General features: G+C 71.2%; 108 protein-coding genes, 1 tRNA gene and 2 pseudogenes (2 of these 111 only partly in view). 66 read left to right on the forward strand and 45 right to left on the reverse strand.

Features of this window, described 5'->3' with window-relative positions; genetic code table 11:
• Positions 1-507 carry the 5' portion of an electron transfer flavoprotein subunit beta/FixA family protein gene (locus tag QWI33_RS07035; RefSeq protein WP_289956269.1) on the reverse strand. The gene continues 264 nt to the left of window position 1, outside the view, so 507 of the gene's 771 nt are visible here — the first part of the coding sequence; the start codon lies at positions 505-507; the stop codon falls past the left edge of the window.
• A gap of 149 nt (positions 508-656) precedes the next feature.
• On the opposite strand from QWI33_RS07035, the gene QWI33_RS07040 reads away from it, so the two are divergent.
• The gene (locus tag QWI33_RS07040) at positions 657-974 is read left to right on the forward strand and encodes a PLD nuclease N-terminal domain-containing protein (RefSeq protein ID WP_289956272.1); all 318 of its coding nucleotides are present in this window, start codon (positions 657-659) and stop codon (positions 972-974) included.
• Positions 975-986: 12 nt separating this feature from the next.
• Here QWI33_RS07040 and clpX read toward each other — a convergent pair whose 3' ends face one another.
• From clpX to QWI33_RS07055, 3 genes are all read right to left on the reverse strand, one after another.
• Positions 987-2,288, reverse strand: a complete 1,302-nt coding sequence (gene clpX / locus QWI33_RS07045; protein ID WP_289956273.1) for an ATP-dependent Clp protease ATP-binding subunit ClpX — start codon at positions 2,286-2,288, stop codon at positions 987-989.
• Between the two features lie 329 nt (positions 2,289-2,617).
• Positions 2,618-3,280 (reverse strand): ATP-dependent Clp protease proteolytic subunit, encoded by a 663-nt coding sequence (locus tag QWI33_RS07050; protein ID WP_281846903.1) that lies wholly within the window; start codon positions 3,278-3,280, stop codon positions 2,618-2,620.
• Positions 3,281-3,300: 20 nt separating this feature from the next.
• A complete protein-coding gene (locus tag QWI33_RS07055; RefSeq protein ID WP_289956281.1) occupies positions 3,301-3,954 on the reverse strand; it encodes an ATP-dependent Clp protease proteolytic subunit in 654 nt (217 codons plus the stop codon).
• A gap of 521 nt (positions 3,955-4,475) precedes the next feature.
• On the opposite strand from QWI33_RS07055, the gene QWI33_RS07060 reads away from it, so the two are divergent.
• From QWI33_RS07060 to QWI33_RS07100, 9 genes are all read left to right on the forward strand, one after another.
• A complete protein-coding gene (locus QWI33_RS07060; RefSeq protein WP_289956283.1) occupies positions 4,476-5,741 on the forward strand; it encodes an ABC transporter substrate-binding protein in 1,266 nt (421 codons plus the stop codon).
• Positions 5,742-5,744: 3 nt separating this feature from the next.
• A complete protein-coding gene (locus tag QWI33_RS07065; RefSeq protein ID WP_289956284.1) occupies positions 5,745-6,674 on the forward strand; it encodes a carbohydrate ABC transporter permease in 930 nt (309 codons plus the stop codon).
• Positions 6,671-7,543, forward strand: coding sequence for a carbohydrate ABC transporter permease (locus QWI33_RS07070; RefSeq protein ID WP_289956285.1), 873 nt, complete (start codon positions 6,671-6,673; stop codon positions 7,541-7,543). The genes QWI33_RS07065 and QWI33_RS07070 overlap by 4 nt, the downstream gene beginning before the upstream one ends.
• Positions 7,524-9,230, forward strand: coding sequence for a hypothetical protein (locus tag QWI33_RS07075; RefSeq protein WP_289956287.1), 1,707 nt, complete (start codon positions 7,524-7,526; stop codon positions 9,228-9,230). Before QWI33_RS07070 ends, QWI33_RS07075 begins: the two co-directional genes overlap by 20 nt.
• Before the next feature lie 231 nt (positions 9,231-9,461).
• Entirely contained in the window at positions 9,462-10,238 is a 777-nt protein-coding gene (locus tag QWI33_RS07080) for an AfsA-related hotdog domain-containing protein (RefSeq protein ID WP_289956288.1), read from the forward strand.
• Complete coding sequence (locus QWI33_RS07085; protein ID WP_289956290.1) at positions 10,222-10,932, forward strand: HAD family hydrolase; 711 nt, start codon at positions 10,222-10,224, stop codon at positions 10,930-10,932. The genes QWI33_RS07080 and QWI33_RS07085 overlap by 17 nt, the downstream gene beginning before the upstream one ends.
• A gap of 73 nt (positions 10,933-11,005) precedes the next feature.
• The gene (locus QWI33_RS07090; RefSeq protein ID WP_289956292.1) at positions 11,006-11,626 is read left to right on the forward strand and encodes a hypothetical protein; all 621 of its coding nucleotides are present in this window, start codon (positions 11,006-11,008) and stop codon (positions 11,624-11,626) included.
• Between the two features lie 17 nt (positions 11,627-11,643).
• Positions 11,644-12,474, forward strand: a complete 831-nt coding sequence (locus tag QWI33_RS07095) for a hypothetical protein (protein ID WP_289956294.1) — start codon at positions 11,644-11,646, stop codon at positions 12,472-12,474.
• A 152-nt stretch (positions 12,475-12,626) separates the two neighbouring features.
• Positions 12,627-13,634, forward strand: coding sequence for a 3-oxoacyl-ACP synthase III family protein (locus QWI33_RS07100; RefSeq protein WP_289956297.1), 1,008 nt, complete (start codon positions 12,627-12,629; stop codon positions 13,632-13,634).
• Positions 13,635-13,717: 83 nt separating this feature from the next.
• Here QWI33_RS07100 and QWI33_RS07105 read toward each other — a convergent pair whose 3' ends face one another.
• The gene (locus QWI33_RS07105; protein ID WP_289956299.1) at positions 13,718-14,371 is read right to left on the reverse strand and encodes a TetR/AcrR family transcriptional regulator; all 654 of its coding nucleotides are present in this window, start codon (positions 14,369-14,371) and stop codon (positions 13,718-13,720) included.
• 158 nt (positions 14,372-14,529) lie between these two features.
• Here QWI33_RS07105 and QWI33_RS07110 point away from each other — a divergent pair, with 158 nt between their 5' ends.
• The 4 genes from QWI33_RS07110 to QWI33_RS07125 are packed head-to-tail and all read left to right on the forward strand — an operon-like array spanning position 14,530 to position 17,630.
• Complete coding sequence (locus QWI33_RS07110) at positions 14,530-15,357, forward strand: SDR family NAD(P)-dependent oxidoreductase (protein ID WP_289956300.1); 828 nt, start codon at positions 14,530-14,532, stop codon at positions 15,355-15,357.
• 4 nt (positions 15,358-15,361) lie between these two features.
• Complete coding sequence (locus QWI33_RS07115; protein WP_289956302.1) at positions 15,362-16,600, forward strand: MFS transporter; 1,239 nt, start codon at positions 15,362-15,364, stop codon at positions 16,598-16,600.
• Positions 16,600-16,812 (forward strand): tautomerase family protein, encoded by a 213-nt coding sequence (locus QWI33_RS07120; protein WP_289956304.1) that lies wholly within the window; start codon positions 16,600-16,602, stop codon positions 16,810-16,812. Before QWI33_RS07115 ends, QWI33_RS07120 begins: the two co-directional genes overlap by 1 nt.
• A gap of 23 nt (positions 16,813-16,835) precedes the next feature.
• Entirely contained in the window at positions 16,836-17,630 is a 795-nt protein-coding gene (locus QWI33_RS07125) for a carboxymuconolactone decarboxylase family protein (protein ID WP_289956306.1), read from the forward strand.
• Positions 17,631-17,681: 51 nt separating this feature from the next.
• Here QWI33_RS07125 and QWI33_RS07130 read toward each other — a convergent pair whose 3' ends face one another.
• A complete protein-coding gene (locus QWI33_RS07130; RefSeq protein WP_289956307.1) occupies positions 17,682-18,059 on the reverse strand; it encodes a DUF4267 domain-containing protein in 378 nt (125 codons plus the stop codon).
• 103 nt (positions 18,060-18,162) lie between these two features.
• On the opposite strand from QWI33_RS07130, the gene QWI33_RS07135 reads away from it, so the two are divergent.
• The 3 genes from QWI33_RS07135 to QWI33_RS07145 all read left to right on the forward strand — a co-directional run bounded on the left by QWI33_RS07135 (position 18,163) and on the right by QWI33_RS07145 (position 19,807).
• A complete protein-coding gene (locus QWI33_RS07135) occupies positions 18,163-18,738 on the forward strand; it encodes a TetR/AcrR family transcriptional regulator (protein WP_435367561.1) in 576 nt (191 codons plus the stop codon).
• A gap of 40 nt (positions 18,739-18,778) precedes the next feature.
• A complete protein-coding gene (locus QWI33_RS07140; RefSeq protein ID WP_289956311.1) occupies positions 18,779-19,162 on the forward strand; it encodes a VOC family protein in 384 nt (127 codons plus the stop codon).
• A gap of 165 nt (positions 19,163-19,327) precedes the next feature.
• Entirely contained in the window at positions 19,328-19,807 is a 480-nt protein-coding gene (locus QWI33_RS07145; RefSeq protein WP_289956314.1) for a GNAT family N-acetyltransferase, read from the forward strand.
• Here the strand turns inward: QWI33_RS07145 and QWI33_RS29330 are convergent.
• Positions 19,758-19,999 (reverse strand): annotated as a pseudogene (locus QWI33_RS29330) (hypothetical protein); the annotation flags it as partial. The gene QWI33_RS07145 and the pseudogene QWI33_RS29330 sit on opposite strands and share 50 nt — an antisense overlap.
• Positions 20,000-20,098: 99 nt before the next feature.
• Positions 20,099-21,505, reverse strand: coding sequence for a trigger factor (gene tig, locus QWI33_RS07150; protein ID WP_289956315.1), 1,407 nt, complete (start codon positions 21,503-21,505; stop codon positions 20,099-20,101).
• 346 nt (positions 21,506-21,851) lie between these two features.
• Here tig and QWI33_RS07155 point away from each other — a divergent pair, with 346 nt between their 5' ends.
• The 6 genes from QWI33_RS07155 to QWI33_RS07180 all read left to right on the forward strand — a co-directional run bounded on the left by QWI33_RS07155 (position 21,852) and on the right by QWI33_RS07180 (position 27,346).
• Complete coding sequence (locus QWI33_RS07155; protein WP_289956317.1) at positions 21,852-22,520, forward strand: ThuA domain-containing protein; 669 nt, start codon at positions 21,852-21,854, stop codon at positions 22,518-22,520.
• Between the two features lie 69 nt (positions 22,521-22,589).
• Positions 22,590-22,660 (forward strand) — tRNA-Gly (locus QWI33_RS07160).
• 146 nt (positions 22,661-22,806) lie between these two features.
• Positions 22,807-23,361 (forward strand): hemerythrin domain-containing protein, encoded by a 555-nt coding sequence (locus tag QWI33_RS07165; protein WP_289956320.1) that lies wholly within the window; start codon positions 22,807-22,809, stop codon positions 23,359-23,361.
• A 311-nt stretch (positions 23,362-23,672) separates the two neighbouring features.
• Positions 23,673-25,304, forward strand: coding sequence for a glucuronyl esterase domain-containing protein (locus QWI33_RS07170; protein ID WP_289956323.1), 1,632 nt, complete (start codon positions 23,673-23,675; stop codon positions 25,302-25,304).
• Positions 25,305-25,401: 97 nt separating this feature from the next.
• The gene (locus tag QWI33_RS07175; protein ID WP_289956324.1) at positions 25,402-26,610 is read left to right on the forward strand and encodes an MFS transporter; all 1,209 of its coding nucleotides are present in this window, start codon (positions 25,402-25,404) and stop codon (positions 26,608-26,610) included.
• A gap of 79 nt (positions 26,611-26,689) precedes the next feature.
• Positions 26,690-27,346 carry a hypothetical protein gene (locus QWI33_RS07180; protein ID WP_289956326.1) on the forward strand — a complete coding sequence of 219 codons (657 nt, stop codon included), beginning with the start codon at positions 26,690-26,692 and terminating at the stop codon, positions 27,344-27,346.
• Positions 27,347-27,392: 46 nt separating this feature from the next.
• Here QWI33_RS07180 and QWI33_RS07185 read toward each other — a convergent pair whose 3' ends face one another.
• Both QWI33_RS07185 and QWI33_RS07190 read right to left on the reverse strand, forming a co-directional pair.
• On the reverse strand, positions 27,393-29,309 hold the full coding sequence (locus tag QWI33_RS07185; RefSeq protein WP_289956327.1) for a hypothetical protein: 1,917 nt from the start codon (positions 29,307-29,309) through the stop codon (positions 27,393-27,395).
• 84 nt (positions 29,310-29,393) lie between these two features.
• Entirely contained in the window at positions 29,394-30,593 is a 1,200-nt protein-coding gene (locus QWI33_RS07190) for an ROK family protein (protein WP_289956329.1), read from the reverse strand.
• A 59-nt stretch (positions 30,594-30,652) separates the two neighbouring features.
• On the opposite strand from QWI33_RS07190, the gene QWI33_RS07195 reads away from it, so the two are divergent.
• Together QWI33_RS07195 and QWI33_RS07200 are read left to right on the forward strand one after the other, a co-directional pair.
• Positions 30,653-31,279, forward strand: a complete 627-nt coding sequence (locus tag QWI33_RS07195) for an HAD-IA family hydrolase (RefSeq protein WP_289956330.1) — start codon at positions 30,653-30,655, stop codon at positions 31,277-31,279.
• Entirely contained in the window at positions 31,269-32,381 is a 1,113-nt protein-coding gene (locus QWI33_RS07200; RefSeq protein ID WP_289956332.1) for an MFS transporter, read from the forward strand. The genes QWI33_RS07195 and QWI33_RS07200 overlap by 11 nt, the downstream gene beginning before the upstream one ends.
• 45 nt (positions 32,382-32,426) lie before the next feature.
• On the opposite strand, the gene QWI33_RS07205 is transcribed toward QWI33_RS07200, so the two are convergent.
• The 6 genes from QWI33_RS07205 to QWI33_RS07230 form a co-directional block, all read right to left on the reverse strand.
• Positions 32,427-33,428 (reverse strand): TerC family protein, encoded by a 1,002-nt coding sequence (locus QWI33_RS07205; RefSeq protein WP_289956336.1) that lies wholly within the window; start codon positions 33,426-33,428, stop codon positions 32,427-32,429.
• Between the two features lie 213 nt (positions 33,429-33,641).
• Positions 33,642-34,184, reverse strand: coding sequence for a hypothetical protein (locus tag QWI33_RS07210; RefSeq protein ID WP_289956338.1), 543 nt, complete (start codon positions 34,182-34,184; stop codon positions 33,642-33,644).
• Between the two features lie 85 nt (positions 34,185-34,269).
• The gene (locus QWI33_RS07215; protein WP_289956339.1) at positions 34,270-34,836 is read right to left on the reverse strand and encodes a TetR family transcriptional regulator; all 567 of its coding nucleotides are present in this window, start codon (positions 34,834-34,836) and stop codon (positions 34,270-34,272) included.
• Positions 34,837-34,895: 59 nt separating this feature from the next.
• Positions 34,896-35,318 (reverse strand): YchJ family protein, encoded by a 423-nt coding sequence (locus QWI33_RS07220; RefSeq protein WP_289956342.1) that lies wholly within the window; start codon positions 35,316-35,318, stop codon positions 34,896-34,898.
• Positions 35,319-35,372: 54 nt separating this feature from the next.
• Complete coding sequence (locus tag QWI33_RS07225) at positions 35,373-36,188, reverse strand: SGNH/GDSL hydrolase family protein (RefSeq protein ID WP_289956344.1); 816 nt, start codon at positions 36,186-36,188, stop codon at positions 35,373-35,375.
• 120 nt (positions 36,189-36,308) lie between these two features.
• On the reverse strand, positions 36,309-37,130 hold the full coding sequence (locus tag QWI33_RS07230) for an SGNH/GDSL hydrolase family protein (protein WP_289956346.1): 822 nt from the start codon (positions 37,128-37,130) through the stop codon (positions 36,309-36,311).
• A gap of 266 nt (positions 37,131-37,396) precedes the next feature.
• On the opposite strand from QWI33_RS07230, the gene QWI33_RS07235 reads away from it, so the two are divergent.
• On the forward strand, positions 37,397-38,425 hold the full coding sequence (locus QWI33_RS07235) for a LacI family DNA-binding transcriptional regulator (protein ID WP_289956349.1): 1,029 nt from the start codon (positions 37,397-37,399) through the stop codon (positions 38,423-38,425).
• A gap of 103 nt (positions 38,426-38,528) precedes the next feature.
• Here QWI33_RS07235 and QWI33_RS07240 read toward each other — a convergent pair whose 3' ends face one another.
• Positions 38,529-38,933 carry a MarR family transcriptional regulator gene (locus QWI33_RS07240; protein WP_435367567.1) on the reverse strand — a complete coding sequence of 135 codons (405 nt, stop codon included), beginning with the start codon at positions 38,931-38,933 and terminating at the stop codon, positions 38,529-38,531.
• A 194-nt stretch (positions 38,934-39,127) separates the two neighbouring features.
• On the opposite strand from QWI33_RS07240, the gene QWI33_RS07245 reads away from it, so the two are divergent.
• The 4 genes from QWI33_RS07245 (at position 39,128) to QWI33_RS07260 (ending at position 43,062) form a co-directional block, all read left to right on the forward strand.
• Complete coding sequence (locus tag QWI33_RS07245) at positions 39,128-39,970, forward strand: NAD(P)H-binding protein (RefSeq protein ID WP_289956355.1); 843 nt, start codon at positions 39,128-39,130, stop codon at positions 39,968-39,970.
• A gap of 217 nt (positions 39,971-40,187) precedes the next feature.
• Complete coding sequence (locus tag QWI33_RS07250; RefSeq protein ID WP_289956357.1) at positions 40,188-41,234, forward strand: ABC transporter substrate-binding protein; 1,047 nt, start codon at positions 40,188-40,190, stop codon at positions 41,232-41,234.
• Positions 41,231-42,295, forward strand: coding sequence for a FecCD family ABC transporter permease (locus QWI33_RS07255; RefSeq protein ID WP_289956360.1), 1,065 nt, complete (start codon positions 41,231-41,233; stop codon positions 42,293-42,295). The genes QWI33_RS07250 and QWI33_RS07255 overlap by 4 nt, the downstream gene beginning before the upstream one ends.
• Positions 42,292-43,062, forward strand: coding sequence for an ABC transporter ATP-binding protein (locus QWI33_RS07260; RefSeq protein ID WP_289956362.1), 771 nt, complete (start codon positions 42,292-42,294; stop codon positions 43,060-43,062). Before QWI33_RS07255 ends, QWI33_RS07260 begins: the two co-directional genes overlap by 4 nt.
• On the opposite strand, the gene QWI33_RS07265 is transcribed toward QWI33_RS07260, so the two are convergent.
• The gene (locus QWI33_RS07265) at positions 43,059-44,219 is read right to left on the reverse strand and encodes an MFS transporter (protein ID WP_289956365.1); all 1,161 of its coding nucleotides are present in this window, start codon (positions 44,217-44,219) and stop codon (positions 43,059-43,061) included. The two genes, QWI33_RS07260 and QWI33_RS07265, sit on opposite strands and share 4 nt — an antisense overlap.
• Positions 44,220-44,295: 76 nt before the next feature.
• Between QWI33_RS07265 and QWI33_RS07270 the strand changes: the two genes are divergently transcribed.
• The 3 genes from QWI33_RS07270 to QWI33_RS07280 all read left to right on the forward strand — a co-directional run bounded on the left by QWI33_RS07270 (position 44,296) and on the right by QWI33_RS07280 (position 48,191).
• Positions 44,296-45,054 carry an AraC family transcriptional regulator gene (locus QWI33_RS07270; RefSeq protein ID WP_289956376.1) on the forward strand — a complete coding sequence of 253 codons (759 nt, stop codon included), beginning with the start codon at positions 44,296-44,298 and terminating at the stop codon, positions 45,052-45,054.
• A 205-nt stretch (positions 45,055-45,259) separates the two neighbouring features.
• A complete protein-coding gene (locus QWI33_RS07275; RefSeq protein WP_289956377.1) occupies positions 45,260-47,503 on the forward strand; it encodes a rhamnogalacturonan lyase family protein in 2,244 nt (747 codons plus the stop codon).
• Positions 47,504-47,615: 112 nt separating this feature from the next.
• Positions 47,616-48,191 carry a TIGR03086 family metal-binding protein gene (locus tag QWI33_RS07280; RefSeq protein WP_289956380.1) on the forward strand — a complete coding sequence of 192 codons (576 nt, stop codon included), beginning with the start codon at positions 47,616-47,618 and terminating at the stop codon, positions 48,189-48,191.
• A gap of 354 nt (positions 48,192-48,545) precedes the next feature.
• On the opposite strand, the gene QWI33_RS07285 is transcribed toward QWI33_RS07280, so the two are convergent.
• From QWI33_RS07285 to QWI33_RS07310, 6 genes are all read right to left on the reverse strand, one after another.
• On the reverse strand, positions 48,546-48,944 hold the full coding sequence (locus tag QWI33_RS07285) for a hypothetical protein (RefSeq protein ID WP_289956381.1): 399 nt from the start codon (positions 48,942-48,944) through the stop codon (positions 48,546-48,548).
• Positions 48,945-49,269: 325 nt separating this feature from the next.
• Complete coding sequence (locus tag QWI33_RS07290; RefSeq protein ID WP_289956382.1) at positions 49,270-50,913, reverse strand: COG1361 family protein; 1,644 nt, start codon at positions 50,911-50,913, stop codon at positions 49,270-49,272.
• A gap of 374 nt (positions 50,914-51,287) precedes the next feature.
• On the reverse strand, positions 51,288-52,982 hold the full coding sequence (locus QWI33_RS07295) for a DUF6055 domain-containing protein (RefSeq protein WP_289956383.1): 1,695 nt from the start codon (positions 52,980-52,982) through the stop codon (positions 51,288-51,290).
• Positions 52,983-53,258: 276 nt separating this feature from the next.
• Positions 53,259-53,840, reverse strand: coding sequence for a hypothetical protein (locus QWI33_RS07300; RefSeq protein ID WP_289956385.1), 582 nt, complete (start codon positions 53,838-53,840; stop codon positions 53,259-53,261).
• 93 nt (positions 53,841-53,933) lie between these two features.
• Complete coding sequence (fdhD, locus tag QWI33_RS07305) at positions 53,934-54,755, reverse strand: formate dehydrogenase accessory sulfurtransferase FdhD (RefSeq protein WP_289956386.1); 822 nt, start codon at positions 54,753-54,755, stop codon at positions 53,934-53,936.
• Positions 54,756-54,984: 229 nt separating this feature from the next.
• A complete protein-coding gene (locus QWI33_RS07310) occupies positions 54,985-57,315 on the reverse strand; it encodes an FdhF/YdeP family oxidoreductase (protein WP_289956388.1) in 2,331 nt (776 codons plus the stop codon).
• Positions 57,316-57,565: 250 nt separating this feature from the next.
• On the opposite strand from QWI33_RS07310, the gene QWI33_RS07315 reads away from it, so the two are divergent.
• Positions 57,566-58,228 carry a cellulose binding domain-containing protein gene (locus QWI33_RS07315; RefSeq protein ID WP_289956391.1) on the forward strand — a complete coding sequence of 221 codons (663 nt, stop codon included), beginning with the start codon at positions 57,566-57,568 and terminating at the stop codon, positions 58,226-58,228.
• A 7-nt stretch (positions 58,229-58,235) separates the two neighbouring features.
• Here QWI33_RS07315 and QWI33_RS07320 read toward each other — a convergent pair whose 3' ends face one another.
• Positions 58,236-59,441: a glycosyltransferase gene (locus QWI33_RS07320; RefSeq protein WP_289956393.1), complete on the reverse strand. Its 1,206-nt coding sequence runs from the start codon at positions 59,439-59,441 to the stop codon at positions 58,236-58,238.
• Between the two features lie 118 nt (positions 59,442-59,559).
• Here QWI33_RS07320 and QWI33_RS07325 point away from each other — a divergent pair, with 118 nt between their 5' ends.
• The gene (locus tag QWI33_RS07325) at positions 59,560-60,129 is read left to right on the forward strand and encodes a P-loop nucleotide/nucleoside kinase family protein (protein WP_289956395.1); all 570 of its coding nucleotides are present in this window, start codon (positions 59,560-59,562) and stop codon (positions 60,127-60,129) included.
• Positions 60,130-60,219: 90 nt separating this feature from the next.
• Complete coding sequence (locus QWI33_RS07330; protein WP_289956397.1) at positions 60,220-62,007, forward strand: hypothetical protein; 1,788 nt, start codon at positions 60,220-60,222, stop codon at positions 62,005-62,007.
• A 7-nt stretch (positions 62,008-62,014) separates the two neighbouring features.
• Here the strand turns inward: QWI33_RS07330 and QWI33_RS07335 are convergent, their stop codons facing one another.
• Positions 62,015-62,884: a hypothetical protein gene (locus QWI33_RS07335; protein WP_289956399.1), complete on the reverse strand. Its 870-nt coding sequence runs from the start codon at positions 62,882-62,884 to the stop codon at positions 62,015-62,017.
• A gap of 55 nt (positions 62,885-62,939) precedes the next feature.
• The gene (locus QWI33_RS07340) at positions 62,940-63,674 is read right to left on the reverse strand and encodes a YqjF family protein (RefSeq protein WP_289956400.1); all 735 of its coding nucleotides are present in this window, start codon (positions 63,672-63,674) and stop codon (positions 62,940-62,942) included.
• Between the two features lie 60 nt (positions 63,675-63,734).
• On the opposite strand from QWI33_RS07340, the gene sigJ (QWI33_RS07345) reads away from it, so the two are divergent.
• Both sigJ (QWI33_RS07345) and QWI33_RS07350 read left to right on the forward strand, forming a co-directional pair.
• Positions 63,735-64,577 carry an RNA polymerase sigma factor SigJ gene (gene sigJ, locus QWI33_RS07345; RefSeq protein WP_289956402.1) on the forward strand — a complete coding sequence of 281 codons (843 nt, stop codon included), beginning with the start codon at positions 63,735-63,737 and terminating at the stop codon, positions 64,575-64,577.
• Between the two features lie 49 nt (positions 64,578-64,626).
• Positions 64,627-65,751: an NAD(P)/FAD-dependent oxidoreductase gene (locus tag QWI33_RS07350; protein ID WP_289956404.1), complete on the forward strand. Its 1,125-nt coding sequence runs from the start codon at positions 64,627-64,629 to the stop codon at positions 65,749-65,751.
• Between the two features lie 219 nt (positions 65,752-65,970).
• Here QWI33_RS07350 and QWI33_RS07355 read toward each other — a convergent pair.
• A pseudogene (locus QWI33_RS07355) lies at positions 65,971-66,903 on the reverse strand (erythromycin esterase family protein); the annotation flags it as partial.
• Between the two features lie 129 nt (positions 66,904-67,032).
• Here QWI33_RS07355 and QWI33_RS07360 point away from each other — a divergent pair.
• Positions 67,033-67,602 (forward strand): DinB family protein, encoded by a 570-nt coding sequence (locus QWI33_RS07360; protein WP_289956406.1) that lies wholly within the window; start codon positions 67,033-67,035, stop codon positions 67,600-67,602.
• Positions 67,603-67,604: 2 nt separating this feature from the next.
• Here the strand turns inward: QWI33_RS07360 and QWI33_RS07365 are convergent, their stop codons facing one another.
• Positions 67,605-69,530 carry a glycoside hydrolase family 3 protein gene (locus tag QWI33_RS07365; RefSeq protein ID WP_289956408.1) on the reverse strand — a complete coding sequence of 642 codons (1,926 nt, stop codon included), beginning with the start codon at positions 69,528-69,530 and terminating at the stop codon, positions 67,605-67,607.
• Between the two features lie 239 nt (positions 69,531-69,769).
• Here QWI33_RS07365 and QWI33_RS07370 point away from each other — a divergent pair, with 239 nt between their 5' ends.
• A complete protein-coding gene (locus tag QWI33_RS07370; protein WP_289956409.1) occupies positions 69,770-72,145 on the forward strand; it encodes a sialidase family protein in 2,376 nt (791 codons plus the stop codon).
• Between the two features lie 103 nt (positions 72,146-72,248).
• On the opposite strand, the gene QWI33_RS07375 is transcribed toward QWI33_RS07370, so the two are convergent.
• A complete protein-coding gene (locus QWI33_RS07375) occupies positions 72,249-73,487 on the reverse strand; it encodes a serine hydrolase domain-containing protein (RefSeq protein ID WP_289956410.1) in 1,239 nt (412 codons plus the stop codon).
• Positions 73,488-73,731: 244 nt separating this feature from the next.
• Here QWI33_RS07375 and QWI33_RS07380 point away from each other — a divergent pair, with 244 nt between their 5' ends.
• The 5 genes from QWI33_RS07380 (at position 73,732) to QWI33_RS07400 (ending at position 78,286) form a co-directional block, all read left to right on the forward strand.
• Entirely contained in the window at positions 73,732-74,403 is a 672-nt protein-coding gene (locus QWI33_RS07380) for a GPP34 family phosphoprotein (protein ID WP_289956412.1), read from the forward strand.
• A 36-nt stretch (positions 74,404-74,439) separates the two neighbouring features.
• Positions 74,440-75,933 carry an APC family permease gene (locus tag QWI33_RS07385; protein WP_289956413.1) on the forward strand — a complete coding sequence of 498 codons (1,494 nt, stop codon included), beginning with the start codon at positions 74,440-74,442 and terminating at the stop codon, positions 75,931-75,933.
• Positions 75,923-76,489, forward strand: coding sequence for a GNAT family N-acetyltransferase (locus tag QWI33_RS07390; protein WP_289956415.1), 567 nt, complete (start codon positions 75,923-75,925; stop codon positions 76,487-76,489). The genes QWI33_RS07385 and QWI33_RS07390 overlap by 11 nt, the downstream gene beginning before the upstream one ends.
• Positions 76,490-76,583: 94 nt before the next feature.
• A complete protein-coding gene (locus QWI33_RS07395; RefSeq protein WP_289956416.1) occupies positions 76,584-77,012 on the forward strand; it encodes a YkvA family protein in 429 nt (142 codons plus the stop codon).
• Positions 77,013-77,236: 224 nt separating this feature from the next.
• Entirely contained in the window at positions 77,237-78,286 is a 1,050-nt protein-coding gene (locus QWI33_RS07400; protein ID WP_289956419.1) for a GNAT family N-acetyltransferase, read from the forward strand.
• A gap of 184 nt (positions 78,287-78,470) precedes the next feature.
• Here QWI33_RS07400 and QWI33_RS07405 read toward each other — a convergent pair whose 3' ends face one another.
• Both QWI33_RS07405 and QWI33_RS07410 read right to left on the reverse strand, forming a co-directional pair.
• A complete protein-coding gene (locus QWI33_RS07405) occupies positions 78,471-79,184 on the reverse strand; it encodes a DUF8817 family protein (RefSeq protein WP_289956421.1) in 714 nt (237 codons plus the stop codon).
• Entirely contained in the window at positions 79,181-79,630 is a 450-nt protein-coding gene (locus QWI33_RS07410) for a MarR family winged helix-turn-helix transcriptional regulator (RefSeq protein WP_289956422.1), read from the reverse strand. Before QWI33_RS07410 ends, QWI33_RS07405 begins: the two co-directional genes overlap by 4 nt.
• A 154-nt stretch (positions 79,631-79,784) precedes the next feature.
• Here QWI33_RS07410 and QWI33_RS07415 point away from each other — a divergent pair, with 154 nt between their 5' ends.
• Positions 79,785-80,891 (forward strand): NAD(P)/FAD-dependent oxidoreductase, encoded by a 1,107-nt coding sequence (locus QWI33_RS07415; protein ID WP_289956424.1) that lies wholly within the window; start codon positions 79,785-79,787, stop codon positions 80,889-80,891.
• Positions 80,892-81,027: 136 nt separating this feature from the next.
• Here QWI33_RS07415 and QWI33_RS07420 read toward each other — a convergent pair whose 3' ends face one another.
• On the reverse strand, positions 81,028-81,513 hold the full coding sequence (locus QWI33_RS07420; RefSeq protein WP_289956426.1) for a MarR family winged helix-turn-helix transcriptional regulator: 486 nt from the start codon (positions 81,511-81,513) through the stop codon (positions 81,028-81,030).
• A 58-nt stretch (positions 81,514-81,571) separates the two neighbouring features.
• Positions 81,572-82,729 (reverse strand): MFS transporter, encoded by a 1,158-nt coding sequence (locus QWI33_RS07425; RefSeq protein WP_289956429.1) that lies wholly within the window; start codon positions 82,727-82,729, stop codon positions 81,572-81,574.
• Positions 82,730-82,848: 119 nt separating this feature from the next.
• Between QWI33_RS07425 and QWI33_RS07430 the strand changes: the two genes are divergently transcribed.
• The 4 genes from QWI33_RS07430 (at position 82,849) to QWI33_RS07445 (ending at position 86,832) form a co-directional block, all read left to right on the forward strand.
• A complete protein-coding gene (locus QWI33_RS07430; RefSeq protein ID WP_289957201.1) occupies positions 82,849-83,160 on the forward strand; it encodes an ArsR/SmtB family transcription factor in 312 nt (103 codons plus the stop codon).
• Positions 83,161-83,382: 222 nt separating this feature from the next.
• Complete coding sequence (locus QWI33_RS07435; protein WP_289956430.1) at positions 83,383-85,101, forward strand: cellulase family glycosylhydrolase; 1,719 nt, start codon at positions 83,383-83,385, stop codon at positions 85,099-85,101.
• 284 nt (positions 85,102-85,385) lie between these two features.
• Positions 85,386-86,210 carry an SAM-dependent methyltransferase gene (locus QWI33_RS07440; RefSeq protein ID WP_289956432.1) on the forward strand — a complete coding sequence of 275 codons (825 nt, stop codon included), beginning with the start codon at positions 85,386-85,388 and terminating at the stop codon, positions 86,208-86,210.
• Between the two features lie 79 nt (positions 86,211-86,289).
• Positions 86,290-86,832 carry a histidine phosphatase family protein gene (locus tag QWI33_RS07445; protein ID WP_289956433.1) on the forward strand — a complete coding sequence of 181 codons (543 nt, stop codon included), beginning with the start codon at positions 86,290-86,292 and terminating at the stop codon, positions 86,830-86,832.
• 48 nt (positions 86,833-86,880) lie between these two features.
• On the opposite strand, the gene QWI33_RS07450 is transcribed toward QWI33_RS07445, so the two are convergent.
• Positions 86,881-88,641 (reverse strand): hypothetical protein, encoded by a 1,761-nt coding sequence (locus QWI33_RS07450; RefSeq protein ID WP_289956435.1) that lies wholly within the window; start codon positions 88,639-88,641, stop codon positions 86,881-86,883.
• Between the two features lie 208 nt (positions 88,642-88,849).
• Between QWI33_RS07450 and QWI33_RS07455 the strand changes: the two genes are divergently transcribed.
• Together QWI33_RS07455 and QWI33_RS07460 are read left to right on the forward strand one after the other, a co-directional pair.
• Positions 88,850-89,485: a LysE family translocator gene (locus QWI33_RS07455; protein ID WP_289956438.1), complete on the forward strand. Its 636-nt coding sequence runs from the start codon at positions 88,850-88,852 to the stop codon at positions 89,483-89,485.
• A gap of 155 nt (positions 89,486-89,640) precedes the next feature.
• Complete coding sequence (locus tag QWI33_RS07460; RefSeq protein ID WP_289956440.1) at positions 89,641-90,951, forward strand: extracellular catalytic domain type 1 short-chain-length polyhydroxyalkanoate depolymerase; 1,311 nt, start codon at positions 89,641-89,643, stop codon at positions 90,949-90,951.
• A 55-nt stretch (positions 90,952-91,006) separates the two neighbouring features.
• Here QWI33_RS07460 and QWI33_RS07465 read toward each other — a convergent pair whose 3' ends face one another.
• Positions 91,007-91,975, reverse strand: a complete 969-nt coding sequence (locus QWI33_RS07465) for an alpha/beta hydrolase (protein WP_289956442.1) — start codon at positions 91,973-91,975, stop codon at positions 91,007-91,009.
• Positions 91,976-92,037: 62 nt separating this feature from the next.
• Here QWI33_RS07465 and QWI33_RS07470 point away from each other — a divergent pair, with 62 nt between their 5' ends.
• Both QWI33_RS07470 and QWI33_RS07475 read left to right on the forward strand, forming a co-directional pair.
• Positions 92,038-92,592, forward strand: coding sequence for a TetR/AcrR family transcriptional regulator (locus QWI33_RS07470; protein ID WP_289956444.1), 555 nt, complete (start codon positions 92,038-92,040; stop codon positions 92,590-92,592).
• A gap of 73 nt (positions 92,593-92,665) precedes the next feature.
• Positions 92,666-93,112 carry a PaaI family thioesterase gene (locus tag QWI33_RS07475; protein ID WP_289956445.1) on the forward strand — a complete coding sequence of 149 codons (447 nt, stop codon included), beginning with the start codon at positions 92,666-92,668 and terminating at the stop codon, positions 93,110-93,112.
• Between the two features lie 14 nt (positions 93,113-93,126).
• On the opposite strand, the gene QWI33_RS07480 is transcribed toward QWI33_RS07475, so the two are convergent.
• Positions 93,127-93,993, reverse strand: a complete 867-nt coding sequence (locus tag QWI33_RS07480) for an alpha/beta fold hydrolase (protein WP_289956447.1) — start codon at positions 93,991-93,993, stop codon at positions 93,127-93,129.
• An 86-nt stretch (positions 93,994-94,079) separates the two neighbouring features.
• On the opposite strand from QWI33_RS07480, the gene QWI33_RS07485 reads away from it, so the two are divergent.
• The gene (locus QWI33_RS07485; protein WP_289956448.1) at positions 94,080-94,637 is read left to right on the forward strand and encodes a CGNR zinc finger domain-containing protein; all 558 of its coding nucleotides are present in this window, start codon (positions 94,080-94,082) and stop codon (positions 94,635-94,637) included.
• An 87-nt stretch (positions 94,638-94,724) separates the two neighbouring features.
• Here QWI33_RS07485 and QWI33_RS07490 read toward each other — a convergent pair whose 3' ends face one another.
• Entirely contained in the window at positions 94,725-95,606 is an 882-nt protein-coding gene (locus tag QWI33_RS07490) for an NHL repeat-containing protein (RefSeq protein WP_289956449.1), read from the reverse strand.
• A gap of 85 nt (positions 95,607-95,691) precedes the next feature.
• On the reverse strand, positions 95,692-96,123 hold the full coding sequence (locus QWI33_RS07495; RefSeq protein ID WP_289956450.1) for a hypothetical protein: 432 nt from the start codon (positions 96,121-96,123) through the stop codon (positions 95,692-95,694).
• Positions 96,124-96,186: 63 nt separating this feature from the next.
• Here QWI33_RS07495 and QWI33_RS07500 point away from each other — a divergent pair, with 63 nt between their 5' ends.
• Positions 96,187-96,831, forward strand: a complete 645-nt coding sequence (locus QWI33_RS07500) for a TetR/AcrR family transcriptional regulator (protein ID WP_289956451.1) — start codon at positions 96,187-96,189, stop codon at positions 96,829-96,831.
• Between the two features lie 254 nt (positions 96,832-97,085).
• Here the strand turns inward: QWI33_RS07500 and QWI33_RS07505 are convergent, their stop codons facing one another.
• The 4 genes from QWI33_RS07505 to QWI33_RS07520 all read right to left on the reverse strand — a co-directional run bounded on the left by QWI33_RS07505 (position 97,086) and on the right by QWI33_RS07520 (position 101,401).
• Entirely contained in the window at positions 97,086-97,895 is an 810-nt protein-coding gene (locus tag QWI33_RS07505; RefSeq protein ID WP_289956452.1) for an isocitrate lyase/PEP mutase family protein, read from the reverse strand.
• A gap of 65 nt (positions 97,896-97,960) precedes the next feature.
• Positions 97,961-98,662, reverse strand: coding sequence for an alpha/beta fold hydrolase (locus QWI33_RS07510; RefSeq protein WP_289956453.1), 702 nt, complete (start codon positions 98,660-98,662; stop codon positions 97,961-97,963).
• A gap of 616 nt (positions 98,663-99,278) precedes the next feature.
• Positions 99,279-100,655: a metallophosphoesterase gene (locus QWI33_RS07515; RefSeq protein ID WP_289956454.1), complete on the reverse strand. Its 1,377-nt coding sequence runs from the start codon at positions 100,653-100,655 to the stop codon at positions 99,279-99,281.
• Positions 100,655-101,401, reverse strand: coding sequence for an SDR family NAD(P)-dependent oxidoreductase (locus tag QWI33_RS07520; RefSeq protein WP_289956455.1), 747 nt, complete (start codon positions 101,399-101,401; stop codon positions 100,655-100,657). Before QWI33_RS07520 ends, QWI33_RS07515 begins: the two co-directional genes overlap by 1 nt.
• 259 nt (positions 101,402-101,660) lie before the next feature.
• Between QWI33_RS07520 and QWI33_RS07525 the strand changes: the two genes are divergently transcribed.
• From QWI33_RS07525 to QWI33_RS07540, 4 genes are read left to right on the forward strand one after another with little or no spacing between them, the layout of a single operon-like run.
• Positions 101,661-102,569, forward strand: a complete 909-nt coding sequence (locus QWI33_RS07525; RefSeq protein WP_289956456.1) for an ABC transporter ATP-binding protein — start codon at positions 101,661-101,663, stop codon at positions 102,567-102,569.
• 20 nt (positions 102,570-102,589) lie between these two features.
• On the forward strand, positions 102,590-103,324 hold the full coding sequence (locus QWI33_RS07530; protein WP_289956457.1) for an ABC transporter permease: 735 nt from the start codon (positions 102,590-102,592) through the stop codon (positions 103,322-103,324).
• A 14-nt stretch (positions 103,325-103,338) separates the two neighbouring features.
• Positions 103,339-104,595 carry a sensor histidine kinase gene (locus QWI33_RS07535; protein WP_289956458.1) on the forward strand — a complete coding sequence of 419 codons (1,257 nt, stop codon included), beginning with the start codon at positions 103,339-103,341 and terminating at the stop codon, positions 104,593-104,595.
• On the forward strand, positions 104,585-105,235 hold the full coding sequence (locus QWI33_RS07540; protein WP_289956459.1) for a response regulator: 651 nt from the start codon (positions 104,585-104,587) through the stop codon (positions 105,233-105,235). The genes QWI33_RS07535 and QWI33_RS07540 overlap by 11 nt, the downstream gene beginning before the upstream one ends.
• A 16-nt stretch (positions 105,236-105,251) precedes the next feature.
• Here the strand turns inward: QWI33_RS07540 and QWI33_RS07545 are convergent, their stop codons facing one another.
• Positions 105,252-105,737, reverse strand: a complete 486-nt coding sequence (locus QWI33_RS07545) for a cupin domain-containing protein (RefSeq protein WP_289956460.1) — start codon at positions 105,735-105,737, stop codon at positions 105,252-105,254.
• A 96-nt stretch (positions 105,738-105,833) separates the two neighbouring features.
• On the opposite strand from QWI33_RS07545, the gene QWI33_RS07550 reads away from it, so the two are divergent.
• On the forward strand, positions 105,834-106,565 hold the full coding sequence (locus QWI33_RS07550; protein ID WP_289956461.1) for a carbon-nitrogen hydrolase family protein: 732 nt from the start codon (positions 105,834-105,836) through the stop codon (positions 106,563-106,565).
• A 28-nt stretch (positions 106,566-106,593) separates the two neighbouring features.
• Here the strand turns inward: QWI33_RS07550 and QWI33_RS07555 are convergent, their stop codons facing one another.
• The gene (locus tag QWI33_RS07555; protein WP_289956462.1) at positions 106,594-106,989 is read right to left on the reverse strand and encodes a winged helix-turn-helix transcriptional regulator; all 396 of its coding nucleotides are present in this window, start codon (positions 106,987-106,989) and stop codon (positions 106,594-106,596) included.
• A gap of 89 nt (positions 106,990-107,078) precedes the next feature.
• On the opposite strand from QWI33_RS07555, the gene QWI33_RS07560 reads away from it, so the two are divergent.
• The 5 genes from QWI33_RS07560 to QWI33_RS07580 all read left to right on the forward strand — a co-directional run.
• Complete coding sequence (locus tag QWI33_RS07560) at positions 107,079-107,894, forward strand: SDR family oxidoreductase (RefSeq protein ID WP_289956463.1); 816 nt, start codon at positions 107,079-107,081, stop codon at positions 107,892-107,894.
• Positions 107,895-108,188: 294 nt separating this feature from the next.
• A complete protein-coding gene (locus tag QWI33_RS07565) occupies positions 108,189-109,376 on the forward strand; it encodes an NAD(P)/FAD-dependent oxidoreductase (protein WP_289956464.1) in 1,188 nt (395 codons plus the stop codon).
• Positions 109,377-109,386: 10 nt separating this feature from the next.
• Positions 109,387-110,322 carry an RNA polymerase sigma factor SigJ gene (gene sigJ, locus QWI33_RS07570; RefSeq protein WP_289956465.1) on the forward strand — a complete coding sequence of 312 codons (936 nt, stop codon included), beginning with the start codon at positions 109,387-109,389 and terminating at the stop codon, positions 110,320-110,322.
• A gap of 227 nt (positions 110,323-110,549) precedes the next feature.
• Positions 110,550-111,386 (forward strand): CPBP family intramembrane glutamic endopeptidase, encoded by an 837-nt coding sequence (locus QWI33_RS07575; RefSeq protein WP_289956466.1) that lies wholly within the window; start codon positions 110,550-110,552, stop codon positions 111,384-111,386.
• Positions 111,387-111,543: 157 nt separating this feature from the next.
• Positions 111,544-111,631 carry the 5' portion of a hypothetical protein gene (locus QWI33_RS07580; RefSeq protein ID WP_289956467.1) on the forward strand. It continues 380 nt past the right edge of the window, so 88 of the gene's 468 nt are visible here — the first part of the coding sequence; it begins with the start codon at positions 111,544-111,546; its stop codon lies beyond the right edge, outside the window.

Here is a 111,631-nt window from a genome sequence, read left to right on the forward strand (position 1 = left end):
GTTCGCGCTGAGCACGTCGTAGCCGTTGGCGCGCTGGTGCTCGACGGTGACGGTGGTGCCGTCGGTGTCGATCTTGCGGGCGCCGGTGAGCGCGGGGGCGCCGGTGCGGGCGGCGAGGAGCTGGGGCATGACGCCCATGTTCGAGTCCGTGGACTCGGCTCCGGCGATCACGAGGTCCCATTCGAGGCGGCCGAGGGCCGCGGCGAGGATCGCGGAGGTGGTGAGCGCGTCGGAGCCGCCGACGGCGTCGTCCTCGATGTGCAGGGCCTTGTCGGCGCCCATCGCGAGGACCTTGCGCACGGTCTCCGTGGCCTGGCCGGGCCCGAGGGTGAGGACGGTGACCTCGCCGCCGTGGGCCTCTTTGAGCTGGAGGGCGGCTTCGACGGCGTACTCGTCGAGCTCTCCCATGACGTTGTTGGCGCCGTTGCGGTCGACCCGCAGCTGGGCGTCCAGCTGTCTCGCGAGTCCCGAGTCCGGGACCTGCTTGACCAGAACCACGATGTTCATCGACAACCTCCGAGGTCGTACTAGAGGACGCTTAATGGCCTTAGTTTTCGTTCAGGCGTCTCGGCCTGAACTATATCTTACGAAGTTACTTACGGGTAACCACCCGAGGCGTTGTTGTCCCCGGCGCGGCGGACAGGCATGATTGGACCATGATCCGCGCGTTCGTGTTCCTGGTCCTCGCTCACCTGGCGCTGGTCATCGCAGCGGTCGCGGACTGCCTCGGCGGTGAACACGCCCCCAGGAAGCTCACGCGCGCCTGGTGGGTGCTCATCATCCTGCTCGTTCCGATCGTCGGCGGCATCCTGTGGTTCACGGTCGGGCGGGCCAGGCCCCCGCGCCCGCAGCCCGGTTCGCCGCGCGGCAATGCCGGTCCGCGGCACCCGAAGGGCCCGGTGGCACCGGACGACGACCCCGACTTCCTGCGGGACATCGACCGCCGCCTGCGCGACGAGAACAAGGAAGACTGAACCGCCGCGTCCTCAGGCCGACTTCTCGCGGCGCGGGCGGATCGCCCGGCGCGGGGTGGCCTTGGTCCGCGGGACCAGCGTGGGGTTCACGTTGCGGCGCACCACGTCGGCGGTGATCTCCACCTTCGCCACCTCGTCGGCGCGCGAGGGGATCTCGAACATGACGGGCTGGAGCACTTCCTCCATGATGGCCCGCAGGCCGCGCGCGCCGGTGCCGCGCAGCATCGCGGACTCCACGATCGGCTCCAGTGCGTCCTCGGCGAACTCGAGCTCGACGCCGTCGAGTTCGAGCAGGCGCTGGTACTGCTTGACCAGCGCGTTCCTCGGCTCGGTGAGGATGCGCAGCAGCGCCTCCTTGTCGAGGTGGTCCACAGTGGTCAGGATGGGGAGGCGCCCGACCATCTCGGGGATGAGCCCGTACTTGAGCAGGTCCTCGGGCATGACCTGGGAGACGATCGCGTCCTCGGCGGATTCCTCGCCGTCGTGCAGGTGGACGGCGAAGCCCACGGTGCGCTTGCCGACGCGGGCCTTGATGATCTCCTCGATCCCGGCGAACGCGCCGCCGCAGATGAAGAGGATGTTCGTGGTGTCGATCTGGATGTGCTCCTGCTGCGGGTGCTTGCGCCCGCCCTGCGGCGGCACGGCCGCGTGGGTGCCTTCCAGGATCTTCAGGAGCGCCTGCTGCACGCCCTCGCCGGAGACGTCACGGGTGATCGACGGGTTGTCGGACTTGCGCCCGGCCTTGTCGATCTCGTCGATGTAGATGATGCCGGTCTCGGCGCGCTTGATGTCGAAGTCGGCGGCCTGGATGAGCTTGAGGAGGATGTTCTCCACGTCGTCGCCCACGTAGCCGGCCTCGGTGAGGGCCGTGGCGTCCGCGATCGCGAAGGGGACGTCGAGCATCCGTGCGAGGGTCTGCGCGAGGTGGGTCTTGCCCGAGCCGGTGGGGCCCACCATGAGGATGTTCGACTTCTGGAGCTCCACGTGGTCGCCGCCGCGGATCGAGCCGAGCTCGTCGAGCTGCACGCGCTTGTAGTGGTTGTAGACCGCGACCGCGAGCGAGCGCTTCGCCGCGTCCTGGCCGATGACCCACTGGTCGAGGAACTCGACGATCTCCTTGGGCTTGGGCAGGTCCTCCCAGGCGACGTCCGCCTCCTCGGCGAACTCCTCTTCGATGATCTCGTTGCACAGGTCGATGCACTCGTCGCAGATGTACACGTTGGCGGGTCCGGCGATGAGCTTGCGGACCTGCCGTTGCGACTTCGAGCAGAACGAGCACTTCAAGATCTCGCTGTCACCCAGGCGAGGTGCCATCGCGGTAACTCCCTCCCTCGGCGAGCCCGTGGGCTCGGGCCGAGCGTGCTTTCTTGCTCCATCGTTGAAAGGTCAACCGGTGACACCGATCCGGCTCCGTTGATTCAGGACGAACCGGTGTCTCGATCCAGTATTTCGCATTTGCCGCCACCGCGCCACCCTTGCGGGCCCCGGGCCCGCCACCCTCGCGGACCCTCGGCCACGGTATCGCGGCCGGGCGACATCGGGGGCGGATCGATCGGAGGTGAGCTTCCGTCGGATGGCGGCGCGGAGGCGACGGGCCGGGCGTGCCGCGGGCCGGACGCCCGGCCCGTCGCTCCTGCGCCGGCTTACGCCGCGACCTCGGCAGGCAGGGCGTTCTTCTTGCGGTAGGTCAGGACGTTGTCGACGATGCCGTACGCGACGGCCTCCTCGGCGGTGAAGATCTTGTCGCGCTCGATGTCGCGGCGGACCTTGTCCACGGGCTGACCGGTGTGGCGGGAGAGGATCTTCTCCAGCTGGTCGCGCATGCGCATGATCTCGCGGGCCTGGATCTCCATGTCGGAGGCCTGGCCGAAGGTGCCCTCGGTGGCCGGCTGGTGGACGATCACGCGGGAGTTCGGCAGCGCGGTGCGCTTGCCGGGGGTCCCGGCCGCGAGCAGCACGGCCGCGGCCGAGGCGGCCTGGCCCATGCACACCGTCGCGATGTCGGGGCGCACGTACTGCATCGTGTCGTAGATGGCCATGAGCGCGGTGAGCGAGCCGCCGGGCGAGTTGATGTACATGGTGATGTCCCGGTCGGGGTCGTTGCCCTCGAGGACGATCAGCTGGCTCATGATGTCGTTCGCGGAGGTGTCGTCGACCGGGGACCCGAGGAAGATGATCCGGTCCTCGAACATCTTGTTGTACGGGTTCATCTCCTTGACCCCGTACGAGGTCTTCTCCGTGAACGACGGGACGATGTATCGGGCCTGCGGACCGAAGCCACCGGCTTGGGCGTGGATGTCCATCATCTGGTTCCCCTATTCCTTACTTAGTTGGCCTCGGCGGGGACGTCGGCCACCCGCTTGACGACGTGGTCGATGAAGCCGTAGTCCTTCGCCTCGGCGGCGGTGAACCAGCGGTCGCGGTCCGAGTCGCGCTCGATCTCCTCGATCGTGCGGCCGGTGTGCTCGGCGACGCGCTCCTGGAACATCTGCTTGGTGTAGAGCATCTGCTCGGCGAGGATCGCGACGTCGGAGGCGGTGCCGCCGATGCCGCCGGAGGGCTGGTGCATCATGATGCGCGCGTGCGGGAGCGCGTAGCGCTTGCCGGCGGTGCCGGCGCACAGCAGCAGCTGGCCCATGGAGGCGGCCATGCCCATGCCGACGGTGGCGACGTCGTTCTTGATGTACTGCATGGTGTCGTAGATGGCCATGCCGTCGTAGACCGAGCCGCCGGGCGAGTTGATGTAGAGCTTGATGTCGCGCTGGTCGTCCTCGGCCTCGAGCAGGAGCAGCTGCGCGCACAGGCGGTTGGCGATCTCGGAGTTGACGTCCGACCCCAGGAACAGGATGTGCTCCTTGAGCAGCCGGTCGAAGACCATGCTGTCGAGGCCGATCGAGGAGGCGTCGCCACCGCCGCGACGAGCCACCGCGCTGACGACGTCCTTCTCCAGCTGCGAGGAGAATGGAATCGAACGGTCCATGTCTTGCACCTTCATTCTGTCTCGGCGATATGCACTCGGCGTTGCGGTTACCAATCCAGACCTTAGCCCGTCGGGGCGACGATCGGACGCGCCTGGGCGCCGTGTTCGCTGCGAGCGGAGCGCGGGCCTCGGCGGAGCTCGCGAGCCGTAAACGAGCATCGCGCACCACCGCCCGTCCCGGAGCGCTGGCCGCCCGCGGCGCCCGTACGGGATGTCCGCCCCCAAGCGGCAGGAAACGCCGCCGGGGCCCGCCGGCGGGCGGCTCCAGCGCCCTCGGGCGCGGATGCGAGGAGCGGGAACGGGGCCGTCGCGGCAGGGCTAGGCTCAAGGAAAAGTTGCAGTTCAATACCACCTAACGCGCGCTACTGTCGCGCGTTAGGAGATATCTGCTATGGTCGGGCAAGCGCATACCCGGGTGACTTGGCACACGTGGAGGCGCACCGGCGAACGCAGGCCCCGCCCGCGCTCGCTCCGAACCCCGACGGGTCCCTCACAGGCCCGCATCCTGAAGAGAGAGCTCAATGAAGAGAAGACTCATCCTCACCGCCGGCACCGCCGGTGCGGCGGCCCTGCCCCTCAGCGCCTGCGGCTTCATCGGCGGCGGCGACGAGACTGATGCGAAGACCGTCAAGTTCTGGCTCTCGGGCGACGCGAACCAAGGCGGCGGCTTCCAGAAGATGGCCGACAAGTACCTCGAGGAGACCGGGGTGACGATCGACATCGACGACATCCCGTACGACGACTTCAACACCCGCCTGCGCAACGCCGCCCAGGCCGACGGCCTGCCCGACTTCGCGCGGGTCACCGCCATCGACCCGATCTGGATGGACCAGCTCGAGGACCTCAGCGGCGTCGCGAGCGAGCACGGCGTCATGGAGAACCTCCTCATCGAGAACGAGGACGGCGAGATCCCGACCTTCCTCACCGACCTCACCGCCGTGGGCCTGTACGTCAACAAGTCCCTGTTCGACGAAGCCGGGGTGTCCTACCCGACGACCGCGGACCAGGTCTGGACCTGGGACGAGTTCGTCTCGGCCGTCAAGGAGGTCAAGGCCGCGACCGGGGCGCGCTACGGGCTCGTCATGGACCCGTCCTCGCACCGCCTGCGCTCCATGATGTACCAGTTCGGCAGCGACGACTTCGAGCTCGGCGAGGACTGCACGTACTCGACCGACGAGGCCGCCACCTCCGCCGCGCTGCAGTTCTTCGCCGACATCAACGACGACGACGTGATGCCCCGCTCGGTGTGGGTCTCCGGCGACGACGCGAACGCGCTCTTCAAGAGCGGCCAGGTCGCGGCCTACTACTCCGGCTCGTGGCAGGTGGCCGACTTCCAGGCCAACATCACCGACTTCGAGTGGGCCTCGGCCCTCATGCCGGCCCAGCCGCGCCGCGCCACCAACCTCGGCGGCGGCTACATCGTCGTCTACAAGGGCGAGAAGTCCAAGGCCGCGCTCGACTTCGTCAACTGGCTCTTCACGGCCGAGAACTACACCGAGATCTGCGAGATCTCCGGCTTCCTGCCGGTCATCCAGGGCCTCGACATCGACTACGGCGCCGCGCAGGCGAGCTTCGACCTCTACAACGAGGAGATCGCCGCCTCCGACCCCATCTCCAGCAAGCAGAGCAACGACCAGCTGGAGATGGTGTACACCGGCCGGAGCACCGGCGGCGACGCCGACCCGCTCAAGGACGAGGCCGTCAAGCTCGCCAACGGCGACCAGGACGTGCCCACCACGATCGCGAACATCATCGCCGGTCTCAACGAGAACATCACCTGCGAGTAACCCTTGACGGCCACCGCCACCCGATCCGAAGCCCCCGCCGGGCCGCGCAAGCGGCCCGGCCGGGGCCGCCGCGCCCAGTACCGGCTCGCGCCGCTCGCGCTCGCCGGCGTCAGCATCGTCCTGTTCCTCGTGTTCTTCGTCTGGCCCGGCGGACTGGGCCTGATCTACTCGTTCACCGACTACTCCGGTATCGGCACGCCCGAGTTCATCGGCACGGACAACTACGAGCAGCTCTTCAGCGACCCGACCTTCTACGACTCGCTCACCCGCACCCTGCTGTTCGCGGTCATCAGCGTCCCGCTCATGTACGTCATGTCGCTCTCGATCGCCGCGCTCGTGGTCTCCAACTACGCCAAGGGCTCCTCGTTCGCGAAGGTCGTGTTCTTCTTCCCGTGGCTCATCTCCCCCATCGTCGCGGGCGTGGTGTGGCGCTGGATGTTCGGCGAGAGCTTCGGGTTCGTCAACTACGTGATCTCCCGGCTCGGCGCCGACCCGCTCGCCTGGCAGACCGACCCCGACCTCGCGCTCATGGTCGTCGTCATCGCCGCGACCTGGGGCGGCACCGCTTTCAACATGCTGATCTTCATCGCGGCGCTCAAGAACGTGCCGCGCGCCTACTACGAGGCCGCGGAGATCGACGGCGCGAACGCCTGGCAGCGCTTCCGCCACATCACGCTGCCGTCCATCGCGCCCACCTCGTTCCTGGTGATCCTCCTGTCCTCGCTCGGGGCCATGAAGGAGTTCGCGATGGTCCAGGCGCTCAACGGCGGCGGTCCCGGCACCTCCAACGTCATGATCATCCAGTACATCTACGAGACCGGCTTCAAGCGCGCCGACATCGGCTACGCCAGCGCCGTCTCCATGATCCTGCTGCTCATCCTGCTCACCATCGCCCTGGTGCAGATGGCCGTCAACCGGAGGCGCTCCGCATGAGCACCACGACCGCACCGCACAAGCCCGTCCGCAAGGCGCGGAAGGCGAAGGAGCTCGGGACCGTCGTCCCCGTGACCACGTTCATGTGGCTGCTGGCGGCGCTGTACGCGTTCCCGCTCGTCTGGTTCCTGCTGAGCGCCTTCAAGCCCGGCTCGGAGCTGTTCCAGTACCCGCTCACGATCCTCCCGGAGAACCCCACGGTCGCGGGGTTCGAGAAGGCCTGGGACCGGTTCGACTTCATGCTGTACTTCTCGAACACGCTCGCCGTGGCGCTCACGACCACCGTGCTGACGGTGTTCGCCAGCGCGATGTGCGGGTACGCGCTCGCGAAGTACCAGGACCGGGTCTGGATCCGGATCTTCTTCGTCTGCCTGCTGGCGACGACGATGCTGCCGACCGAGGTGATCCTCTCGCCCACGTTCCTGGTGATCCGGGACCTCGGCATGTACGACTCGATGGCGGGCCTGGTGGTGCCGTCGATCCTCACGGCCACGGGCGTGTTCATGTTCCGGCAGTTCTTCGTGTCCATTCCGGACGACATCATCGAGGCGGCCCGCATCGACGGGGCGCGCGAGACGGGGATCTTCTTCCGGATCATGCTGCCGATGTCGCGGCCGATCATCATGACGCTGGCGATCTTCTCGTTCCAGTGGCGCTGGAACGACTACATCTGGCCGCTGATCGTGGTGGGCGACGAGCGGAAGTTCACGCTCCAGATCGCGCTGCGGTCCATTGTGGGGGCCGAGAACATCGACTGGCCGCTGCTGCTGGCGGCCTCGGTGATGTCGATCCTGCCGCTGGTGCTCATCTTCATCGTGTTCCAGAAGTACGTCATGAACGAGGACATCAATGCCGGGCTCAAGGACTGACACCGCATTTCTGGCCGCCGTCGCCGCGGCGGCCGACGAGCGGGCCCGGGGCCTGCTCGCGGGGGTCGACGGGCTCCTGGCGGGCGCCCCGCATCATCGCGAGGTGATGTCCGCAGCGAAGGCGCTGGTCGCGTGCGCGGTGCATCCGGGCTCGGCGCTCTTCGCCTCGGCGGAGGCGGCCGGGGCCGCGGCGCGGCTGGTCGACTTCCTGGCCGGGATGCAGGGCGCGAACGGGTTGTTCGACGGCGAGAACCTCGCTTCACCGCCCGACACGGCGTTCACGATCAACGATCTGTGCGACGCCTACGGGCTGCTGCAGGGCGACTCGGTACCGGAGTCGCTGCGGCCCTTGGCCGGGGCGCTGGAGCTGATCGCCGCCGCCGCGGCCGGGCCGCTGCGCCTGGGCGGGGTCCACACGCCGAACCACCGGTGGGAGCTGAGCGCGGCGCTGGCGCGGCTCAACGCGCACTGGCCCGATGCGCGCCTGGTCGCGCGGGTCGACCAGTGGCTGGCCGAGGGCGTCGACATCGCGCCTGACGGCATGTACTCGGAGCGGAGCCCGAACTACTCGCTGTACGTCTCGAACCCGTCGTTGACGGCGATCGGCGTGCTGCTGGACCGGCCGGAGCTGCTGGACGCGGTGTGCCGGAACCTCGAGGCGGTCGCCGCGACGGCGCTGCCCGACGGCACGGTGGAGACCGTGCACTCGCGGCGACAGGACCAGCGGGGCCCGATCGCGTTGGCGCCGTTCCTGATGCAGTTCCGGCGGTACGCGATCGCGCGGGGCCGCGGGGACTTCGCCGCGGTGGCGGCCGACATCTTTGCGCAGGGCCTTGACGGGCGGGGCCTGGAGGGGCCGCTCCCCTACTTGGCGGACGCGCTGGCGGAGGTCCTGCTGGAGCCGGCGCTGGCCGGGGTCTTGCCCGAACCCGAAGCGCCGCAGGCGGTGAGCACCGTGTTTCCGTCTGCGGGGCTGGCGGTGGCGCGGGACGGGGCGTTCGCGGTGACCGTGTTCGGCGGCTCGGACTACGCCGAGCACGGCTGGATCCGCTCGGGACTGTCGTCCAACCCGACGTTCCTGCGGGTGTACTCCGGCGGGGCCGTGCTGGACTCGGTGCGGCTCTCGCGGGACTTCTTCGGCATGGGGCCGTTCAGGGCCGGTGAGTTCGCGCTCGAGGGCGGCGAGTTCGTCCTGCGGGAGCGGGTGGCGGCGGCGTACTACCAGCCGCTGCCTGCGGAGCACCGGCGCGCGGACGGGGATTACGCGCTCATGGACGACGGCCGGTTCTCGGCCTCGATGGACTTCGCGCACCGGCCCCGCGACGCGTTCGCGCTGTCGACCGAGGCGCGGGTGCGCGTCGGCGAGGGCGAGGTGCGCCTGGGCGTCGAGGCGGACCCGGGCGGGGTGCGGCAGGTGCTCGAACTGGCCTTCCGGGAGGGCGGCGAGCTGGAGGGCGTGCGGCCCTTGGCGAACGGGGGCTTCGAGCCGGTCGGCGGTGCGTTCGCGTACCGGCGGGGCGGGGGCCTGATCGCGGTGCATGTGGACGAAACCGGTCCGGCGGGGCTCGGATACCACCCCGGCGAGGACTACACGCACCTGTCGGGAACGGATGCGGCCGAGGGGCTGCGGGTGTACGTGCCGCTGCCGCGCACGGGCCGGTCCACGTTGGTCCTGCGAACCCGGTAAGCGCTGACCACGGCACTTAACCGTGGGGCTACGGGAATGGAAACATTGGCCATATGCAGACGTAATGATTTGTCAATAGTCTAGTCTGTGAAAGTTGTCACACAACCAACTAGATGGTTGCCACGGGGCGGTTACTCCTATAGGTTGAATCCGAACACGCTTCGTGATCACCCAATCCCTTTGCGGAGCAACGGTTCTTCTTGACACCCTCTATCTAAAGAGGTCAATGCCATGTTGACTGACCACTCCACGCTCCTCCTCGTGGGCAATCGATTCTCCGGATTCAGCGCCGCTCACCCGGAAGTCCTCACCGTCAGTGAGTTCATCCGCCACCTCCGCAATGACGCGGGCACCGCTGCATTCGAGCATCTCACCCTCCAACCCGGACAAGGCATCGGACAGTCCCAATGGGACCTGCTGCGGATCGAGATCGCCGAACGCGGCCTCGACCACCGCATCCACCTCATGCCGGCCATCCCGGCCCCGGCCGCGCGACACGAGACCCACAAGCACGTCGAGGCCAACCGCCTCATCAGCCGCCCCCGGCAGACCGGCCCCGGCCGGTACCGCGCGGACCTGCGGGTGCACAACGACAACGAGCTGCTCATCGACCACCAGACCGGCCAGCACGTGCAGGGCATGGTCGCGGTCGAGGCGGCGCGCCAGATGTTCCTCACGGTCACCGAGCGCTTCCTGCTCCCGGACGACCGCAAGCGCTACTTCGTCATCAACTCGATGGGCACCGAGTTCGAGAACTTCCTGTTCCCGCTGGCCGCCGAGATCGACTACCTGATCCTCGAGTCGGACACCGCGAACGCCGACCGGCTCTCGTACACGGTGGAGATCGCCATCGAGCAGGCCGGGCGCCGCTGCACCCGCACCTCGGTGCGGTTCACCGCCTTCGAGAACCGGCTCATCGAGTCCAAAGAGCAGCGCCGGGCCGAGCAGGCCGTCGCCGCGGTCGTGTCGCAGCGCGAAGGGGCCCTCGCCGATGCAGCGGCCCACTGAGCGCACCGTCCCGTTCGACGCCGCGTTCTTCGACGTCGACGAGACGCTCCTGGCGCACAAGAGCATGTTCCGCTTTCTGCGGTTCTACTTGCAGCGCAAGGGTGAGCCGGAACTCCTGTACGAGCGGCTCGCCGCCGAACTGAGCGCGCTCGCCGCCGCGGGCGTGCCCCGCGAGGAGGTCAACCGCGCGTACTACCGGCTCTACGCCGGGGAGTCCGCCGAGTACCTCGCCGCGGTGGGCCGGGCCTGGTTCGACGACGAGCTCGCCGACCCCGGGTTCCTGCTCGAGGCGCCCGTCGCCGAGCACGCCGCCCTGCGCGAGCGGGACGTCCCCACCCACCTCGTCTCCGGATCGTTCTTCGCCTGCCTGGAGCCCGCCGCCGCGCTCCTGGGGGCGTCCGAGACCCACGGCGCGCCGGTGAAGATCCGCAGAGGACAGCTCACCGGCGAGATCGACTACCCGGTCATCGGCGAAGGCAAGGCCGAGACCGTCCGAGCGGTGGCCCGCCTGCGCGGCTACCGGCTCGACCACTGCATCGCGTACGGCGACCACGCCACCGACCTGCCGATGCTCGAGACCACCGGCACCGCCGTCGTCGTCGGTGACGACCCGGTGCTCCGCCGCCGCGCCGAAACGGCCGCCTGGCGCACCCTGCCGCAGACCCCGCGCACCGCCGCGCGACTCCCCGCCTGAGCGGACGCGTTCCCGCCGTCCCGCCGAATCCGGTCCCCCGCACCGAATCCGAAACACCTCTGGAGGCACCGCCATGTCCGCGACCTATCTGCTGACCACCGAACTGCCCGTGCAGGCCGACCTCGCCGACGAGGCCGCCAAGGCCTGGAGCGAACTGCTGGCCGCCGCGGCCGACAAGGACCGCGTCCTCTACCGCTGCTTGGAAGCCGACACCCTGCTCGAACTGCGCGCCCTCACCGGGCTCGACGAGATCGCCGCGGCCGACGCGGACTTCGAGACCCAGTGGCACACGGTCGGCCCGTACGCCGCCGGCGACTTCCGCCGCCAGGCGCTGCGCTTCGTCGAGGCCCCCAAGGAGCCCGGCACCGCGCTCCCGGTGACCCCGTACGTGCAGCTGCGCTACGTCGAGGTCAAGCCCCCGGCGTACGAGGCGTACCGGGCCTGGCGCGAGGCCACCATCTTCGACGTCGTGCGCGGCGCCGAGGAAGTGGAGTCCTTCAGCGCCTACCACACCGTGGTCAGCACCCAGCCCGGCGTGCTCTTCGTCAGCGGCTTCTCCTGCGCCCCCGAGCAGTACCAGCGCCCGTTCACCTCGGACCGGTACCGCGAGATCGTGCAGCAGGCCGGCGACCGGTACATCACCGGCGGGCCCGGCGGGCTCTACACCCGCTGCTACGAGCGCGTCGAAGCCTGAGCGAGGGACGAGCACCCGTGAACGCCTACGTCCTGGACCTCAGCGTCACCACCCAGGGACCCGCCTACCCGCCCAGCGAGATCATGGACAAGGACGGGAACTTCGTCACCATCGGCCGGATCAACCGCGCCGGTGACGACGGGAACGTCAGCGCCGCATGGGGTTCGGCGCTCGTCGCGCAGGACAGCCCGCTGCCGCCGTTCGGCGCCCACGCGCCGTACCGCATCCTGCGCGAGCTCACCGCCGCCGACGACGACATGGAGCTGTACACCCTGCCGCTCCCGCTGCCGTGCAACAACTACCCGATGCTGTTCGCCCCCGAGCAGCGCCCCGACGCGCACGAGGTGGTGCGACCGAGCCACCCGCTGCACGAGGTCCCGATCCCGGACCTGCGCGAGGCCGACGGGCCCCGCCGCAGGGACCCGATCACCCTCGGGCAGTGGCGGCGGGCGCGCGGCCAGGTCGAGGTCACGGTGACCGACGGCGGCACGGCCGCCGAGTTCGAGTTCTGGTTCACCGGCCTCATCCCCGACAGCGTCTACACCGTCATGTCCCTGCGGCAGAGGGACCTCGACCCGGCCGGGCCGACCAGGCCCGGACCGCTCGGGGTGCCGAACGCCTTCTACGCCGACCGGGGCGGCGCGGGCCACTACACGGCCCGCCTGCCCGACCCGTTCCCCGATCCCGACCGGCCCGGCGCCAACCGCGTCATCAACGTCGTGGTCCTGTGGATGAGCTACCAGCAGAACTACGGCGGCGCGATCGGCCACTTCGGACTGGGCGGCGACATCCACGCCCAGCTCAAGCTGACCGGACCGTCCTTTCAAGAGCTGATCACGCGCTCATAGCGCCGCGCTCACAGCCGAGCGAGGCGAGCGATCCCCGGGACCCCGGGGCCGCGACGATGCGGCACCGGGGCGCACACCCTCCCACCACCGATCGCCGACCCGATTCGAGGTGACCGATCATGGCCATGCCCTTGTCGATTTCTCCTACCCACATGCCTGACTCCCCCAGCGCCCCAAGGCGTCCCGTGGGCGTCCTGGGCACCGGCTCCTACCTGCCCTCCCGCGTCGTCGGCAACGACGAGGTCGCGGCGAAGGCGGGCGTGGACGCCGAATGGATCCTCCGCAAGACCGGTATCGGCTCCCGCCGCTACGCCGCGGCCGACGAGGCCACCTCCGACCTCGCCGCCCGCGCCGGGCAGGCGGCGCTCGAGGACGCCGGCGTCGACCCGGCCACGCTCGACTGCATCATCGTCGCCACGTCCACACCGGACCACCCGCAGCCGGCGACGGCCGCGATCGTCCAGCACCGGATCGGGGCCGACGGCGTCCCGGCGTTCGACGTGAACGCCGTCTGCACCGGGTTCCTGTTCGCGCTCGCCGCGGCCTGGCGGCTCGTCGCCGACGGCGGCCGCGCGCTCGTCATCGGCGCCGACATCTACTCGCGCATCATCAACCCCGCCGACCGGCGCACCGCGGTGCTCTTCGGCGACGGCGCGGGCGCGGTCGTCCTCGGGCCGGTCCCCGACGGGCGCGGCATCACCGCGGCGGCCCTGCGCACCCACGGGGCCCACCACGAGATGATCAACGTGCCGGTCGGCGGCAGCCGCTACCCGGCGCGGCTGCGGGACGCCGACGACGACGCGCACTACTTCGCCATGGACGGCAGGGCCGTGCGCGCCTTCGTCACCGAGCAGCTCCCGCTCTCGGTGAAGGAGGCCGTGGAAGAGGCCCGGACGACCGCCGACGACATCCGGCACTTCGTGCCCCACCAGGCGAACGGCCAGATGCTCGACGAGATCCAGCCGAGCCTCGGCCTGGTGAACGCCGCCAGCCACCGCACCGTGGCCGAGTACGGCAACACCGGGTCCGCCTCGGTGCCGGTGACGCTCGACCACGCCAACCGGTCGGGCGCTCTGGAGGACGGCGACCAGGTGCTGCTCTCGGGCTTCGGCGGCGGCATGTCGATCGGCAGCGCCGTGCTGCGATGGAGCCGCGGATGAACCCGTGCCCGGCCGGCGTTCCAGTCGGCCGGGCCCAGGGCCGTTCCCGCGGAACCGGGCCGTTCGGGCCCTCGGGAAGGGACCTAGCCGTTGAGCAGTCGCGCGGCCCCGGGCGGGAAGTCGTCCGGGGCGCTCGCGACCGCTTCGATGCTCGCGCGACCGAACGCGTTCAGGGAGGCCCGCAGCGCCTCGATCGTGGTGACCTCCGGGCGCAACTCGATGAACAGCAGGTTCCGCTGCTGGGGCATCACGAACGGCCAGGAGGAGATCCCGATCAGGGTGATCAGCAGCGCGGCCACCGCGGGCGCGTTGTCGATCCCCAGCGCGCGCTGGAGCGCGGCGATCTTGTCCTCGTAGAAGGCCTGCCGCTCCTCGCGCCACGGCAGCGGCGAGTCGCCGAACGTCAGCCCTTCCCAGGCGATGAGCCGCACCATGCTGGGGTCGCGGAGGTGGAAGTCGAAGACGGCGCCCACGTAGTCGTCGAGCCCGGCGCGGTCGGTCGGCAGCGGCACCGCCTCCCCCAGCCGCCGGTGGGCCTCGCGCAGCACCTCGGCGAACAGGTTCTCCTTGCTCTGGAAGTACGCGTAGATGCGCTGCTTGTTGCAGCCCGCGAGAGCGGCGATGCGGTCCACGCGGGCGCCGGCCGGGCCGTGCTCGGTGAACTCTTCGTAGGCGGCTTGCAATATGGCGTCCCGAGTCCGGTTCGATGCCGGCCGGGCGATGGATTGAGCGGGCATCGCCGCATTGTATCGCGCCAACTAACCGGTTGGGCAGCCTCGGCCGCCCGAATCCCCGTCTGATAGAACAACCCGGACGGCCCGCAGCGGCCGCCCGGTCCGCGAGGGCCGCATCCTCCGCAGTGGAGGGTCCGGCCCTGAGACCCGAACGGAGCACCATGTCCGCACAGCAGCACGCCGAGACCACCGCCCAGGACACCGCCCTCGACATCGCTCTCGTCAGCGGCGCCACCGGCGGCATGGGCGGGGCCATCGCGGCCCGCCTCGCCGCCGACGGCGCCCTCGTCGTCATGCTCGGCCGCGACGCCGACCGCCTGGACGCCGCCCGCGAGCGCCTCGCCGACGCGCTCGCGCCCGAAGCGGCCGAACGCCTCCACAGCCTGGTGCTCGACATCAACGACACCGCCTCGGTCGAAGCGGGCGTCGCCTCCGTCGTCGCCGAGCACGGGCGCGTGGACATCCTCGTCAACGCCGCCGGCGACGGCCCCGTCGCCCCGCTCGACCAGGCCGGCGACGACATGTGGGCGGCCACCCTGGGCGGCAAGCTCCTCGGCGCCATGCGCCTCACCCGCGCCGTCGCCGCCCCGATGACCGAGCGCGGCAGCGGCCGCATCGTCTTCGTCAACGGCGTCTTCCGCTCCGAGCCCGACCCGATGTTCGTCGTCAACTCCGTCGCCAACGCCGGACTCGGCGGCCTCGCCAAGGCCATCTCCAAAGACCTGGGCCGCAAGGGCATCCGCGTCAACACCGTCGACCCGGGCGCGACCGACACGCCGCTGTGGTCGGACATCGTGGCCGACCTCGGCGCGAAGCTCGGCGTCGACCCCTCGGACCTCAACAAGCAGATCCAGGGCGGCGTCCCGCTCGGCCGCCTCGTCGACCCCGAGGAGATCGCCGCCGCCGTGGCCTTCCTCGTCTCGCCAGGGGCCGCGATGGTCAACGGCGCCTTCATCACCGTCGACGGCGGCGCGCGGGCCTCGGTGTAGCGCCATGACCGCCGCCGTCAGTGCCCTCCCCGCCGCGGACGACACGGACCTCCTCGTCGTCCCCTGGCCGGCCGCGATCACCGCGGCCGCCGTCACCTGCGTCGCGGTCGCCTCCGTGTACCTGACGCAGCCGATCTTCCCCGAGATCGCGGCCCACTTCGGCGTCGCGGACGAGCAGGCCCGCTACGCCTTCACCGGCGCGAGCCTGGCCTACGCCCTGTCGTTCTTCCTCTTCGGTCCGCTGACCGACCGGGTCCCCCTGCGGCTCATGGGCGCCGCCGGCGCCGTCGTCATGGCGGCGCTCCTGGCGGCGGCCGCGTTCAGCCCCGGGTTCGGCGTGTTCGTGGCCGTGCTCGCGCTGGCCGGGATCGCCGCCGCCGCGGTGCCCTCGGCGATGATCGCGCTCATGCCCCGCCTGGCCCCGCCGGGCATGAAGGGGATGCTGTTCGGCCTCGTCATCGGTGCCTCGGTCGCGGGCATCACACTGGGCCGCTCGGTCACGGGCGTCGTCACCGAGTGGACCGACTGGCGCACCGCGGTGGTGAGCGTCGCCGTGCTCAACCTCCTCGGTGCCGCCGCGATGCTGACGCTGCCGCGCCTGGCCTCGTCCGGCGACACCGGCAAGCCGCTGCGGTCGGCGTACGCGGCAGTGCTCGGCCTGTTCCGGATCCCGGCCACCGTGCGCCTGCTCGCGCTGGGCGTGTGCCTGTTCTTCGGGTACCTCGGGGTCGCGACGTTCCTGACGTACCGGCTGCAGGCCGCGCCCTTCGAGTACGACGTGGCCGCGATCGGTCTGCTCAACCTCGCCGGACTCGTCGGCGTGGTGGGGGCCCCGGCCGCAGGCCGGCTCGTGCCCCGGATCGGTGCGCCCGCAGTGGTGTTCACCGGCCTCGGCACCGTGCTCGCGGGCATCGCGCTGCTCGGGTTCGCCGCGCACCCGGCCGTGATCGCGGCCGGGACGCTGCTCCTGTTCGCGGGCGTGTTCGCCTGCCAGCCCGCCGTGCTGGTCATGCTCGCCGCCGCCGCGCCGCCCGGCAGCCAAGGCGGCGCCTCGTCCCTGTACATGCTCGTCTGCCTGCTGGCCGGCTCCGCCGCCAGCGCCGCCCTCGGTCCGGTGTGGACCGGCGGCGGGTGGACGGGCGTGGTGCTCACCGGGATCGCCGCGGTCCTGGCCGCGGCGGTCCTCGCCTCGGCCGCGCGGTCGCGGCGTCCCGTTCCGGAACCGAGTCAAGGAGGAAACTGATGCCGTTCATCACCGTCACGACCTGGCCGAACCAGACCGACGAGCAGTGCCAGAAGCTCATCGAGGAGCTCACCGCGACCACGCACGCGGTCACGGGCGCGCCGCTGGACAAGATCACCGTGGTCGTCCACGAAGTCCCGCAGGCCCGTTGGGGCGAGGCGGGGATCATGGCCACGAACCCGGAGTTCCCCGAGCTCAGCCGCCGTCGCTGAACCAACCGAAAGGACTGTCTTTTATGGACGAGCAAGCCGAACTCGGTCGCTACGACCGGGGCCTGGAGATCCTGCGGCGCCTGGCGGGTGAGGACGAGCCGGCGGTGACGCGCGACTTCTCCGACGTGGCGCCGGATCTGGGGCGCCTCACGGTGGAGTTCCCTTACGGGGACGTGTACCACCGCTCCGAGCTGGACCTGCGCGAGCGCCAGCTGGCGACGATCGGCGGCCTGGCCGCGCTCGGCTACGCGCTGCCGCAGCTGCGGTTCCACATCGCGGGGGCGCTGAACATCGGCTGCAGCAGGCGCGAGATCGTCGAGGCGATCATGCACCTGGCGTCCTACACGGGGTTCCCGGCGGTGCTCAACGCGATCACCGTGGCGAAGGAGGTCTTCGCGACGCGGGACGACGACGAGCCCGGCTACGCGGACGCGTCGCCCGAGCCCGAGGGCTCGCGGTACGAGCGCGGCTGGAAGGCGCTGTCGGAGATCGACGGGCACGCGGGCGAGGCGGTGATCGAGAACCTGAAGTCGATCGCGCCGGACCTGGGGCGGTACATCATCGAGTTCGCGTTCGGCGACCTGTACGTGCGCGGCGGGCTGGACCTGCGCTCGCGCGAGATCGTGACGATCGCGGCGTGCACCGCGCTCGGCAGTGCGCTGCCGCAGTTGAAGGTGCACATCCACGGCCTGCTCAATGTGGGCGGGACGCGGCAGGAGGTCGTCGAGACGATCCTCCAGATGGCCGTCTACGCCGGTTTCCCGGCGGCGCTCAATGCGATGAACGCCGCGAAGGAGGTCTTCGCCGACCGCGACTGACCGCACTGATGCTGAAGGCCGGTCCGCACGGGGACCGGCCTTCGGTGCGTCTCAGGCCAGGAGCAGGAGCACGGCGATGACGACCATGGCGGCGGCCGTGGCGAAGTGGACCCCGTACGCGGCGGCGCGGGGTCCCTTGGCGCGCAGCACGACCAGTGCGTCGCAGACGGGCATCACGACGGCGGCGAGCATGATCCAGCCGGCGAGCGGGGCGGTGCCTAGGGCGACGGCCGCGACGAGCATGAGCCCCGCGCCGATGTCGCGGCCGGCCTTCACGGCGAGCCAGGAGCGCAGGACCGGGTCGTCGGCGTGCGTGCCGGGGATGCCGAAGCCGGCGAGGACCTGGGGCCGGAGCAGGTTGTTGACGCCCATGGCGACGACGGCGACGCTGACGATCCAGGCGAGGACGAGGGCGGTGGTGGCGAGCATGGGGTGGTTCCTTCCGAGAGGGTTGGCAGTGAATCTAGCATTGCTAGGTTCTCGTTCAAAGATAGGCTTCTCCCGCACAGAAATCTAGCGATGCTAGAATATTGTGGTGACTGCCACCGAACGCCGCGAACGGCAACGCGCCGAACGACACCAGCTGATCATCACCACCGCCCGCGAACTCGCCGAGTCTGAAGGCTGGGAGGCGGTGACCACCAGGAAGCTCGCCGACAAGGTCGAGTACAGCCAACCCGTGCTGTACGGGCACTTCGCCAACATGGAGGCCATCCGCGACGCCGTCGCCGTCGAAGGCATCGGCGAGATGGCCGAGCAGCTCCGCGCCGCCCGCGAGGCCGCCCCCGCATCGGAGGGCGTCCGCGCGGTCTGCACCGCCTACCTGGCGTTCGCCGCCGCGCACCCGGCCGCCTACCAGGCCATGTTCACACTGCCGACCAAGGTCAAGTGGGCCAGCGACGAGACGCCCGCGCCGCTGCGGGCCGCGTTCGGCGAGATCGTCAGCGCCTTCGGCCCCTTCAACGACCGCAACGCGGCGCTGGCCGAACTCATCTGGGGTTCGCTGCACGGCATGACGGTGCTCCTGCTGAGCGGGCGGATTCCGCAGGAGGCGCAGGAGCAGCGGCTCGACCTGCTGGTCGCGCTCTTCGCGAACGCCCCCGCCTGAGCGGGGCCGCCGGACCCGGCGCGTTCGTATACTGGCGGGCATGGCATCGCGCATCAGTGAGCTGATCCTCGACTGCGAGGACCCGGAACGGCTGGCCGCCTTCTGGAGTGCGGTCCTCGACTACGTCGAGCTCGACCGCGAGGAGGACGGCAGCATCGAGATCGGCCCGGCCGGCGTCGGCTTCGGCGGCCTCCAGCCGACCCTGATCCTCAGCCCCAGCACCGATCCGAAGCCCTGGAAGCTCCCGCTCCACATCGACGTCAACGCCGTCGACCGCGACCAGGACGCCGAACTGGAGCGCCTGCTCGCCCTGGGCGCCAGGCCCGCCGACGTCGGGCAGACCGGCGACGAGAACTGGCACGTGCTCCAGGACCCTGAAGGCAACGTCTTCTGCCTCCTCCACCAGCGGCTCGACCCGGCCTGAGCGGGGCCGCGCAGTCCACGGCGGAGAGCCGCGCGCCGTCCTTCGCGCTGGAGCGGTGCGGCGCCACGTCGTTCCCGGCCTGGTGGCGGCGCCCGGACCGCCTCGTCTAGACGGCACGGCCGCTGGGGCCCGCCTGAACCGTTCCGTCGTGACAGCATGGCAGCCATGGACATCCCAGAAGAGATCGAGATCAGCCTCGTCCGCGCCGACGAGTACCAGGCCGTCGCCATGTTGCGATGGCAGTGGGAGACCGAGGGAGCGACGAAGCCGACCGGGGACCCGGAGGCCTTCGCGAAGGAGTTCGCCGACTGGGCGCAGCGGAACACCGAGACGCATCGGTGCATCGTGTTGCGCCGCAATGGGACTGTGGTCGGCATGGCCTGGCTCGCGGTCGTCGCGCGGGTGCCGACCCCCGGCAGCATGTCACGCGCGGGCGGCGACCTGCAGTCCGTGTACCTGGCGCCGGAGGTGCGCGGCCGCGGCCTCGGCGAGGGCCTCGTCGCCGAGGCCCTCGACGAAGCGCGGCGGCTGAACCTGAAGAAGGTCACCGTGCAGTCGACCACCAAGTCCAAGAACTTCTACGGCCGCAACGGCTTCATCGACGCCCCCAAGATCCTCCAGGCCAAGCTCGAGGCGAAGCTGTAGCTCGGCGGAAGTCCTCGGCGTGGGCTTCGGCCCACTGCTCGAAGGTGCGCTGCGGACGACCGAGACCTCCTCCACCGTGGGCAGCACCGGGGACTCGTCGAGCGATCCGTCCACATAGAAGTCACCGAAGGCGTGCACGTACCGCTCGGGCATGGTCGCCTCGAGCCGCGCCCGGGTCTCCTCCAGCGCCAGGACTCCTTGCGTCTCAAGCGACTCCGTGCCCTGGCGGGCCGACGCGAAAAAGGGGCCCACCGCTAAGCGGTGGGCCCCTTGGAAAACCGTGATGAGGAACTAGGCCTCGGCCTTCTCCTCTTCGGCGTCCTCGGCTTCGGCGTCAGCGTCGGCTTCGGCGGCCTTGCGGCCCGGGAAGAGGTCCTCCTCGGTGAGCTCGGTGCCGGAGGCGTCGGTGATCGAAGCCTCCTTGACGACCTCTTCGAGGGCGAGCTGCTGGCGCAGCGAGGCGGCGATCTGCTGAAGGCCGCCGTTCGTGCGCAGCTCGTCGACGAACTTCTGGAACTGGTCCTGCGGCACGCCGCGCTGCTGGGCCTGGCGCACGACCTCGGCGGTCATGAGCTCGCCGGAGACCTCGAGCTCGCGCTCGCGGGCGATCTTGCCGAGGATGATCGACTGGCGGAGGCGGGCCTCCGAGTCGGCGACCATGTCGGCCTTGAACTCGTCCTCGGACTTGCCCATGAGCTTCAGGTACTCGTCGAACTGCGCGAGCGCCTCGGCGGTCTCGCCGTCGTGGCCGCCCTTCATGTGCATGATCTCGTGCTCGACGTCCTCGGAGACGACCTTCTCCGGCAGCGGCAGCTCGATGGCCTCGACCAGCGCCTCGAGGGTCTTCTGGCGGGCCTCGTTGGCCTTGCCGGTGCGGGCCTGGGTCTCCAGGCGCTCACGGGTCGCGTCGCGCAGCTCGGCGAGGGTGTCGAACTGGCTGGCCATCTCGGCGAAGTCGTCGTCCAGCTCGGGGAGCTCGCGCTCCTTGACCTGGGTGACCTTGACCGCGACGTCGGCGGTCTCGCCCTCCTGCTCACCCGCGAGGGTGGACTGGATGGTCTTCTCGTCCCCCGCGGACATGCCGATGAGCGCCTCGTCCAGGCCGTCGAGCAGGTTGCCCGAGCCGACCTCGTGGCTCATGCCGGTGACGGAGCCGCCCTCGACCTCGGCGCCGTTCTGGGTGGCGAGCAGGTCGAGCACGACGAAGTCGCCCTCGGCCGCGGCGCGCTCGACGGTCTTCAGCGACGAGAAGCGCAGGCGCTGGGACTCGAGGTCCTTGTCCACGTCCTCTTCGCTGACGCCCTCGGCCTCGACCGTGACCTTCAGCGAGGCGAAGTCGGGGAGCTCGAACGCGGGGGTCACGTCGGTCTCGACGACGAACTCGAAGGGCTTGCCCTCTTCGATCGGCTTGACCTCGGTCAGTTCGGGGCGGCCCAGCGCGTTCACGTCGTTCTCGGTGACGGCCTTGTTGAGGTTGGCCTGCACGGCCGGGTCCATCGCCTGCGCGTAGACCGACTCGCGGCCGATGCGCTGGTCGATGACCTGGCGGGGCGCCTTGCCGGGACGGAACCCGGGGACGCGGACCTGCTGCCCGACCGTCTTGTACGCCTCGTTGATGAACGGCGCCAGCTCCTCGAACGGCACCTCGACCGACAGCCGCACCCTGGTCGGGCTCAGGGTCTCGACAGTGCTCTTCACAGACGTACTCCTAGATCATTTCGCTCTATTGCCTTGCGACATTGACTTGCGTCGGGGCGGGGGGTTGCCGGGTCCGCATCGGTCCGCCGGCAGCGCAGCATCGACCCCCGCTCCGAACGAGTCTAGGCCGCCGCACCGTCGGGGCCCCGGCGGGTGTGGTCGATATCGCCGCTCGTCACCCGCGGCGGGGGCCGCGGCCGGGCAGGACGCGGCTCGGGCCGGCGGCGCCGAGATCGCCTAGACTACGCTCTGCAATCGTTCTCAGGAGGAGTCGGACGGCCCGGCATCCGGCACCCGGCAGCCGACACCGTCGGGCGACGCCCCATCCCGAACAGGAGTGAACGCTGTGGTTTCACCCGCAATCCTCGTCTTCACCAGGACGACCGGTTTCCGGCACGACTCGATCCCGGCCGGCGTCGCGGCGGTGGAGCGCATCGCCGCCGAGCTGGGCTTCGCGACCGAGCACACCGAGGACGCGGCCGTGCACAACCCGCTCGACCTCGCCCGCTTCACGGCCGCCGTCTGGCTCTCCCCCTCCGGCGACGTGCTGGACGAGCTCGAGCGCGCGGCCCTGGCCGACTGGGTGACCGGCGGCGGCGGGTGGTGCGGCGTCCACGCCGCCTCCACGGCCGAGCGCTCCTGGCCGTTCTTCCGCGAGCTCGTGGGCGCCCGCTTCATCGGCCACCCGCCCGGGTGCACCCCCGGCGAGATCGACGTGGTGGACCAGGGGCACCCGTCGACCGAGCACCTGCCGAAGCGCTGGGCGTGGACCGACGAGTGGTACAGCTTCGACGAGCGCCCGAGGGGCTGGGAGATCCTGCTCGAAGCCGACGAGGACTCCTACGACACGGCCGACCTCGCCATGGGGAACCCGCACCCGATCGCGTGGCACCGCCGCCTCGAGGCGGGCCGGTGCTTCTACACGGCCCTGGGCCACGCCGCGGAGGCCTACGAGGACGACGTGTTCCTCGCTCACCTCAAGGGCGGCCTCAGCAGTGTGCTGCCGCCCCGCTGAGGGACTCGAGCCCTGAGCCGCCCTCCGGGCGATGCGCTACACTCGTCTGCGTCCGCTTCGGCGGACCGCGCGGGTGTAGCTCAATGGTAGAGTCTCAGTCTTCCAAACTGATTGCGCGGGTTCGATTCCCGTCACCCGCTCAAGTGAACGAAGCCCTCGGCCGACAGGCCGGGGGCTTTCGTCGTGCCCCGGCCCGCGGGTGCGGGTGCATGAAAACCGCGCTCGGCGGGTATTTCCGTTCCGCACGCCTCGCCAGGAGGCGATCGATGCACGGAGGGGGCAGGCCATGAGTGGCGATGTCGTAGACCTGATCATGCAGGACCACCGCGAAGTGGAACGTCTGTTCGACAAGATGCGGCAGTTCCCGGATACCCGCCCGCTGGCGGCCCCGGTGCTGTCGGCGCTGCTCATCGCGCACAGCCGCGCCGAGGAGTCCACGGTCTACCCGGCCGCCAAGGACGAGGCGGGCGACACCGAGGAGGTCGCGCACAGCCAGGAGGAGCACACCCAGGCCGAGCAGCTGCTCAAGCGCCTGATCGAGACCGATCCCGAGTCGGCGAAGTTCGATGAGGTCCTCACCGAGCTGGAGGAGGCGGTCACCCACCACGTCAAGGAGGAGGAGTCCACGGTCCTCCCCCACATGAAGGAGCACCTCTCCGAGGAGCGGCGCATGGAGCTGGGCGAGGCGTTCGCGGCCAGCCGCGCCGAGCACCTGGGCGAGCGCCCCGGCGAAGCCACCAAGGAGGAGCTCCAGTTGCAGGCCCACAACATGGGCATGACCGGGGCCTCGGGCATGGGCAAGGCGGAGCTGGCCAAGAAGCTGAAGGCCAAGGCCGGCTGAGCCGGACTTCAGGGCTAGGACACGGTCCCGCCCGCGCCGTCGCGTAGTACGCGGTGGCGCGGGCGGGGCCGTGTCTCGCGTTGGGGCGGAACGCTTCAGGCGTGCGCCGAACTTGTATCCGTAAAGCTCGGAAGCGTTTGCCCTCGTCGTTGTTTATCGATGTTCGTCAATGTAATCTGTTGGGACCCTCACGGAAGTCTCACTCGAAATCACGGCATGAGTGGTCTCACCGTTGACGCCGCGCGCGCTCGAGCCGCGCCCTCCTCACCGTCGATGATGGACTATGCCTCTGGTCGGACAAGGAATCTGCCATGGCATCATCGATCGACCCCCCGATCACCCTGCGACGACACCTCCGATTCGCACTCGTCCTGGCGGCCGCCTTCGCGGTCGCCGCCGCCTTCGTGCTCACACCGCACCTCACCCGGGCGGAGGCCCGAGTGACCGCCGCTTCGGAATGGGACGGCGCGGACTGCGACGTCGCCGTCCCCGGCGGCTGGGCCTCCAGCTCGCTGCTCCCCGACCCGTTCCTCAAGACCGACGGCACCCGCGTCACCTCCCAGAGCCAGTGGGAGTGCCGCCGGGCCGAGATCAAGGAGCTCGCCGAACGCGCGATCTACGGCGACAAGCCGCAGCCCGACAGCGTCACCGGTTCGGTGACCTCCTCGCGGATCACCGTGAACGTGAGCGACAACGGCCGCAGCACCTCCTTCTCGGCGAGTGTGCAGCTCCCCAGCGGCTCCGGGCCGTTCCCGGCCGTCATCGTCTACGGCGGCTTCGGCGCCGACACCGGCACGATCCTCGCCACCGGCACCGCCGTCATCGACTACGACCCCGGCGCGGTCGGGGCGGAAGGCACGCCGCGCAGCAACAAGCAGGGGGCGTTCTACAACCTGTACGGCGCGACCAGCACCACCGGCGTGCTCATGGCCCAGGCGTGGGGCGTCAGCCGCATCATCGACGTGATCGAGCAGTCCGGCGGGAGCATCCTGGAGCCGACCACCGGCGTCACCGGCTGCTCCCGGTACGGCAAGGGCGCGTTCGTGGCCGGCGCCTTCGACCAGCGCATCGCCCTGACGATGCCGATCGAGTCCGGCAGCGGCGGCGTCTCGGCGCTTCGCTCGATCCCGCAGGAGAGCGGTTCCCAGCCGCTGAGCAGCACCTATAACGAGCAGCCGTGGCTCGGCGACGCGTTCAGCGCGTACACCGGCAACCCCGCCGGGCTCCCGGTCGACACCCACCAGGTCGTCGGCATGATCGCCCCGCGCGGGCTGTTCATCATGGACAACCCGCACGTCGAATGGCTCGGCGCGCGCTCCGGCGCGCTCGCGGCCCTCGGCGGCGCCGAGGTCTACAAGGCGCTCGGCGCGGGGAGCAACCTCTCGTACCACTCGAACGTCTCGGACGGGACCCACTGCGCCACGCGCAGCGAGTGGCGGACCCCGCTGCAGCAGAGCATCAACAGGTTCCTGCACGGCACCGGCAACCCGCCCGCGACGATCAACATGCACCCGAGCAGGACGGCGAACCTCGCGCAGTGGCGCAGCTGGACGACCCCCACGCTGACGCCGGGCGGTCCGACCGAGACCACCACTCCGGCCGAGACCACGACGCCCGCCGAGACCACTTCGCCGCCTCCGGGCGGCGCGGGGTGCACCGCGACCGTGCAGGTGGCGAGCCAGTGGAACTCGGGATGGCAGGGCAGCGTCCTCGTCACGGCCGGCGCCACCGCGATCAGCGGCTGGACCGTGAGCTGGACATGGCCGGGAAGCCAGCGCATCACCAGTTCCTGGAACGCGTCGGTGACGAGTTCGGGCGCGGGCGTGACGGCCGAGGACGTCGGCTGGAACGGCGCGATCGCGGCCGGGCGGACGGTGACCGCGTGGGGCTTCGTCGCCAGCGGCGCGGGCACGGCACCGGTGGTGACCTGCACGCCCGCGTGACGTGAGGGTCGGGGCGCTGCGGCGCCCCGGCCCGAACGCGTCACACGGCACTCCCGTGACACGAGTGACCGTCACGACCGCTTGGTACGTTCCGGACGTGTCCGCGCCCGATTCGTCCATCCGCCTGCGCCGCCTCGCGCTGCCGATCTACGGGCCGACGATCCTCATCTCGGTCGGGATGGGCGCGGTCATGCCGCTCGTGGCCCTCTCCGCCCTCGACCTCGGCGCCAGTGTCACGCAGGCCGCGATCATCGTGGGGCTCATCGGTTTCGGCCAGCTCGTGGGCGACCTCCCGGCCGGGGCGCTCGCCCAGCGGTTCGGCGAGAAGCGGGTGCTCCTCGCCGCGTGCGTGGTCGAGGCCGCCGCGCTGATCACGGCCTCGCGCACCGACTCGCTGCCCGTGCTGTCGGCCATGGTGTTCATGGTCGGGATGTCGGCGGCCGTGTTCGGGCTCGCCCGGCACGCGTACCTCTCGGAGGCGGTGGCCCTCGGCTTCCGCGCCCGCGCCATGTCGACGCTGGGCGGCACGTTCCGCATCGGCGGGTTCATCGGGCCGTTCGTGGGCGCGCTGCTCATCGAGCAGCACTCGTTCGGCGCCACCTACGCGTTCGCCGCCGCGACCAGCCTCGCGGGCGGCCTCCTCAGCCTCGCGCTCCCGGACCTGCCCGCGTCCCGCACCACGGCGACGCCGGAGAAGCGGAGCATGTGGTCGGTCCTCGCCGAGCACCGCCGCGTGCTGGCCACGCTCGGCGTCGGCGTCCTGCTCATCATGATCGCCCGCGCCTCGCGGCAGGCGATCATTCCACTTTGGGCCGAGCATCAGGGCCTGGACGCCACGGCGACGAGCCTCATCTTCGGCATCGCGGCCGGGGTCGACATGCTGCTGTTCTACCCGGGCGGCGCGATCATGGACCGCTTCGGGCGGATGTGGGTGGCGCTGCCGGCGATGCTCGTCATGGGCGCCGGGTTCCTGCTCCTGCCCTTGTCCGGCACGGCGGTCGCGATCGGGCTCGTCGCGTGCTTCATGGGCCTGGGCAACGGCATCTCCTCCGGCATCGTGCTCACCCTCGGGGCGGACGTCGCGCCCGACGAGGGCCGCCGCCAGTTCCTCGGCGGATGGCGGCTGTGCGGCGACCTCGGCGGGGTCGCCGGGCCCGGCCTCATCAGCCTGGTGTCACTGGTGTTCCCACTGGGGGCGGCGGCGATCGCGCTCGGGCTCATCACGTGGTTCGGCGCGGCCTGGATGGCGAAATGGGTGCCGGTGTACGACCCGGCGCGGGAGTCCCGCGAGAAGGCCGCCGTCTAGCCGACCGCAAACCCGTTGGCCCGCAACCGGTCCTACCCGGCATACTCGGGTTTTGCAGTGGAGTGCGGGGAGGAGGCCGGTGCGGCTCGCAGGCAGGCAGTGGCGCACGCTCGTGGGCACGGCCCGGCTGGGCGCGGACTCCTATCGGGTGGTCCGGCCCGAACGTCCGCCCGCGCACGCCGTGCTGCACGAGGACCGTGCGGGCTGGCAGTTGTCGGTCGACAAGGCCGCGAGCGTCGAGCTGGCGATCGCCTGGTGGCTCGCGGCCCGCTCCCCGCGCAGTCTGGTCTGGTTCCCGCTGCGGACGGGCCCGGTCGACTGCGGCGCCTGGCCGGGGTCGCGGCGGCTGGACCTGGTGCTGCTCCACCACAGCCTGGGATTTCGCGTGTCCGAGTGGAAGCGCGTCCGCTCCAGGTTCGCGGAGCCGAAGGTCCACAAGGTGACGATGCCGGCGGGGGCGCTGCCCTCGCGCGAGTGGGATTTTCACGACTTCCCGTTCCACCGCGAGTTCCGCGACCGCCTCAACGGGAAGGTCGCGGCCGACACGTTGTTCGTGATCGGCAGCCGCGTCGCGTTCGAGCTCGCGGGCGCCGGCCTTCGCGAACTCGCCGAAGCAGCCCCGGCCTTCCTCGCCGGGAAGCCCGAGGCGCACCGCTGCGCCGAGATCGGCATGGGCCGCTCCGGATCGCACTCGTACGGCGAGCTGCACGTCGAATGCTGCAACCGGCACTGGTGAGTCGGGCGCCGTCGCGGCGGGCCGGCGGCCCGCCGCGACGGTTCGGTCAGCGCAGCCCGTAGGAGCGGATGGTGGTGTGGGTGACGGTGTTGCCCGCCTCGTCGGCGGCGGTGAAGCGCACGGACACGAACGCCGCGTCCTCGGGGTGCTCGAGCTCGGCCGTGGCGCTGTTGCCGTCGCGGTCGATGTCGACGAGGTCCCAGGTGGCGCCGTCGTCGTAGGACACCTCGAAGGTCATGGCGGTGCAGTCCTGCTGCTCCGCGCCCGGCTGGGTGGCGAACTCGAGTTCGACGTCCTGGTCGTCCCCGGCCTCGGCGTAGCCGTTCTCGATGTCCTCGGCGTCGAAGTTCACCACCGAGACCGGCAGGATCACGTCGGTCCCGCCCGACGGGACCGCGAACGACCACTCGGCTGTGGCGGCGGTGCCGAGGTTCGTCCACGGCACGTCACGGGTGGCCTCGGCGTAGAGCTCGTATCGGCCCTCGCCGACGAGCGCGAGGTCGGTGGCGAGCGCGCCGCCGTACTCGGACTTGCCGACCCCCAGGCCGTTCTGGCTCAGCACGGTCTGGCCGGGGCTCTCGTAGGAGTTGATCGCCTCGCCGGGCGCGCCGCTGGAGAACAGCGACGGGTTGGTGAGCAGCACTTCGTAGGAGTCCATCCGGGCGAAGCGCGGCAGGAAGTACTCGACGCCGGCGAGGTCGACGCCCGCGGTGATCGGCCCCTGGTTCCAGGTGGACTTGGCGCTCGAGCCGGGCCGCAGCGTGCCGCTGTGGTGCAGGACGTCGGCGTACGGTTCGTCCCCCTCGGCGTCGAATCCGAGGGTGCCCATGTGGGACCAGTCGACCTCCGGGTGGGGCGTGTAGTACTCGGTCCGCTGCGACGGCACTGCGACGATGCCGCTGTGCCGGTAGCCGGACGCAGGGTGGTTCGGGTGGAACGAGAGGTTGGACCGGCCCATCAGCGTGTCGACGCCCAGGCTCTGGTAATCCATCTTCATCTTCGCGAGGTCGTCGTCCTCATAGGAGAACACGGGATCCGCGGGGATGCCGGCGTCGTGCAGGCCGAACATGCTGTAGCTGTATGGCTTGCGGGTGCCTTCGGGGCTGACGAGCTCCTGGCGGAGCACGAAGCCGACGTCGCGGCCGGACGTGTCGAAGTCGGTTGGCACCACCGAGACGGACCATTCCGGTCCGGCGAGGAGGCCGCCTCCGTTGCCGTCGCGGGTTCCCGGCACGTTGCTGAAGACGTCGACCTCGATGGCCTGCGCTTCGGTCTCCCGTTCGACCGCGAACCCGGTCTCGCGGGCGGCGGCGCCGTCGAAGACGACCGGTTCGGTGTCGGCGCCGACCTCGAGTTCGATCACTCCGGCGATCGTCGCGGGAAACTCGTACCGGTCCATCAGGATGACGACGTGGTAGCGGCCGGGCGCCATGTCGACGGCGGCCGAGCCGCCTTCGAACATCTCGCTGCCGAGCTCGCCGGTGTCGATCTCGGCCCAGCGCAGGGACACGACCTCCGGCGCCGATCCGTCGGACCACAGTGCGGTGAAGTCGACCGTGACGGCATCGGCGGGGGTGGCCGCCGGGTCGGTCTCGTCCGCGAGCAGGTCGGCCGCCCCCGGGTCGCCCGCGTCGGTGATCCCGTTGCGGGCCAGTGCGTCGATGTTGAACTGGGCTTCGGTGAACGTGCCGTCGGCGAGGCCGCCGAGCGCTTCCACGGGGATGAGGAGGCGGTCGCCGTCGGGTTCGGTCGCGGTGTGGAACGCGCCGGTGCCGCCTGCTGCGGATTCGGTCAGGAAGGAGCCGTCGGCGGTCAGGCGGACCTGGTCGCCGGTCGGCAGGGTGATCGTGCCCGCGTCCGCGGGCGGGGCCGCTTCCGCTGCGGCGGGCGCGGCGTGTGCGGGGCCGGCGGCGGTCAGCGCGCCTGCCAGTGCGAGGGCCGCGAGTGGGTGGTGCAGTCGCAAGGCGTCTCCAAGATCGGTCGGCGGTCAACGGGTTCGCTGTCCGACTTGGAGACTCCGCATACCCTGTATGCGGTTGCACGCGGGTCAGGCCGAGTCCGGGAGCCGCTCGGTCCAGGCGGCGATGCCGTTCTCGGTCAGGATCATGTCCCAGGCGGCTTCGGCCGCGCCCAGGATGGGGGCGTCGGGACCGAGGGCGGAGGAGAGGATGCGGGGCGGGTCGTCGCGGCGGAAGCCCATGAGGCCGGTGCCGTAGGCGTGCTCGAAGGGTTCGCGTGCGGCGCGGCGCAGTTCGGGGGCGAGGCCGCCGAGGCAGACGATCTCGGGGTCGAGGATGTTGACGAGCCCGGCGGTGCCGCGGCCGAGGACGGCGGCGCATTCCTCAACGGCCGCGCGGGATTCGGGGTCGACGAGAGCTTCGATGAGGTAGGCGCGGGGGTCCTCCGGTTCGTCCTCGCCGCGCAGGCGCGCGACGGCGCGGCCGTCGACCGCGACGTCCCAGCAGCCGTGCGCGCCGCACGGGCAGGCGACGAGAGGGTCGCCGAGGGGCGCGTGGCCGAACTCGCCGCCGGCGCCGGTGGCGCCGGTGACCGCGTGGCCCTCGTCGACGAAGATCCCGCCGATGCCGACCTCGATGGTCAGGTAGAGGACGCTCCGGCCGGGGTGGGAGCGCCGCGCCTCGGCGAGGCCGGCGAGTGTGGCGTCGTTGCCGAGGGCTTGGGGCACACCGGGAAGGAGCGGCGCGACTTCGAGGTCGCGCCAGCCGAGCACACTGGACTGCACGATCGCGTTGCGGCGCACGGTGCCGGTGGCGGAGATCGAGACGGCCTGGACGCGTCCGTCGTAGCGGCTCGCGAGACCGCCGACGGCGGCGCGGATGTCGGCGAAGACGCGTTCGGGGCGTTTGGAGGCGTGGCGGCCGGTGGTCGTGTCGACAAGGGTCCCTTCGAGGTCGGCGATGGCGACGACCCAGTCGGCGTAGCGGACGTCGACGACGGCGGCGAGGGGCCCTTCGGGGTGGGCGTGGAGCGTGGTGGTGGGGCGGCCGCGGCCGGTGGGCGGGGCGGGGGCTTCGGCGAGGAGGTCGAGGGCGCGCAGGCGCGCGGAGATCTCGGTGGCGGTGCCGCTGCCCACGTGCATGGCGCGGGCCGCCTCGGCGCGGGTGACGCCGGGCCGGGAGCGCACGAGTTTGAGGAGGTCGAGTGCGCCGCTCCAGCGGGCGGCCTCGGCGCGCCCGACTTTGGCGGGGCTCGGGTCGTCGGCGGGGGCAGGGGTTCTGGCTTGCACTCGGGGACCTCCAGGAATTATCCTCGCGTTACGAGTTTATTTCTACCCCGGAGGGCTTCATGCGAAGCTACAGCAACCCCGAAGCCGTCCTGCTCGACATGGACGGCACACTCGTCGACTCCGACGGCGCGGTCGAACGCGCCTGGGCGGCATGGGCCGTCGAATACGGCGTCGACCCCGCGCTCGTCCTCGCGAACATCCACGGCAGCCCCGCCTCGACCACCGCCGCCCGGCTCCGGCCCGACCTCGACGCGGCACAGGTCGATGCGGCCGCCGCACGGCAGCTCGAGCTCCAGTACGACGACCTCGCCGACGTCGTCCCGACCCGAGGCGCCGAGCGGCTGCTCGCGGTGCTCGAGCGGATCGGCATGCCGTGGGCGGTGGTCACCAGCGCCGACGACCGGCTCGCGAAGGCCCGGCTCGCCGCCGCGGGCATCCGGCCGCCGCTGCTGTTCACGTTCGAGGACGTCGCCCGCGGCAAGCCCGACCCGGAAGGGTTCCTGCTGGCCGCCAAGGCGCTCGGCGCCGACCCCGCCGCGTGCCTCGTCGTCGAGGACTCCGAGCCGGGCCTGGCCGCGGGCCGCGCGGCGGGCGCGATGACCGCGTCCCTGCGCGGGCTCGACGCCGACGTCCGCCTCACCGACCTCGGGCACCTCGCGGAGCTGCTGGTGCCCGATGGCCGTTGACACCGAGGCCCGGCAGGCGGCCTCCCGCGACCTGAGCCGCGTCGTCGCGTTCGCGCAGATCGGCCTCGGACTCCTGGTGAGCTCCTACGGGCCGTACCTGGCCGGGATCGCCGCCGAACTCGACCGGCCCCGCGGCGAACTCGTATGGCTGACCATGACGTTCGGCGCGGGCCTGGTCCTGGCCGCCGCGGCGGGCCCGGCCGTGCTCCGCGCGGGCGCGGGCCTGGTGATGCGCCTGGCGTGCGCCGTCATCGCGGTCGGCGCGGTGGTCATGGCCGCGTCGCCGCAGCTCCCCCTCGCGGGCACCGGCTCGGTCCTCGTCGGATTCGGTTGCGCCGCAGTCGCTCTCGCGACGCCGTCGCTGCTGCGCGGTCCCGGTGCGGCGAAGCGGATCACCATCATGGTCGGCCTCGCCAGCGCCGCGGGCGTCTGCGCGCCACTGGCGTTCGGGGCGCTGGAGTCGGCGGGCGTGCCCGGCCGCTGGGCGCTCCTGAGCGCCGTCCCGGTGCTGGTCGCGGGGGCCTTGCACCGGACGGTGACAGGCCCGCCGGACGACGCCGCGGCCGTCGGCGGCGGCGTGCCGGTCGGCCCGGCCGCGCTCGCGTGGTCCCGGATCGTCCTCTGTGTAGGGATCGAGTTCTGCTTCTCGATCTGGAGCGTGGCCCGCCTGGTGGACACCGGGGTCGCGCTCGGCACCGCTTCGGCACTGGGGGCGAGCTTCGGCATCGGGATGGCCGCGGGCCGCCTGGTGGGACCGCGGTTCGTGGACCGGCCGTGGGCGGAGCCCGCGGCGCTGGCGACGATCGCGGTCGGCACGGTGGTGGTGTACCTGGGGCAGGACCCGGTGGCGGTGACCGCCGGGATCGCGGTCGCGAGCCTGGGGATCGCGCCGCTGTACCCGATCATGCTGGGGCGCCTGGTGGGCATCCCGGGTCTGAGCGGGCGGCACTCGGCGTCGATCGGGTCGCTGGCTTCGGGTGCGGCGATCCTGTCGGCGCCGGCCGCGCTGGGCTGGCTGGACGGGCGGATCGGGCTGCGGGAGGCGTTCCTGCTGCCGATTCCGCTGCTGGTGATCCTGCTGGTCCTGTCGAAGCGCAGGTAGCAGAACGGCCCCGGACCGCAGTGGTCCGGGGCCGCTGTTCGCCTGCTATTGACCGTCTTCCTTCTTCTTGGTGGCCGAGAGCGAGCCGGCGTGGGCCTTCTCCTCGGGGCTCATGCGGGTCTTGATGAGGCTGGCCACGGTGACCACGACGAGGACGCCGATGACCACGATGAGGCTGAGCGGCGTCGAGACCTCGGGGATCGAGGGGTTGATGTCGACGTGGGCCCAGTGCAGGACCAGCTTGACGCCGATGAACAGCAGGATGATCGCCAGGCCGGCCGAGAGGTAGACGAGGCGGTCGAGCAGGCCCTTGACGAGGAAGAACAGGGCGCGCAGGCCCAGCAGCGCGAAGGCGTTCGCGGTGAAGACGATGTACGGCTCCTGCGTGACGCCGAAGACGGCCGGGATGGAGTCGAGCGCGAAGAGCAGGTCGACGCTGCCGATGGCGATGAGGACGATGAACAGCGGGGTGAACAGCCGCTTGCCGTCCACTTTGGTGATGAGCTTGCCGTCGACGTAGTCGGGGGTGATGGGCAGGAAGCGGCGGGCGCCGCGGACCATCAGGTTGGACTCGACGTCCGGATCCTCGTTGCGGTGGCGGAAGAGCTGGATCGCCGTGTAGACGAGCAGCAGGCCGAACAGCAGGAACATGAACGAGAACGAGTTGATCAGCGCGGAGCCGAGTGCGATGAAGATGGCGCGCATGATGAGCGCGAGCACGATGCCGAAGGTGAGGACCTTGTGCTGGTGGTGGTCGGGTACCGCGAAGGTGCTCATGATGATCACGAACACGAACAGGTTGTCGACCGAGAGGCTCTTCTCGATGATGTAGCCGGCGAAGTACTCGGTGCCGGCGGCGTTCCCGTACTGGGTGCCGAACCAGATGCCGAAGGCGATCGCGATGGCGATGTAGAAGACCGACCAGGCCGTGGCCTCTTTGAAGCCGACATGATGCGGGCGCACTGCTGCGAGGATCAGGTCCACCGCCAGCAGGACGACGATGAGGCCGATGGTTCCGGCCCAAGTGAGTGGGCTGATTTCGAGCAACGCTTCCTCCGTCAGATTGCCATCATCACGACTGCAGGGCTGACATCATCCCCCCAGTGCCCGCATCCTAACGGCCGCTTGCCCCGTTTGTCACGACCACCCTGACGACCGTGACATCGACCAAAGCATGATCACCGCCACCGCGCGGCCGAATCGGCGAACCGGGGGCGCCGTGTCGGCGCTCGTGCATGGGAAGGCCCGCAAGGGAACGGGTCACCTGGCGGGTGCGGAGGCGAACCCCTCGAGAGCGGCGGCCTGGACGCGGCTGAGCCGGTAGCCGGCGTGGGCGGCGCGGGGGAAGACCTCGGCGGCGTGCCAGTGCTCGGCGCGGACACTGGTGGCGACGCCGATGCGGCGCATGTAGGCGCGCAGGGCCTCGGAAAGCTCGAAGGCGTCGAAGAGGTAGACGTGGTCGATGCTCCAGGGCCGGTGCGTCCCGGGCCTGGCGGCGGTGCGCGGGCCGGTCATGACCAGGTAGTGCTCGAGTTCGTCGGAGTCGACCATGTCGAGCAGGCCCTCATGGCGCGTGTAGTGCTTGATGTTGACCGTGCGCCCGGCGAGGGGGCCGCTGCGGAACCAGCCGTCCACGGCGTGGCCCCCGCCCGGTTCGAGCTCGATGTCGAAGACCTGGGCGGCGATCCAGTCTGAGAGGTGGCCGTGGGCGAGCGGGCGGCCGACGATGTCGGCGATGCGGGCCTCGATCTCGCCCCGCGCCTGGAGGAGCATGGCGACCGACTTGAGTCCGTTTTCGTCCATCAGCGCTCCTCGGGTCGGCCCTCGCCGCTCATCGTACCGAGGGGGCGCCGGGTCCGCCGCCTTCGCCGGGTGGGCGAGGGGTCCGTCAGGCCCGGCCCGCGTGCGCCTCGACGGCCGTGGTGAGAAGGCCGCTGATCGACTGGAGGCGGTCGGCCATGGCCTCGGGGTCGAGCGGTTCCTCCCCCGATTCGAGCCAGGCCGCCATGAGGGCGGTGCCGCCGCCGGTGACGAACACCGCGAAGTCCTCGACGGCGCCGGCCGGGACGGCCTCGCCGTAGCGGGCGAGGAGGGCGTCGCACCGCAGCGGCGAGAGCAGGCCGCCCACGACCTGGCCGAGCGCGAAGGCGTTCGCGGTCGCGAACATCGCCCGGTAGAAGTCCTGGTGGGCGGCGAAGTGACGGGCGATCGCGAGGGCGCGGTCGCGGCCGGAGTCCTCCCCGTGGGCGTCGTCCCCGTGCTCGGCGAGTTCCCGGCGGGCCAGGTCGAGGGCCGCTTCCAAGAGGAGGGTGTCGCGGTCGCCGTAGTGGAGGTAGACGAGCTGGCGGCTCACTCCGGCGGCATCGGCGATGTCGGATACCGGGACGTTCGCGGTGCCGCGCGCGCTCACCAGCGCGGTCGCGGCGCCCAGGAGGGCGGCGCGGGTTCGTCGCACCCGGCGGTCTTTGGCGGGTGGCGGAGTCGGGAGGCTCACCCGACGAGGTTAGACATCTGTCAATCGATCGACAAGTCGTTCGACGGACCGATCGCGTCGAGGTACATCCAGTCGCCGCCGATGCGCTCGAACTCGCTGTTCTCGGTCTGGGAGCCGGGGCCGTCGGCGTCGGTGTAGTCGGCGCGGAAGCGGACGGTGCCCTGGGTGTGGAGCGGGGAGCCGCCGGTGGTCTCGAGGATGTGGAGGCCGGTGAAGCGGCGGCTGTCGTCGTGCAGGTCGAGGTGTTCGGGCCGGGTCGCCGGGTGCCAGGTGCGCAGCAGGTAGGCGGCGTCGCCGAGGGCGAAGGCGCTGTAGCGGGAGCGCATGAGGGCTTCGGCGGTGGCGGCCTTCGCGGTGCCGGCGTGCAGCGGCCCGCAGCAGGCGGTGTACGCGGCGCCGGAGCCGCACGGGCACGGGCGCGTCTGACGGGTGCGTCTGGGCATGCCTGGATTGTGCCGGAGCGCCGCCCCCGCCCGGGGCCCGGTGCCGCGTCCGTTCTAGCAGTCTTCGAGGTACGGGGTGACGACCTCGGCGTACGCGGCCTGGCCGGCGGCGTTCGCGTGGAAGGACTCGATGGTGCCGGTGTAGCCGAGGATCCACGGGTCCGCGGAGCAGATCCCGTGGCCCGCGAAGGCGTCGCGGACGTCGGCGAACGCGAAGCCGTGCTCGTCGGCGACCGCTGCGGTCGTGTCGGCGAGGAGGTCCGCGGTCTCGTTCAGCAGCCCCTGCTCCTCGGGCGTGATCGCCAGGGTGCCGGAGCAGCTGGTGCCGCTGAACAGCTGCGGGTTGCCCACGATGGTGACGTCGGCGAACGGCGCGAGGTCCTCGACCTGGGTGTAGAGGTCGTCGAGCTCGGCCGGGAGGGACCCGGTGATGACGGCCTGGGCGTTGGTGATCGCGCCCTTGCACAGGGCCGTGTCGGTCCCGGCGCACGCGGCGAGGACCGAGGAGAACCCGGCGTCGTTGCCGCCCACGCCGATCGAGACCTCGCGGGTGCGCCAGGTGAGGTTGCCGAGCTGCTCGGCGACGACGTCCTCGACGCGGGCGCCGGAGCAGGCGTCGAAGGACAGGCGCGCGCCCATCGCCTCGGCCGCGAGCTGCGGGTAGGCGTTCGCGGAGCGGTAGCAGTCGCTGCCGTCGTCGGCGTAGTCGCCCGCGCCCACACCGGAGACGTACGAGTCGCCGAGGGCGACGTACCGCGGCGACCAGGTGTGGCCGGCCGAGGCCGGGGAGGCGAACGACGCGGCGGCGATGCCGGCCACGGCAGCGGCGGCGAGGGTGCGCGCGAGGCGCTTGGTGGAGTGTCGGTTCATCGGTCTCCTTGTGGTTCGGACGGGACCGGGAGGCCCGCCCCTGGGTGTGGAGGTGATCGCCGACCCGCGAATGCGAACCGGCCCCGAAGGAAGACTCCCGCGGGGCCGGTTCCGGTTGCTTTAGTAGTCGAGCGCGGGGAGGACGACGTCGGCGTACGCGTCCTGGCCGGCGGCGTTGGGGTGGAAGGACTCGAGGGTCCCGGTGTAGCCGAGGATCCAGGGGTCGGCCGAGCACACGCCGTGGCCGTCGAAGGCGGCGCGCGGGTCGGCGAAGTCGAAGCCGTGGTCGGCGGCGACGGCGGCGGTGGTCTCGGCGAGCAGGTCGGCGGCGTCGTTCAGCAGCGCCTGCTCCTCCGGGGTGATCGCGAGCGCGCCGGAGCAGGCGGTCTCGTTGAACAGGCGCGGGTTGCCCACGACGACGATCTCGGCGGAGAAGGCCCGGTTCTCGACCCGGGTGTAGAGGTCGTCGAGCTCGGCCGGAAGCGAGTCGGTGATGATGGTGCGCGCGTTGGTGATCGCGGTCTTGCACAGTGCGGTGTCGGTGCCCGCGCAGGCGCCGAGCACGGACGAGAACCCGGCGTCGTTGCCGCCGACGCCGATGGTCACGTGCTCGGTGTTGACCCGGTAGAGGTGGTTCAGCTGGTTCGCGACCACGTCTTCGACCCGGGCGCCGGAGCAGGCCTCGAACCAGAGGCGTTCGCCGAGTTCGACGTTGACCTGGTGCGCGTAGGCGTTGGCCGAGCGGTAGCAGTCGCTCCCGTCGTCGGCGTAGTCGCCCGCGCCCACACCGGAGGCGAACGAGTCGCCGAGGGCGACGTACTGCTGGATGGTGATGTCGGCCGAGGCGGAGCCGGCCAGGCCGGCGATGCCGAGGCCTGCGGCGGCCGCGACGGCGGCCACGCGGGCGAGGACGCGGCGCGGCTTGCCTTCCTTGAAGGACACGGGGTCTCCTTGCTGTCGACAGGGTCGGCGGGCGGGCCCGGGTAGGGCTCCCGCCGGAGGACGGCGTCATTATAGACAGGGAAGTCCATTGTGTCGCAATAGAAACGGTGCGTGACTCTGCGTCACGCGCGACCGCTCGGGATACAGTTCCCCCGGCCGTCCCGGCCCGGGTTAGAAAACTGTTTCGAGAAGTTTCCGCCATCGATTTGGAAACTGTTTCGAGTTCCGGCTAGAATGACCGCACCTGATCCGAAGAGGTGCAGCAGATGAGCAACCGCCCCCGGGCGACCCTGACCGAGGTGGCCGCGCGCGCGGGCGTCTCCAAGGCCACGGCCTCCAAGGTGCTCAACGGCCGCCCCGGCGTCGCCGACGAGACCCGCAGGGCCGTGCGCGAGGCCATCGCCCAGCTCGAGTACGTGCCGAGCACCGGCCCGCGCGAATCCCCTGCGCCCCAGACGATCCACGCCGTCTTCGACACGCTCCTGAACATGTACGCCGTGTACGTCCTGGACGGGATCATCAGCGGCGGCCGGGAGCTCGGCGTCGAGACCGTCACCAGCTCCCTCGAGGCCGAGACGCCCGGCCAGAACGACCCGATCGGCGTCGACCGGATCAAGGCGATCGCCGCGCAGGGCGCCGCGGGCCTGGTCCTGGTGACCGCCCAGCTCACCACCGCCGAGATGGACATGTGCGACCAGCTGGGCCTGCCGCTGGTCGTGATCGACCCGGCGAACCCCCTCGACGAGCGCGTCACGAGCCTCGGCGCCACCAACTGGGCCGGCGGCGTGCAGGCCACGCGGCACCTGCTCGACCTGGGGCACACCAGGATCGGCTTCGCGGGCGGCCCGCCCGGGTCGCTGCCCGCGCGCGAACGCCTGCACGGCTACCGCGAAGCGCTCGAATCCGCCGGGATCGAAGTGGACCCCGCGCTCACCGGGGCCGGAACCTTCTACGCCGAGACCGGCGCCGTGCTGACCGACCGGATGCTCGACCTCGCCGATCCCCCGACCGCGATCTTCGCCGCGAGCGACAGCATCGCCGTCGGCGTCATCCGCACCGCCCGCCAGCGCGGCCTCGAGGTCCCCCGCGACCTGAGCGTGGTCGGCTTCGACGACACGTACAACGCGATGTGGATCGAGCCGCCGCTGACCACGGTGAAGCAGCCGCTGCGGCAGATGGGCCGCGTCGCCGCCCGCACCGTGCTGGACCTCGCCGCCGGAAAGGTCCCCGACTCCCATCACGTGCAGCTCGCGACGAGCCTCGTGGTGCGCGAGTCGACCGCGCCGCCGCGGTGACCGGGGCCGGCCCGCGTTGCGGCGCCGGGAACCGGGGAGCGCAGCCGCTGGGCGTGCCGCGAGCGGTGTTCGCACGGCACTGCTCGACGATCGCGGCTCGCGGTCAGGCGCCGGGCTCCTCCAGGGCGCGCTCGTAGGCGAGCAGGGTGTCGACGAACCGACGGCGCTGCTCGTTCGTCAAGGGCGCCAGGGCTTTGCGCCAGGCGGCGGCGCTGCCGGCGAGCCAGGCCTCGATCTCGCCGCGCTCCTCGGCGGTGATGCTGACGATGCGGCGGCGGCGGTCGGCCTCGTCCTCGCGGCGTTCGAGGACGCCCTTGCGGCTGAGTTCGGCGACCATGAGGCTCACGGTGGTGGGCGCGACCTCGAGGCGTACGGCCAGGTCGTTGACCGTGGCGGGGCCGTCGAACAGGAGCAGCGCGAGCAGCGAGAGGTGGCGCGGGCTCAGTTCGAGGCTGCGGACCCGCTCGGGCACGGGCAGGCGTTTGGCCCGCCCGACCATGCGGGGCATGAGCAGCAGGAGCTCGCGGATCGCGTCGTCGGTGCTCCCAGGACTTGACACGGGCACGCCTCCAGATTATCTTTGACATCAAATAATGTTTGCTTGCAAAGCAAATAGGTTCCAGGTTCATGCTACCCGAGGGCGCGGCGCGCGCCCCTCGCTCGCATGCCCGCCGCACACCCACCCACCAGGAGCGACACCCCATGACCGACTTCGACGGCACCATCCTCGTGACCGGCGCCCGCGGCAACATCGGCTCCCGCCTCACCGCGCACCTCGCCGCGGCCGGGCACCATGTGCGGGCCACGGCCCGCAGCACCACCGGCCTCGACGTTCCCGAAGGCGTCGAGAGCGCGGCGCTCGACCTCACCGCGCCGGACCCCGCCGTCCTCAAAGGAGTGCGCACCGCGTTCCTCTACCCCACCTTCGGTGATATCACCGGATTCCTCACGGCCGCAGTCGAAGCGGAGGTCGAGCACGTCGTCCTGCTCTCCTCCCCCGCCGCGTACGACCCGGTCGAGCACGCCGGCCCGATCGGCGCCGCGCACCTGGCGATCGAGGGAGCCGTCCGGGACTCGGGGCTCGGCCACACCGTGCTCTACCCGTCCTGGCTCGCCACCAACCCGGCCCGCGACTGGTCCGAGCAGATCCGCGCCGGCAGGGTCGCGATCGCCCACCCCGAGTGGCGGATCAACCCGATCCACCTCGGCGACGTCGCCGAGGTCGCCGCCGACCTCCTGGTGAGCGAGCGGTTCCGGGGCCGCAGCCTCATCCTGACCGGGCCCGAGTCGCTCAGCCAGCGCGAGGTCGTCGCCCAGATCGCCGCCGCGCGCGGCAAGCCGATCGAGGTCGAGGAGCTGACGCGCGGCGAGGCGCTGGCGAGCCGGCCCGACTGGTTCCCCGAGGCGATGTTCGCGTCGCTCCTCGACGTCGCCGCCAACCTCGGCGACCGCCCGGCCACGGTGAACAACAATGTGGAGCGGGTGACCGGGCGTCCGGCACGGACGTTCGCGCAATGGCTGCAGGACAACGGCTCCCAGTTCTAGCCCCGGGAGCGGGCCGGGTCGCCCCGCATCGCCGCAGGAACGGCCCTCGAGACTGCGGCTACCCTGGTCGCCGCGGGTGGAGCGCGCTAGTGCGGACAATTGTGGCAACGGCCTCAACCGTGAACCCGCCTCATCTTACTTAGCTGAGCCTTACCTAATGTCTCGTGGCGAGGGGCGGCCGCCTGCGCCGCCTCTGCCCGAGCAAAGGAATGCATTGATGAGTGTCGGCGTTCGCGCATCGTCCATTGCGGTCAGCGCATCGGTCCTGTTGGCGGTCCTGGCCAGCTGCGGTGCGTCCGAGCCCGTACCGGAGACCGAGGCCGCCGCGGGCGAAGGCGCCACGGTCTACCCGCTGACGGTGGAGAACTGCGGCGAGGAGCTGACCTTCGACGCCGCGCCGCAGCGGGCCGTGTCCCTCGACCAGGACTCGACCGAGATCCTCCTCTCGCTGGGCCTGGAGGACCGCATGGTCGGCACCGCGTCCTGGACCGACCCGGTGCTCGAGCACCTCGCCGCGGCCAACGACACCGTCCCGCGCCTCGCCGAGGAAGCGCCCACCTACGAGGTCGTCATGGGCGCCGACCCCGACTTCGTGACCGCCTCCCACGGCCGCCACTACGCCCAGGGCGGCGTGGCCGAGCGCTCCCGGTTCGCCGAGACCGGCATCGGCGCGTACCTCGCCCCCACCGACTGCGACGGCGACATCAGCATCAACGGCGGCGGCACCCGCACCCAGGCCCTCACCTTCGACTCGCTGTACCAGACGATCCGCGACTTCGCCGCGATCTTCGACGTCCAGAGCCGCGGCGAGGCCCTCGTCGCCGACCTCGAAGCGCGCCGCCAGGCGGCGGTCGCGGGCGTCGAGGCCTCGGGACTGACGGCCGCGGTCTGGTTCTCCGACCTCAAGACCCCCTACATGGGCGGCGGGCTCGGCTCGGCGAACCTCCTCGCGACCGAGGCCGGCGCGGTGAACGTCTTCGCCGACCAGGACGACGACTGGCCCGTCGCGAGCTGGGAGACCGTCGTCGACCTCGACCCCGACGTCCTCGTCCTCGCCGACCTCAGCCGCGAGCGGTGGCCCGGCGACCAGGCCGCCGAGAAGATCGAATTCCTCGAGAACGACCCGGTCACCAAGGGGCTCACCGCGGTCACCGAGCAGCGGTACGTCTCCCTGCGCGGGGCCGAGATCAACCCGGGCATCCGCATCGTCGACGGCCTCGAGACCCTCGCCGCCGCACTCCAGTCGTTCCAGGGCGAGGCGTGACCCTCAGCCCCGCGACCACCGCGCCCGCCCCGGACCGGCCGGGCCGGGCGCGGCTGCGGTTCCTGGGGATCAGCCTCGCCGCCGTCGCGGTCCTCATCCTGTCGATCGGCACGGCGATCACCCTCGGCCCCGCTGACGTCTCGCTCGTCAACGTGCGCGACATCCTCCTCAACCACCTCACCGGCGCCGAGATCCCCGTCAGGATCTCGAAAGAGGCCATCGTCTGGGAGGACCGCCTGCCGCGCGCCCTCGTGGCCGCCACCTGCGGGGCCGGACTGGGCCTGTGCGGGCTCATCCTGCAGTCGCTGCTGCGCAACCCGCTCGCCGACCCGTACGTCCTCGGCATCTCCTCAGGGGCCTCGACCGGCGCGGTCGTCGTCGCGATCCTCGGCATCGGCGCGGGAGGCCTCGGCCTGCCCGGCGGCGCGTTCATCGGGTCCCTCGTCTCCTTCGCCGTGGTCCTGGCGATCGCGCGCCTGGCCGGAGGCGGCGACGACAAGCTGATCCTCGCCGGCATCGCCGTGACGCAGCTGTTCTCCGCGCTCACCTCGTTCGTCATCTTCGCGTTCGCTGACTCCGACGCGACCCGCGGCGTCATGTTCTGGCTCCTCGGCTCGCTCGAAGGCGTGCGCTGGAACGGGGTCGTGCTCTGCGGCCTCGCCGCGCTCGCCGGGACAGCGCTGTGCCTCCTGCGCGCACATGTCCTGGACGCCTTCGCATTCGGCGACGACGTCGCCTCCTCGCTCGGCGTGCACGTCAAGCGCGAACGGGCCGTGCTCATCACCGCCACGGCCCTGCTCACCGCCACGATGGTCAGCATCGTGGGCGCGGTCGGGTTCGTCGGCCTCGTGCTCCCCCACGCCGCCCGCTTCCTCGCCGGACCGCTCCACTTGCGACTGGTGCCGCTGACCGCGCTCATCGGGGCGGCGTTCATGGTGTGGGTCGACGCGGTCTCCAGGGTCGCGTTCTCGCCCTCGCCACTGCCGATCGGCGTCACCACGGCCCTGGTCGGCGTCCCCGCGTTCATCGCGATCATGTTCCGCCGCAGGAGGACGACATGACGCTGGAATCGCGCGAGGTCACCTGGAACCGCGGCGGGAAGCTCGTGGTCGACGGAGTCACCCTCCGCCCGCGCCCCGGCCAGACCATCGGGCTCCTCGGCCCGAACGGCTCCGGCAAGTCCTCCCTCATCCGGCTGCTCTGCGGCGCGGTCAAACCCACCGCGGGCGTCGTCACCCTCGACGACGCGTCCCTCGCCGCCCTGCCGCGCCGCACGGCCGCCCGCACCATCGCCACCGTCACGCAGCACGCCGACACCATTGTGGACCTCACCGTGCGCGACATCGTCGCGCTCGGCCGCATCCCCCACCGCGGGGCCTTCGGCGGGAACCGCGCGGCCGATGCCGCAGCGGTCGCGGAAGCGCTGGCGTGCACCGGACTCACGGAGAAGGCGGGCGAGCTGTGGCACCGGCTCTCCGGCGGCGAGCGCCAGCGCGTCCACATCGCGCGGGCGCTGGCGCAGCAGCCCCGTGAGCTGCTCCTGGACGAGCCCACGAACCACCTCGACATCCGCTACCAGCTCGAGCTGCTCCGGCTGCTCACGCAGCTGCCGGTGACCACGGTGGTGGCGCTGCACGACCTCAACCTCGCCGCGATGTTCTGCGACGCGGTGCTGGTCCTCAAAGACGGCCGCGCGGTGGCGTCGGGGCCTCCGGCGGAGGTCCTGACCCCGGCGCTCATCGCCGAGGTCTACGAGGTCGACGCCCACGTCGCGGTCCATGAGGCGACGGGCCGGCCGCTGATCGTGTTCCATCCGGGGACGCCCTAGGGCCGCTTGAGGAACAGCCCCAGGACGACCGCGGCCAGCGGCACCGCGCAGAGGAGGGTGAAGACCCCTTCGGGCCCGTGGTGCTCGGCGGCGACCCCGAACGCGGGGGCGAAGAGGCCGCCGGCGCTCATGGCCAGGCCGAGCGTGACGCCCGCGGCGGTGCCGGGGCGGGTCGGCAGGTAGTCCTGGGCGAGCTTGACGAGCACCGCGAACGGGATGTTGATCGCGATGCCCACGGCGAGCACGACCAGTACGGCCGCGTGCTCGTCCGCGGTGAACCGGAGCAGGACCAGCAGGGGGACGATCAGGACGCCGCCGAAGCGGGTGGTGCGGACGGCGCCGAAGCGGTCGGCGAGTCGTCCCCCCAGGAGGGTCCCGGCGACACTGCCGAACATGAAGCCCGCCAAGGCGATGCCGGCCACGGCGTGGCTAGCGCCGAGGTGGCGGATCCAGTACAGCTCGATGAAGGTGACGATCCCGACCCACAGGATCGAGCGGACCACCTCGATGCCGGTGAGGACCGCGAACGGACCCCATCGGTCGCGGCCGGTGCGGGCCTTCGGCACCAGTGCGGCGGCGCGGGTGCGGTGGCGGAGCATGACGAACGCGATGAGGACCGCGGGCGGGATGAACAGTGCGGTTGCGCCCACGCCCATCGCCATGAGCGCGGGCGTGGCGAGCACGGGGGCGAGGAAGAAGCCGATCGAGCCGCCCGCGGCGAATATGCTCATGCCCGCGGCGCTGTCGCCCGCGGCTTCGCGGGCGCCTTTGCCGGCGGCCGGGTGGAACATCGCGACGCCCAGCCCGGAGAGGAAGAGCAGCGCGAGGACCAGCGGGTACGGTCCGGCGAGTCCGGCCAGGCCGAGGCCGGTCCCGGCGAGGGCGACCCCGGCGGGCGCGAACCAGTCGAGGCGGCGGCGGTCGACGAGGACGCCGAAGAACGGCTGCGGGAGTGACGCGCCGAGCGCGGCGGCGAGGGTGAGGCCGGTGGCGGCGACGTAGCCGTAGCCGCGGTCGAACACGAAGTAGGGCACGACGGCGGGCACGAGCCCCTGGTACAGGTCGTCGACGGCGTGGGCGGTGCCCCACAGCCACATGCGCCGCAGCGGCGACGGTGCGGCTTCGGCGGTGGCGGGCGGGGCGGCGGTCTGGGTCATGCTGGGTGCTCCTTGTCCGGATGCCCCAAGGATTCCGACTCGCCGCCGCCTGCCGCTAACGGTATTCTGCCGAGTTATGTCGATAGACGGCCACGTTATCGCGAGCAGGCCCATCAGGCTGCTGTCGCACCTCGAGCGGATCGACTGGCACCGCCACGACGGCCACCAACTGATCTACCCGCGGCGCGGGGTGCTGCGGGTGTTCACGGCCTCGGGCGTGTGGGTCGTGCCGCCTTCGCAGGGCGTGTGGGTGCCGGCCGGCCACGACCACGCCCACCGCGCGTGCGGGTCGACGGAGATGCGCGCGATCCTCTTCGCGACCGGGGGCTCCGGGCCGTTCATCGGGCATCCCACGGTGCTGGCGTTCACGCCGCTGCTGCGCGAGGCGGTCACGTGCCTGACCGACGACGCCGGACTCGAGCCGGGCACCCGGGGGCACCTCGAGCGGGTCGTCCTCGATCTGCTGCGCGGTGTCGAAGCGCCGCAGCGGTTCCTGCCGGCGCTGCCGGACCCGCGCCTGCGGGAGGTGGTCGCGCTCCTGGAGGACGATCCCGGGGACCGGCGGACCCTGGCGCAGCTGGGGACGGCGGTCGGGGCGTCCGAGCGGACGCTGAGCCGGCTGTTCCGGGTGCACGCGGGGATGACGTTCGCGCAGTGGCGCGGGCAGTTCCGGCTGCACCACGCACTCGTGCTGCTCGCGGAAGGACACCAGGTCACGCGGATCGCGGGGGCGTGCGGGTACGCGAGCCCGAGCGCGTTCATCGGGGCGTTCCGGGCGGCGTTCGGGGTCACGCCGGGCGAGTACCTGCGGCGCGAGCCCGGCCTTCGCGTGTAGCCCCCCATTGCCTTGATGGCGCTTTCAGGTTATTCTGACGCCACGCCATTATATCGATTCAATTCAATGTTTCGATGTCAATGCAGGCGGTCGCGCGACCCGGCACGTCGCGCGGCCCGCCGCCTCACCCTGTGCCACTGCGCGCCCCGCGCGGCGCTTTCGCGCGCCCGCGACCGGGTGCCCCCCATCAGATACGGAGTGAACCATGAACGAGTCCACCGCTCGACGGGCCGGGCGCCTGCGAGCCCCGGCGGCCGCGGCCATAGGCCTGGTCGCCGCCGCGGCGACGATGATCGCGATGACCGATGCGAACGCGGCCACCGTCCGCTACGAGGCCGAGAGCGCCCCCGCCGTCTGCACCGGCACCGTCGACACGAACCACGCCGGGTACTCCGGCTCAGGGTTCTGCAACTCCGACAACGCGGTCGGGGCCTCGTCCCAGTTCACCGTGAATGCCGCGAGCGCCGGAACCGCCACCCTGGCGATCCGGTACGCCCACGGCGGCACCGACACCCGCTCGGCGAACATCGTGGTCAACGGCGCCACCGTGCAGTCGGCGAGCACGTTCGCCGCGACCGGCGCCTGGACCACCTGGTCCACCAAGACCGTCACGATCCCGGTGAACGCCGGAAGCAACACCGTCCGCCTCGAAGCCACCGCCGCCGCGGGCCTGGCGAACATCGACTACGTCGAGCTCACCGACGGCGGCACGGCCCAGACCGGGCCGATCATGGAGGACCTCGGCCGCGGGGTCACCGTGGTGCCGTCCGGCGGCGGCAGCCTCGTCAGCTGGCGGCTCCTCGGCACCGACGCCGCCAACACGGCGTTCAACGTGTACCGCAACGGGACCCTGCTCAACAGCACCCCGATCACCGGCGCCACCAACTACCTCGACGCGGGAGGGAGCGGCACGTACACCGTCGCGGCCGTCAACGGCGGCACCGTCGGCACCCCGACCGGGGCCGAGGCGGTCTTCAACGCCAGCGGCTACAAGGACATCCCGATCCAGCGGCCCGCGGGCGGCACGACCCCCTCGGGCGAGGCGTACACCTACAACGCCAACGACATGAGCGTGGGCGACCTCGACGGGGATGGGCAATACGAGTACCTCGTCAAGTGGGACCCGAGCAACGCCAAGGACAACTCGCAGTCGGGCTACACCGGGAACGTCTACATCGACGCGTACAAGCTCAACGGCCAGCGGCTGTGGCGGATCGACCTGGGCCGCAACATCAGAGCCGGGGCGCACTACACGCAGTTCCAGGTGTACGACTACGACTCGGACGGCGACGCGGAGATCGCCATGAAGACCGCCGACGCCACGGTCTCGGGCACCGGGCAGGTCATCGGCAACGGGAGCGCCGACCACCGCAACAGCGGCGGCTACATCCTCACCGGACCGGAGTACCTGACGATCTTCAACGGCGCCAACGGGGCCGTGCTCGACACGATCAACTACCAGCCCGCCCGCGGGACTGTGAACGACTGGGGCGACAACTACGGGAACCGCGTCGACCGCTTCCTGGCCGGAACGGCCTATCTGGACGGTCAGCACCCGAGCATGGTGTTCGCGCGCGGCTACTACACGCGCAGCGTCATCTGGACCGTGGACTTCAACGGCACGGACCTGGTCTCGCGCTGGGTGTTCGACTCCAACAGCGCCGGCAGCCAGTACACCGGGCAGGGGGCGCACAGCCTCTCGGTCGCCGACCTGAACGGCGACGGCCGCCAGGACATCGTCTACGGGGCGATGGCGGTCGGCTCGAACGGCCAGGCGCTGTACAACACCAGGTTCGGCCACGGCGACGCGCTGCACGTGAGCGACTTCGTGCCGAGCCGCGCCGGCCAGGAGGTGTTCATGGTCCACGAGAGCGGCAGCCAGCCCTCGTCGAGCCTCAACGCGTCGAACGGCGCGATCCTCTTCCAGACGCCCGCGAGCGGGGACAACGGCCGCGGCGTGGCCGCGAACGTGCTGGGGAGCAACGCAGGCGCCGAGTTCTGGTCGCTGAACGCGAACGGCCTGCTCAACGCCTCGGGGTCGAACATCGGCGCGAAGCCGGCCTCGACCAACTTCGTCTCGTGGTGGGACGGTGACGGCGAGCGCGAGCTGCTCGACGGCACCCAGATCACCAACTACCCGTCCGGCACGGCCCTCTCGGCCTCCGGCGTCGCGTCCAACAACGGCACGAAGGCCACACCGGGCCTCTCGGCCGACCTGTTCGGCGACTGGCGCGAAGAGGTCGTCTGGCGCACCAGCGACAACAGCGCGCTGCGCATCTACGCCACGCCTTCGACCACGAACCTGCGCATCGCCACGCTGATGCACGACCCGCAGTACCGCGTGGCGATCGCCTGGCAGAACACGGCGTACAACCAGCCGCCGCATCCGAGCTTCTACATCGGCAGCGACGTCACGAGCTACCCGTTCCCGGCCATTTCCACACCCTGACCCTCCGATGGAACCGGGGCCCGCGGCGACTGCCGCGGGCCCCGGCCCTTTGCCCGATGAATTCGAGCGGTGCGCGTCGTCTCCATTCGAGAACCATCGAAGGAGCAGACGGATGATCGACTTCAAAACGGTGACCGACCAGGTGGCCTCGCTCGTGGACCAGGTGCGGGACGAGGGCCTCGGAGACGCCACCCCGTGCGGTCACTACACGCAGGCGCAGCTGCTCAACCACCTGACCGGCCTGAGCCTCGCCTTCACCGCCGCCGCCCGCGGCGAGACCGGCCCCCACAACGACGCCCCGCCGGGCGAGCCGCCGACGAGCCTCGAACCCGGGTGGCGCGACGAGCTCAAGCAGCGCTTGGGCGAACTCGCCGACGCCTGGAGCGAGCCGTCCGCCTGGGAGGGCGAGGCCCTCGCGGGCGGCGTGACGCTCCCGGCCTCCGTCATGGGCCTCGTCGCCCTGAACGAGGTCGCGGTCCACGGCTGGGACCTGGCCGCCGCCACCGGCCGCCCTTACGCCCTCGACCCGGACGTGATCGAGACCCTCACCGCCTTCACCGGCCAGGACGCCGACGACCAGTCCGCCCGCGAGGGCGTCTACGCCCCCGTCGTCGAACTCCCCGCCGGCGCCTCCCCGCAGGACCGCCTGATCGCCCTCACCGGACGCGACCCGGCCTGGCGCCCCTGACGAGCGGGTCGGCGCCTCTCGGGCGCGCCCACTCATCCCCGGCGACTCCCCGAGCGAAACCACCTGGAGCGGGAATCCGGGAGCAGTCAAGGCGATCGCGTCGACCAAGACCAGGATCGGATGCTGGTATGCGAGCGGTAGCAGTTCGATCGCATCTCGGCGGCTGCGCAGCCCCGGCGGCGCTACTGCGGGAATGTCGAGTTTCCAGCACCGCAGGGGCCCCGCGGCCATGCCGTTCGGCGGAAAGCGACTCGCCCCCCGGAACTCCAAGCCGACTGAGACACGCTCGTAGGTCGGCGGTGCAGCAGACGGTCGGTTGCAGCGCCGGTCCGGTCGGCGGGTGGGCGGCCGGGGTCAGTGGTTGGGCGCGAAGCCGGAGGTCGAGGCCTTCGTGGGGCGGAAGACCATGAAGACCCGCCGCTCCTGGGCGTCCACGAACGCGCGCCTGGCGTCGATCGCATCGGTCGCGGCCAGGCGTCCGAGGCCTGCGGCCAGAGCGAAGAACTCGTCTCGGGGAAGTCCCGTATCGCCGTCGCGGACCAGGACGGAGATCATGAGCTGCAGCCCGGTAGCTCGGGAGTGGAAGACGGTGATGGCGTCGCAGAGCTTCCCAATTCGCTCGGAGGCGTCGTCCCCGAACGGGTGGCCGAGTTCGCGGTGCAGGTCGTCGTAGGAGAGCGTCGCGCCCTGGGAGGCGTACCGCTTGAGCACTTCCAGTCCGGAGGCGATGAAGGCGGAGTCGTCGTGCGTCATGGCGGGCCTGCTTCTTGGAGAATGCGATCGGACCCGATGAGGGGATGACCTCGACCGTAACACGGTCACCCCGTCCGCTCCCCCGCTTCGATCCACCGCGGACGGCCCGCTCGGTAGCCGAGACCGCGGCCCATCCGATGGCGTGAGAGCCGACCATGGGGTCGAACCCAGGTTGCGGGCCCCCTTCTCGGCCGAGCCGAAGCTGCGGGTGTCCCGCCGCACGGCCGAGCCGATGGGGCCCGCCCGCACGACCGGACCGATATGCGCGGGGCCCGGCCGAATGGCCGGGCCCCGCATCACCCAATACCGTTGCGCCGCAAGCCGACTACCAGCTAGCGGCAGCCTTGCGGCGGCGCAGGAGCGCGAACACGACCACACCCGCAGCGAGCACCGCAGCGGCCGTCACGCCGACGACCGTGAGCGGGACGCCCGTGGTCGGCAGCTGCTCCGAGCCGCTACCGCCACCGGGTACGGCGGCGTTGAGGCTCAGGGCGGCGACGTTGTTCTCCAGGTCGCCGTCGATCGTCGGGAAGTCGGCCTCGGTGAGGCCCCAGTGCTCTTCGAATCCGGTGAAGTCCCAGGTGTCGGCGTCTTCCATGACCGAGATGAGACCGTCGGTCGAGGACTTCGCGTCGGTCACGATCACGGGGAGGTCGAACGCGAGCTCCTCACCGACCCGCAGGGTGTCGGGGCCGTCGCACATGACGTCGACGCGCTCGAGTCCGTAGACGGCCGGGTCGACCGTCCACTCCCGAAGCTCCATGCTGTTGCAGAAGGTGCCGTCCAGCTCGATGTAGCCGTACTCGTTGAAGCCGGTCGCTTCGACACCGGTGGGGAGCTGGATCGCGATGTTGAAGCGGCCCTCGCCGGAACCGGGGTGCGCTCGGGCGAGGCCATCTGCCGGGCCGAGGTTCTCGATGACGACGGGGATCGTGGCGTCCGCGCCGGCTTCGCCGTCGATGCGCTGGCCCGCGACCGCCACGTCGAACGGGTTGGCCGCCGAGACGATGATGGACTGCGAGGACCCCTCCTCGATCTCGGTGCGGTCGGTCGGCTCGAAGACGAGCTCCTGGTCGGCGTCGAAGAATTCGACTTCATCGAGGTAGTGCTGACCCCAGCCGTCGAGCGGTGAGACGTGGAAGCCCTGGCGGAACTCCATCGGGCCGGGCACGTTCGCACCGAGGGTCACGCTGATCGGCGAGTCGGCGGAGAGCTCGTAGACCTCGCCCGGTGCCGGCGTGAGCTCGGGGAACGCGCACATCACTTCGTCTTCACGGTAGATGCCGCAGTTGCTGTACTCCGAGGCGACCGAGAGGTGCGGGGTGTCGCTCCAGTAGCTGAAGATCACGCCGCGGATCGTGGTCTCGCCGGTGTTCGCGAACTCGATCTCGGGGGTGACGGTGTCGCCGGCCGCGACGTCCTCGAAGTCGCTCGCGTTCACGGAGTAGTCCCACTCCGCGTCGTCGGGGGCCAGGAACTTCCACCTGCCGGGGATCTCGGCGGGCGCGTACCCGCCGGGCTCCACGGTCATCAGCCAGTCGACCTGCTCGTTGGCGACGACTCCGGGACCGGGGAGCACGTCGAACCGGATATCGAAGTACGAGTTGGCGTTCTGGTCGGCGAAATTGCAGTCGAGGGTCGCGCCTTCGGCGATGCACGCCGGGTCTTCGGTCACGAACGTGGTGCCCTGGGACTGGTCCGAGAGGCCGAACTCGATATGGAGGTTCTCGAGGACCTCGTCATCGGCGCCGCCGCCGGTCTCGACCACGAGCCGCGCCTGCTGCGACTCGGTCTCCTCGGTCCAGCCGACATAGAAGTCGGAGGTCTCCCAGGGCTCGGCCCAGGCTTGGACGTCGAGCTGATCCTGGGCTTGGGCAGGGGCGGCGGTGAGGCCGACTGCGAAGGCGGCCACGGTGAGCGCGGCGCCCGCACCGGCGAGGGCTCGCCGCGTGGGGTTCGGGGAGGTCATGGATTTCCTTGTTTCTGTTGTCAATGAGGGGTGCGGTACAGGGGGTGCCGGAGGTACCGGCCTCATCGACACGCGTCGAGGCCGGCGACGGTTGCAGCATCTGGCTGCATTGAAACGTTCGAGAGAAGGACGCGGACGGTGGAGGGCTGGTCCGCTGGCTTTGGTCACGACCTGTCGGAGCTGCGTCTCCCGGACTCACCGCCGAACCCTGCGCTCACCGGGCAGCCCGGATGAACGGCGCCTGTCCGTTGCGCTGACCGGTCGTCTCCACATCCAGAACTGCGTACATAACACTGCGCCTCCGTCTGGCTACAGCGAGGGATCCACTGTAGCGAGACGGAGGCGGACGCGACTTCCCCGAACGGTTCCAGTGCTCAGGACGGGGTGGCGCCGGTGATCGTGAGTTCGTAGGGGAAGGGGTCGCCGACGCCGGTCTGCCACATCGTGTAGTTGCGGTGCTGGGACGGTGTGGCGGCGACGACGAGCATCATGTGGGTCTCCCCGCTCTGGAGCGAGAAGTTCGCGGTCTGGCCCGGTGCGAGCAGCGGGCTGTAGCGGACCGAGAAGTCGGCCTTGACCGCGACGAGGCGGAAGCGCCAGTCGGCTCCGGCGAGGCCGGAGGCGCCGGTGAGCTGGACGCCGACGGTGCTCGCGGTCGGGTTGAGGCGGATCGTGTTGTGCCCGTACTGGTGCGGCGCATCGGTGCCGGCGATCCGGTAGCGGTTCGAGCCGAGGCTGGTGAGCGGGTCGGTGTGGAGCGGGCGGTAGGCGCCGCCGCGCCACAGGTCGGTGCGCATGGCCGCGCCCTGGTCGAAGTCGTACACGACCTGGCGGGAGGTCATCTCGCCGATGAGGGTCGCGAACTCCTGATGGTCGAGTTGGAGGACGCGCTTGATCGTGTCGATCGGGTGCTCGCCCTGCCTGGCCTCGTACCAGAGCCGGTCCACCGCTTCGGCGCCGTAGAGCTCGGCGATGGTGTCGAACATGAGCCAGTCGCCGTAGTAGGTCTCCTGGGCGAGCCAGCGGAAGTGCTGGCGGTCGGGGTAGTAGCCGGAGCCGAGGACGACCTCGGGCCGCTGCATGCGGGCCATGTAGTTGGCGTGGGCCTCCCAGACCGGGCCCGCGACGGGGTTGCCGTGTCCCCAGCCGCCGCCGTTCCCGTTGTCGGCGTTGATGTCGCTGGCATACGACTGCATGATGTGGTTGAACTCGTGGGATTCGACCCAGTCGTCCCAGGTCTTGTCGTAGGGCAGGCACATGTGGCCGACGCCGGCGTCGTCGGGCCCGGCCCAGTTCGCGGGCGGGAGGAACCCGTTCGACCAGGTGCCGCACAGGTAGATGTTGATGCGGTAGCGGGAACCGGCGGCGTGGTCGGCGGGGTCGACGAAGCCGACGTCCTCGACGTAGAAGTCGTAGATCTCCTCCATGTGGTTCGCGACCCACCGGGGGTAGTCGTCGTAGCCGTGCTGACGGCCCCAGGCGACGGCGTCGACGGCGTCGCCCCAGCGGACGGTGAAGTTCGCGGACTCGACGTAGTTGCTCGTGGAGGCGCCGGCTTCGATGAGGAAGGCGGGCGTGCGGGTCTGCTTCTGCTGCTGGGGTTCTCCGGTGGGCTCGGGTTCGCTGGGGGTCTCGGTCGGGGTGCTGGTGCCGCCGCATGCGACCCCGTTGACCTTGAAGCCGGTGGGGACGGTGCCGGTGCCGGTCACGGTGAGGCCGAAGACCTCTTTGGTCTGGCCGGCGCCGATCTGGGCGTTCCAGCCGACGTCCTCGCCGGTGAAGTGGGCGCCGGACTGGGTGTGGTCGACGTTCCAGGCGTTCTGGACGGAGGAGCCGGACGGGAGGTCGAACTCGACCTTCCAACCGTTGATGGACTCCGATCCGGCCTTGATGGACACTGCGGCGTTGTGGCCGGTGCCCCATTGGGAGGTGATGGCGTACTGGACGGCGTCGCATGCGGCGGCAGATACCGGGACTGCCGCCACCACTGCGACGGACGCGGCCAGGACGGCCCCCACCGCCAATCCGACGGCGCCGAGGCGCCGGTTTCGACTTCGAGTGGCTTCCATGAGCTGAGCTCCTTCGTTCGGGCGCGACTGCTTCGGCGCGCCCGCAACCGGAACCGCGGCGGCCCCGCGAGCACACCGAATGCGGGCCCGCGGCACCGACCGCAGTTAATATTGACGTACGTAAATATTAGATCTCGCCCGGAACCTCGCACACAAGCGCAGGGGATTTCCGAAACCAATCGCGCATACCGGGGCGAAGCGCTCACCCGATCGATCGCGTCGCTGCGGCCCCTCCAGTGCCGCCCGGCGGACACGGCGCCCGCCGGGCGACTCCGGTCACCGGCTTCGGGGCTCGGGCGCGGCCCGCTTGGCCGCGGCGATGGCGGCGTGGGCAGTTCGCACCCGCTTACGGAACTCAGCGCCCCTGGCCGAGTTCGCCAGATCGCGCAGAGTCAGACCGCGGCGGTCCAGCGAGGCGCGGAGCCACTGCCGCCAGGCGGCGGTCGATTCGGCGCGGGCGACGGTGACCGCGCTCCACAACGGCATCGGGCGGCGCGCCTGCTCATGAGGGTTGGATCTGTGGCACTCAGGCGCGGGGAGGAAGTCCCGGATGGCGGCGTCGGTCCAGCCGCGGATGCGCAGGATCGGCTGGGTGACCCAGACCCTCGTATCAGGCCTGCGAGGCGGCGGCAGGGCACTGAGGCTGTTCGCCGCAGCGGTGGCGCGCCACTGCCGGTCCCTGTCGGTCGCCTCGGCGTAGAAGCGTTCGCGCTGGGCCGCGTCGGTCGCCTCGGCGTACTGCTCGGCGAGCGTGGGCCGCTTGGGCTTCGACAGGCGGCGCCGGATCTCCGCTTCGTCCAGTACCACTCGGGTTCGGTGCTGCCGCTTGCAGTTGCGCGGCTTCGATTGGTTGCCCATGGTGCCCCCGTTCAGGTGTCGTCCTGACCGAGAGATTAGTTACCCACGAGTAGCAAATGGTGATGACACGCCGCGAGGGCGGTTACCGGAGGGTCAGGTGATGCGATCGGGCCGGGCGTAGAGGTTCATGGTGTCCTCACGTACGAAGCCCGCAAGGGTCAGCCCGGACTCCTCGGCGAGGTCCGCCGCGAGCGACGACGGGGCCGAGACCGCCGCCAGCACGGGGATCCCGGCCATGACCGCCTTCTGGACGAGCTCGAAGGAGGCGCGGCCCGACACCGCGAGCACGTTGCCCCGCAACGGGACCCGGCCCTCCTGGAGCGCCTGGCCGATGACCTTGTCGACCGCGTTGTGGCGGCCCACGTCCTCCTTGGCGGTGATGAGGTCGCCGTCGGCGGTGAACAGGCCCGCGGCGTGGAGGCCGCCGGTGCGGTCGAAGATCTTCTGCGCTTTGCGGAGCCGGTCGGGGAGGGACGCGAGGACCTCGGCGCTGACCGCGGTGTCGTCCTCGGCGACGCTCCACGCGGCCTTCGTGCGGACGTCCTCCAGGCTGTCCTTCCCGCACACCCCGCAGGCCGAGGTGACCGTGGTGTTGCGTTTGGCCGACTTCGGCGGGGCCGCGACGTCGGCGGCGAGCACGATGTCGAGGAGGTTGTAGGTCTGCTCGCCGTTCGCGTCGGCCCCGGCGCAGTAGCGCATGGTCACAATGTCGCGGGGCCTGGTGATCACGCCCTCGGCGAGGAGGAACCCGGCCGCGAGGTCGAAGTCGTCGCCGGGGGTGCGCATGGTGACCTGCAGCGATTCGCCCCCGACCCGCAGTTCGAGGGGTTCTTCGACGGCGAGCGTGTCGACCCGCTCGGATCGGTGCTCCCCGGCGATGCGGGTGGTCTTGCGGCGGACGGTGACGCGGCCCATCGGGCTTCAGGTTCCCTTCAGGTGACTTCAGCTCCCCTTCAGGTTCGGTGAGCTCTACTGGCTTGTATAGCGCGGCGGGCCGCGAACGGCGAGGAAGGAGGTCCGAACTCACGGCCGGGCGGATCCCGGAAGGTGCGTTCGCGAGTCGGCACGAGCCGGCTCGAAGGCCGGCGAGACTTAGGGTGGGCGGGGTGGGGAGGGGAGGGGCCCCAGAAGGCCTCTGATCAGCTCAGGATCGCGCGGCCCCGCCCGGCTCGCCGCTGTCGGGTTCGAAGCGCACCACGATCGATTTCGAGGTGGGGGTGTTGCTGGTCTCGGCGACCGAGTCGAGCGGCACGAGCACGTTCGTCTCCGGGAAGTACGCGGCGGCGCAGCCGCGCGCCGTCGGGTAGTGGACGATCCTGAAATGCGGGGCGCGCCGGTCCCCGTCGGACCACTCGCTCACCAGGTCGCAGAACGCGCCGTCCGCCAGGCCGAGCGCGGCCGCGTCCTCGGGGTTGACCAGCACGACCCGGCGGCCGTGGTGAATGCCCCGGTAGCGGTCGTCGAGCCCGTAGATCGTGGTGTTGAACTGGTCATGGCTGCGCAGGGTCTGGAGCAGCAGCCGCCCCGGCCCCGCCTCAGGCGAGGTCACCGGGTTCACCGTGAAGTTCGCTTTGCCTGTGGCCGTGGGGAACACACGTCCGTCGCGCGGCGCGTGCGGCAGTGAGAACCCGCCGGGGACGCGGGCGCGCGCGTTGTAGTCCGCGAAACCGGGCACGACCCGCTCGATCCGGTCGCGGATCAGGTCGTAGTCGAGGGCGAACTCCTCCCAGGGCACGGTGTCGTCCGGCCCGAGCACGGCGCGGGCGAGCCCGGCCACGATCGCGATCTCCGAGCGCATGCCCGGGCTCAAGGGCGGGACGCTGCCGCGCGAGGCGTGCACGATGCCCATCGAGTCCTCGACGGTGACGAACTGCTCGCGCCCGCCGGGCGCGTCGACGTCGGTGCGGCCGAGCGCCGGCAGGATGAGCGCCCGCGCCCCGGTCACCGCGTGCGAGCGGTTGAGCTTGGTCGAGACGTGCACCGTCAGGCGGCAGCCGCGCATGGCCGCCTCGGTCGCGGCCGTGTCGGGCGTGGCCGCGACGAAGTTGCCGCCCATCGCGAAGAACACCCGCACCCGGCCGTCGCGCATCGCGCGGATCGTCCCCACGGTGTCGAGGCCGTGGTCGCGCGGCGGCGCGAAGTCGAACTCCGTGCCGAGGGCGTCGAGGAACCGGTCGGGCATGCGTTCCCAGATGCCCATCGTCCGGTCCCCCTGGACGTTCGAGTGCCCGCGCACCGGGCAGACGCCCGCGCCCGGGCGCCCGATGTTCCCGCGCAGGAGCAGGAACGCGACGACCTCGCGGATCGTGGGCACGGCGTGCTGGTGCTGGGTCAGGCCCATCGCCCAGCACACCACGATCTTGTCCGCGGCCAGGACCATCGCGAGGAGCCGTTCGATCTCGGCCGCCGGGATGCCGGTGCGCTCGACCGCGTCGGCCAGCGCGGCGGCGTCGCCATCGGGGTCGTCGGCGCCGTGGTGGGCGGCGAAGGCCGCGAAGCCGTGCGTGTGGGTGTCGATGAAGTCGCGGTCGACGGCGGCGGGGTCGGTGGCGGCGGCGCGCAGGATCATGCGGTTGAGGATGCTGAAGAGGGCGAGGTCGCCGCCGACTTTGATCTGGAGGAACAGGTCGGTGAGGTCGGTGCCGCGTCCGGCGAGGCCGCGGGCGGTCTGGGGGTTCTTGAAGCGCTGCATGCCGGCTTCGGGGAGGGGGTTGACGGTGGCGATGCGGGCGCCGGCGTGTTTGGCCTTCTCGAGGGCGGTGAGCATGCGGGGATGGTTGGTGCCGGGGTTCTGGCCGGCGACGATGATGAGGTCGGCCTGGTAGAGGTCGTCGAGGGTGACGCTGCCTTTGCCGATGCCGATGGTCTCGGCGAGGGCGGAGCCGGAGGACTCGTGGCACATGTTGGAGCAGTCGGGGAGGTTGTTGGTGCCGAGTCGGCGGGCGAAGAGCTGGTAGAGGAATGCGGCTTCGTTGCTGGTGCGGCCTGAGGTGTAGAACGCGGCGGCGTCGGGGGTGTCGAGGTCGGCGAGTTCGGCGGCGATGAGGGCGAAGGCGTCGTCCCAGGTGATGGGTTCGTAGTGGGTGGCGTGCTCGGCGAGGTGCAGGGGCTGGGTGAGGCGGCCTTGCTGGCCGAGCCAGTAGCCGGATTTCTCGGCGAGGTCGGTGACGGCGTGGGCGGTGAAGAAGTCGGGGTCGACGCGGCGGCGGGTGCCTTCTTCGGCGACGGCTTTGGCGCCGTTCTCGCAGAATTCGGCGGGGTGGCGGTGGCCGGGTTCGGGCCAGGCGCAGCCGGGGCAGTCGAAGCCGCCGGTCTGGTTGACGTCGCGCAGGAGGGGGAGGCCGCGTTTGGCGCCGGCTTGGGCGCCGACGACGCGGATCGAGTTGGCCACGGCGGGCAGGCCGACGGCGTGGTGCCGGGGGCTGCGGACGTCGGGGCGGTCCTGGGCGGGGTCGTGTTCGGGCGCCTTGCTCATGGGTGCAGTGTAGGTGGGCGGGGTGCGGTGTCCGGAGGGGAACACTCGGTAGCCGCCGTGCGGCGGGGTTGGTCGTGCAGGGACGGTTTTTTCAGATGAAATACCAGCTCTTGGTGGCAGAGCAGGGGGTATCGGGGCGAATCGGCGCGGACCGTTCGGGAGGGTCGGCCCGGGTAGGCTGAACGTCGCGGTCCGGCGCGGGTCCACCGTCCCGGTCCCGCGACGCGGTCCGGTGGGGAAGGCGGTGGTGATGGACGAGGCTGGTGGCGCGCTTGGCGATTCGCCTGGTGGGCGTGGTCGCTTGCACGGCCGTCTGCTGCAGGTGCTGGGCGGGGTGTCGGCGGTCGCGGCGGCGGTCGCCTTGTGGCAGTTCGTGGTGTCCGGCGATGATCCCGACCGTGATCCGGTGAGTGTGGTCGAGGGTTTGGAGACGTTGTCCGTTCCGGAAGGTGCGAGTCCTTCGGGTGCAGTGGCTTCGGTGCACGCTTCGAGTGCGGCGGTCGAGTCGCCTTCGGAGTCCAGTGCGGCGGCGTCTTCGGAGGCGCCGACGAGCGCGAGCCCGTCGCCGTCGCCGTCGGAGGAGGTCACGTCGGCTGCGGGTGAGGAGAGCGCGGCGGCGGCGTGCACGGCGAGTCTGTCGGTCGAGAAGGAGTGGGACGACTCGGTCGAGGTGCAGATCGAGGTGGTGAGTTCGGGCGGTGTCGCGTTGGAGGCGTGGGAGATCGACCTGGATCTGCGGGATGTGGACATCTACCACCACTGGAACATGCGCGAGCTCGGCGACGGCCGGTACGGCAGTGAGGACTGGAACGGCCGGCTCGATCCGGAGGAGAACGCGGTCGCGGGGTTCCAGGCGGCGACCGATGACGGCGCCGATCTGCCCGGTTCGGTGCCGTGCACGGCGGTGTCCTGAGCGCGTTTCAGGCGGTGAGGAGTGCGGCGGCGGTGGCCGCGCCGTCGGTGCGGATCGCCCCGGCTGTGGCGGTGGCGCGTTCGCGGGTTTCGGCGGTGAGGGCGGTGGTGATGGCGGCGGCGAGTGACCGGGTGGTGAGGTTCGGGCCGCGGTGGGCGGCGCCGATGCCGAGTTCGGCGACGCGGCGGGCCCAGTAGGGCTGGTCGACGATCTGCGGGAGGACCACTTGCGGGGTCCCGGCGATGGCGGCGGTGGCGGTGGTGCCGGCGCCGCCGTGGTGGACGACGGCGGCCGTTCTCGGGAAGAGCGTCTGCTGGTTGACGTCGTCGACGGCGATGCAGTCGTCGTGGTCGTCGATCGGGGCGAGGCCGGCCCAGCCGCTGGCGAGGATGACGCGCAGGCCGTTCCTGCGGGCGGCGCCTACGGCGATGCGGGCGACGCTTTCGCTGGGGCGCATGGGGATGCTGCCGAATCCGATGTAGACCGGTGGGGGCCCGGCGTCGAGGAAGGCCTCCAGTTCGGGGGTGAGCGGGCGGGGGTCGGGGAGGATCCAGGCGCCGGTCTGCACGGCGCCGAGGTCGCGGGGGTGCCGGGGGCTGAGCACGGGGTCGGTCGCGAGCCAGGGGTGCGCGGTGTGGACGTGGTCGCGGACGCATCCCAAGGGCGCCAGGCCGTTCGCGGCCCTGAGCCGGTTGACGGGCTCGCCGTAGAGGGCGTGCATGCTGGCGGCGTCGTGGGCCCACAGCTCCCGGTTGTCGGTGACGCCGGGCGGGAGGGGCCGGCCGGGCCGTTCGGGCGGCGGGTGGTGCAGTGAGGGCAGGAGCGTCGGCTGAAAGCTGACGTGGTGGTAGCGGAGGCCGAGTGCGTCGGCGGCGGTCCGGGCCGCGGCGGCGACGGGGAACATGCCCGTGGCGACGATCGCGTCGCATCCTGCTGCGGCCGTGGAGATCCGGTCGAACTGCTCGGCGAGGACCGCGGCGGTCCGCGCCGTGAAGTCGCGCACGGGCGGTGGCCCGGTGCCGGTGACCAGGGGCCGCACGGCGTCCCCGGCGGGGGCTGCCGGCACGTCGGCGTCCGCGAGCAGCCGCGCGAACTCGGGGTCGGGGGGCGCGCACACGATCGCGGTCGCACCGAGCGCGCGCAGGCGCACCGCGAGGGCGGCCATCGGTTCGACGTCGCCGCGCGAACCGTAGGTCGAGAGCAGGACGCGCATCGGTTCCCCGTTCGAACGGTAGGTCCGCCCATTCTGCGCCCCGGGCGCAAGGGTCCGGGGCGGCGCCGGGGCCGCGCGTGCGGGAGGATCGCTGTACGCCGCTCTTTCGGTGGGCGGCATGAAGATCGGGAGGCTGCCGATGGGGTATGGGAACGGGTCGGATCCGCAGGTCGTCGTGTTCACCGGGCTGCCGGGGACGGGCAAGACCACGCTGTCCGAACTGCTCAGCCGGGCGACCGGCGTGCCGGTGTTCGCCGCGGACTGGCTGATGGGCTCGCTGGTGCCGCACGGGGTTCTGAACGACCTGGAGTTCGAGGCGTACTCGGCACTCCATGACGGCCTCATGGAGACGCTGATGGTGCGCCAGCTCCGGTTGGGGCAGTCGGCGATCACCGACTGCGTGGTCGACGACGCGACCGCCGAGCGCTGGGCCGGGATCGCCGCCGAGTACGGGGCGCGGCTGCGCGTCGTCGAGTGCGTCTGCAGCGACACGGAGCTGCACCGCAGCCGGGTCGAGGGCCGCGTCCGGGGCATCCCCGGCTGGCACGAGATCGACTGGGCGCACGTCGAGCACATGCGCGCCGAGCTGCCGCCGTTCACGCTCGACCGGCTCGTCACCGACGCCGTGAACCCCATTGAGGACAACCTGGCGCTGGTCGAGGCGTACGTGTCCGGCACCCCGCGGTGAGGCGCGTGAGCGCCATGGGGACGGCCGCGGGTGGCGGGCACGGAGTAGATTGGCGCGCATGATGTTCAACGAAACGAGCCCCCAAGGTTCATGACGCGGTCCGGCGAGCGCAATGCGCTCGAACCCGACCTCGTCCCTGTTCTCCAGCGTGTCCGCGACCTCTGCGGCCGCTTCACCGAAGGCCCGCTTCCTTCAGCGGAAGTCAAGGTCCTTCGCGACGCCATCGAAAAGCCCCGCCCGGGCGGGCGCGAGCTGCTGCCGAGCCGGCGCTCGGGAGACCGCGAGCGTTCCGAAGTCCGCAAGCAGCGGTTCAAAGCCGCCGTGGCGGAGCTGGCCGGCCTGGTGCGGTCCGCCGCCTCATGCTCGGACGCCGACCTCGAACTGCTCGGCGAACGGCTCCGGGAGCTGCGCGACGACGGCCGGCGGCTGCGGCTCGATCCCGAGTCGGTCGACCTCGGACTCTCGGCCGAGCAGACTCGGACGATCGCGCTCCATCTGCTGCACAACGGGATCGTCGATACCGAGGTCCTCATGGGACTGCAGCTCATGGAGCGGGCGGCCGAACCGGAGGACGTCGACCTCATCAGCACGTTCGCGCTGATCGGCGGAAACTACGGGTTCAGCGCCCTCAGGTCGTTCAAGCGGCTGGAGCTGCCCGCGTCCCGACTGTTCGCGATCGCCAACCGGATGCCGGCCGAGGCGCGCACGACCTTCTCCGCTGCGCTGGGCAAGTCGCCGGGCGCCGAGATCGGCGCGCTCCTGGCGACGCTCTCGGCCGGCGAGGCGATCACGTTGCTGCGCATGGTCGACGACTACCAGGGCACGCCGACGTGGATCGAGGGGAACGAGCCGCTCGCCGCAGCGGTGTGCGCCGCCGCCGAGAACCCGCTGCTGATGGGCGACGGGTCGGAGACGCCGTTCTCGATGGCGTGGCTGCGCGACGAGATCCGCTACGGCGCCGCCGCTCTCCTCGGCTACGCCCCCTGCCGGCGGCGGGAGGCCATCGGGCGGCTCAACGCGTGGCTCGGTTCACCGCGTGCACTGCGGGCGGTCCGGAACGTGGTGGCGCGGCGCCCCCGGGACAGCCGGGAGCTCTGGCTGCACCGGCAGGTCCTCGACGCGCAGCGAGACCGATCCGAGGACTTCCCTGCGGGGCTGGCCGTCCGGATCGCGGTGCCGGCACCGGGTTCCGGCGACGTGTGCACGCACCTGCTCATCGACGGCGTGCCGCTCATGCCGCGCACATGCGGGTACGCCATGCCCCGCAGCCCCGAATGCCTCCTCCACAAGGGAGACGGTCTGCGCGCGACCGCGGAGCCGCGGGAGGTCAAGCTGGCCGAGCCCGACTGCACCGAGGGCTGCTGCGGCGCGCTCCGCGCCGAGGTCAAGCGCGACGAGGCCAACGGACACGTCGAGTGGGAGGTCTGGCACACCCGCAGCCCGCAGCGCCGGGAGCGCTTCAAGTTCGACGCCGCCGCCTACGACGCCGAGATCGCCCGCGCCGCAGCCGACTTCACGTGGGAATGGCCCGCGCGGCGCGCCGCCAGGCTCCTGCGCGAACGACTGCACGCCGAACCTGGGCTCCTGTCCGAGTGGGAGTGCCGATTCGGCAGCGTCGCCTCGTGGAACACCGAACGGTCGGCACTCCTGTTCCACTTCTCGCACCCGGGGACGGAGCCGGCCGCACCGACGCAGCCGTCGCTCATGTTCTTGTACAAAGCCGAGATCCCGGATGCGGCGGTCGTCGACGACGACGCGGTCCGCACCTACGTCGACCAGATCGTGGAGCGGTTCAGGAACAACGACCCGAAGCGCTTCGCGAGGATCGTCTTCGGCTCGAAGGAGCTCGCCGAGTCCCTGGGGCTCCCGTGGCGGTAGGGCCGGGCTAACCCGGTTCGGGCACGAACCGCGGGCGCCGGCCGGTGTGCGCACCGGCGGCGTCCGCGGGTCCGATCACCCGCCGCTCGATCAGGTCGACGGCCTGGTAGGCGCGGTAGTCCGTCCATTCCTCGAGCCCGTCGGCCGCCCAGTCGGGCGCGCCCTCCTCGATCTCGCCGGTCTCGCCCTTCATCTCGACGAGCGCGGTCGTGTCGTCCACGTACCGGCCCGACCAGAGGAAGACCGTCTCCAGCTGGTCGGCCTCAAGGTCGAAACCGAACTCCTCCATTGGGATCTGCCACTGCACGGCCCCGGAGGGGAAGCCGTAGAAGGTGACCGCCGTGTCGTTGTACTCGAACGCCATCACCTGGGAACCGTCCGGCGCGAGGGCGGCGATGCGCTGGTCGCACTGATCCGGGGAGTCGGCGACCGGCCACGGGGCCCAGTCCAAGGCGCCCTGGTCGATCCGTCCCTTGAAGAGGTAACTGCCGTCCTGGCCGCAGCCGACTTCGAGCAGGACGTGCACGCCGTCCGGGTGCAGGTGGTGGTGGCCACCCTGGCCGCCGACGGTGGGCAGGGCGGCGTCGCCGAGGATCGCGCCGGTCGCGGCGTCGAGCGCGAACCAGCGGTCGGCCGGGCCGTGCCCGGAGTACATGTCGGGCCGGTAGAGCCACACGACCGCGCCGTCGCGCGAGAAGCGGCAGTTGGACCACGCGCTGCCCGGACCGTCCTCGCGCGGCCCGAAGTCGAAGCGCCACAACTCGGTCCCGGCCCGGTCGAGGCAGACGAGGAAGTCGCGGGTGGCGATCGCGACGCGGCCGCCGGACTCGTCCCGGGACTGCGCCTTGATGTCGGAGATCGGTCGCTCGTCTGCCATTGGCCCCTCTTCACCGCGGTCTCGAAGGGCCCGATCGTAGTCCCCGCAAGCGAACTCAGGCGGGCTCAGGTCGACCGAAGCGCACCGCGACGCCCGGCGACGAGAGGACGCTCATCGGCCCGCCGGAGACGGGCAGACCCGCCGCGGCCAGGAGGTTCTCATCGCATTCGAGGAGCTCGGCGCGGTGCAGCGGCCAGCGCGGGTGGGCGTTCGGGAGGTACTGGAGCCGCCCGGCGACGGTGTGGTGGAGACCCCACCGGGCGGTGAGGAAGTGCTCGAGGGGCGTCGGGTCCGTGAGGGGTTCGCCGGTGCGGACGGTGAGGCGGCAGTGGGCGCCGCGGGGTCCGGGCCGGCGTCGGGCGCTGGTGTAGGTGCGCGTGTCGCCGCGGGTTCGCAGGGACATGCGGGACCAGACGTAGGGCAGGCGGAAGCCGAGGCGGGCGGCGAGCACGGGCACGAGCCTGGAGGCGTCGAGGGAGCGGAAGACGACGCCGCGGCGGCCGTGCCGGTCCACCGAGTAGAGGCGGACGTTGATCTCGGGGAAGGTGCCGAGGTAGGGGATGCCGGGGAGGCCGAACCATCCGACGCGGTACATGCGGAAGGGGACGAGGCCGACGTAGCTGGCGCCTTCGAACGTGTCGGGGACGGTCCCGGCGGGGAGGAGGCGGGCGACGGTCGCGGTGGGCACTTCCCAGTGGAGGAAGGCGAGGTCGAGCCAGGACTGGGTGAGCAGGGGGCGGGCGATGGGCGCGCGCGGCTCGGGCGTGACGGGTTCGGGCGTCGTGTGCACGCGTCCAGCATCGCAGGACCGGGCGGGCGCCCGCTGCGGGTTGGCGCTTACGCTGCGGGCGTGGAGATCTTTGAGGACCGGCGGGGGCTGCTGCAGGCGGTGGCGTACCGGGTGCTGGGGACGGTGACGGACGCCGAGGACATCGTCCAGGAGGCGTGGCTGCGGTGGAGCGGGGTCGACGCGGAGGCGGTCGAGGATCCGACGGCGTACCTGGTGAAGGTGACGACCCGGCTGGCGATCGACCGGCTGCGGAGCGCGCAGGCGCGGCGCGAGTCCTATGTGGGCCCTTGGTTGCCGGAGCCGGTGCTCACGAGCGGTGACGTGGCGGATGATGTGGCGCTGGCGGACACGGTGTCGTCGGCGATGCTGCTGGTGCTGGAGACGTTGTCGCCGCTGGAGCGGGCGGTGTTCGTGCTTCGGGAGGCGTTCGGCTACTCGCACAGGGAGATCGCCGAGATCTTGGACCGGAGCGAGGCGTCGGTGCGGCAGACGGCGATGCGCGCCCGTGAGCACGTGGAGTCGCGGCGGCGGCGGTACGACACCGATCCGGCGACGCGGAAGCGGGCGGCGGAGTCCTTTCTGGAGGCTTCGGCGGGCGGCGATCTGGCGGGGCTGATGGGGATTCTCGCGCCGGACGTGAAGCTGGTGTGCGACGGCGGCGGCCTGGCGCCCGCGCCGCGGCGAGTGCTCGAGGGCCTGGAGCTGGTGGCGGGTGCGCTGATCTCGTTCGCGGGGCGGATGCCGGAGGCGCCGAGCGTGGAGCTCGCGGAGGTGAACGGCGGCCCGGCGATCGTGGTCCGGTCGGCCGGGGCGGCGGCGGTCGTGATCATGCTGCACCTGGTCGACGGGGTGGTCGAGGAGATTCACCTGGTGAGCAACCCCGAGAAGCTCGGCGCATTGTGACGGTGGCCACTACAACTCACGTTCGGCGGTGCCATCTCGTCCTTGGGGCATGAATGACATCCTCGTTATCGGCGCCGGCTACACCGGCATGATGGCCGCCCACGGCATCGCCCTGCGCAACACGGACGCCCGCGTCACCCTCCTCAACCCGACCGACCGGTTCAACGAGCGGCTGCGCCAGCACCAGGTCGCGGCCGGCCAGGAGCTCGGCGACCACCGGATTCCCGCGATCGTCGAACCGGCCGGCATCCGCTTCGTCGAAGGGTGGGCGGCCTCAGTCGACACCGAAGCCCGCACGGTGGCGCTCGCCGACGGGCGGGAACTGCGCTACGACCTGCTGGTCTACGCGATCGGGAGCGCCACGCAGCAGATGAAGGGCGCCTTCACCATCGACGACCCCCGCCTCGCCGAACGGCTCCGCGCCGAACCCGAGGGCGTGCTGACCGTGTGCGGGGCCGGGCTCACCGGCATCGAGGCCGCGGCCGAGATCGCCGAGGCCTACCCGCGCATGACCGTGCGGCTGCTCAGCCGCGGCGAACCCGGCGCAATGATGGGCCCCGGCGCCCGCGCGCACCTGATGCGGGCGCTCGACCGCCTCGGCGTGGAGGTCCGCACCGGCGTCAAGGTGGCCGAGGTGCTGCCGGACGCGGTCGTGCTCGAAGGCGGCGAGCGCGTCCCCACCGGCACGACGCTGTGGACGACCGGGGTCCGCGTCCCGCCGCTCGCCGCCGAAGCGGGCATTGCGACCGACGACACCGGCCGAGTCCTCGTCGACGAGACCCTGCGGTCGGTCTCGCACCCGGAGATCTACGCGATCGGCGACGCCGCCGCGATCCGCCAGGCCTACGGCGTGATCCACGGGACCTGCCAGAGCGGCATCCCCTCGGCCGCGCACGCCGCCGAGTCGATCACGCGGCGCCTGCACGGCAAGGCGCCCAAGCCGTTCCGGTTCGGGTACTTCCACCAGCCGGTGTCGCTGGGCCGCAAGGACGCCGTCATCCAGTTCACGCGCCCCGACGACACCCCCGGCCGCTGGTACCTCAAGGGGAAGGCCGCGATCGCCTACAAGGAGGCGGTCAGCAGCAGCCCGTTCAAGTTCTTCCGGTCGCGCCGGCCCATCCCGGCCCGCATGACCGCGCGGACCGGGGGCCGGCGCAACCGCCTCGCGGCATAACGCCTTCACGGCCCGGCCCTCGCTCACGTGCAGGACGGCGTCGGCGCCTTCGAGCATCGCCCGGTCGAGCGGGAACGGTCCCTGCGGCGAGGTGACGTCGGTCCGCTCGGCCGCGTCGGGAAGGTCGGCGGCGGCGATGAGGCCCCACGTGTCGATCCGCTCCTGGAGCCGGCCCTCGTACGTGCCCGGGTCGGGCGCGGGAAGCCCGATGCCCTCGCTGCGGCCGAGGCTGCCGACGATGCACGCGTACCTGTCGCCGAGCAGGGACGCGAGGATCGCGCCGGTGCCGTACCAGGTGAGGTCCATGCCGCCCATGGACATGCGGCTCGGGTTCCGCTGGAGGTGGAGGTTGTGCCCGTAGAGGAGGGTCGGACCGCGGTCGGCCTCGAGGTCGCGGATGTCGAGGAGGTTCTGGGCCATGATGGCGTCGCGAACGCCGCCGAGGCGGCTCCAGCGCTCTTCGTCGCCGAGGCGCTGCGCGGCCTGGCTGTGGTAGCGGAGCAGCCCCAGTCCGGTGGTGGCGTGGACGCGGGCCCGGTCCCACCGCTCGCGCGAGGTGGCCGCGATCAGTTCGGGCGCACGGGCGTAGAGCGCGGCGAGCATGTCGTCGGCGATCACCCGCAGCCGCGCGGCCTCGGGCGTGGCGCCGGGCGAGCGGCCCGGGTCCGTGACGGCGTCCATGCCGCCCCAGCGGTCGTCGTCGCCGGCGAGGCCTGCGAGGTCGTGGTCGAGGCCCAGGTAGTCGCGGACGTGCTCGAGGCACCGGCGGGGGCTTTCGGCGGTGAACTCGAAGGGCGCGTCGATGCCGTGGAAGGAGAGCCGGTCCGCGGCGGACCGTTCGGCGTTGTACTCCCGCATCCAGGCGACCAGCGCCCGGTTGGCGGGCAGCGCGCCGAAGCCGTGCGAGAAGCCCGCTTCCATCACCGCGTCGAGCGAGCCGACGCCGCGGCGCACGAAGTCGTCCACGGCGAACGCGGCCACCCGGTCGGATTCGAGCGCGAAGGAGCGGAAGCCCTCCGCGGCGAGCTGCGCGAACAGCTCGTTGCGGATCTCCCCGAACGCGGGCTCCCGGTGGTCGGGTTCGCCGAGGGCCACGAGGGTGTGCGAGTCGTTGACGAAGGCGCGAAGATCATGAGTCATGGCTTCAAACATAACCTTGAAACTTCAGTTGAGACCTTCACCTGATGCGGCCTCGAATGTGGGGGCCGAAGTCTCAAACACTGGTTGAGGGGTGTGCGTCGCCGCGAGGGGACCGTCGGTCCCTTGCCCTAGGGTCGGGGCATGACGGTGGACTGGAACGCGTTGATCCTCGGGCAGATGGAGTTCTACTGGGACGCCCATCTGCGGCCGAGGCTGGAGGGGCTGACCGACGAGGAGTACCTGTGGGAGCCGGCCGAGGGCTGCTGGAGCCTGCGGCCCGGCCCGGACGGCGCGCTCGGGATGGAGACCGCCGACCCCGCCCCCGAACCGCCGCCGGTGACCACCATCGCGTGGCGGATGGTCCACATCGGTCGGGACGTGCTCGGCATCCGGGCCCGCGCGTTCTTCGGACCCCATGAGGGCCTTGAGGACGCGGACATGTGGGACCTGCGGCTGTGGCCCGACCCGCTGCCCGGCACGGCCGCCGACGCGGTCGCCATGCTCGAGGCCGCCTACGCGCACTGGCGCGACGGCGTGCGCGCACTCGACGCCGAGGCGATCGCGCGGCCGCTCGGGCCCAAGGGCGCCTGGTTCGCGGACGACTCGATGGCCGCCCTCGTGCTCCACCTCAACCGCGAGGTCATGGCCCACGGCGCGGAGATCTGCCTCCTTCGCGACCTCTACCGCACCGCGGGCTTGCGCTCCCGCTGACCTCAGACGGCGGTCTGGAGCCCGAACCCGAAGGGGTACAGCGGATCGTAGGCGGCGTCGCCGACGTTCATCGGCTCCTGGTCGTTGGCGCGCGGCCAGGTGACCGGGAGGCGGCCGCCGTAGGGCGTCCTGCCGAAGAGCGGGTCGGCGACGCCCGCGCCCTCGCTGCCCGGGAGCCAGGCCGCGACGAGCGCGTCGACCGGCGCGAGGTGCGAGGTGATCTCGATGGGGCGGCCCGAGACGACGATGACCACGCAGTCGACTGCGGCGCAGACCGTCGCGATCGCGGCGGCGTCCGCATCGGACACGCGCATGTCGTGCTCCCCCGCGCCCGCGTCGCCGACGCCCTCGGCGTACGGGTCCTCCGCGACCACGACGACCCCGACGTCGGCGTCGCCGATCGGCTCGGATGCGTTCTCGCTGTATGTGATCGCCGCATCGGGCGCGACCTCCTGCAGCCCTGCGAGGATGGTGGTGCCCTCGGTGACCGCCGCGACGGCGCCCTGCCAGGAGGCGGTCCAGCCTCCCAGCTGGCGTCCGAGCGAGTCCGCGCCCGAACCGGCGACGTAGACCGACTCGTCGCCCGCGAGCGGCAGCAGGTCGCCGTCGTTGCGCAGCAGCGTCTGGGACGCGGCGGCGGCCTGGCGGGCCACCTCGCGGTGCTCGGCCGAGCCGATGTCGCCGGCGCCGGAGGCGTCCGTGAACGGCCGCTCGAACAGGCCGAGCGCGAACTTCTGCGTGAGGATGCGCGAGACCGCGTCGTCGATGCGCTCCTCGCTCACCCCGCCCGAGTCCACTTCGGCCACGAGCGTGTCGATGAACCGGCGGTACTCGAACGGCACCATGACCATGTCGATCCCGGCGTTGATCGAGGTGCGCACCGCCTCGGCGTAGTCCTCGCTCACCTGGTCCACGCCCTGCCAGTCGGAGACGACGAAGCCGTCGAAGCCGAGCTCGCCCTTGAGGACGTCGTTGATGAGGTACGAGTCGGCGTGGGCCTTCAGCGGCCCCTCGCCCAGGTCGGTCGAGGAGTACGAGGCCATGACCGAGCCGACGCCCGCGTCCACCGCGGCTTTGAAGGGCGCCAAGTGGATCGCGCGCAGCTCCTCCTCGGTGAGGGTGGTGACGCCCTGGTCGAGGAGGTACGTGTCGCCGGGCGGCAGCAGGTCGTTCGGGGTGGTCGAGGAGCCGAAGGCGGTGCCGCCGTCGCCCACGAAGTGCTTGGCCATGGCCAGCACGCTCGTGCCCGCGGCGAGGTCGTCGCCCTGGAGGCCCTGCACGACGGACCCGGCGTACTCGACGGCCAGGCCCGGGTCCTCGCCGAAGGACTCGTAGGTGCGGCCCCAGCGGCTGTCGCGGGCCACGCACACGCACGGCGCGAACGTCCAGTGCACGCCGGTCGCGCGGGTCTCGGCCGCGGTGATCGCGGCGGCCCGGCCGGCGAGCCCGGGGTCGTGGGCGGCGCCGAGGCCGATGTTGTGCGGGAAGACCACGGCCCCCGGGAGCGCGCCGTTGCCGTGGACCGCGTCGAGGCCGTAGACGAGCGGGATGCCCAGGCGCGAGTCCATCGCCTCGGCCTGGAAGCCGTCGATCATCGCGGCCCAGCCCTCGGGCGTGTCGTGGAGGGCGTCGGAGCCGCCGTTGAGGAGCGAGCCGATGCCGAGATTCGCGATGTCCGAGGCGGTCCCTTCGATGGCGGGCACGGCGACCTGCGTCATCTGGCCGACCTTCTCCTCGATCGTCATGCGGCCGAGGAGGTCGGCGACGCGGTCGGCGACGGCCGCGTCGGGGTCGAGGTAGGAGGCCTCGCCCGCGTCGTCGGGGACGACCACGAGCACGGTGGCCACCGCGGCGGCGAGCGCCGCGATGAGGGCGGTCCAGAGGACGGCCGGACGGCGGAGGACTGCGGGCAGGTGTGCTGCGCCCATGGGGCGGGCTCCTTGAAGGGTGCTCGATCGACTACGGCCCCAACCTGGTTCGACACTAGTGGAAGAGCGCTCCCATGTCCAGTGGCCCTCTCGGGGGCCCGTGGAACGGCCCTGCGCAGTGCGTATAGGCGGATGGAAATCTTTTCCGCCCGCCTTGCCGGGGGTGCGAACCCCTGTTATGTTGGGTCTCCAAACTAATCCTTCGGCGGCCCCCAGCCGAACCCACCCTAGGAGCACCTGTGCGACGACGCACCTTCGCCGCCTCTCTCGGCGCGGCCGCCGTGGCCACCACAGCCGTCCCCGCGATGGCCCACGCGAAGACCTCCGGCCACTGCGAAGACGCCTACACCTGGCGCACCGCCGTGATCAACGGCGGCGGCTACGTCCCCGGCATCGTCTTCAACGAGACCGAGGCGGACGTCATCTACGCTCGCACCGACATCGGCGGCATGTACCGCTGGCAGGAGCCCACCCAGACGTGGAAGCCGCTGCTGGACTGGGTCGGCGCGGACCAGTGGGGGTACACGGGCGTCGTCTCCGTCGCCACCGACCCCGTCGAGACCAGCCGCGTCTACGCCGCGGTGGGCACCTACACGAACGACTGGGACCCCAACAACGGCGCCGTCCTCTACTCGGACGACTACGGCGACACCTGGGGCGTCGCCGAGCTCCCGTTCAAGCAGGGCGGCAACATGCCCGGCCGCGGCATGGGCGAGCGCCTCGCCGTCGACCCCGCCGACAACGCGGTGGTCTACCTCGGCACCCCGAACGGCAACGGCCTCTGGCGCTCCACCGACCACGGCCGCAACTGGGCCGAGGTCGAGGCGTTCCCGAACCCGGGGAACTTCGTGCAGGACCCCAACAACCCGTACTCCGACGACAACCAGGGCGTCATCTGGGTCGAGTTCGACCAGGCCGGCCGGATCTTCGTCGGCGTCGCCGACCCCGCCGACCCGCTCTACGTCTCCGAGGACCGCGGCCAGACCTGGGCCCCCGTGCCCGGGGCCGCCGCGATCGGCTCCGCGGACGGCAACAAGACCATCCCCAAGCAGGCCGCGATCGACCACGTCAACGGCCACCTCTTCATCGTCACCAGCTGGGACCCCGGGCCCTACAACGGCGGCCCGGCCTCCGGCGACGGCGGCGCGGTCTGGCGCCTCGACCTCGCCGACGGCACCTGGACCGACATCACCCCCGCCTACAACCCGGCCGGGCGGATCCCCGGCTTCGGCGGCATCACCGTCGACCGCCAGCGCCCCGGCACCCTCATGGCCGCCACGCAGAACAACTGGGGGCCCGACGAGGTCCTGTTCCGCTCCACGGACTCAGGCGCGACCTGGGAGACCAGCTGGGACCTCGTGGCCGGCGCGGACGGCTCGCAGCAGCGCACCGACCGGTTCACCATGGACGCCTCCGGGAGCGAGTGGCTGACCTTCGGCAACAGCGACCAGGGCACGCAGTACGCGGTCAAGCACGGCTGGATGATCGACGCGCTGTCGATCGACCCGTTCAACTCGGACCGGATCATGTGGGGCACCGGTGCGACCATCTGGGGCACCGAGCAGTTGACGGCCTGGGACGCGCAGGGCCCGCTCGTGGGCGAGGACGGTGCCGGGAATCCGGTGGCGCTGCCGGTGGAGCGGTTCACCGTGGCCGTGCGGGCCGAAGGCGTCGAGGAGACCTCGATCCAGGACATCGCGGCGCTCGGCGGCACCGTCGTGTCGGCCGTGGGCGACCTCGGCGGGTTCGTGCAGAACGACCTCGGCAAGGCGGGCAAGCAGATCCGGAACCCGGACTGGTCGTCGGGGCGGAGCGTGGACTTCGCGGCCCTGAATCCGTCCATTGTGGTTGGTACTGGTGACGTGCACGGGGACGTGGACGGCCATGTGGCCGTCTCCGTCGACCGGGGCGCGACCTGGTTGACGACCGCCCGGGTCGAAGGCGTCGCGAAGGACGGCAACGGCGGCACCGTCGCGGTGAGCGCGGACGGCTCGGTGATCGTGTGGAGCCCTGGCAACGGGACGACGGCGCCGGTGTACAGCACCGACCTCGGCCAGACGTGGAAGCCGGTGGAGGGCCTGCCCGCGGGGGCGAAGGTGCGCGCCGACCGGGTGCGCGCGAGCCGCTGGTACGCGTACTTCGCCGGGGTGTTCTACACGAGCGGGGACGGCGCGCGGAAGTTCGCCGACACCGGCGCGACGGGACTGCCGCCGGAGGGCGACGTGGACTTCCGGGCCGTGCCGGGCAAGCGCGGACACCTGTGGCTGGCCGGCGGGAACACTCCCGACGAGGTCGACCCGGTGTACGGGATGTGGCGCTCGACCGACGGCGGCGCGACGTGGAAGCGGGTGCGCGACTTCGACACTGCGGACGCGGTGGGCTTCGGCAAGAGCCGCGGCCGCGGGTACCCGGCGATCTACGCGTCGGCGAAGTCGGGCGGGCAGGCCGGGATCTGGCGTTCGACCGATGAGGGCCGCAGCTGGCAGCGGATCAACGACGACGCGAACCAGTGGGCGTGGACGGGGAAGGCGATCTCGGGCGACCCGCAGGTGTACGGCCGCGTCTACATCGCGACGAACGGTCGCGGCATGATCTACGGCGACATCGCGGACTGAGGTCCGCGCTGGATTCGCCGGTGAGGCGCTCTCTGGGGAGCGACGCGCCGGCCGCGGGACCTCCGTTCGGTCCCGCGGCCGGCGTGCTGTCGTCCTGCCGCGGTTACGCGGTGATCGGTTGGGGGCGTGCGGGTGTCGCCGGGTGCGCCCGGTGCGGGGCCGGTTCGTCATGGTCGGCGCCGCAGAGGCCGGCGTAGAGGAGGTCGTTCCAGGCCCGTTCGAGGGCGTCGGGGTCGGCGGTGTCGTGGCGGTCGACGATGTTCCAGGCCACGGTGATCTGGCGTTCGCCGTCGAGGGAGTGGAACGAGTTGGCCTCGTGGCCGAGGGTGTCACCGTTGTGGCCCAGGAAGACCGCGTCGGGGTCGTCGGCGCATCCGGGTCGGAGGCCGAAGAGGCCGAGGCCGTAGTCGAAGGACTTGCCGGTGGGTCGGAACGCCGTCGCTTCGGCGAGCGAGGCGTCGTCGAGGAGGGTCCCGTCGGTCATGGCCCGGTAGAAGTCGTTGAGGTCGCCTGCGGTGGCGACGACGTTGCCGCCGGCCCACAGCTGGCTGTACGAGAGCTTCGACGTGTCGAGGTAGGGCCGGGCGGGGTCCCCGGTGGTGAGGTACGGGTCGAGGTGCGGGCCGCGGAGGCCGGAGGTGCCGGGGCGGCCGAAGTAGGTGCGGTCGAGGCCGGCGGGGTCGAAGACCCGGTCCTCGAATACGTCGCCGAGGTCGTCGCCCGTGAGCTCCTCGATGAGGAGGCCGAGCGCGGTGTACCCGGTGTTGGAGTAGGCGAAGCCGTCGCCGGGCGGGAACAGCTGCCCGCCCTCGGTGCCGATCGCGATGAGTTCCTCTGGGCGGTAGTGGGTCCGGTGGTTCGCGTGGAAGTCGGTGAGGTCGTCGTCCTCCAGAAGGGAGGCGTAGAGGCGCGGCAGGTGGTCGGGGACGCCGCCGCGGTGCGACAGGAGCTCCCGGACCGTGGGCTCGTACTCGCCTTCGTACGGGAGGACGCCGGGCAGGTGCTCCCCGATCGGGTCGTCGAGGTCGAGTTCGCCTTCGGCCTGGAGCTGCAGGAGGATCGTCGCGGTCATCGACTTCGTGATGCTGCCGACGCGGAAGCGGTCGCCCGGTCTCGCGTCGCCCGCCGCGTCCTGGAGGCTGCGCGGGCCGGCGGCCGCGGACCATTCGGCGTCGCCGCTGCGGACTTCGGCGACTGCGGAATGGTCGGCCGCGGACGCGAACGCCTCCAGTTTGGACTCGAGCAGGGCGGTGTCGAGGCGCGGCGGCGCCGCAGCGGCAGCGGCCGGGGCCGCTGCGACGGCGAGCGCCAGGGCGGCGGCGGCGAGGATTCGGGTGTGCATGCGCCGACACTAAAACCGCATTGAACTGGGGCGCAATGCAAAAGGCCGAATTCACCGCAAGAGGGGCGCAGGCGGGAATGGCCCCGGTACCGGCAGCGGTACCGCACCGCAGATTCGAAGGGGCGCGCTTCCACTCGGAAACCTCTTCGCTGGCATGAACTGTCGGTAATGCCCAATACGAACGTCTGATTCGCACCGGTAAGGTAATCGCGTGTATCGCCCTGTATAGGAAGGACTACCCCTGGTGCCCGACGTGCCCTCCACTCGTCTGGTCTACGACGCCCTCCTGATCACCTCGCTCGACGACGCGTACAAGCCCGCCACGGGCCCGCGCGTGACCGGCCTGGGCATCGGGGCGGCGCTCCTGGCCGAACTCGTGCTCTCGCAGCACCTGGTCGTCTGGGCCGCGAAGGGAGTCGACCTCTTGTGCTTCGACGAGCGGTTCCGGCCGCCGGAGGACTCCCTGGCACTGTGGCTGGTCGAGCACATCCGCGCCGAGCGCACCAGCCTCGGCGTGCGCGACTGGCTCGAGTTCCTCTCCGCCGCAGACGTGTACACCAAGACCGCCGAGCACATGGCGATGCTCGGCCTCATGGTCCGCCACGAGTACCGCTCGCGGTGGTCCCGGCGCGTGGAGTCCGGCTACGAGCCGAGCGACGCGCTCTTCGCGAACGCCGTGTTCTCCCGGCTGCGCCGCACCGTGTCCCTCGCGGATCGGCAGATCACCGTCGAGGACGCCTACCTGCTCGGCCTCACTGAAGCGGTCGGCCTCTCCAAGCCCCTCTACTACCAGCTTCCCTCCGGCGCACGCGTGTACGCCGGGAAGCAGCGGCAGTCGCTGCCCGCGCCGCTCCGCGCCCTCCTGGCGCACCTCGCGGCGGCGGTGGCGGACACCGCCATCACCGGCGGCCGCTGACACCACCCGTCACCCGAAGAAGGAGTCACCGCCCGCATGTCCACTCCGTCCTCATCCCCGAGTGCGGTGCAGGCCGTCCTGGCCCGCAACAAACTCGGGACCTTCAGCCTCCTGCACTTCTCCCTCACCGCCGCCACGCCCCTCACCGTGATCGCCGGCGGCGTCGTCGTCATGTTCGCCCTCGCCGGCCAGATCGGCATCCCCCTCGGGTACCTGATCATCGCCGCCTGCCTGTGGCTCTTCAGCGTCGGCTACACGACCATGTCGCGCCACATCACGAACGCGGGCGCCTTCTACGCGTTCATCGCCCGCGGCATCGGCCGCGTCCCCGGCGTCGCCGCCGCATGGGTCGCGGCGACCGCCTACTGCGCCATGCAGATCAGCCTCTACGGCCTGCTCGGACTCACTGCCGAGAGCGTCCTGGCCCGCATGGGCCTGGACGCGTCGTGGTGGGTCTGCGCGCTTGTCGCGTGGGCCCTCATCGGGCTCCTGGGCACGCGCGCGGTCGACATCAACGCGAAGGTCCTCGCGATCCTCCTGGCCGTCGAGATCGCCGTGATCCTGCTGTTCAGCGCCTCCAACTTCGCCAACGCCGCCGACGGCCTCCCGCTCGCGGCGATGTCGCCGTCCACGCTCGGCGGGGAGGCGGCCGGGGCCATGCTGGCGCTGGCGGTCACCGGCTTCATCGGGTTCGAGTCGCCCACCGTCTACGGCGAGGAGGCGAAGGACCGGCGCCGCACGGTCGCGCGGGCCACGCTCGCCACCGTCGGCATCCTCGCGTTCATCTACATCGCCTCGTCGTGGTCGATCATCGCCGCCGTCGGCGCGGACGGCGTCGTGGACGCCGCGATCGCGGACCCCTCGCTCATGTTCACCCTCGCCGGCGAGCAGCTCGGCGCCCCGTGGGCGGTCATCGGCGAGGTGATGCTGCTGACCTCGGTCACCGCCGCCGCGTTGAGCTTCCACAACACGACCGCGCGCTACCTGTTCGCGCTCGGCCGCGAGCGCGTCGCACCCGCATGGCTGGGCCGCACCTCGCCGCGCACCTCTTCCCCGGTGACCGCCTCGCTCACCCAGACCGTCGTCAGCGGCGCGGTCATCATCGCCTGGGCGGTCCTGGGCCTGGACCCGCTCGTGCACCTGTTCTACTACATGAGCACGTCGGCGGGGATCGGCCTGCTCGCTCTGATCGCCACGTGCGCCGTCGCGGTCATCGTGTACTTCGCGCGCGACCGGCGCGGCGAGTCCCTATGGGCCACCAGGATCGCGCCCGTGCTCGCGGTCGTCGCGCTCCTGTGGGTGCTGTACCTCTCGGTCCTGCACTTCCACACCCTGCTGGGTGTCGAGAAGGGATCGACGCTGCCGGTGCTCGTGCCGATCCTGTTCGCGGGCCTGGCCGTCCTCGGGGCGGGCTGGGGCGCGTACCTCAAGTGGGGCCGCCCGGAGGTGTACGCCGGGATCGGCCACGGCGCGAAGGCCGCGCTCGTGACCGAGACGTCCGAACCGGTGGGGGTGGCCGGTGGCCGTTAGCACCGCGCACGTCGCGGGCCTGCTCGCCGAGGCGTTCGTGGACGCGCCGACCGCGGTCTGGCTCGTCGAGGACCCGGCCGATCGCCTGGCAGCCATGGAAGGCCAGTTCGCGATGCTCGCCGAGCACGCCGCCGTCCACGGCGGCGTCCTCACGGCCGGAGCGGACGGCGCGCTCGTCTGGTTCGACCGGACTGTGGAGGTCCCGCCGATCCCCGAGTACGACGAGCGGCTGCGCGCGGCCTGCGGGAAGCATTACGAGGGCTTCGCCGAACTCGACCGGATCATGGACGAGCACCACCCGGCCGAGCCGCACAACTACGTGGCGCTCGTGGGCGTGCGCGCCGACGCGCGCGGCCGCGGCATCGCGAGCGACCTGTTCCGCCGCCACCACGAGCGGCTCGACGCGTCCGGCACCCCCGCGTACTTGGAGGCAGTCTCGTTGCAGACCGCGAGACTGTATGCGTCCCTTGGATACCGGCCGCACGGCGCACCGTTCCGCATCGGCGAGGGCGGCCCGCCGCTCCACCCGATGTGGCGCCCGGCCGGCGCCGTGTGATCCGCGCTCGGCGACAGGCGCACGTGAACCTAGAGTCGGACGCGATGACCACGCGAGAGCGAGGCGGCGCGTCCGCCGCTGAGGGGAACGCCCGATGACCGACTGGTGGTGGGTGGACCTGCTGCTGGCGGTCGCCGCGGGCCTGGCGCTGACCTGGGTCGCGCTGATCGCGGCCTTGGCGGTCGCCGGGCCCCGCGGACCGCTCCTGCGCGAAGCGCTGCGCGTACTGCCGGACCTGCTCCGGCTGCTGCGGCGCCTCGCGGCGGACGGCGGCCTGCCCCGCGGGGTGCGCCTGCGCCTGGTCCTGCTGTTCGCGTACCTGGCGCTGCCGTTCGACCTGGTCCCCGACTTCATCCCGGTCCTCGGATACGCCGACGACGCGATCATCGTCGCCCTGGTCCTGCGGTCGGTCGTGCGCCGCGCCGGCATCGACGCGGTCCGGGCCCACTGGCCCGGCAGCGACGACGGGTTCGCGGTGCTCTGCCGCCTCACCGGACTCCCCATGCCCGGCAACGAGTCCTGACCGCTCAGCGGCCGGCGCTCCAGTCGTCCGGCGGGTCGGCGCACGCGACGGGCTCGGCCGGACCGAGCCGGTGCAGACGCGCCGGGTTCAGGCCGCCACCACCTCGGACGTGTCGCGGACGGGTGCAAGCGGATCGCGGCGAACGCCAATGCACTGGCGGATTCGCCCGGCACGTGAGACGGTGTCGCCGTGCACGACTACTCCCCCGCCGCTCCGGCGCGCCGATGAGCTTCCAGACCCTCGCCCGGCGAGTGCGGAACCCCGAGCTCCCGCTCGGCCTGCGGTACGCCGCATTGCGTTCGGCCCTCGAGCACTACCGGCGCCTCGGCTACTGGAACGCCTGGGAATTCATCACCCGCACCGATGGGCCGGGACCGACGCGTCTCGACGCGGATCGCATGCTCAATGCCTTGCAGCGCTTGGAGACCAGCAGGAACGTCTGGCTGGCCGAGATAGCGGCGTACGCCGAGCGGCGGCGGGCCCACAAGCGCGACCGCATCCCGGTCGATCGGGCAGAGCACCAGTACCGGAGAGGGCGGCGCTGGCCGGGACCCGACGCCGAAGCGGCCGTCACCGGCGCGGTGGCCCGGGCCTGGCGCGGGCACCGCGACCTGCGCCTGCCCGCCCCCACGAAGACGCTCCTCGAACCGATCGAGACCGCGCTCGACCCGGTCGTCGACGCGTTCCTCGCCCGCCGGTTCACCGCGCATGAGCGCCGGCTGCTCCTGACGGCCGTCGGCGACATCGAAGCCGCCGAACGCGAACTCACAGCCCAGTCCATCTGGGCCACAACGCGATGGCACGCCTGGACTGCCGAGCTGATCCGCCATCACGAGCTACCGCTGGTCCGGCGGGGCTGGACCGGCGAGGCCGAGCGGATCACCCGCATCTTCTGGGCCGCACGCACGCAGATGACCTATCTCCCCGACCTCTACACGTTCGAGCAGACGCAATGGTGGGTCGCGAACGTCATGGCCCCGCAGTCGGAACTGTGGCTCGCGGAGCTGAACGGCGTCCCGGTCGGCTTCGCGGCCCTCAACGGCACCTGGCTCGACCACCTGTACCTCGAACCCGCCCACCAGGGCCGGGGCATCGGCGAAGCGCTGCTCGCGAAGGCGAAGCGGCGCCGCCCCGAGCTGAACCTGCGGGTGTTCGAGCAGAACACCGGCGCCCGCGCCTTCTATGCGCGCCAAGGCTTCGCGGAGGTCGGCTCCGGCGACGGCTCCGACAACGAGGAGCACCTGCCCGACCTCCACCTGCGCTGGCGGCGCTGAGCGGGCGGGCGACCGGTCCGCAGGACCTGAGGCTCGATTCCGTCTCGGCGGCGTACGCCTCGGCGAAGCCGTCGCAGTCGGCGGTCGGCGACTGGTCGGTGCGTCCGGAGGTGTGCCGTGATCGACCCATCCTGACATGGGCGCTCCTGCCCGAAGGCACACCGGAGAGAGGTCCGTGGACGACTTACGAACCGCCCCTGAGGTCCTCGGCGGTGGCGAGCGCGCCCGCGGCGGCTACGCACTCGGCTTCGGTGAGTTCGGTGTCGCCGACCTGCTTGAGGAGTGCGGCGGCCTTCGCGCGGTCGCCCAGGCGCAGCGCGAGTTCGGCGCGGTAGACGAGGGCGTCGAGGAGTTCGGGCTTCGGGGCCTCGTCGCCGCTGCGCGCGAGGGTCGAGTCGAGGAGCTTGACCGCCTGCGCGGTGTCCCCTTTGGCCTCGCCGAGGACGATCGCCTTGGCCAGGGTGCGGCCGAGCTTGCTCTGCGGCGCTTCGGGTTTCACGGTGTCCTCCTGCTGCGGGAAGAACCGGATGACATTGCCGCTCGGGTCGGTCAGGGAGAACCCGGCCCGGTTGCCGGTGTTGGCGCGCTTGCGCGGGCGGGTCACGCGCGGGATGCCCTCGACGAGGACCTTCCCGTGGACCTCGCGCATCCCGGCCGCGAACGAGTCCCAGAGCGCGCCGGTGTCAGGCACGAAGACCAGGCAGGTGCCGTAGGAGTTCTCGGGGTCGAGCTGGTCGACGCCGAAGAAGTGGATCTGCCAGTCGTCGCGGGCCATGACGATGTACGGGTTCGGGCGCGTCTGGTGGAGGGTGAGCTGAAACCCGAGCATCCGGTAGAACTCGGCGGCCTCGTCAATGGACCTGCACGGCAGCAAGGGGATCGTGACTTCGCCGCTCATCGGCTTCCTTCCGGTTCGAGTGCGGTGGTGAGTGCGCGCAGGGCCGCGGTGGCGGCCTCGATCTGGGACGGGTCGAGCGATGCCGCGAGGGCGTCGGCCCAGTCGGCATGGGCGCGTTCGACTTCGGCCAGGGCGCGGTGCCCGGCCTCGGTCGGTTCGAGGAGCTTCGCGCGGCGGTGCCGCGGATTGTCCGCGAAGGCGGCGAGGCCGTCGGCCGCGAGCGCGTCGGCGGTCTGCTGCACGCTCTGGCGGCGCAGCCCCATCGCGCGGGCGATGTCCGCGACGGTGGCCGGGGCGTGGTCGATGACGCCGAGGACCTGCCAGCGCGCGCTGGTGAGTCCGGCGGGGCGGGCGAGGGCGTCGCCGGCGGTGAGGAGGGCGCCGTTGGCGCGGAAGACCTCGATGGCGAGTTCGGACACGGCGAGGCCGCGGGGACTGAGCTGCACGTCCCGAAGCTACTTCAATTGACAGGTAACTGTCAAATTTACGACCCCTCCGTGAGGGGCGTCACGGGGTTGCGGCCGGCCGGATCCTTGTAGTTCGTAATACGAACTATTATGGTTCGTAGTACGAACTAGTTTTCTGCGGAGAGGGAACGACATGACGCAGCAGGGGAAGACCGTGGCGATCGTGGGCGGCGGGTACGGCGGGGCCGCCCTCGCCAAGGCGCTGGACGAGCACGCCGACGTGGTCCTGATCGAGCCGAAGGACGCCTTCGTCCACGCCGCGGCCACGCTCCGCGCGCTGACGCAGCCCGATGAGTGGGCCGCGCGCATCTTCTACCCGTACGACGCGTTCATCAAGCGCGGCAAGCATCTCCGTGAGTACGCCTCGGCTGCGGACGAGCGGGGCGTCACCCTCGCCTCCGGCGAGCGGGTCGAGGCCGACTACATCGTGCTGGCCAGCGGCTCGGGCTACCCGTACCCGGCCAAGACGCGGACCGACTCGACCGCCGAGGCCCTCGCGCACTTCAAGGAGACGCACCTCGAACTGGCCGGGGCCGGGCGGGTGCTCATCGCCGGCGCCGGGCCGGTGGGCCTGGAGCTGGCCGGCGAGATCAAGGCGGTCTGGCCCGAGAAGCAGGTCACCATTGTGGACCCGTCCGAGGAGCTGATGCCCGGGTACGAGGCGGCGCTGCGCGCGGAGCTCCACGCGCAGTTGGCGAAGCTCGGCGTCGAGGTGCGCCTGGGCGTCACCCTCGAGGACGAGCCGGCCGTCGAGCCCGGCCGGGCGGGGACCGTGGCGGTCACCGCGAACGGTGAGCCGATCGAGGCCGACATCTGGTTCCGGGCCTTCGGGGCCAGCACGAACTCCGGCTACTTGCGGGACGGGATCGCGCCCCTCAACCGGCGCGGCCAGCTGCACGTCACCCCAGCGCTCAACGTGGAGGGACACGAGCACGTGTACGCCATCGGCGACCTCACGAACGTGAACGAGGAGAAGCGGGCCGCGGCGGCCGGTCAGCACGCGGGCGTGGTGGCCGCCAACATCATCGCGCAGATCAACGGGGAGCGGCCCGAGTCGGTGTACGCGCCCTCGCCCGTGCGGGTGGCGATCGTGCCGCTCGGCCCCGAACTCGGCGTCGGCCAGATGCCTTCCGAGGACGGCCCGGTGCAGCTGCCGCTCGAGTCGGTCATCGAATGGAAAGGGCGCGACCTCATGGTCGGCCACTTCGACCAGGCGTTCCGGGTCGCCCCGGGGCAGTAGGACTCCCCCGTCCGCCCGATCGTCATAGGACGGGGAAGGCCCCCGCCGCGCCGCGGCGGGGGCTTCGTCGTGCATGCGGCGAGGGATCGTGCGTACGGAAGGCGCTGCGCGGTCGCGCGGAGGGAAGGCACTGCCTTCAGCTCTCGGTGCAGCCCTTCGCGGACGGGCAGCCCGAGTCGGTGAAGACCACGGGCACGTGGTTGTCGGCGACGACCCGGGTGAGCAGGCCGACCAGGAGCTCCCGCTCCTCGACGCTCAGGCCGAGCGGGAGGTCGGCCACCCGCTTCGTGGTCTCGTCGTGGAACTCCTCGGCGAGCTGGGCGCCCTTGTCGGTGAGCGCCACGCGGAACGCGCGGCCGTCGCCGGGGTCGGACTCGCGGCGCACGAGGCCGCGCTTCTCGCAGCGGTCGACGAGGCCCGAGATGCTCGACTTGGCCAGGCCGAGGGTCTTCGCGAGCTCGAACATGCCGAACGGCTTGGGGATGAGGACGCACAGGAGCTGCGCCTGCTGCACGGTGAGGTCGAACTGGCGCACCGCGTCGGAGTAGACCGTGTCGACGAGGAACGCGGTGCGCACCAGGGCGGTGCCCATGCCCATCGGCTCGTCCGCGTACTCCTCCATGGGATCAAGCTTACCCGCAGGCCACGGCCGGTGCCCGGTGTCATCGGCCACGACCGTTTCAGGCTGCGGCGGGCCTCGGGACAGGGGCCTTCGCGCGGACCATGGCGATGGTGAGCACCAGTCCGGCGGCGCCGAGCACCGCACCGACCGGGCCGAGCGCCGCGACCGGGAGCCAGCTGAGGCTGACGCCGCCCACGAGGCCGCCGAACGCGATGCCCGCGTACAGCGCGGAGGAATTGAGTCCGATCAGGACGATCGCTGACTCCGGGTGGCGGGAGACGAGCCGGTGCTGCTGCGGGACGATGGCCATCCAGGCCGTGATCCCGAATGCGAAGGAGATCGCGATCGCGGCGGCGAGGTTCGCGAAGGCGAAGGGCGCCAAGACCAGCAGGGCGACCATGACCGCCTGGACGTGGAGCATCAGCCGGGCGGGCCCGAACCGGTCCGTGAGCCGGCCGGCCAGGTGGTTGCCGATGACCGCGCCGATGCCCTGCGCCAGCAGGAGCACGGTGAGCAGCGCCTGCGAACCTCCGGTCGCCGCTTCGGCGGCCGCACCGAAGTAGGTGTAGAGCGCATAGCCCGAGGCCAGGACCAGCGCAGTGGTGGTGACGATCCCCAGGACCGCCTTGTCTCGCAACGGGGCCAGCCGCGCGGCCAGGCCCGCCGCGGGGGCCTGCAGCGGCGGGAGCAGGACGGCGATCCCGGCGGCGGCGAGGACGCCGAGACCGGCGACCGCCCACAGCGTGAGCTGCCAGTCGACGGCGCCGAGGAGGGAGCCGAGCGGCACCCCGAGGGCGGTGGCCGCGGTCAGGCCGCCCATGACGACGGCGAGGTACCGCCCGCGCCGCTCGGGCGGAGCGATGGAGGCGGCGATGGCGCTGGCCTGCGGCGTGATCAGGGCCGCGCCGAGCCCGGTGACGATCCGGGCCGCGATGGCGAACGCGTAGTCGTCCGCGACGGCGAACGCGGCGTTCCCCGCGATGAACACGGCGAGCGCCGCCAGGAGCACGGTGCGCCGGTCGAGTGCGGCGGTGAGGGCGCCGAGGACGGGTGCGGCGAGGGCGTAGGTGAGGGCGTAGACGGTGATGAGCTGGCCGGCGGCGGCGGTGGTGACGTCGAGGTCGGCGCCGATCGCGGGGAGGAGTCCGGTGATGACGAAGGCGTCGGTGCCGACGGCGAAGGCGGCGGCGACCAGTGGGATGAGCCTGCGGTCCATGGGGTGGATCCTTCAGTTCGATGGTTGGGTGAGCATCAAACTAAGTGACGGTTGGATCGTTGTGCAACCATCCGACAGCGGGTTATCCTGGCGGCGTGAAGGAAGGCCAGGTGACGACCATGCGTGAGCTGCCTCACCCCGCGACCGAGGACATCCGGCTGCCGGAGGTCATGCACGCCTTGAGTGACGAGGTGCGACTGGAGCTCGTCCGCCGCCTCGCGGAGGGCATGGAGGGCAACTGCACCCTCCTGTCGGGGGACATCGAGATCCATAAGTCCACGTTGTCCCACCACTACCGGGTCCTGCGCGAAGCCGGCGTCACCCGGACCAGAGTGGACGGCCGCGACCGCCACATCCGCCTCAACCGCGACGCCCTCGACGACCGCTTCCCCGGCCTCCTCGACTCGGTGCTGCAGGCGCTCGACGCCTGAGACTCAAGCATCAGAACGCTCTGTCGCGGGCCTCGTGACAGGCAGTTTTTTTGTTGCCACAGGCGATCAAAAGGTTGACATGCGCCAATGTCACTGGAATCATTGCCGATGCGTTTCGACCCCGCAATACGGGATCTTCCCGGCAATTGTTCCGTTCAACGCGCCCGCAGCGGAGGCCGACCCGGCATGCCCTCCCGCGGCGCACAGAAAGAGTGATCACCCTTGCGACGCAAACCGATCAGGCTCCTGACGGCCCTGGTGGCGGTGGTGGCGGCCGTCGCCGCCGCGCTCACCGTGCGGACCGCCTTCGCCGAACCCGAGACCGCGCCGGAGGACGGCGCCGCCGTCCAGCTCAGCGCCGAGGAGACGGTCGCGGCCATGCAGCCCGGCTGGAACCTCGGCAACTCCCTCGACGCCGTCGGCGAGGACGAGACCGCCTGGGGCAACCCGCGCATCACCCCCGAGCTGCTCGATTCGATTCGGGCCCAGGGCTTCAACTCGATCCGCATCCCCGTCACGTGGTCGGCCCACCAGGCTGAGAGCGGAGACTACGCGATCGACGCCGCGTACATGGCCCGCGTGCAGGAGGTCGTCGACCTCGCGCTCGACGACGGCTTCTACGTGCTCATCAACATCCACCACGACTCGTGGCAGTGGGTGAACCAGATGCCGACGCAGCACGACGAGGTCCTCGCGCGCTACAACGCGGCCTGGACGCAGATCGCCGCGGCCTTCGCCGACGCCCCGCCGGAGCTGGTGTTCGAGAACATCAACGAGCCCCAGTTCGCCGACGTGAGCGAGGAGGAGGGCGACGTGCTCCTCAACGAACTCAACGAGTCCTTCCACGCGATCGTGCGCGGCTCGGGCGGCGTCAACGCCGAGCGGCTCCTGGTGATCCCGACGCTCCACACCAGCAGCGAGCAGGCCCGGCTGGACGCGGCCGCCGCGAACATCGCGGCCCTGGACGACCCGATGATCGCCGCCACCGTGCACTACTACGGGTACTGGCCCTTCAGCGTCAACATCGCCGGCTCCACCACCTTCGACGAGGAGGTGCGCGCCGACATCGAGGCGGCCTTCGACCGGGTCGAGGCCACGTTCATCGACCAGGGCGTGCCGGTCATCCTCGGCGAGTGGGGCCTGCTCGGCTTCGACAAGCACACCGGCGTCGTCCAACAGGGCGAGAAGCTGAAGTTCTTCGAGTACCTCGGGTACTACGCGAACGAGGTCGGCATGACCACCATGTGGTGGGACAACGGCCAGCACTTCGACCGCGAGACCCGCACCTGGAAGGACGCCGACCTGTTCGCCCACGTCGCGGGCGCCTGGGAGGGCCGATCCGGCACCGCCGCCTCCGACCAGGTGTACGTCGCCGCGGGCGGGGCCCCGGCCGCGGCCACGGTGCCGCTCAACCTGAACGGCCTGGAGTTCGCCGGGGTCTTCAACGGCGGCGCCGAACTGGCCGAAGGCGCCGACTACACCCTGGACGGCGAGCAGTTGACGCTCGCGCCCGAGCTCCTCGCGTCCCTCGCGGGCGGCTCAGCACTCGGCGAGCGGGCCGTGCTCGAGGTCCGGTTCTCCTCGGGCGTGCCGTGGCAGCTCCACATCATCGCCTCCACGACGCCCTCCATGCAGGACGCGACCGGGACGACGACCGAGCTCGCGGTGCCGGTGGCGTTCAACGGCGACCAGCTCGCGACGATGGAGGCGGTCTACCCGGACGGCACCGTCGCCGGCCCGCCCGACTGGACCGAGTTCAAGGAGTTCGCGGTCGCGTTCAAGCCCGACTACGAGGCCGGCACGATCGTGCTCCCCGAGGCGTTCTTCGCCGCGGTGAACGACGATTCGACCGTGAACCTCACGTTCCACTTCTGGAGCGGCACGACGGTCCAGTACACGGTGGAGCGTTCCGGCACCATCGTGACGGGAAGCGCCGCATAGCGTCCCGCCCTATATAAACAACAGTGCAGGACGGGGCGCCCGGTTGCCGGGCGCCCCGTGCCACGCTCGAAATGGGAGCGTTTCCCCAGTCCGGGGGGCCGCAACTGGTCGCCACGACCGGTGTGCGTCCGCTCGTGTTCAAGCACCCGATGGGCTAGTCTGGACCGACGTCCCCCACCGGTGAAGGACCGCTCGCGCGCACCGGCGCCGAGCGCGACGCGACTGCCCGCCGCGACGCCCCGCCTCCCTCTGCAACCTGCCCATTCAGTGCCGATTGGATAGTTTTGAACGACGCAGCACCATGGCCGCCGCCGGGGATCGACCCCAACGTCCCCTCCACTGCCCGGGTCTACGACGCCGCGCTGGGCGGCAAGAACAACTTCAAGGCCGACCGCGAGGCCGTCGAGGTCTTCGCGCGCAAGATCCCGCAGGTCCGCGAAGCCACCCGGCTCAACCGCGACGCGCTCATCCGCGGCGTCCAGTACCTGGTGCGCGGCGCGGGGATCGACCAGATCCTCGACATCGGATGCGGCCTGCCGACCGAGCAGAACACCCACCAGGCCGCGCAGGAGATCAACCCGAACACGCGGGTCGTCTACGTGGACAACGACCCGATGGTCCTCTCCCACGGCCGCGCGCTCCTCGCGGACAACCGCACCACCACTGTGGTCACCGCCGACCTGCGCGACCCGGCCGGGATCCTCGCCAACCCCGAGGTGCGCGGGCACCTCGACTTCGACCGGCCGATCGCGGTGGTCATCGTCGGCATGATCATGCAGATCCACGAGAACGAGAAGCCGGACGAGATCATCGCCACCCTCATGGAGCCGCTCGTCTCCGGCTCGCACCTGTTCCTCACCGCCTGGCCCGACACCGGCGACCCCGCGCAGCGCGGGCTCTCGCAGGGGTGCCTCGAGACGCTCGGCAACGGCTGGATCAGGCCCATCGAACGCCTTGAGCAGCACTTCCTGGGGATGCCGCTGGTGCCGCCGGGGCTCGAGTACGTCTCGCGCTGGTACCCCGAGGAGCCCGGCCGGGAGGTCCCCGCGTTCGAGGACTTCGAGCCGTACGAACGCACGCAGATGGCCGGTATCGCGGTCAAACCCTGACGAGCCCACAGGCGAGGCGGCGGCGGCCGAGCCGTAGATTGGTACCGCGCAGCGTGTTCGAGAAGAGAAGAGACCGCCAATGCCCATGCTCGAGATCCGCCGCCACAGCAAGCGCAGCGGAGACGAGGCCGTCCACCTTTCCCAGGAGGGGGTCGAGCTGGCCCGCTGGTCGGGGACCCTCACTGGGCCTTTCGAAGTCGTCGCCACCAGCGTCGCCCCCCGGGCCCGCGAGACGGCGATCGCCATGGGATTCGCGGTGACACTGGAGTTGCCCACCCTCCCCAACGTCAACGGCTTCCTGCAGGAGTCGCAGGCGGCGACGTACGACGTCGGCGCCCCGTTCACCCGGCTGGCGCGTCTGGTGAACCGGCGCGGCAGCACCGCGTCGGACTACGCGCACGCCCTCGCCCGGCAGTGGTCGGACCTGATGGCACCCCTGGGCCCCGGCGATGCGGCCCTGGTGATCGGCCACGGCGGCCACATCGAATGCGGGCTCGTGACGCTGTTCCCGGAGGCGAACCACGACGACTGGGGCTCGCTGTTCGGGTACATGGAAGGCGCGCGCCTGCACTACGACGCGGTCGCCCGCCGCTTCCACGACATCGAGTTCGTCCGCGGCTAGGCCGCATCGCAGTGGAGGGGCCGGCGTTCGCCGGCCCCTCCACTGCGTTCAGTCCTCGCCGACGCTGATCCGCACGCGCGGCAGGTACCAGACCGCGGCGGCCGCCGCGGCGAGCGCGGCGGCGATCAGGAGCGGGATCGGGAACCCCAGGGCCACACCGGACTGCTCGAACTCGAGGTTCTCCAGGGCCGAGATCATCGGACCCGAGGACAGCATGTCCTGAAAGGTCAGCTGCTGCCAGAACAGGTCCTGGCCGTTGACCAGGAGCAGCGCCAGGCCCATGAGCCCGGTCATCGGCCAGGCCGCCTTGAGGAACGCCACGCGCGCCGCACCGGGCTCGGCGCCGTCGATGAGGGCCGCGCGGCGCTGGTCCTCCAGCCCCCAGAACAGGGCCGTGAACACGAACAGCAGCGGCACCGCGATCCAGGCGCGGGCCGGGAACGACCCGATGACCATGTACTCGCCTTCGCCCGCAACGGCCTCGAGGTTCGCGGCCCCCAGCGGCCCGGACCCGATGAACAGCCACGGCGCGAACGGCAGCAGCAGCCAGCGCGAGGCGCTCCCCAAGGGGCGCAGCGCCCCCACGGCGTACCCGCCGATGGCCGCCACGGGCAGTGCGACGGCGGTGGTGATGAGCGGCGGGCCCCACGTGCGGCGGATCGCCAGCCACAGGTCGGCGCCTTCGCGGGTGTCCTCGCCGATGCGGGCGAGCCAGGGCAGGAGGAGGGCGCCGACGGCCGCGAGCAGGAGCACGAGCGCGACGACGCCGATGACCGCCCTGGGCCGGGTCGGTGTCGGGTCGACCGGGTCGGGGGTCACGTCGATCCTGGTCCGGGCGGCGGTGAAGACGAGCGCGGCGCCGGTGCCGAGGGCCGCGAGGATCGCCATGAGCAGCACCGACTTCGCGCTGGACAGGCCCGGGGAGATCCCTGAGTAGAGGCCCCTGAAGATCTGGGCGACGGGGGTCTCGGCGCCTTCCGGCAGGCCGGTGACGACGCTGTAGGCGAAGGTCTGCAGGCCCGCCGCGGTGATGGCGAGCGCGGCGAGGCAGGCCGTGACGGCGAGCGCGGACCTGCGTCCGGTCTCGCTGCCGCGCATAGCGGCGAGTCCGGCGAGGACGCCGAGGCCGAGCACGACACCGGCGATGAGGCCGGGCCAGTCGTACAGGCTCGCTTCGCGGTCGCTGCCGGAGACGGCGCGGTCGATGAGGCGGGCGACGGTGAGGGCGGCCGGGGCGAAGGTGATCGCGGCGAGGGCCCACACGACGGTGGCGGTGGTGCGCAGGCGGCGGCCGGCCCGGTGGAGGAGCCAGGCGGCGAGCGGGGCGAGGACCGCTCCGGTGAGGACCATGGCGCCGACGGGCCCGGCGAGTCCTGCCAGGCCTGCGGTGAAGGCGCCTTCGGCGAACACCTCGTCGTAGTTGGCGGGGCCGGTGGTCTCGGCGGAGCCGAAGACGCTGAGGCCTTCGATGCGGCTGAGCTGGATGGTGCGGATCGTGGGCAGCAGGTAGGCGCTGACGAGGGCGACCAGGGGCACTGCGAGGAGGAGGAAGCCGAGGACGACGCGGGCGACGTCGGTCTGGGACTGGAGCAGTGTCGCGTAGGACCGGTCGAGGTCGGCCTGCGTCGGGCCGGTCCGCTCGGGGGCGGGGGCCGGGCGGGCTTCGGGCCGGGGCCGGGCGCCGGTGGAGCCGGGTCGCGGGGCGGTGGTGCGGTCGGGTCGCGGCGCGGGCAGGTACTGGGGCGCGATGCGGGCGGGGGCGGAGCGCGACGACGGGGGCGGGCCGCCTGCTCGGGGCGGTTGGTCCATGAACACTCCTGTGTGGATAAAGGGTGGGAGGTCATGAGCATTATGCGCCACGTCACCTGGCGGAAATCAAGCGGGCACTGGCGCCGGAACGTGACCAACGGCGGCACAGTGGCACATCACATGTCATGCGTGACATGGCATTCGTAGCATCGGCGGCACGGCCGCGTAATGGGTTGCCGCCGCATGGCCCGGGTGCTTTGATCGAGGCATGCCAAGCACCGCGCAGTACCTCGCGTTCGTCGTCGCCTCGCTCATTCTGATCCTCATCCCCGGCCCCTCGGTCATGTTCACCGTCAGCCGGGCCCTCGCCTACGGCCGTACGCAGGCGGTGCTCACCGCCTGGGGCAACGCGATAGGCACGTTCGCCGCCGCGACGCTCGCGGCGGTCGGACTGGGGGCGCTCATCCAGGAGTCGGCGCTGGCGTTCGCGATCGTGAAGTACGCAGGGGCGGCGTATCTGGTGTTCCTGGGCGTCAAGGCGCTCCGGGACCGCAAGGGGCTGATGGCGGGGCCCGAGGACGAGGCGGGGAGTCCGAAGCGGGCGCTGGCGACCATGGCGGAGGGGTTCATGGTGGGGATGCTGAACCCGAAGACGATCCTGTTCTTCCTGGCGATCCTCCCGCAGTTCGTCAATGCCGAGGGCGGTCCGGCGACGGCGCAGATGCTGCTGCTCGGCGCGACGTTCGCGGCGCTCGCGGCGGCCTGCGACACGGTGTGGGGACTGGTGGCCGCGGCCGCGCGGGACGTCCTGCGCCGCCCGCGCCCGAAGCTGATCCTCAGCCGCACCGGCGGCACGGCCCTCATCGGCCTCGGCATCGCGGCGGCTGCGGGCGACCGGGCCTGACCGACCTGGGGCCGGACCGCTCTGGGAGCGCTTGCATATCGAAGATCATAGATATATAGTGTGTGGACCTCACGGCGATCCCCATCGTTTCTCGGCTTCGCGGCCTCGTTCCCCGGGCCGTCACGACGCCGCCGGCAGCGTCAAGAGAGGACCCCATGCCAGCCTTCACCCGCCCCCGCGTGCGCAGAGGACTGACGGCCGCGGCGGCCGCGGTGCTCGTCGCCGCGGCCGCGCTCGTCGCGGTCATGATCCCCCAGCCCGCGAACGCCGCGTCGCTCACTCGAGTCGCGAACTTCGGGAGCAACCCGAGCAACCTCGAGATGTACCTCTACGTGCCGGACAACGTGGCCCCCGAGCCGGCCATGGTCCTCGGCATCCACTGGTGCACCGGTTCGGCGAACGACTTCTACAACGGCACCGAGTGGGCGCGCCTGGCCGACCAGTACGGGTTCATCGTCGTCTACCCCTCGGTGACGCGTTCGAGCAAGTGCTGGGACGTCGCCTCCGCGGCCTCCTTGAGCGGCACCGGCTCCGACTCCGTCGGCATCAAGTCCATGATGGACTGGACGATCGCCGAGCACAATGTGGACACCGACCGGATCTTCTCGACGGGCATCTCCTCGGGCGCGATGATGACCAACGTGATGCTCGGCGTCTACCCCGAGGTCTTCGAGGCGGGCGCGGCGTTCTCCGGCGTCCCCTACACCTGCTTCAGGACCGGCAGCGACTCCGAGTGGAACTCGGAGTGCTCGCAGGGCCGGCTCAACCGCACCCCGCAGCAATGGGGCGACGAGGTGCGGACCACCAACCCGGGCTACGCCGGGCCGTGGCCGCGCATGCAGATCTGGCACGGCACCAATGACGACGTGCTGTTCTACCAGAACTTCCAGGAGCAGATCGATCAGTGGACGAACGTCCACGGCACCGACCAGGCGCCCGAGCTCTCGGACACGCCGCAGGCGAACTGGAACCGGACCCGCTACGGCGGCACCGGGACCCAGGCGCCCGTGGAGGCGATCAGCCTCCAGGGGGTCGGCCACAACCTGATGGCGAACGGCATGGCGGCCAAGGCGCTCGCGTTCTTCGGGCTCGACAGGCCGGTGGACCCGTCCACGCCGGACACCAGTCCGAGCGACCCGGTCACCACCCCCACGGGCGGCCCCCCGGGCGGGTGCTCGGCGGCGATCAGGGTGGTCAGCAACTGGTACACGGGCTGGCAGGCCAATGTGGACGTGACTGCGGGCAGTGCCGCGATCAGCGGCTGGAAGCTCACCTGGACCTGGCCGGGCGGCCAGACCATCTCCAGCTCCTGGAACGCGGGCGTGACCTCCGCGGGCTCGTCCGTGACGGCCGAGGACGTGGGCTGGAACGGCGCGGTCGCAGCGGGCCAGACCCGCACCTCCACCTGGGGCTTCATCGGCACGGGAACGGCGGCCACCCCCGCCGTGACGTGCACACCGGCCTGACCCGCCCACCCCAGCGGGGCTGCGGGCGCTTGGGCGCCCGCAGCCCCGTCGGTCACTACCGCGCCGGGGCGGTCGCCCGCAGACGGGCGCGCAGGAAGTCGAGGATCTCGCGGCGCGCGGGCCGTGCGGCGGGCACGGCGCTGGGGATGCTGATGAACTTGTGGACCGCGTTCGGGTACCCGGTGAAGCGGGCGTCGTTGCCGGCGGCGCGGAGGCGTTCGACGTACGCGCGGCCGTGGTCGTAGACCGGATCGAGCTCCCCGGCGACGGCCAGCGCGGGCGGGAGGCCGGTGAGGTCCGCGCTTTTCAAGGGGGACACCAGGTCCGGGTCGAAGTCCGGCGGCAGGGCGATCCTGCGGGCGAGGCCCAGTTCGGCGGCCGAGAGGCCGGGCTGCCCGATGTTGCGGGCGACCGAGGGGTGGTCGGTCATGGTGGCGGTCCAGTCGAGGGCGGGGTAAACGAGGACTTGGGCGCTGATGGCCGGGCCGGTCTCGCGAGAGCGGAGTGCGAGCAGCGCGGCGAGGGCGCCTCCGGCGCTTTCGCCGAGGACGGCGATCCGGTGGGGGTCGAGGCCCCAGTCGAAGGGGTCGTCGGCGAGCCGGTCGAGCGTCTCGCAGGCGTCCTCGACGGGCGCGGGGAGCGGGTGCTCGGGGGCGAGGCGGTATTCGACGGCGACGACCACTGCGGGCAGTCGTGCCGCGAGACGGCTGTTGAGCCAGTCGTTCTGGGCGGCGGTGCCGGTGATGAAGCCGCCGCCGTGGAAGGAGAGCACGAGCGGCAGTCGGTCGTGGCGTCCCTTGGGGCGGTGGACCCGCAGCGTGAGGTCCCTGCCGGGGAGGTCGAGGGTGTGCTCTTCGATGCCGGCGCGGCGGTCGGGCAGCCCGGCGATGAGGCGCATGACCGGTGAGCGGACGAGCCGGACAAGCTTTGCGCGGCCGACGATGACCTGGTCTTCGGTGAGTGCGTCCCAATCGGGTCGGTCCTTGAGGAGCAGTCGCGCGCCGAGCGGGGCTTTGGTGGTCATGGGGTCCTCCCGGTTCAATTACGCTACCTTCGGTAGCGTAATTGCCAGGATAGCCTGATCCCGTGCAGGCATCCACTTCCCCGGGCGCCGGGCGTCCGCGCTCGGACCTCAACGCCGACGTGTTCGCCGCGACCTTGCGCTCGGTGCACGAGTGCGGTTACGCGGGCGCGACGATGGACCGGATCGCGGTCGCGGCGGGCGTCGCGAAGACGACGCTGTACCGGCGATGGCCCTCTAAGGGCGCGCTGATCACCGCCTGCCTCGTGGACGTGTTCGGCCCCGCGCCGATCGTGAGCGAGGACCGGGAGGAGCTGCTGACCACCGCGGTCCGCTGGGGCGCGGCAAAGATCGCCGAGCCCGGCGTCGGCGCGGCGTTCGCGGGCGTCTTCACGGACGCCGTGAGCGACCCGGACCTGCGCGAGATCCTGTCGACGCAGTTGCAGGCGCCCTACCTGCGGGTCCTGCAGGACGCCCTCGGCGAGTCCGAGCAGCGCGTCCGGTTCGCCATCGACGTCATCATGGGCACACTGCTCCACCGCATGGGGATCTCGGGTGAGCCGATGGCCGAGGACGACGTCGAAGCGCTCATCGCGATGGTCCTGGACGTCTTCCGCTGAGGGCGGTCCGGCGACCTAGACTGGGCCCACCATGTGCGCATCGACGCGCAGGACATGAACGGAGCCGCCTGAGATGACCGAGTTTCCCGCCGAGGTCCGCGACCGGTTCGCCGGTGCGGGCATGGACCTCGACAAGCTGTTCTCCGCCGGCGAACTGGGCGACCGCATGGGGATCGACGTCCTCGAGGCCGCCCCGGAGCGGGTGGTCGCGCGGATGGCGGTCGAGGGGAACCGCCAGCCGTACGGGCTCCTGCACGGCGGCGCCTCGGCGGTCCTGGCCGAGACGCTCGGATCGGTCGGCGCGATGCTCCACGGCGGCCCCGAGAAGATCGCGGTCGGCGTGGACCTCAACGTGACCCACCACCGGGCGGTCCGCTCGGGCACCGTCACCGCGGTCGCGACCCCGATCCATCTCGGACGGTCCACCGCGACCTACGAGATCGTCGTCAGCGACGAAGCGGGCCGCCGCGTCTGCACCGGGCGGCTCACCTGCCTGATCCGGGAAGCGCCCCAGGCCTGAACCGCCGTCGCGCCTTACCGCTGCCGCTCAAGGAAGTCCGCGATGAGCGGGGCGATCTCCCCCAGGTGCGTCTCCAGGGCGAAGTGCCCGGCGTCGAAGAGGTGGAGTTCGGCCTCCGGCAGGTCCCGGAGGTAGGCGCGGGCGCCCGCCTCGGTGAAGAACGGGTCGCCGGTCCCCCAGACGATGAGGGCCGGCGGCGTGTGCTTGCGCAGCCACGCCTGCCAGCCGTCGTACCGCTCCACATTCGACTTGTAGTCGAAGGCCAGTGCGACCTGGGCCTCCTTGCGACCGGGCAGGTCGAGGTAGTGCTGGTCGAGCGTCCAGTTGTCCGGCGAGAGGCGCTCGGGCCGCCGCGTGCCCGTCTCGTACTGGAACCGGGTGCCTTCGAGCGTGAGCAGGTCGCGGATCTGGCCTTCGGCGCCGGTCTGCTCGGGGGCGAGCGCGATGAAGCCGCGGGCGGCGTCGGAGAGGCCGTCGGTGTAGGCGTTGCCGTTCTGGACGACGAGGCCGGTGACGAGCTCGGGCCGGCGCTCGGCGAGGCGCAGGCCCACGGGCGCGCCGAAGTCGAAGAGGTACATCGCGAAGCGCTGCAGGCCGAGGCGGTCGACGAAGCCTTCGACGACGTCGGCGAGGCGGTCGAAGGTGTAGGTGAAGTCGGCGGGGGCGGTGGTCTGGCCGAAGCCGGGGTAGTCGGGGGCGATGAGCCGGTGGTCGGCGCCGAGGGCGTCGATGAGGCGGGCGAACTGGTGCGAGGCGGTGGGGAAGCCGTGCAGGAGGAGCAGGACGGGGGCGTCGGCGCGGTCGGGCACGGATTCGCGGTAGTGGACCTCGACGCCGTCGATGTCGACGCTGGTATGGCGGACCAAGGGGAGGCGGTTCATGGTTCACATGCTTTCTCGAGTTGATGATGCATTAGGTTTCGATGGGTAATGCTAACGCATAGATCGGCCGATGTAGCATTAGGGCCATGAATGCGATGACACCGCTGGTCGGCGAGCCCTTGGCGATCGATCTGGTGAACACCCTGACCGCGGAAGGCGACCTGCTCCAGGACCCGGCAGCACTGGGCGCATGGCTCGCCCTCGAGGCGGAGCGACTGCCCGGATTCGACACGGCCGCCGACCGCGCCGCGCTCGACGCCGTCCGGTCGGTGCGCGGGCACGCAGCCGCCGCGTTCGGCGCGCTGGCCGAAGGGCGGCGGCCACCGGAGCCCGCCTTGCGGGGCCTCGCGGCCGCGGTGAACGCCGCCCCGAGCAGCACCCGGCTCACTTGGGACGGCGCGGGGGTGGCCGCCACGGTGCGGCGCGAGGGCGCCGCGGCCGAGCGGCTCGCCGCCGAGCTCGCTCAGGCCGCGGTCGACCTGCTCACCGATCCTGCCGTGGCGAAGCTGCGGCGGTGCGGCGCCGAGGACTGCGTGATGCTGTTCGTGCCCGCGCACCCGCGCCGCCAGTGGTGCTCCCCCGAGCGGTGCGGCAACCGCGTCCGCGTGGCCCGCTACTACGAGCGGCGAAAAGCAGGCCGCTGAACCACCGCGAACACCTCGGCGAAGCAATGTCCACATTGCACTGACGCTGCGATTACTCGCAGCGGTGCGCCCCTGTGCGTGCCGCCCTTAGTGGACGGGATCGATCAGGTAGAGAGAGCTGGTCCCCCAGTCGCACACCGCGAGTCGGCCGTCCGGCGCGACCGTGATGCCGGTGGGGCTGTCGAAGCCGTCGGCGACGGTGGTGCGGGTGCCGTCCGGCTGGATCATGTCCACGGTCGAGCCGCCGTAGTCCACGACGTAGACCGCGTCGCCGCCCGCGGGGGCGATGCCGGGTCCGGGGCTGGAGAGTTCGGTGTTGACGTGCTCGGCCTCGGTGCCGCCCGAGACGAGGGAGACGCCGCCGTTGATGTTGCTGACCATGAGGTCGCCGTTCTCCAGTTCCACGGCGCCGACCGGGGTCTGGAGGCCGGTCGCGACGACGCGGGTCTGGCCGTTCGCGTCGGCGGCGAGGATCTCGTCGGTCTGCCGGTTGGCGATGAGGAGTTCGCCTGCGGCGTTGAAGGAGAGTCCGGCCGGGGTCGCGAGGCCTTCGACGAAGACCTCGGGTTCGCCGTCGTCACTGAAGCGCCACACCACATCGCCGCTGTACGAGGCGGCGTAGACCACGCCTTCGGCGTCGATCGCCAGGCCCGAGGGGCCGTCGAGGTCGCTCGCGAAGGTGCTGCGCTCGCCTTCGGCGGTGAACCGCTCGATGGTGCCGCCGGACCAGTTCGCGATGTACAGCGCGCCGTCGGCGTCGTAGGCCATGCCGACCGGCGAGGAGAGGTCGTCCCAGACGGCGTCCCCGGGGCCTTGGGTAGAGCCCGAGCCCGCGCTGCTGTTCGAGCTCGATTCGGCTGGGGTGCAAGCGGTCGCGGCGACGATAGCCGCCATCGCCGGGACGACGAGGAGGCGGTGCGCCCGGAACGAGTCGGGCTTGTCGTGGTGCTGCTGTGGGTTCGCGCGCATGGTCTGCTCACTCCGTAATGGTTGGTCGAACATTGCTGGTGATCGGTGGGCAATGAGCACGTGTGGGTGGGACTGGGCGTCTGAGTCAGGCCTGGCGTCTCCTGATGCGGCGGGCCGCGGGGGCGGTCAGCATCCCGGCGCCGAGCAGCGCGCCGGCCGCGGCGCCGGCCGGCTGGGGTCCGAGGCCGGCGACCGCCGCCGTGGCGAAGGAAGCGGCGACGAGCCCGGAGAGCAGCACGCGGCGGCGGCCGACGCGGTCGGCGTCAGTTCCGAAGACGAGAAGCCCGGTGGCGCAGGCGAAGCCGAACGCGGTGACCGTCCAGGCCGTTCGAGAGGTGCCGGCCTCCCATGCGGAGGCGAACTCGCCGAGGATCGGGACGACGTACAGCCGCCCGACGATGAGCACGGCCGCGGCGGCGAGCGGCACGGCCGCGGGTCCGGTTGGGGCCCAAGGGGTTGCAGCGCCGTGGTCGGCGGCGGTCGGCGCGGCGAATCGGGTCGGTGCTTGCAGCCTCATCGACTCCATTGAAGCACCAACTCATTTGTTGGTCAACATCAGAGTTGGAGTATTGTTACGTTCATGTCTGATTCACAACTTCGCAATCAAGACAAAAGCGATGCGTCGCCGCCGTTGACGACCCGCGAGAAGCTCCTGCGCGCCGCGCGGGACGTGTTCGCCGAGCACGGGCTGGCCCACACCCGCATCTCCGACATCGCCACGCGCTCCGGCGTCAACCGCGAGCGCGTGTACGGGTACTTCGGCAGCAAGGAGGGGCTGTTCGACGCCGTCATCAACGACGCGCTCGACGAGCTGGCCGAGGCCGTGCCGCTCACCCCCGGCGAGGACCTGGTCGGGTATGTGGACCGGGTACACGAGTTCCACCGCCTCCACCCGCAGCTGCTCCGGCTGCTCCTGTGGGAGGCGCTGCACTACCGGTCCGAGCCGCTGCCCGGCGAGGAGGACCGGAAGGTGCGGTACCGGGAGAAGGTGAGCGCACTCGAGCAGTCGCTCGGGGCGGCCGAAGGCCGCCTCCAACCCGCCCCGACCCTGTTCATCCTCATCGGACTCGCGGCCTGGCCGAGCGTCGTGCCGCAGCTCGCACGTCTCATCATGGGCAGCGACACGAGCGAGAACCCCGAACTCATGCGCGAGCACCTGCTCTCCTTCGCGCGCGTGGCACTGCGACCGGAAGAGCAGGCGGCGGAAGCCGACGCAAAGAGCTGACAAGGCCTAAAGGCCCAGCGCACAGAGTTATCCACAGGCAGAAAACTTCCTGTTGCCACTTGACTACAACACGTGTCAGCCTTGATGTAAAAAGCCATCCGGCTCCTGCGGGATGGCGGCGACACAAGGGGATTCGCGAACGTCGCCATACCGAGGCCGCGCGCGGGAAGCCACCCGCGCGCGGTCCCCGCAGGAGCCGCCTCTCCGTGGAGACGCGGGTGACCGGGCCGCAGACCGGCCTTCGCGAGTCGCGCTCAGGCGAGGAGGTCGTTCATGGTGCCGTAGGCGATGCCGTCCGCGATCGTGTCGTAGGAGTCCGCTTCGAGGAAGCCCACCGTGGCCCTGCGGGCGAGTTCATATGCGGCACTGGCGAGGCCCGGGCCCAGGCTGATGCGGGCCACGCCCAGGCGTTCCAGTTCGGAGGGCGCGAGAGCGCCAGGCCCGGCCATCACGTTGAGCGGCAGGCGGACCGCCTGCACGAGCGCGGCGATCACGGTCGGGTCGGTCACTCCCGGCACGAAGATGCCGTCGGCTCCCGCCTGCGCGTATGCCTCCGCGCGGGCGATCGTGGCGTCGAGACGCTCGGACTCCTCGCCGATGCCGGCCAAGTACATGTCGATGCGCGCGTTGATGAACAGATCCGGCCCGGCCCCCTCACGGGCGGCGCCCAGGCGCTCCACCTGATCCGCGAGGTCGCGCAGCGACCCGGGGGCCTCCGCCGTGGTGTCCTCGATGTTCACGCCGACCGCGCCCGCCTCGGCGACCGCCGCGAGTGTCGCGGCGACCTCTTTCGGCGTCGCGCCGAAGCCGGACTCGATGTCGGCGGTCACCGGCACGTCCACCACTCGCACGATCCGCGAGATCGCCTCCACGGCCGCATCGCGGTCGAGCGCGTCGCCGTCGGGCCGGCCGAGGCTCCACGCGATCCCGGCGCTCGTCGTGGCGATCGCGGGGGCGCCCGCGGCGGCGATGACCGCTGCACTGGCTGCATCCCAGCAGTTCGGCAGGCGCAGGGCCGGAGTGGTGTGGAGGGAGCGGAAGCGGGCGGCGGTCTGATTCGTCATGTGCACAATGAAAGCAGCGATGTCGCCTCGTGTCTGGCCACGAAACGACATCACCGTCGTCCGGGTCAGGCGCGGCCGACCGCCGAGACGAGTGCGTCGGCGAGCTCGGCCGGCTTCGTGAACTGCGGCCAGTGGCCGGTCGGCAGGTCGATGTACGAGACGTCCTTGACCGCGGCGATCTCCTTCACGAACGGCACGCCCTGCTCGATCCACGCGAGGACCATGGCGCTGCCGAACTCGCAGCAGATGAGGGTGATCGGCACGTCGAAGCGGCGTTCGTCGCCGAGCACCTGCTTGTCGAACGCGACCGCCTTCGGGGTCGGGATCGCCCTGGCCCGGAAGGCCTCACGCAGGTCGTCGTCGAGGTCGACCAGGTCCTCGTCCTCGAACACGTTCCAGTCGGGCAGCGGGATCTCGCCGTCCACGACCGGCAGCTCGTCGTTGATGACCCCGCCGGGGCCGAGTGGCGCCGAGTCGACGTAGACGATCCGCGCAATGCGGTCGGGCCGGGCGTCGGCGACCGCGTGCGCGACCGCACCGCCGCCGGAGTGGCCCACGAGCACGACCGGGCCCTCGAGCGCGTCGACGGCGGCGACCACCGCGTCAATGTGGTCGCGCAGACCGATGCCGCTGCGGTCGGCGTCGCGGGACTCCATGCCGGGCAACGTGATCGGGTGCGTGCGATGCCCGGCCTTCTCGAGCGCGGGCGTGATCTCGCTCCATGAGGACGCGTCGAGCCAGAAACCGGGAATGAGGATGATGTCCATCGCCTGACCATAGCGGCCCCCACCGACAGTCTCAGGAGTCCGCGAAGCGGGGCGCAGCACGAGCCGCCGCGGCGGGTGCGGCGTGCGGCGTGCGGCGTGCGGCGTGCGGCTGAGGAGCCTGCGCTCAGGGCGGCAGGGTGCGGAGCGGGCCAGCGCGCACGGCTGTGTCTGACGTGAGGTTGGGCGCGAGGCCGTGTGCGGCCGAGTGCGGTCGTGCGCTAGGTGAGCGTGGGTGCGTGGGTGCGTGGGTGCGTGGGTGCGTGGGTGCGTGGGTGCGTGGGTGCGTGGGTGCGTGGGTGCGTGGGTGCGTGGGTGCGTGGGTGCGTGGGTGCGTGGGTGCGTGGGTGCGTGGGTGCGAGGGTGCGAGGGTGCGAGGGTGCGAGGGTGCGAGGGTGCGAGGGTGCGAGGGTGCGAGGGTGCGAGGGTGCGAGGGTGCGAGGGTGCGAGGGTGCGAGGACGCGAGGACGCGAGGACGCGAGGACGCGAGGACGCGAGGACGCGAGGACGCGAGGACGCGAGGACGCGAGGACGCGAGGACGCGAGGACGCGAGGACGCTCCGGGAGTCTCGCTCGCGCTCGTCGTCGCTTGTGGGCGGGGCGTGCGCTCGATGCGCGGTCAGCTTGATGTGGACCGGAGGGTCATTACGGTGATGTCGGCGTCTGCGCCTACCCGGATCGGTGGGCCGTTCGTGCCTGCGCCGTTGGTGACGTATACCTGCGTGTCTCCGTGTTGCTCGAGGCCGGTGAGTTGGCCGCTGCGGATGAGGGAGGCGTAATGGACGGGCCACATCTGGCCGCCGTGGGTGTGGCCGGAGAGTTGGAGGTCCACACCGTAGTCGGCGATGCGGTCGACCGCGTTCGGCTGGTGGGCGAGGAGGATCACTGGGCGTGAGGGGTCGCGGTCGCCTAGGGCCGCTTCGAAGTCCGGGCCGGTCTCGTCGGTGAGATGGCGTTGCTCGACGATGAGGTCGTTGACGCCGGCGAGGTCGAAGCCGAGCAGTTCGACGCGGGTGTTCGGGAGTCCGTGTATGCCGAGTTCGGCGACGCGGTCGTACCACTCGTCGGCGCCCACGTAGTGCTCGGCGTTGCCGGCCACGAAGAAGGTGCCGTCGCGTGCTTGGAGTCCGGCGAGGGGGTCGGTGGCGTCGCGGACCTGGTCGGCCTCGTTGCTGGCGAGGTCGCCGACGAACGCGATGAGGTCGGCTTGGGCGCGGTTGATCTGGTCGACCACGCGTTCGCAGTAGCCGCGGCCGCGGATCGCGGAGAAGTGGGTGTCGCCGACGACGGCGATCCGGTAGCCGTCGAATCGGCGTGGGAGCCGGGCCAGGTTGACGGTGACCGGCTTGAGCGGTGGTGTCCGGTAGCCCTCGTACAGGCCGTGGCCGACGGTGGCGACGGCCAGCGCTGATGCGCTGAGCCCGATTGCCCGTGACATCACGCGTCGTCGTGACTGGCCGGTGGTGTGTGCGGTGTTGTCCGTGTCGGTGGTTGTGGATTCGCTGGTCGGTGGGGTGGTGTGTGACGTGGTACTGGTGTCGGCTGCGGGTGGTGTGGTCGTGGCGGGTGGCGGGGGTGCGGGTCGGGGCCAAAGGCGGAGTCTGATGAGGATTGATCGGAGGTGGTGCCAGAAGCCGTCGGCGCGGTCGGCGGCGATTTCGGTTTCGGTCATGGTGCGGCGGGCTCGGCGGATGAGGATGAACCGCAGTGCTTCGCCGATGACGAGGAGGCCGAAGAGGTAGAGGAAGAGGCCGAACCAGATGAGGCCGGGGTAGCCGGCGGCGGCTTGGACGGCCAGTGGTGCGTCGGAGGGTGTGAGGAATCGGGCGAGGAGTCCGAAGAGTGCGAGGACGGCGAGGATGGCGGCTCCGGTTGGGCGCCATCGTGAGCCGGGTTGGGTGGTGTCGCGGCAGAGTCGCCACCAGAGGTAGTAGTGCAGTGCGGCGAATCCGACGGTGACGGCGAGGAGCCGGACGATGAACCAGGCGAGGGTCATCAGCGGCCGACTACGGCGCCGCCGTTGGACTGGATGATCTGGGCTGTGACGTTGCCGGCTTCGGGTGCGGCGAGCCAGTGTGCGAGTGCGGCGATGTCGGCGGGGGTGCCGGGGTGCTTGGTGTGGGTGAGGTCGATGTTCCAGGTGCGGCGTTGGGGGCTGATGCCTTCGCCGAAGAATTCGGTGTCCTGGATGTATCCGGGGGCGATGACGTTGGCGGTGATGCCTCTGGGGGCGAGTTCCGCGGAGAGGTCGATCGCGTAGGGGTGGAGGGCGGCTTTGGAGGCGGCGTAGCTGCCTGAGCCGCTGCCGCGGTAGGCGGCGATGGAGCTGAACAGGAGGATGCGGCCGTTGTCGGCGAGGTGGGGTTTGAGTCCTTCGACGAGGTGGACGGCGGTCATGACGTTGAGTCGCAGGTTCTCGGTCCAGAGCCGGGAGACGCCGGCGAGGCCTTCGGGGCGGGGTTCGGGTGCTTGGAGGGCGATGTTGCCGCCGGCGTTGGCGATGATGACGTCGACGGTGGCGTCGCGGTCGGCGATGTGGCTTGCGACGTGTTCGGCGCCTTGGGTTTCGGTGAGGTCGGCGGCCACATAGGAGGTTTGGTCGCCGAGTGCGGCTGCGGCTTGGGCGAGGACGTTCTCGCGGCGTCCGATGAGAATGATGTGGTCGCCGTCGGCGGCCATGCGTTCGGCGATTGCGTAGCCGATGCCGGTGCCGCCGCCGCTGATCACCACTGTGCGTGCCATGGGCCTGCCTCCTTCGGTTGGGGTCGCCGCAGCGATGCTAGCTCGCGCGGGCTGGTGCGTGCGGCAGTCGTCGTCGGGTTCGCGTGTCGGTGGCGGTTCGGGGAGGGCTTGCAGTGCCGGTGCTCGGCTGCTCCCCCAACGGGTCGGGCGGTCAACCGATCGGTTGATCGGGGGGATCAACCGGTGGCTCAGTCGCGCGGTCGATGCCGGGGGGCGCCGTTCTTGCGAGTGTTGTCGTACACGAAGCAGGGAGGCCGCAATGGCGATCATCGAAGTGCAGGACCTGGTCAAGGACTACGGCAGTTTCCGTGCCGTGGACGGGATCTCGTTCGAGGTGGGCGAGGGCGAGATCTTCGGCATCCTCGGGCCCAACGGCGCGGGGAAGACCACCACCGTCGAGTGCGTCGAGGGCCTGCGGTCCCGTGACGGCGGCAGCGTCAAGGTCATGGGGCTCGACCCCCAGCGCGACGGCGCCGAGCTCAAGCAGGTGCTCGGCATCCAGTTGCAGGAGAGCCGCCTGCCCGACCGCATCCGTGTGGGCGAGGCCCTGGACTTGTACGGCTCGTTCTACCGGCAGCGGGCGGACACCGACCAGTTGATGGAGAAGCTCGGTCTGGGCGGCAAGCGCAAGACGCCGTTCGGGAAGCTCTCCGGCGGGCAGCAGCAGCGCCTGTCGATCGCGCTCGCGCTCGTCGGCAGTCCGCGCGTGGCGGTGCTGGACGAGCTCACCACCGGGCTGGACCCGCAGGCGCGTCGCGACACGTGGGACCTCATCGAGCAGGTGCGCGATTCCGGGGTGACGATCATCCTGGTCACGCACTTCATGGACGAGGCCGAGCGGCTGTGCGACCGGATCGCGGTCGTCGACTCGGGGAAGCTCGTCGCGCTCGACACCCCTGCGGGGCTCACCGCGCGGGTGAGTGAGGAGCAGCGGGTGCGGTTCCGGCCTTCCGCCGAGTTCCCGGACGCGCTCCTGCTCGACCTCCCGGAGGTCGCGCGGATCGAGCGCAGCGGCTCGCACGTGGTCGTCACGGGCGGCGAGAACCTGCTGCAGGCCGTCGCGTCCGTCTTGGCGCGCAACCACATCGTGGCCGCGGAGCTGCGCGTCGAGCAGGTCAGTCTCGATGACGCGTTCGTGGCACTCACCGGCAAGTCCCTCCAGAACTGAACCCCCGCAAGGAGCACCTGATGTCCTCTCTCGGCAAACTCATCCAGATCGAAGCCCGCCTGTTCCTGCGCGACCCGATGACCTTCGTCGTCGGGCTCCTCCTCCCCACCGTCGTCCTGGTCGGGCTCGGCGCGGTGCCCGCGCTGCGCGAGCACTCCGAGGACATAGGCGGGCAGCGGTTCATCGACTACTTCGCGCCTTCGACGATCGTGATGGCCGTCGGCGTCATCGGCCTGACGAACCTCCCCGTGGTCCTGGCGACCTACCGCGAGCAAGGGGTGCTGCGGCGCATGCAGGCCACCCCGGTCGCCCCGGTGAAACTGCTGCTCGCGCAGCTGGTCGTCAACATCGCGGCGTCGCTCGTCTCGGCGCTGCTGGTCATCACGGCCGGCAGGGTCGTGTACGGGGTGCCGCTGCCCCAGCACCCGGCGGGCTTCCTGATCGCGTTCCTCCTCGGCATCACCGCGGTCTTCGCGCTCGGTATGCTCGTCGCGGCCGTGGCGCCGACCGCCAGGGCCGCGACCGGCCTGTCGACGATCCTGTTCATGTCGGCGATGTTCTTCGGCGGCGTGTACCTCCCCCGGTTCATGCTCCCGGACGCGGTCGCGAAGATCGGCGACTTCGTGCCCCCGGGCGTGCAGTCGCTGCTCGACGCCTGGACCGGTACGGCCCCCGCCGTGATCCCTCTGGTGGCCATGGCCGCCACCACGATCGCCGCCGGTGCGGTCGCCGCCCCAATCTTCAAGTGGGAGTAGAGGCCATGGAGCCGGTGGAGCGAACCCCTGAGGAGCTGTCCGAACGGCACTCCAGGATCGAAGGCGCGTACCACCGGCTCCTGGACTGGATGCCGTACGCCACCCTCGCGCTCAGCGCGACCCTGAGCGTCCTCATCGGACGGCAGCCTCTGGGGTTCCAGCTCCAGACGCTCGGCCTCGCCGCCGCCGCGGCCGTCTGCGTGTACTTCGCGTACACCCGGATACCGTCCAAGACCGAGGCGTCCGGCTCGCGGATCGGGTTGCACCTGTTCGTGATGCTCGCCTTCGGCGCGGCGCTCATGGCCCGGGACATGCTGTTCTTCATCTTCGTGATCACCGGGTTCTTCCACGCCGGCTACCTCAAGTCGATGCCGATGCTCGTCGCCGGCATCGGCACGAGCTCGATCGTGGTGAACTCCAGCATCGTCAACTTCACCGATCCCGAGCCTGAGGGCGTCGTCGTCTTCATGGTGGTCGTCATCGTCCAGACGCTCGCGATCAGCTCGGGGTTCCTGCTCAACGAGAAGCTGGTGCAACTGCGCACCCAGCGCGAAGAGGCGCTCCTCTCCCGCGAGGCGGCGCTCCAGGAGAACGCCGGGCTCCACATGCAACTGCTCACGCAGGCAAGGGAGGCGGGCATCCTCGACGAGCGGCAGCGCATGGCCCGCGACATCCACGACACCGTGGCGCAGGGCCTGGCGGGGATCATCGCGCAGCTGCACGCCGCGGACGGCACGGACGACGAGTCGCAGCGCCGACGGCACCTCGCCAGCGCCGCGGACCTGGCCCGCGAGAGCCTGGCCGAGGCGCGCCGCACGGTGCAGGCGATCGGGCCGCCGACGCTGGACACCGCGCAGCTGCCCGAGGCGCTGGCGGAGGTCGCCGCGAAGTGGTCGCAGGCGCATGACGTGCCGGTGGAGCTGGTCCTGACCGGGGACGCGACGCCGATGCACCCGGAGGTCGAGGTGACGCTGCTGCGGGTGACGCAGGAGGCGCTCACCAATGCCGCCAAGCACAGCAAGGCCGGTCGTGTCGGCATCACGCTTTCCTATATGGAGGATCAGTTGGCGTTGGACGTGCGCGATGACGGGGTCGGCTTCGAGCCGACGAAGACCAAGGCCGCCAAGGGGAACGGGTACGGCATCGCGGCGATGCGGCAGCGCGTGGGGCGCCTGGCGGGCAGCTTCTCGGTCGAGTCGGAGCCGGGTTCGGGAACCGTGGTCTCGGCGATCGTGCCGGCCGTGCCGCAGGCGGTGGCCGATGCGGCCTGAACCGGTGCGCGTGCTCATCGTCGACGACCACCCGGTGGTGCGCGACGGCCTGCGCGGGATGTTCGAACGGGCCGAGGACATCGAGGTGGTGGGCGAGGCCGCCGACGGCCGTGAAGCGGTCGACCGGGCGCTCGCCCTGCGCCCGGACGTGGTGCTCATGGACCTGCGGATGCCCGGCACCGACGGCGTGACCGCGATCCGGGAGCTGGCGGCGCGCGGCGCGACGTCGAAGGTGCTGGTGCTGACCACGTACGACACCGATTCCGACGTGCTGCCGGCGATCGAGGCGGGCGCGAGCGGCTACCTGCTCAAGGACGCGTCGCCCGCGGAGCTGCAGCGCGCCATCAGGACCGCGCACGAGGGGGGCACCGTGCTCGCGCCTTCGGTCGCGTCGCTCCTGATGGCCCAGGTGCGCAGGCCCGCGCCGAGCACCGGTCCGCTGAGCGAGCGGGAACTGGAGGTGCTGGCGTTGATCGCGAAGGGCCGCAACAACAGGGAGGCGGCGGCCGAGCTGTTCATCAGCGAGGCGACGGTGAAGACGCACCTGATGCACGTGTACGCGAAGCTGGAGGTCAACGACCGGGCCGCGGCCGTGGCGGCCGGGTACGAGCGCGGGCTGCTCCAGCCGAAGGGGCGGTAGCGGCGTCGGGCCGCGGTCAGGCCTCTTCGACCCAGTAGTTGTCGTGCTCGATGAAGAACGCGGCGCGCTCCTCCTCGGTCATCTCGCCGATGGTGGCGAGGCCTTCGAAGTAGGGTTCGCGCACGGCCCCGGGGGTGAACAGCAGGAGCATCGAGGCGGGTTCGTCGGTGTCGTTGCGGAAGCCGTGGAGGCCGCCCTGCGGCACGTACACGAAGTCGCCCTTGCTCATCGGGGCCCACTCGTTGCCGTTGTAGATGGTGACGGTGCCGTCGAGGATGTAGAAGGACTCCGAGATGGTCTTGTGGTAGTGCGCGCCGGGGCCGCCCTTCTTGGGGCCCATGTTCCAGCGGTAGAGGCCGAACTCGCCGCCGGTCGCCGCGCCCTTCGCGAGGTAGTCGGCGTGGCCGTTGTCGAAGAGGATGTCCGCGGGGGTGTCATTGCGGCGGACGACCGCGGTGGCCTCGCCGGTGTCGCCGAAGTACTTCGGTTCGGGGTATGACATGCGAGGGTCCCTCTCTGGTCGCGGGCGCGTGACGGTCCCTGGAGCGTACTGCCGCGAGGCGGGCGCGCGGTGGGGAGGTCCGGTTACGCTCGGGGCATGAGCGAGCGCCCCGAGCCCCTGTCCGTCGCCGCCGCGCAGCCCGAGCTGCGGGCGGGCGAACTCGCGCGCAACGCGCGTGCCCACGCCGAGGCGGTCCGCGCCGCCGGTGCCCGGCTCGTGGTGTTCCCCGAGCTGTCGCTGACCTCGTACGCGCTTGCCGCTCCCGCTGTGGCCCTTGCCGATCCGGCACTGGACGAGGTCGTGGCGGCGTGCGCCGAGACCGGCGCGGTGGCGCTGGCCGGGGCGCCGGTCAAGGAGGGCGACGCGGAATACATCGCGACCCTGCGCATCGACGGGAACGGCGTCGAAGTGGCCTACCGGAAGATGCATCCCGACGAGGAGGAGGGCCGCCGCTTCCGGGCCGCGACCGATCCGGCCGTCATGGAACTGGACGGTTGGCGGCTGGGCCTGGCGGTCTGCCGCGACACGATGATGTTCGAGCACGCACCGGCCACCGCCGAGTTCGCGAAGCGCTCAGGGCGCGGCGGCATCGACGCGTACGTCGCCGGCTCGCTCTTCACCCCCAGAGGACTGGTCAAGCGCGACAAGCGGATGCCGCAGCTCGCCCGCGGCTACGGCATGTGGGTGGTGCAGGCGTGCTTCGCCGGGCCGGGCAGCGACTACCCGGAGGTCGCGGGCGCTTCGGCGGTCTGGGCGCCCGACGGCACGGTCGCGGCCCGCGCCGACGAGCGGCCGGGCCGGATCGTCAAGGCCGAGCTCAGGTTCTAAGGGCCTGCGGCGAGGCGGCGTCCGAGTCCTAGACCGCCGATTCGTCCTTCGGACATGCCTCCATCATGGACGCGGCGTTGCCGCGGATCCAGTCGAACATGTTGCCCAGGTGGTCGGCGGTGCCCGCACCGAACTCGGTGAGGCCGTACGTCACCTGCGGCGGCACGGTGGGCTCGACGCGGCGCCACACCAGGTTGTCGGCCACCAGCGCCCGGAGGGTCTGCGAGAGCATCTTCTCGCTGATCCCCTCGATGCGGTCGCGCAGCTCGAAGAAGCGCAGTTCCCTGTGCCGCAGGCCGAGGAGGACCCAGATCCCCCAGCGGTTCGTGATGTGGTCGAGCACCTGCCGTGCGGGGCAGTTGGTGTGAAAGACCTCACGACCGTCCGGCGGGGCCCATGCGATGATCTGATTTCCTCCCGGCATGACAGGAGCTTACCTCGAGGTAGGCCCTTCCCGAAAGTAAGTCCTGCCCCTACCTTGGGTTCCACACCTGAAACCGAAAGGGACCCACCATGATCGTCGTCACCGGAGCCACCGGCAACATCGGCCGCCCGCTCGTCGAAGCCCTCACCGCCGCAGGCGAGAAGGTCGTCACCGTCTCGCGCGGCGACGCCGCGTTCGGGGCCGGCGTCGTCCACCGCAGGGCGGACCTCACCGCGACCGAGACCTTGAAGCCCGCCTTCGAGGGCGGCGAGAAGCTCTTCCTCCTCACTCTCGACCCCGAACTCGACGTCGCGCCGATCCTCGACGCGGCGAAGGACGCCGGGATCACGAGCGTCGTCCTCATCTCCTCGCAGCGCGTCGGCACCCGCCCCACCGAGGCGCTCCTGGCGCTGGAAAAGGCCGCTCAGACCTCAGGTCTGGAATGGACCGTGCTGCGACCGGGCGGCTTCGCCTCCAACGCGATGCTGTGGTCCGAGCCCGTGCGCAAGGAGCGCACGGTCATCGCGCCCTTCGGGGACGTGGCCCTGCCGGTGATCGACCCGCGCGACATCGCACACGTCGCCGCCGCCGCGCTCACCGAGGACGGCCACGCCGGCCGGACGTACACGCTGACCGGCCCGGCGCTCATCTCGCCCCGGCAGCAGGCCGAGGCGATCGCGGCCGCGATCGGCGAGCCCGTCCGGTTCGTCGAGCAGAGCCGGGCCGACGCCCACGAGCAGCTGCTCCAGTTCTGGCCCGCCAAGGTCGTGGAAGACAGCCTCGACATCATCGGCAGCCCGAACGCCGCCGAACTGGAGATCAGCGCTGACGTGGAGCGCGTCCTCGGCCGCCCCGCGGCCACGTTCGCGGACTGGGCGCGGCGCAACGCCGAAGCGTTCCGCTAGGCGCCGCGGGTCGGGCCGCGCCTTCGCTCGGCGCCGTCCGTCGCAGGGCCGGCAGCGCGGGCAGGGGCAGGAGCGCACCGCCGCCCGGTCCCGCCCGCCTGACCGGTGGGGACATGGTCCGGAGCGCACCGCCCGGCCCCACCGTGTGGAGAGGGACGCCGTCATGGGCCGACCGGCGGGACCTCGCCGCCTCGGCCCGCCGCGGCGGTGACGCAGGACACCGATCGCTCCTGTCATGGATCGTGCGGCCGCCCCGTTCAGAGGGCGTCAAGCGAACCAGACAGGAGCGAGACCATGCAGCACCGCATCACCGTCCTCGGCGCGGGGTACGCCGGCGCCTTCGGCGCCGGCTACCTCGCGCGCCACCTCCACGCCGACGACTTCGCGATCACGGTCGTCAACGCCGAACCGGACTTCGTCGAACGCCTGCGCAACCACCAGGTCGCCGCCGGGCAGACGCTCAAGCACCGCCCGCTCGCCAAGATGTTCGCGGGCACCGGCATCCGCCTGCGCGTCGCCCGCGTCGACTCGCTCGACCCCGACGACCGCACGGTCACCGTCGCCGACGACCGCGGTCGCGAACGGCTCGAGTACGACACGCTCGTGTACGCGCTCGGCAGCACCGCCGCCGACCACGGCCTCCCCGGGGTGGACGAGCACGCCTTCCATGTCGCGTCCCGTCCCGCGGCCCTGCGACTGCGGGCGCGCCTCGAAACACTGCACGGCGGCACCGTCCTCGTCGTCGGCGGCAACCTGACCGCGATCGAGACCGCCACCGAGCTCGCCGAATCCCACCCCGAGCTCAAAGTCGTCCTCGCCACCCGCGGCGAGCTCGGCGGCTGGCTCGGCCCGAAGGCCCGCGCCCACCTCATGCGGGCCTTCGACCGGTTCGGCATCGAGGTCCACGAGCGCACTGCGATCGGCCGCGTGGCGGCGGACGGCGCATTCACCGCAGGAGGCGAGTTCCTCGCCGCCGACGCGACCGTGTGGACCGCGGGCTTCGCCGTCCACCCGATCGCCGCCGCCAGCGGCCTCGCCGTGCAGGCGAACGGGCAGATCACCGTCGACGCGCACATGCGGTCGGTCTCCCACCCGGAGGTCTACGCCGCCGGCGACGCCGTGTTCACCATCGGCGAGAACGGCAGGCCGCTGCCGATGTCCTGCGCCTCGGCGGGCCCCACCACCAAACGGGCCGCCTCCGCGATCATCCACGAGCTCACCGGCCGCAAGATCGAGATCCCCGCGCTCTCCTACGTGGGCAACCACATCAGCCTCGGCCGCAGGGACGCGATCTTCCAACTGGTCGACCGGAACGCGCAGGCGAAATCCGGGGCGCTGTGCGGCCGGACGGCCGCGCGCATCAAGAACGACATCCTCAAGGGCGCCGCCCTGGGCGCCGCGCACCCGACCTTCGGCGTGCCCTCCCGCAGGCTCCGCCGGGCCGCCGCGCCTACGGCGTCGACCAAGGCGGTCGCCGCCTAGAGTGGCGCCCATGGACACCGCCACCGTGGAACGCTTCGAGGCCGGCCGGCCGCGGCTGGCCTCGCTGGCGTACCGCCTGCTCGGTTCGGCCGCCGACGCCGAGGACGTCGTGCAGGACGCGTTCCTGCGCTGGCAGGCCGCCGACCGCGACCGCATCCGAGTGCCCGAGGCGTGGCTGACCAAAGTGGTCACCAACCTCGCGCTCGACCGGCTCCGGTCGGCGCAGGCGAGGCGCGAGCGGGCGGTCGGCGCGTGGCTGCCCGAACCGCTGCTCGAGGGCGACCCGATGCTGGGCCCCGCCGAGACCGTCGAGCAGCGCGAATCGGTGTCCGTGGCGGTCCTCATGCTCTTGGAGCGCCTGCCGCCGGTCGAACGCGCCGTCTACGTGCTGCGTGAGGCATTCGCGTACAGCCACAACGAGATCGCGGAGATCCTCGACGTCTCCGTGTCGGCGAGCCAGCAGCACGCCCTGCGCGCCCGGCGGCACGTAGCCGCCGAACGCCGCGCGGGAGCGGTCGACCGCGAGGCCGCCCGGCGGATCGTCGAGGAGTTCATCGCCGCGGCGGCCTCCGGTGAGACCGAACGCCTGGTGGCCATGCTGACCGAGGACGCCACGGCCGTCTCCGACGGCGGCGGGGTCATGGGCCGGTTCTGGTCCGAGACGGCCCCGGCGCGCATCGCCGCCACGTTCCGGGCGGCGTTCAAGCCGACCGAGGCGAAGCGGCGGCTCGCGGGCGGCTCGCCTGCGATCCACGCCGGCATCGTGAACGGGGCACCCGCCATGATCGCCGTGATCGGCGACCGCGTGGCCGGCGTCGTGGTCCTCGACCCGCGCGGGGACAAGATCGCCGCCCTGCACGGGATCGCGCACCGGGACAGCCTCGCCCGCGCCACGCGGCAGTGGCGCCGGACCGGGCACGGGGCGCCGTTCATCGAGAGCTGGTGACCCGGCCCGACCCGATCGGGTGAACTCCGGGCGGGCAAGCCCTTTCGGCCCCGGTTCCTGTCGGACCCGCCTGCGAATCTCGCCCCGAGACTTCCTTCCCCTCTCGGGAGGGTGGGGGTTGGTGGACGGCCGCTGCGGCACCCCCGATTTCGCGCCTGTCACCGGACACCGCGGGAAGACAGCCGCATGACAGGGCGGCGACAGCGCGGGCCGCGAAGCTCTACGACATGAGCAACAAGCACACGCCCACCGCCCCCGCGGAAGCCACCGACACCGTCACCGAGACCGCCGCCGAATCCAAGGGCCTCGTCGCGAAACTCCTCGCCGACCGCCACTCGATCCCGCTGTCCATCGCCCTCCACCTCGTCCCCGGCGGCCTCATCGTCGCCGCCTACGCCTTCATCGGCGCTCCCGTCAGCCGCGCCATCGGCGCCCCGATCTTCGCGGCCTGGGCCATCGGGCTCGCGATCGTCCTCTTCCCGCTCTGGTTCGGCCTGTTCTGGCTGGGCAAGAAGCAGACCGGCCGCTACACGATGCGCGGCGGCGTGGTCCGCTACCGCGACAAGCCGTTCTCCCGCGGCAAGATCACCCTGATCGGCATCGCCTTCCTGCTGTACATGGCCGTCGTGTCGCTCTCGCTCGCACCGCTCGACGCGTTCATGTACGACCACTTCTTCACCTGGGTCACCTTCGAGGGCTCCGGCGGCTCCGGCACGACCTACCTCGACGCGTACGACCTGGACGTCGTCATCACCACCCTCCTCATCTGCGGGCCCTTCACCGGCTTCCTCCTGCCCCTGATCGAGGAGTACTACTTCCGCGGCTTCCTCCTGCCCCGCCTCCCGCAGCTCGGCCGCTGGGCGCCGCTGTTCAACACGACCCTGTTCGCGATCTACCACTTCTGGGCGATCTGGACGGTCCCCTCGAAGATCCTGTTCCTCCTCCCCGGCGTCTGGTTCGTCTGGGGCAAGCACGACATCCGCGCCTCCATCTGGATGCACCCCGGCTCGGCGCTCGCGATGACCGTCCTCGGCACCACCGCCTACGTCCTCGGCCTCATGTAAGACCCGCACCACCCGAAAGGGCCCCTCGCACCGCGAGGGGCCCTTCAGTCGGCTATCCGACACGAACCTGGCGAACGGGCCCCGGTCTCATACGATGGAGCGTTCCGGTGCCCCCGGCGCCGACCGGCCGATGCCCTCGAGTGGACGGGAACCCCGCATGGCTGAAGACCACGGCACGCTCTGGGAGGTCGTGCGCGACGTCGTCGCCGACGTCGCCCCCGGCGAGCTGGACTACGTCGAAGGGC

The sequence above is a fragment of the Glycomyces tritici genome (assembly GCF_030403505.1).

Coding starts and splice junctions, on each gene's coding strand:
- QWI33_RS07520 (WP_289956455.1), bottom strand. CDS start 101,401: ATGGCACGCACAGTGGTGATCAGCGGCGGCGGCACCGGCATCGGCTAC.
- QWI33_RS07125 (WP_289956306.1), top strand. CDS start 16,836: ATGGACGAGCAAGCCGAACTCGGTCGCTACGACCGGGGCCTGGAGATC.
- QWI33_RS07575 (WP_289956466.1), top strand. CDS start 110,550: ATGAGCAACAAGCACACGCCCACCGCCCCCGCGGAAGCCACCGACACC.
- QWI33_RS07050 (WP_281846903.1), bottom strand. CDS start 3,280: ATGATGGACATCCACGCCCAAGCCGGTGGCTTCGGTCCGCAGGCCCGA.
- QWI33_RS07475 (WP_289956445.1), top strand. CDS start 92,666: ATGACCGAGTTTCCCGCCGAGGTCCGCGACCGGTTCGCCGGTGCGGGC.
- QWI33_RS07330 (WP_289956397.1), top strand. CDS start 60,220: ATGACGCGGTCCGGCGAGCGCAATGCGCTCGAACCCGACCTCGTCCCT.
- QWI33_RS07120 (WP_289956304.1), top strand. CDS start 16,600: ATGCCGTTCATCACCGTCACGACCTGGCCGAACCAGACCGACGAGCAG.
- QWI33_RS07240 (WP_435367567.1), bottom strand. CDS start 38,933: ATGCCCCGCATGGTCGGGCGGGCCAAACGCCTGCCCGTGCCCGAGCGG.
- QWI33_RS07195 (WP_289956330.1), top strand. CDS start 30,653: ATGCGAAGCTACAGCAACCCCGAAGCCGTCCTGCTCGACATGGACGGC.
- QWI33_RS07385 (WP_289956413.1), top strand. CDS start 74,440: ATGTCCACTCCGTCCTCATCCCCGAGTGCGGTGCAGGCCGTCCTGGCC.
- QWI33_RS07480 (WP_289956447.1), bottom strand. CDS start 93,993: ATGAACCGCCTCCCCTTGGTCCGCCATACCAGCGTCGACATCGACGGC.
- QWI33_RS07075 (WP_289956287.1), top strand. CDS start 7,524: ATGCCGGGCTCAAGGACTGACACCGCATTTCTGGCCGCCGTCGCCGCG.
- QWI33_RS07505 (WP_289956452.1), bottom strand. CDS start 97,895: ATGACGAATCAGACCGCCGCCCGCTTCCGCTCCCTCCACACCACTCCG.
- QWI33_RS07285 (WP_289956381.1), bottom strand. CDS start 48,944: ATGACGCACGACGACTCCGCCTTCATCGCCTCCGGACTGGAAGTGCTC.
- clpX (WP_289956273.1), bottom strand. CDS start 2,288: ATGGCACCTCGCCTGGGTGACAGCGAGATCTTGAAGTGCTCGTTCTGC.
- QWI33_RS07445 (WP_289956433.1), top strand. CDS start 86,290: ATGCCCATGCTCGAGATCCGCCGCCACAGCAAGCGCAGCGGAGACGAG.
- QWI33_RS07080 (WP_289956288.1), top strand. CDS start 9,462: ATGTTGACTGACCACTCCACGCTCCTCCTCGTGGGCAATCGATTCTCC.
- QWI33_RS07085 (WP_289956290.1), top strand. CDS start 10,222: ATGCAGCGGCCCACTGAGCGCACCGTCCCGTTCGACGCCGCGTTCTTC.
- QWI33_RS07500 (WP_289956451.1), top strand. CDS start 96,187: ATGTCTGATTCACAACTTCGCAATCAAGACAAAAGCGATGCGTCGCCG.
- QWI33_RS07425 (WP_289956429.1), bottom strand. CDS start 82,729: ATGGACCGCAGGCTCATCCCACTGGTCGCCGCCGCCTTCGCCGTCGGC.
- QWI33_RS07070 (WP_289956285.1), top strand. CDS start 6,671: ATGAGCACCACGACCGCACCGCACAAGCCCGTCCGCAAGGCGCGGAAG.
- QWI33_RS07275 (WP_289956377.1), top strand. CDS start 45,260: ATGAACGAGTCCACCGCTCGACGGGCCGGGCGCCTGCGAGCCCCGGCG.
- QWI33_RS07460 (WP_289956440.1), top strand. CDS start 89,641: ATGCCAGCCTTCACCCGCCCCCGCGTGCGCAGAGGACTGACGGCCGCG.
- QWI33_RS07145 (WP_289956314.1), top strand. CDS start 19,328: ATGGACATCCCAGAAGAGATCGAGATCAGCCTCGTCCGCGCCGACGAG.
- QWI33_RS07140 (WP_289956311.1), top strand. CDS start 18,779: ATGGCATCGCGCATCAGTGAGCTGATCCTCGACTGCGAGGACCCGGAA.
- QWI33_RS07320 (WP_289956393.1), bottom strand. CDS start 59,441: ATGCGCGTCCTGCTCTCGACCTACGGTTCGCGCGGCGACGTCGAACCG.
- QWI33_RS07405 (WP_289956421.1), bottom strand. CDS start 79,184: ATGAGCGGCGAAGTCACGATCCCCTTGCTGCCGTGCAGGTCCATTGAC.
- QWI33_RS07270 (WP_289956376.1), top strand. CDS start 44,296: ATGTCGATAGACGGCCACGTTATCGCGAGCAGGCCCATCAGGCTGCTG.
- QWI33_RS07510 (WP_289956453.1), bottom strand. CDS start 98,662: ATGGACATCATCCTCATTCCCGGTTTCTGGCTCGACGCGTCCTCATGG.
- QWI33_RS07455 (WP_289956438.1), top strand. CDS start 88,850: ATGCCAAGCACCGCGCAGTACCTCGCGTTCGTCGTCGCCTCGCTCATT.
- QWI33_RS07530 (WP_289956457.1), top strand. CDS start 102,590: ATGTCCTCTCTCGGCAAACTCATCCAGATCGAAGCCCGCCTGTTCCTG.
- QWI33_RS07265 (WP_289956365.1), bottom strand. CDS start 44,219: ATGACCCAGACCGCCGCCCCGCCCGCCACCGCCGAAGCCGCACCGTCG.
- QWI33_RS07300 (WP_289956385.1), bottom strand. CDS start 53,840: ATGGGCAACCAATCGAAGCCGCGCAACTGCAAGCGGCAGCACCGAACC.
- QWI33_RS07055 (WP_289956281.1), bottom strand. CDS start 3,954: ATGGACCGTTCGATTCCATTCTCCTCGCAGCTGGAGAAGGACGTCGTC.
- QWI33_RS07165 (WP_289956320.1), top strand. CDS start 22,807: ATGAGTGGCGATGTCGTAGACCTGATCATGCAGGACCACCGCGAAGTG.
- QWI33_RS07375 (WP_289956410.1), bottom strand. CDS start 73,487: ATGCACACCCGAATCCTCGCCGCCGCCGCCCTGGCGCTCGCCGTCGCA.
- QWI33_RS07200 (WP_289956332.1), top strand. CDS start 31,269: ATGGCCGTTGACACCGAGGCCCGGCAGGCGGCCTCCCGCGACCTGAGC.
- QWI33_RS07395 (WP_289956416.1), top strand. CDS start 76,584: ATGACCGACTGGTGGTGGGTGGACCTGCTGCTGGCGGTCGCCGCGGGC.
- QWI33_RS07430 (WP_289957201.1), top strand. CDS start 82,849: ATGCGTGAGCTGCCTCACCCCGCGACCGAGGACATCCGGCTGCCGGAG.
- QWI33_RS07335 (WP_289956399.1), bottom strand. CDS start 62,884: ATGGCAGACGAGCGACCGATCTCCGACATCAAGGCGCAGTCCCGGGAC.
- QWI33_RS07325 (WP_289956395.1), top strand. CDS start 59,560: ATGAAGATCGGGAGGCTGCCGATGGGGTATGGGAACGGGTCGGATCCG.
- QWI33_RS07235 (WP_289956349.1), top strand. CDS start 37,397: ATGAGCAACCGCCCCCGGGCGACCCTGACCGAGGTGGCCGCGCGCGCG.
- QWI33_RS07105 (WP_289956299.1), bottom strand. CDS start 14,371: ATGCCCGCTCAATCCATCGCCCGGCCGGCATCGAACCGGACTCGGGAC.
- sigJ (WP_289956465.1), top strand. CDS start 109,387: ATGGACACCGCCACCGTGGAACGCTTCGAGGCCGGCCGGCCGCGGCTG.
- QWI33_RS07090 (WP_289956292.1), top strand. CDS start 11,006: ATGTCCGCGACCTATCTGCTGACCACCGAACTGCCCGTGCAGGCCGAC.
- QWI33_RS07110 (WP_289956300.1), top strand. CDS start 14,530: ATGTCCGCACAGCAGCACGCCGAGACCACCGCCCAGGACACCGCCCTC.
- QWI33_RS07310 (WP_289956388.1), bottom strand. CDS start 57,315: ATGAGCAAGGCGCCCGAACACGACCCCGCCCAGGACCGCCCCGACGTC.
- QWI33_RS07350 (WP_289956404.1), top strand. CDS start 64,627: ATGAATGACATCCTCGTTATCGGCGCCGGCTACACCGGCATGATGGCC.
- QWI33_RS07555 (WP_289956462.1), bottom strand. CDS start 106,989: ATGCCGGGAGGAAATCAGATCATCGCATGGGCCCCGCCGGACGGTCGT.
- QWI33_RS07540 (WP_289956459.1), top strand. CDS start 104,585: ATGCGGCCTGAACCGGTGCGCGTGCTCATCGTCGACGACCACCCGGTG.
- QWI33_RS07420 (WP_289956426.1), bottom strand. CDS start 81,513: ATGGAGGAGTACGCGGACGAGCCGATGGGCATGGGCACCGCCCTGGTG.
- QWI33_RS07400 (WP_289956419.1), top strand. CDS start 77,237: ATGAGCTTCCAGACCCTCGCCCGGCGAGTGCGGAACCCCGAGCTCCCG.
- QWI33_RS07565 (WP_289956464.1), top strand. CDS start 108,189: ATGCAGCACCGCATCACCGTCCTCGGCGCGGGGTACGCCGGCGCCTTC.
- QWI33_RS07485 (WP_289956448.1), top strand. CDS start 94,080: ATGAATGCGATGACACCGCTGGTCGGCGAGCCCTTGGCGATCGATCTG.
- QWI33_RS07295 (WP_289956383.1), bottom strand. CDS start 52,982: ATGGAAGCCACTCGAAGTCGAAACCGGCGCCTCGGCGCCGTCGGATTG.
- QWI33_RS07495 (WP_289956450.1), bottom strand. CDS start 96,123: ATGAGGCTGCAAGCACCGACCCGATTCGCCGCGCCGACCGCCGCCGAC.
- QWI33_RS07525 (WP_289956456.1), top strand. CDS start 101,661: ATGGCGATCATCGAAGTGCAGGACCTGGTCAAGGACTACGGCAGTTTC.
- QWI33_RS07490 (WP_289956449.1), bottom strand. CDS start 95,606: ATGCGCGCGAACCCACAGCAGCACCACGACAAGCCCGACTCGTTCCGG.
- QWI33_RS07550 (WP_289956461.1), top strand. CDS start 105,834: ATGAGCGAGCGCCCCGAGCCCCTGTCCGTCGCCGCCGCGCAGCCCGAG.
- fdhD (WP_289956386.1), bottom strand. CDS start 54,755: ATGGGCCGCGTCACCGTCCGCCGCAAGACCACCCGCATCGCCGGGGAG.
- QWI33_RS07315 (WP_289956391.1), top strand. CDS start 57,566: ATGGACGAGGCTGGTGGCGCGCTTGGCGATTCGCCTGGTGGGCGTGGT.
- QWI33_RS07130 (WP_289956307.1), bottom strand. CDS start 18,059: ATGCTCGCCACCACCGCCCTCGTCCTCGCCTGGATCGTCAGCGTCGCC.
- QWI33_RS07450 (WP_289956435.1), bottom strand. CDS start 88,641: ATGGACCAACCGCCCCGAGCAGGCGGCCCGCCCCCGTCGTCGCGCTCC.
- QWI33_RS07545 (WP_289956460.1), bottom strand. CDS start 105,737: ATGTCATACCCCGAACCGAAGTACTTCGGCGACACCGGCGAGGCCACC.
- QWI33_RS07260 (WP_289956362.1), top strand. CDS start 42,292: ATGACGCTGGAATCGCGCGAGGTCACCTGGAACCGCGGCGGGAAGCTC.
- QWI33_RS07560 (WP_289956463.1), top strand. CDS start 107,079: ATGATCGTCGTCACCGGAGCCACCGGCAACATCGGCCGCCCGCTCGTC.
- QWI33_RS07220 (WP_289956342.1), bottom strand. CDS start 35,318: ATGCCCAGACGCACCCGTCAGACGCGCCCGTGCCCGTGCGGCTCCGGC.
- QWI33_RS07040 (WP_289956272.1), top strand. CDS start 657: ATGATCCGCGCGTTCGTGTTCCTGGTCCTCGCTCACCTGGCGCTGGTC.
- QWI33_RS07465 (WP_289956442.1), bottom strand. CDS start 91,975: ATGACCACCAAAGCCCCGCTCGGCGCGCGACTGCTCCTCAAGGACCGA.
- QWI33_RS07245 (WP_289956355.1), top strand. CDS start 39,128: ATGACCGACTTCGACGGCACCATCCTCGTGACCGGCGCCCGCGGCAAC.
- QWI33_RS07170 (WP_289956323.1), top strand. CDS start 23,673: ATGGCATCATCGATCGACCCCCCGATCACCCTGCGACGACACCTCCGA.
- QWI33_RS07290 (WP_289956382.1), bottom strand. CDS start 50,913: ATGACCTCCCCGAACCCCACGCGGCGAGCCCTCGCCGGTGCGGGCGCC.
- QWI33_RS07060 (WP_289956283.1), top strand. CDS start 4,476: ATGAAGAGAAGACTCATCCTCACCGCCGGCACCGCCGGTGCGGCGGCC.
- QWI33_RS07115 (WP_289956302.1), top strand. CDS start 15,362: ATGACCGCCGCCGTCAGTGCCCTCCCCGCCGCGGACGACACGGACCTC.
- QWI33_RS07100 (WP_289956297.1), top strand. CDS start 12,627: ATGCCTGACTCCCCCAGCGCCCCAAGGCGTCCCGTGGGCGTCCTGGGC.
- QWI33_RS07250 (WP_289956357.1), top strand. CDS start 40,188: ATGAGTGTCGGCGTTCGCGCATCGTCCATTGCGGTCAGCGCATCGGTC.
- QWI33_RS07280 (WP_289956380.1), top strand. CDS start 47,616: ATGATCGACTTCAAAACGGTGACCGACCAGGTGGCCTCGCTCGTGGAC.
- QWI33_RS07360 (WP_289956406.1), top strand. CDS start 67,033: ATGACGGTGGACTGGAACGCGTTGATCCTCGGGCAGATGGAGTTCTAC.
- QWI33_RS07225 (WP_289956344.1), bottom strand. CDS start 36,188: ATGAACCGACACTCCACCAAGCGCCTCGCGCGCACCCTCGCCGCCGCT.
- QWI33_RS07210 (WP_289956338.1), bottom strand. CDS start 34,184: ATGGACGAAAACGGACTCAAGTCGGTCGCCATGCTCCTCCAGGCGCGG.
- QWI33_RS07515 (WP_289956454.1), bottom strand. CDS start 100,655: ATGACCCTCGCCTGGTTCATCGTCCGGCTCCTCGCCGTCACCGTCGGA.
- QWI33_RS07415 (WP_289956424.1), top strand. CDS start 79,785: ATGACGCAGCAGGGGAAGACCGTGGCGATCGTGGGCGGCGGGTACGGC.
- QWI33_RS07365 (WP_289956408.1), bottom strand. CDS start 69,530: ATGGGCGCAGCACACCTGCCCGCAGTCCTCCGCCGTCCGGCCGTCCTC.